The sequence below is a fragment of the Luteimonas salinisoli genome, from assembly GCF_013425525.1.
Taxonomy (GTDB): Bacteria; Pseudomonadota; Gammaproteobacteria; order Xanthomonadales; family Xanthomonadaceae; genus Luteimonas; species Luteimonas salinisoli.
This window is the reverse complement of sequence record NZ_JACCKA010000027.1, coordinates 1-110557: the sequence shown is the minus strand read 5'-3', so window position 1 is coordinate 110557 and position 110557 is coordinate 1. Positions and strand designations below refer to the sequence as shown.

General features: G+C 68.7%; 89 protein-coding genes. 56 read left to right on the top strand and 33 right to left on the bottom strand.

Going from position 1 to position 110557, the window contains the following annotated elements:
- Positions 1 to 137 precede the first annotated feature (137 nt).
- From H0E84_RS03880 to H0E84_RS03815, 14 genes are all read left to right on the top strand, one after another.
- Complete coding sequence (locus H0E84_RS03880) at positions 138 to 2138, top strand: YjhG/YagF family D-xylonate dehydratase (protein ID WP_180677310.1); 2001 nt, start codon at positions 138 to 140, stop codon at positions 2136 to 2138.
- Between the two features lie 124 nt (positions 2139 to 2262).
- The gene (locus tag H0E84_RS03875; RefSeq protein WP_180677309.1) at positions 2263 to 3360 is read left to right on the top strand and encodes an alpha/beta hydrolase family protein; all 1098 of its coding nucleotides are present in this window, start codon (positions 2263 to 2265) and stop codon (positions 3358 to 3360) included.
- Between the two features lie 103 nt (positions 3361 to 3463).
- Positions 3464 to 5041 carry an alpha-N-arabinofuranosidase gene (locus H0E84_RS03870; protein ID WP_180677308.1) on the top strand — a complete coding sequence of 526 codons (1578 nt, stop codon included), beginning with the start codon at positions 3464 to 3466 and terminating at the stop codon, positions 5039 to 5041.
- Positions 5042 to 5221: 180 nt separating this feature from the next.
- A complete protein-coding gene (locus H0E84_RS03865; RefSeq protein ID WP_180677307.1) occupies positions 5222 to 5494 on the top strand; it encodes a type II toxin-antitoxin system TacA family antitoxin in 273 nt (90 codons plus the stop codon).
- Positions 5495 to 5606: 112 nt separating this feature from the next.
- Positions 5607 to 5972, top strand: coding sequence for a GNAT family N-acetyltransferase (locus tag H0E84_RS03860; RefSeq protein WP_345776262.1), 366 nt, complete (start codon positions 5607 to 5609; stop codon positions 5970 to 5972).
- Between the two features lie 120 nt (positions 5973 to 6092).
- The gene (locus H0E84_RS03855; RefSeq protein ID WP_219339580.1) at positions 6093 to 7145 is read left to right on the top strand and encodes a bifunctional nicotinamide-nucleotide adenylyltransferase/Nudix hydroxylase; all 1053 of its coding nucleotides are present in this window, start codon (positions 6093 to 6095) and stop codon (positions 7143 to 7145) included.
- Positions 7146 to 7207: 62 nt separating this feature from the next.
- Positions 7208 to 8632 (top strand): nicotinate phosphoribosyltransferase, encoded by a 1425-nt coding sequence (locus H0E84_RS03850; protein WP_180677306.1) that lies wholly within the window; start codon positions 7208 to 7210, stop codon positions 8630 to 8632.
- Positions 8633 to 8725: 93 nt separating this feature from the next.
- Entirely contained in the window at positions 8726 to 9739 is a 1014-nt protein-coding gene (locus H0E84_RS03845; protein WP_180677305.1) for an SPFH domain-containing protein, read from the top strand.
- 4 nt (positions 9740 to 9743) lie between these two features.
- Positions 9744 to 10676, top strand: coding sequence for an NAD(+)/NADH kinase (locus H0E84_RS03840; RefSeq protein WP_180677304.1), 933 nt, complete (start codon positions 9744 to 9746; stop codon positions 10674 to 10676).
- Between the two features lie 78 nt (positions 10677 to 10754).
- A complete protein-coding gene (locus H0E84_RS03835; RefSeq protein ID WP_180677303.1) occupies positions 10755 to 11189 on the top strand; it encodes an alpha-L-arabinofuranosidase C-terminal domain-containing protein in 435 nt (144 codons plus the stop codon).
- A 226-nt stretch (positions 11190 to 11415) separates the two neighbouring features.
- Complete coding sequence (locus tag H0E84_RS03830; RefSeq protein ID WP_180677302.1) at positions 11416 to 12078, top strand: hypothetical protein; 663 nt, start codon at positions 11416 to 11418, stop codon at positions 12076 to 12078.
- An 80-nt stretch (positions 12079 to 12158) separates the two neighbouring features.
- Positions 12159 to 12554: a hypothetical protein gene (locus H0E84_RS03825; protein ID WP_180677301.1), complete on the top strand. Its 396-nt coding sequence runs from the start codon at positions 12159 to 12161 to the stop codon at positions 12552 to 12554.
- Entirely contained in the window at positions 12551 to 13318 is a 768-nt protein-coding gene (locus H0E84_RS03820) for an ion transporter (RefSeq protein WP_180677300.1), read from the top strand. The genes H0E84_RS03825 and H0E84_RS03820 overlap by 4 nt, the downstream gene beginning before the upstream one ends.
- Positions 13315 to 14529: a DUF4236 domain-containing protein gene (locus tag H0E84_RS03815; RefSeq protein ID WP_180677299.1), complete on the top strand. Its 1215-nt coding sequence runs from the start codon at positions 13315 to 13317 to the stop codon at positions 14527 to 14529. Before H0E84_RS03820 ends, H0E84_RS03815 begins: the two co-directional genes overlap by 4 nt.
- Positions 14530 to 15180: 651 nt before the next feature.
- Here H0E84_RS03815 and H0E84_RS03810 read toward each other — a convergent pair.
- The 4 genes from H0E84_RS03810 to H0E84_RS03795 form a co-directional block, all read right to left on the bottom strand.
- The gene (locus H0E84_RS03810) at positions 15181 to 17118 is read right to left on the bottom strand and encodes an AAA family ATPase (protein WP_180677298.1); all 1938 of its coding nucleotides are present in this window, start codon (positions 17116 to 17118) and stop codon (positions 15181 to 15183) included.
- Complete coding sequence (locus H0E84_RS03805) at positions 17106 to 17468, bottom strand: hypothetical protein (protein WP_180677297.1); 363 nt, start codon at positions 17466 to 17468, stop codon at positions 17106 to 17108. The genes H0E84_RS03810 and H0E84_RS03805 overlap by 13 nt, the downstream gene beginning before the upstream one ends.
- A 160-nt stretch (positions 17469 to 17628) precedes the next feature.
- Positions 17629 to 18870: a hypothetical protein gene (locus tag H0E84_RS03800; protein WP_219339579.1), complete on the bottom strand. Its 1242-nt coding sequence runs from the start codon at positions 18868 to 18870 to the stop codon at positions 17629 to 17631.
- A gap of 470 nt (positions 18871 to 19340) precedes the next feature.
- Complete coding sequence (locus tag H0E84_RS03795) at positions 19341 to 19538, bottom strand: hypothetical protein (RefSeq protein ID WP_219339578.1); 198 nt, start codon at positions 19536 to 19538, stop codon at positions 19341 to 19343.
- Between the two features lie 593 nt (positions 19539 to 20131).
- Here H0E84_RS03795 and H0E84_RS03790 point away from each other — a divergent pair.
- Positions 20132 to 20806, top strand: a complete 675-nt coding sequence (locus tag H0E84_RS03790; RefSeq protein WP_180677294.1) for an XAC0095 family protein — start codon at positions 20132 to 20134, stop codon at positions 20804 to 20806.
- A gap of 18 nt (positions 20807 to 20824) precedes the next feature.
- Here H0E84_RS03790 and H0E84_RS03785 read toward each other — a convergent pair whose 3' ends face one another.
- Positions 20825 to 22195: a DUF763 domain-containing protein gene (locus H0E84_RS03785; protein WP_180677293.1), complete on the bottom strand. Its 1371-nt coding sequence runs from the start codon at positions 22193 to 22195 to the stop codon at positions 20825 to 20827.
- Positions 22196 to 22342: 147 nt separating this feature from the next.
- On the opposite strand from H0E84_RS03785, the gene H0E84_RS03780 reads away from it, so the two are divergent.
- Entirely contained in the window at positions 22343 to 22564 is a 222-nt protein-coding gene (locus tag H0E84_RS03780; RefSeq protein ID WP_180677292.1) for an AbrB/MazE/SpoVT family DNA-binding domain-containing protein, read from the top strand.
- A 5-nt stretch (positions 22565 to 22569) separates the two neighbouring features.
- Complete coding sequence (locus tag H0E84_RS03775) at positions 22570 to 22995, top strand: type II toxin-antitoxin system death-on-curing family toxin (RefSeq protein ID WP_180677291.1); 426 nt, start codon at positions 22570 to 22572, stop codon at positions 22993 to 22995.
- 337 nt (positions 22996 to 23332) lie between these two features.
- Here H0E84_RS03775 and H0E84_RS03770 read toward each other — a convergent pair whose 3' ends face one another.
- The 5 genes from H0E84_RS03770 to lpxE all read right to left on the bottom strand — a co-directional run bounded on the left by H0E84_RS03770 (position 23333) and on the right by lpxE (position 29646).
- Positions 23333 to 24772: an ArnT family glycosyltransferase gene (locus tag H0E84_RS03770; RefSeq protein ID WP_180677290.1), complete on the bottom strand. Its 1440-nt coding sequence runs from the start codon at positions 24770 to 24772 to the stop codon at positions 23333 to 23335.
- Between the two features lie 29 nt (positions 24773 to 24801).
- Complete coding sequence (locus tag H0E84_RS03765) at positions 24802 to 25890, bottom strand: glycosyltransferase (RefSeq protein WP_180677289.1); 1089 nt, start codon at positions 25888 to 25890, stop codon at positions 24802 to 24804.
- 98 nt (positions 25891 to 25988) lie between these two features.
- Positions 25989 to 26825: a phosphatase PAP2 family protein gene (locus H0E84_RS20730; protein WP_219339577.1), complete on the bottom strand. Its 837-nt coding sequence runs from the start codon at positions 26823 to 26825 to the stop codon at positions 25989 to 25991.
- A gap of 325 nt (positions 26826 to 27150) precedes the next feature.
- The gene (gene eptA / locus H0E84_RS03755; RefSeq protein WP_180677287.1) at positions 27151 to 28749 is read right to left on the bottom strand and encodes a phosphoethanolamine--lipid A transferase EptA; all 1599 of its coding nucleotides are present in this window, start codon (positions 28747 to 28749) and stop codon (positions 27151 to 27153) included.
- 81 nt (positions 28750 to 28830) lie between these two features.
- Positions 28831 to 29646, bottom strand: a complete 816-nt coding sequence (lpxE, locus tag H0E84_RS03750) for a lipid A 1-phosphatase LpxE (protein WP_180677286.1) — start codon at positions 29644 to 29646, stop codon at positions 28831 to 28833.
- Between the two features lie 493 nt (positions 29647 to 30139).
- On the opposite strand from lpxE, the gene H0E84_RS03745 reads away from it, so the two are divergent.
- Together H0E84_RS03745 and H0E84_RS03740 are read left to right on the top strand one after the other, a co-directional pair.
- Complete coding sequence (locus tag H0E84_RS03745; RefSeq protein ID WP_180677285.1) at positions 30140 to 30832, top strand: response regulator transcription factor; 693 nt, start codon at positions 30140 to 30142, stop codon at positions 30830 to 30832.
- Entirely contained in the window at positions 30795 to 32180 is a 1386-nt protein-coding gene (locus H0E84_RS03740) for an ATP-binding protein (protein WP_180677284.1), read from the top strand. Before H0E84_RS03745 ends, H0E84_RS03740 begins: the two co-directional genes overlap by 38 nt.
- A gap of 285 nt (positions 32181 to 32465) precedes the next feature.
- On the opposite strand, the gene H0E84_RS03735 is transcribed toward H0E84_RS03740, so the two are convergent.
- On the bottom strand, positions 32466 to 33092 hold the full coding sequence (locus tag H0E84_RS03735; protein WP_180677283.1) for a thioredoxin family protein: 627 nt from the start codon (positions 33090 to 33092) through the stop codon (positions 32466 to 32468).
- 25 nt (positions 33093 to 33117) lie between these two features.
- Entirely contained in the window at positions 33118 to 35220 is a 2103-nt protein-coding gene (locus H0E84_RS03730; RefSeq protein WP_219339576.1) for a protein-disulfide reductase DsbD family protein, read from the bottom strand.
- A gap of 213 nt (positions 35221 to 35433) precedes the next feature.
- Between H0E84_RS03730 and H0E84_RS03725 the strand changes: the two genes are divergently transcribed.
- From H0E84_RS03725 to H0E84_RS03695, 7 genes are all read left to right on the top strand, one after another.
- Positions 35434 to 36498, top strand: a complete 1065-nt coding sequence (locus tag H0E84_RS03725) for a sensor histidine kinase (RefSeq protein WP_180677282.1) — start codon at positions 35434 to 35436, stop codon at positions 36496 to 36498.
- Complete coding sequence (locus tag H0E84_RS03720) at positions 36495 to 37232, top strand: LytR/AlgR family response regulator transcription factor (RefSeq protein WP_180677281.1); 738 nt, start codon at positions 36495 to 36497, stop codon at positions 37230 to 37232. Before H0E84_RS03725 ends, H0E84_RS03720 begins: the two co-directional genes overlap by 4 nt.
- Before the next feature lie 250 nt (positions 37233 to 37482).
- Complete coding sequence (locus H0E84_RS03715; protein WP_180677280.1) at positions 37483 to 37959, top strand: mobile mystery protein A; 477 nt, start codon at positions 37483 to 37485, stop codon at positions 37957 to 37959.
- Positions 37956 to 38567: a mobile mystery protein B gene (locus H0E84_RS03710; protein ID WP_219339575.1), complete on the top strand. Its 612-nt coding sequence runs from the start codon at positions 37956 to 37958 to the stop codon at positions 38565 to 38567. The genes H0E84_RS03715 and H0E84_RS03710 overlap by 4 nt, the downstream gene beginning before the upstream one ends.
- 164 nt (positions 38568 to 38731) lie before the next feature.
- Positions 38732 to 39889 carry a saccharopine dehydrogenase family protein gene (locus H0E84_RS03705; RefSeq protein ID WP_180677279.1) on the top strand — a complete coding sequence of 386 codons (1158 nt, stop codon included), beginning with the start codon at positions 38732 to 38734 and terminating at the stop codon, positions 39887 to 39889.
- Positions 39886 to 40251: a DoxX-like family protein gene (locus tag H0E84_RS03700; RefSeq protein WP_180677278.1), complete on the top strand. Its 366-nt coding sequence runs from the start codon at positions 39886 to 39888 to the stop codon at positions 40249 to 40251. The genes H0E84_RS03705 and H0E84_RS03700 overlap by 4 nt, the downstream gene beginning before the upstream one ends.
- Positions 40248 to 40724: a DUF2269 family protein gene (locus H0E84_RS03695; protein ID WP_180677277.1), complete on the top strand. Its 477-nt coding sequence runs from the start codon at positions 40248 to 40250 to the stop codon at positions 40722 to 40724. The genes H0E84_RS03700 and H0E84_RS03695 overlap by 4 nt, the downstream gene beginning before the upstream one ends.
- 106 nt (positions 40725 to 40830) lie before the next feature.
- On the opposite strand, the gene H0E84_RS03690 is transcribed toward H0E84_RS03695, so the two are convergent.
- On the bottom strand, positions 40831 to 42429 hold the full coding sequence (locus tag H0E84_RS03690; RefSeq protein ID WP_345776261.1) for an MFS transporter: 1599 nt from the start codon (positions 42427 to 42429) through the stop codon (positions 40831 to 40833).
- Between the two features lie 230 nt (positions 42430 to 42659).
- On the opposite strand from H0E84_RS03690, the gene H0E84_RS03685 reads away from it, so the two are divergent.
- From H0E84_RS03685 to H0E84_RS03650, 8 genes are all read left to right on the top strand, one after another.
- Positions 42660 to 44198, top strand: a complete 1539-nt coding sequence (locus tag H0E84_RS03685) for a serine hydrolase domain-containing protein (RefSeq protein WP_180677275.1) — start codon at positions 42660 to 42662, stop codon at positions 44196 to 44198.
- A gap of 93 nt (positions 44199 to 44291) precedes the next feature.
- Positions 44292 to 45776 (top strand): serine hydrolase domain-containing protein, encoded by a 1485-nt coding sequence (locus tag H0E84_RS03680; protein ID WP_180677274.1) that lies wholly within the window; start codon positions 44292 to 44294, stop codon positions 45774 to 45776.
- A 93-nt stretch (positions 45777 to 45869) separates the two neighbouring features.
- Positions 45870 to 47408 carry a serine hydrolase domain-containing protein gene (locus H0E84_RS03675; protein WP_180677273.1) on the top strand — a complete coding sequence of 513 codons (1539 nt, stop codon included), beginning with the start codon at positions 45870 to 45872 and terminating at the stop codon, positions 47406 to 47408.
- Positions 47409 to 47718: 310 nt separating this feature from the next.
- The gene (locus tag H0E84_RS03670; protein ID WP_180677272.1) at positions 47719 to 51615 is read left to right on the top strand and encodes a WGR and DUF4132 domain-containing protein; all 3897 of its coding nucleotides are present in this window, start codon (positions 47719 to 47721) and stop codon (positions 51613 to 51615) included.
- Between the two features lie 20 nt (positions 51616 to 51635).
- Positions 51636 to 52745 carry an ATP-binding protein gene (locus H0E84_RS03665; RefSeq protein ID WP_180677271.1) on the top strand — a complete coding sequence of 370 codons (1110 nt, stop codon included), beginning with the start codon at positions 51636 to 51638 and terminating at the stop codon, positions 52743 to 52745.
- The gene (locus H0E84_RS03660; protein WP_180677270.1) at positions 52742 to 55177 is read left to right on the top strand and encodes a DUF5682 family protein; all 2436 of its coding nucleotides are present in this window, start codon (positions 52742 to 52744) and stop codon (positions 55175 to 55177) included. Before H0E84_RS03665 ends, H0E84_RS03660 begins: the two co-directional genes overlap by 4 nt.
- Entirely contained in the window at positions 55174 to 56298 is a 1125-nt protein-coding gene (locus H0E84_RS03655; protein ID WP_180677269.1) for a VWA domain-containing protein, read from the top strand. Before H0E84_RS03660 ends, H0E84_RS03655 begins: the two co-directional genes overlap by 4 nt.
- 8 nt (positions 56299 to 56306) lie before the next feature.
- The gene (locus H0E84_RS03650; protein WP_180677268.1) at positions 56307 to 58388 is read left to right on the top strand and encodes an SWIM zinc finger family protein; all 2082 of its coding nucleotides are present in this window, start codon (positions 56307 to 56309) and stop codon (positions 58386 to 58388) included.
- Between the two features lie 58 nt (positions 58389 to 58446).
- Here H0E84_RS03650 and H0E84_RS03645 read toward each other — a convergent pair whose 3' ends face one another.
- The gene (locus H0E84_RS03645; protein ID WP_180677267.1) at positions 58447 to 59337 is read right to left on the bottom strand and encodes a LysR family transcriptional regulator; all 891 of its coding nucleotides are present in this window, start codon (positions 59335 to 59337) and stop codon (positions 58447 to 58449) included.
- Between the two features lie 98 nt (positions 59338 to 59435).
- Between H0E84_RS03645 and H0E84_RS03640 the strand changes: the two genes are divergently transcribed.
- From H0E84_RS03640 to H0E84_RS03620, 5 genes are all read left to right on the top strand, one after another.
- Positions 59436 to 60305, top strand: coding sequence for an NmrA/HSCARG family protein (locus H0E84_RS03640; RefSeq protein ID WP_180677266.1), 870 nt, complete (start codon positions 59436 to 59438; stop codon positions 60303 to 60305).
- Positions 60306 to 60342: 37 nt separating this feature from the next.
- Entirely contained in the window at positions 60343 to 60819 is a 477-nt protein-coding gene (locus H0E84_RS03635) for an SRPBCC family protein (RefSeq protein WP_180677265.1), read from the top strand.
- Between the two features lie 40 nt (positions 60820 to 60859).
- On the top strand, positions 60860 to 61927 hold the full coding sequence (locus H0E84_RS03630; RefSeq protein ID WP_180677264.1) for an alkene reductase: 1068 nt from the start codon (positions 60860 to 60862) through the stop codon (positions 61925 to 61927).
- A 157-nt stretch (positions 61928 to 62084) separates the two neighbouring features.
- Positions 62085 to 62837, top strand: a complete 753-nt coding sequence (locus H0E84_RS03625; RefSeq protein ID WP_180677263.1) for an SDR family oxidoreductase — start codon at positions 62085 to 62087, stop codon at positions 62835 to 62837.
- A gap of 144 nt (positions 62838 to 62981) precedes the next feature.
- Positions 62982 to 63506 (top strand): SRPBCC family protein, encoded by a 525-nt coding sequence (locus H0E84_RS03620; protein ID WP_180677262.1) that lies wholly within the window; start codon positions 62982 to 62984, stop codon positions 63504 to 63506.
- 103 nt (positions 63507 to 63609) lie between these two features.
- On the opposite strand, the gene H0E84_RS03615 is transcribed toward H0E84_RS03620, so the two are convergent.
- From H0E84_RS03615 to H0E84_RS03605, 3 genes are read right to left on the bottom strand one after another with little or no spacing between them, the layout of a single operon-like run.
- The gene (locus H0E84_RS03615; RefSeq protein WP_180677261.1) at positions 63610 to 63888 is read right to left on the bottom strand and encodes a hypothetical protein; all 279 of its coding nucleotides are present in this window, start codon (positions 63886 to 63888) and stop codon (positions 63610 to 63612) included.
- Positions 63885 to 64433, bottom strand: coding sequence for a hypothetical protein (locus H0E84_RS03610; protein ID WP_180677260.1), 549 nt, complete (start codon positions 64431 to 64433; stop codon positions 63885 to 63887). The genes H0E84_RS03615 and H0E84_RS03610 overlap by 4 nt, the downstream gene beginning before the upstream one ends.
- 2 nt (positions 64434 to 64435) lie before the next feature.
- Positions 64436 to 65884, bottom strand: a complete 1449-nt coding sequence (locus H0E84_RS03605) for an amidohydrolase family protein (RefSeq protein ID WP_180677259.1) — start codon at positions 65882 to 65884, stop codon at positions 64436 to 64438.
- 164 nt (positions 65885 to 66048) lie between these two features.
- On the opposite strand from H0E84_RS03605, the gene H0E84_RS03600 reads away from it, so the two are divergent.
- Positions 66049 to 66537: an RNA polymerase sigma factor gene (locus tag H0E84_RS03600; protein WP_180677258.1), complete on the top strand. Its 489-nt coding sequence runs from the start codon at positions 66049 to 66051 to the stop codon at positions 66535 to 66537.
- Positions 66534 to 67097, top strand: a complete 564-nt coding sequence (locus tag H0E84_RS03595) for a hypothetical protein (protein WP_180677257.1) — start codon at positions 66534 to 66536, stop codon at positions 67095 to 67097. Before H0E84_RS03600 ends, H0E84_RS03595 begins: the two co-directional genes overlap by 4 nt.
- A 160-nt stretch (positions 67098 to 67257) precedes the next feature.
- Here H0E84_RS03595 and H0E84_RS03590 read toward each other — a convergent pair whose 3' ends face one another.
- The 3 genes from H0E84_RS03590 to H0E84_RS20330 form a co-directional block, all read right to left on the bottom strand.
- Positions 67258 to 67734, bottom strand: a complete 477-nt coding sequence (locus H0E84_RS03590; RefSeq protein ID WP_180677256.1) for a hypothetical protein — start codon at positions 67732 to 67734, stop codon at positions 67258 to 67260.
- A 174-nt stretch (positions 67735 to 67908) separates the two neighbouring features.
- Positions 67909 to 69954: a TonB-dependent receptor domain-containing protein gene (locus tag H0E84_RS03585; RefSeq protein WP_257644049.1), complete on the bottom strand. Its 2046-nt coding sequence runs from the start codon at positions 69952 to 69954 to the stop codon at positions 67909 to 67911.
- A gap of 31 nt (positions 69955 to 69985) precedes the next feature.
- Positions 69986 to 72049 carry a TonB-dependent siderophore receptor gene (locus H0E84_RS20330; RefSeq protein WP_345776260.1) on the bottom strand — a complete coding sequence of 688 codons (2064 nt, stop codon included), beginning with the start codon at positions 72047 to 72049 and terminating at the stop codon, positions 69986 to 69988.
- Between the two features lie 61 nt (positions 72050 to 72110).
- On the opposite strand from H0E84_RS20330, the gene H0E84_RS03580 reads away from it, so the two are divergent.
- From H0E84_RS03580 to H0E84_RS03565, 4 genes are all read left to right on the top strand, one after another.
- Positions 72111 to 73328 carry an ABC transporter substrate-binding protein gene (locus H0E84_RS03580; RefSeq protein ID WP_180677254.1) on the top strand — a complete coding sequence of 406 codons (1218 nt, stop codon included), beginning with the start codon at positions 72111 to 72113 and terminating at the stop codon, positions 73326 to 73328.
- Positions 73325 to 74395, top strand: coding sequence for a FecCD family ABC transporter permease (locus H0E84_RS03575; protein ID WP_219339574.1), 1071 nt, complete (start codon positions 73325 to 73327; stop codon positions 74393 to 74395). Before H0E84_RS03580 ends, H0E84_RS03575 begins: the two co-directional genes overlap by 4 nt.
- Complete coding sequence (locus tag H0E84_RS03570) at positions 74392 to 75441, top strand: ABC transporter ATP-binding protein (RefSeq protein WP_180677253.1); 1050 nt, start codon at positions 74392 to 74394, stop codon at positions 75439 to 75441. The genes H0E84_RS03575 and H0E84_RS03570 overlap by 4 nt, the downstream gene beginning before the upstream one ends.
- A gap of 149 nt (positions 75442 to 75590) precedes the next feature.
- Positions 75591 to 76481 (top strand): DUF5829 family protein, encoded by an 891-nt coding sequence (locus tag H0E84_RS03565; RefSeq protein WP_180677252.1) that lies wholly within the window; start codon positions 75591 to 75593, stop codon positions 76479 to 76481.
- A gap of 55 nt (positions 76482 to 76536) precedes the next feature.
- On the opposite strand, the gene H0E84_RS03560 is transcribed toward H0E84_RS03565, so the two are convergent.
- On the bottom strand, positions 76537 to 77256 hold the full coding sequence (locus H0E84_RS03560; protein WP_180677251.1) for a hypothetical protein: 720 nt from the start codon (positions 77254 to 77256) through the stop codon (positions 76537 to 76539).
- Between the two features lie 92 nt (positions 77257 to 77348).
- Positions 77349 to 78212, bottom strand: a complete 864-nt coding sequence (locus tag H0E84_RS03555) for an alpha/beta fold hydrolase (RefSeq protein WP_180677250.1) — start codon at positions 78210 to 78212, stop codon at positions 77349 to 77351.
- 383 nt (positions 78213 to 78595) lie between these two features.
- Here H0E84_RS03555 and H0E84_RS03550 point away from each other — a divergent pair, with 383 nt between their 5' ends.
- The 4 genes from H0E84_RS03550 (at position 78596) to H0E84_RS03535 (ending at position 82112) form a co-directional block, all read left to right on the top strand.
- A complete protein-coding gene (locus tag H0E84_RS03550) occupies positions 78596 to 79816 on the top strand; it encodes a helix-turn-helix domain-containing protein (RefSeq protein ID WP_180677249.1) in 1221 nt (406 codons plus the stop codon).
- Positions 79817 to 79860: 44 nt separating this feature from the next.
- Positions 79861 to 80535, top strand: a complete 675-nt coding sequence (locus tag H0E84_RS03545) for an NHL repeat-containing protein (protein WP_180677248.1) — start codon at positions 79861 to 79863, stop codon at positions 80533 to 80535.
- A gap of 148 nt (positions 80536 to 80683) precedes the next feature.
- The gene (locus H0E84_RS03540) at positions 80684 to 81448 is read left to right on the top strand and encodes a DUF899 domain-containing protein (RefSeq protein ID WP_180677247.1); all 765 of its coding nucleotides are present in this window, start codon (positions 80684 to 80686) and stop codon (positions 81446 to 81448) included.
- 34 nt (positions 81449 to 81482) lie between these two features.
- Positions 81483 to 82112 carry a hypothetical protein gene (locus H0E84_RS03535; RefSeq protein WP_180677246.1) on the top strand — a complete coding sequence of 210 codons (630 nt, stop codon included), beginning with the start codon at positions 81483 to 81485 and terminating at the stop codon, positions 82110 to 82112.
- Between the two features lie 17 nt (positions 82113 to 82129).
- Here H0E84_RS03535 and H0E84_RS03530 read toward each other — a convergent pair whose 3' ends face one another.
- From H0E84_RS03530 to H0E84_RS03510, 5 genes are all read right to left on the bottom strand, one after another.
- Positions 82130 to 82360, bottom strand: a complete 231-nt coding sequence (locus H0E84_RS03530; protein ID WP_180677245.1) for a hypothetical protein — start codon at positions 82358 to 82360, stop codon at positions 82130 to 82132.
- A gap of 5 nt (positions 82361 to 82365) precedes the next feature.
- Positions 82366 to 82782, bottom strand: a complete 417-nt coding sequence (locus tag H0E84_RS03525) for a VOC family protein (protein ID WP_180677244.1) — start codon at positions 82780 to 82782, stop codon at positions 82366 to 82368.
- Positions 82779 to 83207 (bottom strand): helix-turn-helix transcriptional regulator, encoded by a 429-nt coding sequence (locus tag H0E84_RS03520; RefSeq protein ID WP_219339582.1) that lies wholly within the window; start codon positions 83205 to 83207, stop codon positions 82779 to 82781. Before H0E84_RS03520 ends, H0E84_RS03525 begins: the two co-directional genes overlap by 4 nt.
- Before the next feature lie 206 nt (positions 83208 to 83413).
- Entirely contained in the window at positions 83414 to 84715 is a 1302-nt protein-coding gene (locus H0E84_RS03515; protein WP_180677242.1) for a HipA domain-containing protein, read from the bottom strand.
- Entirely contained in the window at positions 84712 to 85275 is a 564-nt protein-coding gene (locus H0E84_RS03510; RefSeq protein WP_180677241.1) for a helix-turn-helix transcriptional regulator, read from the bottom strand. The genes H0E84_RS03515 and H0E84_RS03510 overlap by 4 nt, the downstream gene beginning before the upstream one ends.
- A gap of 498 nt (positions 85276 to 85773) precedes the next feature.
- Here H0E84_RS03510 and H0E84_RS03505 point away from each other — a divergent pair, with 498 nt between their 5' ends.
- The gene (locus H0E84_RS03505; protein ID WP_180677240.1) at positions 85774 to 86889 is read left to right on the top strand and encodes an alpha/beta hydrolase; all 1116 of its coding nucleotides are present in this window, start codon (positions 85774 to 85776) and stop codon (positions 86887 to 86889) included.
- A gap of 59 nt (positions 86890 to 86948) precedes the next feature.
- A complete protein-coding gene (locus H0E84_RS03500; RefSeq protein ID WP_180677239.1) occupies positions 86949 to 87308 on the top strand; it encodes a nuclear transport factor 2 family protein in 360 nt (119 codons plus the stop codon).
- Between the two features lie 100 nt (positions 87309 to 87408).
- Here the strand turns inward: H0E84_RS03500 and H0E84_RS03495 are convergent, their stop codons facing one another.
- Entirely contained in the window at positions 87409 to 88371 is a 963-nt protein-coding gene (locus H0E84_RS03495; protein WP_180677314.1) for an SMP-30/gluconolactonase/LRE family protein, read from the bottom strand.
- A gap of 236 nt (positions 88372 to 88607) precedes the next feature.
- Between H0E84_RS03495 and H0E84_RS03490 the strand changes: the two genes are divergently transcribed.
- Genes H0E84_RS03490 through H0E84_RS03475 form a run of 4 tightly spaced genes read left to right on the top strand, consistent with a single transcriptional unit; the run spans position 88608 to position 98696 of the window.
- Entirely contained in the window at positions 88608 to 90434 is a 1827-nt protein-coding gene (locus H0E84_RS03490; RefSeq protein WP_257644044.1) for an AAA family ATPase, read from the top strand.
- Positions 90431 to 91090 (top strand): 4Fe-4S cluster-binding domain-containing protein, encoded by a 660-nt coding sequence (locus H0E84_RS03485; RefSeq protein ID WP_180677238.1) that lies wholly within the window; start codon positions 90431 to 90433, stop codon positions 91088 to 91090. The genes H0E84_RS03490 and H0E84_RS03485 overlap by 4 nt, the downstream gene beginning before the upstream one ends.
- On the top strand, positions 91090 to 97347 hold the full coding sequence (locus H0E84_RS03480; RefSeq protein ID WP_219339573.1) for an AAA domain-containing protein: 6258 nt from the start codon (positions 91090 to 91092) through the stop codon (positions 97345 to 97347). The genes H0E84_RS03485 and H0E84_RS03480 overlap by 1 nt, the downstream gene beginning before the upstream one ends.
- Positions 97344 to 98696 (top strand): hypothetical protein, encoded by a 1353-nt coding sequence (locus H0E84_RS03475; RefSeq protein WP_180677237.1) that lies wholly within the window; start codon positions 97344 to 97346, stop codon positions 98694 to 98696. Before H0E84_RS03480 ends, H0E84_RS03475 begins: the two co-directional genes overlap by 4 nt.
- 8 nt (positions 98697 to 98704) lie before the next feature.
- Here the strand turns inward: H0E84_RS03475 and H0E84_RS03470 are convergent, their stop codons facing one another.
- The 5 genes from H0E84_RS03470 to H0E84_RS03450 all read right to left on the bottom strand — a co-directional run bounded on the left by H0E84_RS03470 (position 98705) and on the right by H0E84_RS03450 (position 107059).
- Complete coding sequence (locus H0E84_RS03470; RefSeq protein ID WP_180677236.1) at positions 98705 to 99913, bottom strand: endo-1,4-beta-xylanase; 1209 nt, start codon at positions 99911 to 99913, stop codon at positions 98705 to 98707.
- A gap of 253 nt (positions 99914 to 100166) precedes the next feature.
- The gene (gene uxaC, locus H0E84_RS03465; RefSeq protein WP_180677235.1) at positions 100167 to 101591 is read right to left on the bottom strand and encodes a glucuronate isomerase; all 1425 of its coding nucleotides are present in this window, start codon (positions 101589 to 101591) and stop codon (positions 100167 to 100169) included.
- Between the two features lie 100 nt (positions 101592 to 101691).
- Entirely contained in the window at positions 101692 to 104643 is a 2952-nt protein-coding gene (locus tag H0E84_RS03460) for a glycosyl hydrolase 115 family protein (protein ID WP_180677234.1), read from the bottom strand.
- Complete coding sequence (locus tag H0E84_RS03455) at positions 104640 to 105749, bottom strand: endo-1,4-beta-xylanase (protein ID WP_180677233.1); 1110 nt, start codon at positions 105747 to 105749, stop codon at positions 104640 to 104642. The genes H0E84_RS03460 and H0E84_RS03455 overlap by 4 nt, the downstream gene beginning before the upstream one ends.
- Positions 105746 to 107059, bottom strand: coding sequence for an MFS transporter (locus H0E84_RS03450; protein WP_180677232.1), 1314 nt, complete (start codon positions 107057 to 107059; stop codon positions 105746 to 105748). The genes H0E84_RS03455 and H0E84_RS03450 overlap by 4 nt, the downstream gene beginning before the upstream one ends.
- A 482-nt stretch (positions 107060 to 107541) precedes the next feature.
- On the opposite strand from H0E84_RS03450, the gene H0E84_RS03445 reads away from it, so the two are divergent.
- A complete protein-coding gene (locus tag H0E84_RS03445; protein ID WP_180677311.1) occupies positions 107542 to 110499 on the top strand; it encodes a TonB-dependent receptor in 2958 nt (985 codons plus the stop codon).
- The last annotated feature ends 58 nt before the right edge of the window (positions 110500 to 110557 follow it).

The window sequence follows — 110557 nt, the reverse complement described above, 5'->3', positions numbered from 1 at the left end:
GTGGGGGCGCGCAGCGCGCGACGCGCCGTCCCTCCGCCCCACGCCGCCCCGCTTTTCTCCCTCCCCCGCTTCGCGGGGGAGGGCCGGGGTGGGGGGGCGCGCAGCGCGCGCGTCGGACCCGGTGACATAAGCCCCCCATGACCACCCCCACCCCCAGCCTCACCGCGATCCTCGGCGACGCATCGCCGATCGCCGACACCCGCACCTCCGGCGAAGGCCCCGCCGGCCAGCTGCCGATCGACGCGCGCATGCTGCGCGAGGAACCCAGCGGCCACCTGTTCGGCCTGACCCAGAACGCCGGCATGGGCTGGCGCGCCAGCGACGTGATGCGCGACCCGTACCTGATCGTCAGCACCCAGGGCGGCCTGCGCGGCGCGGACGGCACCCCGCTGGCGCTCGGCCTGCACACCGGCCACTGGGAGATCGACCGCATGGTCCGCGCCGCCGCGGAAACCTTCGCCGCCAACGGCGCACTGCCGTTCTCGGTGATGTGCAGCGACCCCTGCGACGGCCGCACCCAGGGCACCACCGGCATGTTCGACAGCCTGCCCTACCGCAACGATGCCGCCATCGCCATGCGCCGGCTGATCCGCTCGCTGCCCACCCGCCGCGGCGTGCTCGGCATCGCCACCTGCGACAAGGGCCTGCCCGCGGCGATGCTGGCGCTGGCCGGCTGCGCCGACCTGCCCGGCGTGATCGTGCCCGGCGGCGTGACCCTGCCGGCGCGCGGTGCCGAGGACGCCGGCACCGTGCAGACCCTCGGCGCGCGCTTCGCCCACGGCCTGGTCGACCTGGAACACGCCGCGGCGATGGGCTGCCGCGCCTGCGGCTCGCCCGGCGGCGGCTGCCAGTTTCTCGGCACCGCGGCGACCTCGCAGGTGGTCGCCGAAGCGCTGGGCATGGCGCTGCCGCACAGCGCGCTGGCGCCGTCCGGCGAGCCGGTGTGGACCGACATGGCGCGGCGCTCCGCGCTGGCGCTGATGGCGCTGGCCGAGCGCGGCACCCCGCTGTCGGCGATCCTCACCCCCGAAGCGGTGCACAACGCGCTGGTCGTGCACGCCGCGTTCGGCGGCTCCACCAACCTGCTGCTGCACGTGCCCGCCATCGCCCACGCCGCCGGGCTGACGCCGCCGACGGTGGAGGACTGGATCCGCGCCGGGCGCGCCACCGTGCGCCTGGTCGACGCGCTGCCCAACGGCCCGCGCCAGCACCCCACCGTGCAGGTGTTCATGGCCGGCGGCGTGCCCGAGACCATGCTGCACCTGCGCGACGCCGGCCTGCTGCATCTCGATGCCCTCACCGTCACCGGCCAACCGCTCGGCGACAACCTCGACTGGTGGGAGCGCAGCGAGCGCCGCGCCGCCGCGCGCGAACGGCTGCGCGCACTCGACGGCGTCGAGCCGGACCACGTGATCCTCGCCCCGGCCGCCGCGCGCGCCGCCGGCTTCAGCAGCGCGCTGGTGTTCCCGCGCGGCAACCTCGCCCCGCAGGGCTCGGTGATCAAGGCCACCGCGATCGACCCGGCGGTGGTCGACGCCGACAACGTCTACCGCCACACCGGCCCCGCGCGCGTGTTCGCCACCGAGCGCGACGCGATCCGCGCCATCAAGGCGAAGGGCGAGCACGCGGTGCGCCCCGGCGACGTGGTGGTGCTGGCCGGCTGCGGCCCCGCCGGCACCGGCATGGAGGAGACCTACCAGCTCACCTCGGCGCTGCGCCACCTGCCCTGGGGCAAGCAGGTGGCGGTGCTGACCGACGCGCGCTTCTCCGGCGTGTCCACCGGCGCCTGCATCGGCCACGTCGGCCCGGAAGCGCTGGCCGGCGGCCCGCTGGGCAAACTGCGCGACGGCGACCTGGTGCGCATCGTGATCGACCGCGGGCGGCTGGAAGGGCGGGTGGATTTCATCGGCGGCGACGCCGACGCGCCGCTCGACCCCGAAGCCGCCGCGGCGCTGCTCGCCGATCGCGAGCTGCACCCCGCCATCGCCGCGCACCCGCGCCTGCCCGCCGACACCCGGCTGTGGGCCGCGCTGCAGGACGCCAGCGGCGGCACCTGGGCCGGCTGCGTGTACGACGCCGACGCCATCGTCGAGGCCCTGCGGCTGGGGCGCGAAGTGCTTGCGCGGCGGGGGACATGAGAGTCGCCGCCGCAACCACCCGGCCAGCCAATCGCGCGTGCGGGTCGCGGGCGCGCGCCCCGGCCTGCACCGCGGACGTCGCCATGCGCACGCACCGCCACCTTCCCGCACCCTCATCCCCGCCATGAACCCCAGAACAATGTCCCGGATCCGCCCCGTTACCCTCGCGCCCGCGCTGGCCGTCGCGGCCCTGCTGCTGTCCGCCGCCTGCGCGACCACGCCGGTGCCGGAGACGCGGAGCGCGGCGGCGCCTGCGACCGTCGCACCCGCGCCCGCCACCGCCACCGCCGCCATCGGCGTGGCGAAGCGCGAGTTCGCCGACCCTGAGCGCAGCAACTGGCCGCAGACCGGGCCGCGACCGCTGCGGACGATCCTGTGGTATCCCGCCAGCGCGGGCGGCACGCCCGAAACGCAGGAGGTCTACGGCCGCGACAAGGCGCTCCTCAGGGATGCGCCACTCGCCGGCGGCGCAAGCCGCCCGCTGATCCTGCTGTCGCACGGCGCCGGCAGCCGCGCGGACCACATGGCCTGGCTCGGCCACGTGCTGGCCGGCCGCGGCTTCATCGTCGCCGCGGTCGAGCACAACGGCAGCCCCGAAGAGGAGCTGCACAGCCGGCCCACGCCGTCCGACCATTTCGCCTGGGAGCGCGCCCGCGACCTCAGCACCGTGCTCGACGCGCTGCTGCGGGACCCGGCCATCGCCCCGGCCATCGACCGCGCGCGCATCGGCGCGGCCGGCTTCTCGCTCGGCGGCACCACCGTGCTGTGGCTGGCGGGCGCGCGCTTCGACCTCGCGCATCTGGTGCGCAACGCCCCGCCGATGCCGGCCGATCGCAAGGGCGCGATCGAAGCCCTGATCCGGCTGCCGCAGAGCAACGGCGCCGCGCGCGACGCGCAGCAGCGAGCCGAAATCTCGCATCGCGACCCGCGGGTGCGCAGCGTGTTCGCGCTGGCGCCGGCGATGGGGTTCGGCTTCCCCACCGAAGGCCTGCGCGACGTCGAGGTGCCGGTGCGCATCGTGGTGGGCGATGCCGACCCGGTCACGCCCGCGGCGCCGAACGCCCGCCATTTCGCCGAAGGCATCGCCGGCGCCCGCTACCTCGAGGTGCCGGGCGAGCGCGGCCACTACACCGGCGCCACCCCGGCCGAGGTGCGCGCCGCCGAGCTGGAGGAGATCGCCGACATGGCGGCCGACTTCTTCGACGAAACCCTGCAGCCGTGACGGGCGGGCGCCGGGCCGCAAGGCTGCAGCGGCATGCATCGCGCCCGGCCGCCGCCTTCGAATCGCCAAACGACATCACCCCCGATCCCTGCCGGAGCGCGCCATGACCCACGCACCCACCTCGCCCCGCCGCTGGCTGGCCACCGCGCTGCTCTCGCTGGCCGTGCTGGCCTTGCCGGCGCAGGCCGCCGAGATCGAGCTGGTGATCGAGGCCGACACCCCCGGCGCCACCATCCACAAGAACGTCTACGGCCAGTTCGTCGAGCACCTGGGGCGCGGCATCTACGAAGGCATCTGGGTGGGCGAGGATTCCGACATCCCCAACACCCGCGGCTACCGCAACGACGTGCTGGCCGCGCTGAAGGAGCTGCAGGTGCCGCTGCTGCGCTGGCCCGGCGGCTGCTTCGCCGACCAGTACCACTGGCGCGACGGCATCGGCCCGCGCGACGAGCGCCCGAAGCGCGTCAACACCAACTGGGGCGGGGTGATCGAGGACAACGCCTTCGGCACGCACGAGTTCCTCGACCTGGCCGAACTGCTGGGCGCCGATGCCTACGTCAACGGCAACCTCGGCACCGGCAGCCCGCGCGAGATGGCCGAGTGGGTGGAGTACATCACCGCCGATGGCGGCTCCACCCTGGCCGAACTGCGCCGCCGCAACGGCCGCGCCGAGCCCTGGCGGCTGCACTACTTCGCCATCGGCAACGAGGCCTGGGGCTGCGGCGGCAACATGCGCCCGGCGTACTACGTCGACCTGTACAACCGCTACGCCAGCTTCGTGAAGGCGCCGGAGGACAACCAGCCGCGGATGATCGCCAGCGGCGGCCACGGCGAGATGACCGAATGGACCGAGGCCATCACCAGCGGCGTGGAGCCCAACTGGAGCCTGCGCCTGGACGGCATCGGCCACCACTATTACACCCGCCCCACCGGCGAATGGGAGACCAAGGGCCCGGCGCTCGGCTTCGACGAGGCCGCATGGTTCGCCACCCTGCGCCAGACCCTGCAGATCGAGGACTACATCGCCGCCAACAAGGCGGTGCTGGCGCGCAACGACCCGGACGGCGACTACGGTTTTTACGTCGACGAATGGGGCACCTGGTACGACCCGGAGGAGGGCGACGACCCCGGCTTCCTGTTCCAGCAGAACAGCCTGCGCGACGCCATCGTCGCCGCGCTCAACTTCAACATCTTCCACGAGCACGCCGACCGCGTGCACATGGCGGTGATCGCGCAGATGGTCAACGTGCTGCAGGCGATGATCCTCACCGACAAGGAAAAGATGCTGCTCACCCCCACCTACCACGCCTTCCACCTGTACCGCCCGTTCCAGGGCGCCACCACGCTGCCGGTGCGCCTGAGCAACGCGCCCGAGTACCGCCACGACGGCCAGGCCATCCCCGGCCTCAGCGTGTCCGCCGCGCGCGACACCAGCGGCAACCTCCAGCTCGCCCTGGTCAACCCGGACCCGAACGCTGCCCGCCAGGTGCGCGTGAGCGTGCAAGGCGGCGAAGCCACCCGCGCCCGCGGGCGCGTGCTGACCGCGGAGGCGATGGATGCGCACAACACGTTTGGGCAGCCGGAGGCGGTACGGCCCAGCGACTACGCCGTGGACGTACGGGATGGCACGCTGGTGCTCGAACTCCCGCCGAAGTCGGTGATGGTGGTGGCGGTGGACTGATCTCACGCACCGCAGGATTCGCCGGCCTGGGTCACGATTCCTGGCTGCTGAATGCCGTAGAAGCCTACGATTGAGCCCCTCGCGAAATGTATGCACAGTGTGCACATGGAGTGCCTGCGTACGGACGGCCTGCCAGGGGAGTTGTAGGTGGGCAAGCGCAGCAGAACAGGAGCACGCGCCATGGGCGACACCGCCAGCAAGGTCATCAGTTTCCAGGTGCCCGCCACCAAGCAGGCGTTGATCGACCATGCCGCGGAAGTCAGCGGCATGAGCCGGGCGGAGTTCATCCTGGACGCCGTGTGCGAGAAGGCGCGCGAGGTACTGGCCGACCAGGCCCGGTTCGCCCTGAGCCGGCAGGGCCTGCGGCGCTTCAACGCGCTGCTTGATGCGCCCCTGGAGAACAACAAGGCGATTCACCGCCTGTTGAGCGCGCCTGCGCCCTGGGAGCGCTGAGTCTTGCGGCTCAGCCCCCTGCCCACTCGCCGACGGGCACCGGCTGGAGGGCTTCCAGTCCAGCGCGCTGGACCTGACGAAGTGATGGCTGGAGCGCGCCCGCCAGAATCAAGTGTCGGGCGCGTCGAGGTGCTTTGTCGTCTGCGACGGGCAACAGCGCGTGGTGGGCTACTACGCGCTGGCGGCCGGCGCCCTGTCCCATGAAGCTGCACCCGGGCGCATCCGCCGCAACATGCCCGATCCGATTCGGGTCATCGTACTGGGGCGTTTGGCCGTACACGTGGACTGGCTGGGCCAAGGGGTGGGGCAGGGCTTGCTCAAGGACGCCGTGCAAAGGGCGCTGCAGGCCTGCGAACAGGTCGGAGCCCGGGCACTGCTGTGCCACGCCATCGATGAAGCAGCCAAGGCGTTCTATCTGAAACACGGTTTCATGCAATCGCCCATCCACGTCATGACCGTGATGCTTCCGCTGCGGTAGGGCTCGGCCGACAGCGCGATCGTCCCCGACGCCGGTATCGCTTGACTGCGTACCGCAATGGCGTAGCATTCTCCTCGAGCCAAGGGATAGACCCAAGGCAATCAACCGTGAGGGATTCTCATGGACTTCGACTACCTCGTCTTCATAGGGCGGTTCGAGCCCTTCCATAACGGCCACGCCGCCGTTGCCCGCCACGCACTGGGCCGGGCCAAGAAGCTGATCTTTCTGGTCGGTTCCGCCGACACCCCCCGCACCATCCGCAATCCCTGGACCGTCGCCGAGCGCGCGGTGATGATCCAGGCCGCCCTGGGCGATGCGGACGAGGGGCGGCTGATCATTCGCCCCCTGCGCGATCATCTCTACAACGAGAGCCAGTGGATCGCCGGCGTGCAGCGCGCCGTCGCCGAGGCCATCCAGAGCGACCACGGCAAGCCGGAGGCCAGCGTCGGCCTGGTCGGCATGGACAAGGACGCGTCCAGCTACTACCTGAAAGAGTTCCCGCAGTGGCCGCTGGTGGACGTGCAGCACACCGAGACGCTCTCGGCCACGGAACTGCGCCGCTACTTCTTCGAGGCCGGCAAGATCGACTTCCACGGCGCCCTGCTGATGCTGCGCGGCAATGTGCCGGCGCCGGTGTACGACATGCTCGAAGCCTTCCGCAAGAACTCGCCGGCCTACGCGCAGCTGGTGGCCGAACACCAGTTCATCGATCAGTACAAGGCGGCATGGAAGGAGGCGCCCTATCCGCCCACCTTCGTCACCAGCGATGCGGTGGTGGTGCATTCGGGCCATGTGCTGCTGGTCCGCCGCCGTGCCGAGCCTGGGAAGGGACTATGGGCACTGCCCGGTGGATTCGTCGGCCAGGGCGAGAGCATCGCCGACGCCTGCCTGCGCGAGTTGCGCGAGGAAACCCGGCTCAAGATCCCGGTCCCGGTGCTCAAGGGTTCGCTCAAGAGCCTGCACGTGTTCGACCACCCGGAACGCAGCCTGCGCGGCCGCACCATCACCCACGCGTTCCACTTCGATTTTCCGGCGGGTGAACTGCCGGACGTTCGCGGCGGCGACGATGCCGAAAAGGCGCGCTGGGTGCCGGTCAGCGAGGCGCTCGACATGGGCCCCAAACTCTTCGAGGACCACCTGCACATCCTGGAATTCTTCCTGGGCCGGGGTTGATCCGGGTCCTTCCCGCCGGCGGATAGACCGCCGGTTCCCCTCGACGCGAAGGAGCTTCCGTCATGAAATGCCTCGACAACCTGCTACTCAATACCGACAGCTACAAGGCCAGCCACTGGCTGCAGTACCCGCCCAATACCGACGCCACGTTCTTCTACGTGGAATCGCGCGGGGGCATCTACGATCGCACCGTGTTCTTCGGCCTGCAGGCGATCCTCAAGGAATACCTGGCCAAGCCGATCACCCACGCCGACGTGGACGAGGCCCGCGACCTGTTCGCCGCGCACGGCGAGCCTTTCAACGAAGCCGGCTGGCGCTACATCGTCGAACAGCACGGCGGCCTGCTGCCGATCCGCATCCGTGCCGTGCCGGAAGGCAGCGTGGTGCCCACGCATCACGCGTTGATGACCATCGAGTCGACCGACCCGCAGGCCTACTGGGTGCCGTCGTACCTGGAGACCATGCTGCTGCGCATCTGGTACCCGGTCACCGTGGCCACCGTCAGCTGGCACGTCAAGCAGACCATTCGGGACTTCCTGGAGCGCACCAGCGACGACCCCGAAGGCCAGCTGCCGTTCAAGCTGCACGATTTCGGCTCACGCGGCGTGTCCAGCGTGGAGTCGGCCGCCATTGGCGGCGCGGCGCACCTGGTCAACTTCCTGGGCACCGATACCGTCTCCGGGCTGAGCCTGGCCAGGGCCTACTACCACGAACCCATGGCCGGCTTCTCGATCCCCGCCGCCGAGCACAGCACCATCACCAGCTGGGGCCGCGAGCACGAGGTCGAGGCCTACCGCAACATGCTCAGGCAGTTCGCCAAGCCCGGCTCGATCCTAGCCGTGGTGTCCGACAGCTACGACATCTATCACGCCATTCGCGAACACTGGGGCAAGACTCTCAAGCAGGAAGTCATCGATTCCGGCGCCACGGTCGTGGTGCGCCCGGACTCCGGCGATCCGGTGGCCGTGGTGCATCAGTGCCTGGAACTGCTGGACGAGGCCTTCGGCCATACCGTCAACGGCAAGGGCTTCAAGGTGCTGAACCATGTGCGCGTGATCCAGGGCGACGGGGTCAATCCAACCAGCATCCGCGCCATTCTCGAGCGCATCACCAGCGCCGGATACGCCACCGACAACGTGGCCTTCGGCATGGGCGGTGCCCTGCTGCAGCGTCTGGATCGGGACACCCAGAAGTTCGCGCTCAAGTGTTCGGCCGCGCGCGTCGACGGCAAGTGGATCGACGTCTACAAGGACCCGGTGACCGACAAGGGCAAGCAGAGCAAACGCGGCCGGATGACCCTGCTCAGGCACCGCGAGTACGGCAACTTCCGCACCGTGCCGGTGGCGGAAGACACCGACGCGCCGGCCGCAGCCGATCGGCCCGACGGCTTCGACGATGCCATGGTCACGATCTGGGAAGACGGCCGTATCGTCAACGACTGGACCTTCGCCCAGATCCGCGAACGCGCCCACGCCGCTCGATTCTGATTCGGAATTTCTCCATGTACCGCGGCCCGGACGATCCGGGCCGCGCGACCCCTTGCACCCGCGCCTCGAGGCGCGGCACCCAGGAGCACCACGATGTTCGGCTTTCGCTACGTGAAATCCTCACCCAGTCAGTACCTGATCCAGTACCGCAACGGCGCGATCGTGCGCGAAGGTTCCGGCCTGTCGTTCTGGTACTACGCCCCACGCTCCACCCTGGTCAGCGTGCCGCTCAATGCGGCCGACGTCCCCTTCATGTTCGAAGAGGTCACCCGCGACTTCCAGCAGGTCACGCTGCAGGGGCAGGTCAGCTTCCGCATCCAACACCCCAAGCAACTGGCGGAGATGCAGAACTTCAGCCTGCTGCCCAATGGCAGCTACGCTTCCGAGGACCCGGAGCGCCTGCCCAGCCGGGTGCTGAATGTCGTCAAGGCGCAGTTCCGTACGCTGTTGCAGGACCTGGACCTGCGCGACGTGCTGCAGGCCACCGAGCGCTTGTCCGTCGCCGCCCGCAACGCGGTCGGCAACGCGCCCAGCCTGGCGTCGCTGGGCATCGTGGTCGGCGATCTCGGCCTGCTGGCCGTCAAGCCCAACCCGGAAACCGCCCGGGCCCTGGAAGCGCCGATGCGCGAGGAGATCCTCAAGCAGGCCGACGATGCCACCTACGCGCGCCGCAACGCAGCGATCGAGCAGGAGCGCACCGTCAAGGAGAACGAGCTGCGCAGCGAGCTGGCAGTCGAGCAGAAGAAGCGCCAGGTCAAGGAAACCCAGGTCGAATCCGAACGCGTGATCCTGGAGAAGCGTCAGCAGATCCAGGCCCAGGAAATGACCAGCAAGGTGGCGCTCGAACAGCAGAACGCCGAGCTGGTGCAGCTGCAGTCCAGCAACCAGAAGCTGGAAGCCGACGTGCGCGCCTATGGCCTGCAGGCCATGGTAGAGGCGATGAAGGGGCTCGATGCCCGTTCGCTGCAGGCCTTGATGATGGGGCAAGCCAGCCCCGAGGCGTTGATGGCGGTCGGCTTCCAGAACATCGCCGACAACGCGGCCAAGATCGGCGAGTTCAACTTCTCGCCCGACTTGCTTCGGCAGATCGCCAGGCAGAAGGGGTGAGCACATGGACCCGACGGATCGGAAGATCGTCCTGGTGGTCCGCCGGACCCGCCTGCAGGAACTGATCGCGCGCTACAACACGGTCGAGCAGGCCCGGTTCCAGGCCGAGCACCTGGGAATGGACTTCAGCGACTTCCTGGAAGAGGACCGGATCTACCAGGCCGCGATCGCCCAGGTGGAGGAAACCTTGAAGCGGCATGGCCGCGTGCAGCGGCTGGACCGCGGCTTCCTGCCGAACTTCCTGTTTCCCCCGGGATGCCTGGTGGTGGTGCTGGGGCAGGACGGGCTGGTGGCGAACACCCTGAAGTATCTCGATGGGCATCGGGTGATGGCGATCAATCCGGATCCCGCGCGCTGGGAAGGCGTGCTGCTTCCATTCGTCGTCCCGGACGTGCCGAAGGTGATCCAAGAAGTCCTGCAGGAACGCCGTCCCGTTCGTGAAGTGACCATGGGCCGCGCACGGCTCAGCGATGGACAGGAACTGCTGGCCGTGAACGACTTCTTCGTGGGCGCGCGCAGCCACGTGTCGGCGCGCTATGAAATCGCGCTCGGCGATCTGGTGGAACGGCAATCCTCCAGCGGAGTCATCATCTCCACCGGGCTGGGCTCTACGGGGTGGCTGCGAAGCGTGCTGACGGGCGCTGCCGCCATTGCCGGCAGCAGTTCATCGACCGCGAGCGCCTTGCGCGAACAGGGATTGGACTGGGCATCGGAGCAACTGGTGTTTACCGTGCGCGAGCCCTACCCGAGCCGCTCGAGCCAGGCGACCCTGGTGTTCGGGCAATGCGGCAAGCGCTCGCCCCTCCGGATCCGTTCGCTCATGCCGGAAGGGGGCGTGCTTTTCAGCGATGGTATCGAGGCCGATGGACTGGATTTCCGGTCGGGCCTGGAGGCGGTCGTGGATCTTTCGGACAAGCGTGGCTTGCTTCTGGCCTAGGCAAGCGGGAAATAGACCGGATTCCTAGCGAAGCTCGGGCCAGCAGGGCGGCGTTCGGCGTAGTGGATCAAGGTCAACGTGCTGCAGGCGATGATCCTCACCGACAAGGAAAAGATGCTGCTCACTCCTACCTACCACGCCTTCCACCTGTACCGCCCGCTCCAGGGCGCTACCGCGCTGCCGGAGCACATGAGCAACGCGCCCGAGTACCGCCACGGCGGCCAGGCCATCTCCGGCCTCAGCGCCAGCGCCGCGCGCGACACCAACGGCAACCTCCAGCTCGCCTTGGTCAACCCGGACCCGAACAACGCCCGCCAGGTGCGCGTGCGCGTGCAGGGCGCCGAAGCCACCCGCGCCCGCGGCCGCGTGCTGACCGCCGGGGCGATGGATGCGCACAACGGCTTCGGGCAGCCGGAGGTGGTACGACCCAGCGACTACGCGGTGGAAGTGCAGGATGGCGGGCTGGTGCTCGAGCTCCCGCCCAAGTCGGTGATGGTGGTGGTGGTGGAGTGAGGGGCCGATGCAGGGCGGGGAGGTCCGCATTCGACCCGAAGCGGACACGTTTAGTCCAGAGGACGTGAACTTGCGCTTTAACCAGATTCTGATTGTCGACTCCATCCCCGCCGGTGAGCGAAACACAGCTCGCGAGCTACATCAGGACGTGGGACTGCGTGCTCAGGTTTTCGCCCCTGCGCCCGAAGTCCTGTATCGGCGTGTGGAGAGCCGTAGGGAGTTCTTGGTGTTGCTGCCCGAGCTGACCGCGGCGGCATCGACTACGGGCGATGTTCCCGTGCTCCATATCGAGTGCCACGGGAACGATGACGGCTTGGCATTTGCGGACGGATCATTCGCCACCTGGGCCGACCTGAAAGGACCGCTGACATCACTCAACATTGCGACGGGAATGAACCTGCTCGTGGTTGTTTCTGCGTGCGACGGCAGCGCACTTACTTACGCGCTCGGACTGCTCGATCGCGCGCCACTTCACGGCCTCATCGGGCCGACCCGCGCGGTCGCACCGGAGGATTTGATGCGTGCGTACCTTGCGCTCTACGAGACGCTCATGCGTACGCGATCCGCGCGGGTGGCAGTGGATGCGATGCGTCTTGCCACGCCTGATACGTTCGTCTATCGCGCAGCGCAGTGGCTATTCCAGCATGTATGGGACCACTATCAGGCAACACAGGAAACGCCGAAGGCGCGTCTGGAGCGTGGCAGAAGAATGGCGGCCAATCCTCCAGCCGACTACGTTGGACCACCCGTCCAACCGGAGGTGTTCGCTCAGTTATTAGCGGAAAAGAATCGGGAATTTTTCGACGACTATCGTCGCAAGTTCTTTCTATGCGATTTATTTCCGGAGCACGAGACACGTTTCACCGTCCGATACGAGGCCCCTGAGTGACCGCTTCTGGCCGGCAGTGACGGCTGTCTCACGAATGGTGCGCCCGGTAGGAGGCAGGGAAAGGCGACAACCCCGGCTTCTTGTTCCAGCAGAACAGCGCGCGCGACGCCATCATCGCCGCGCTCAACTTCAACATTAATCCGTGCGCCAGCGTCGTTGCCGTGATCAACGCATCGCTGACCGGCCGAGTCGGACAAGTTGGAGTGGATGTTGATCGCCGGCCCATCTCGGTGCTTGTACGGCGCTGTCCGACTTTGGTACTCCCCCAGCCAGTCCTGGAGCGCTTGCGACCAGCTCGGCATGCGAGCAGAGTAGGGCGACCGGCAGGGGGGCTGGCCATGAAACACGAAAAAATTCGCTTGGGCAGGGCGATCTCCGATGCCGATGCCGCTTTTCGAACGGCGCATCGCTATATCTGCGACTTCCTCGCTGCCTTCGATGTCGACCCCCGCCGGGCGGGTAAGTACACGGAATGATCAAGGCGCGCGTCTACGCATGCATGAATCATCCTCGACCGGAGGGCCTCAACACCTTCCAGCGCGTTTTAGTGCTGTTGATTATCGCCAGCGTCACCTTGGCCGTGCTGTCCTCCGAGCCTGTCGTGCGCGAGGCCGTTGGGAGGCACCTCGCCTGGCTCGAGCTGGGATTCGGTGCGATCTTCCTGGTGGAGTACATGGCGCGAGTGTGGAGCGTCGGTTCGCAGCCGGGATTCAGCGGCGTTGCCGGGCGCCTGCGCTACATGCGCCAGCCGATGGCCGTGATCGATCTGCTGGCCGTGCTTCCCTTCCTCGCCGGCATCTCGGGTGCAGAAACGATGGTGCTGCGCCTGTTGCGCCTATTGCGCCTGGTGGCACTGACCAAGCTGGCGCGCTATTCCAGTGCGATACGCCTGGTGACCGAGTCCTGCATTAGCCGACGCTTCGAACTCGCGTTCACGGTGATGTTGGCCGGGCTGATCATTCTGGTGTCATCCGCGGCGCTATACGTGGTGGAGGGCGACCACCAGCCCGAGGCCTTCGGTAGCATCCCGCGTGCGGCCTGGTGGAGCGTGGCGACGCTGACGACGGTCGGCTACGGCGACCTGGTGCCGGTGACACCGCTGGGGCGCTTTTTTGCGGCGCTCACTGCGTTTGCGGGAATCGGCCTGATTGCGATGCCCACAGGCATTCTGGCGGCCGCGTTCTCGGAGGCCTTCGCGAGAGCGCGTGCGCGCGGTGAGGACAGGGAGGGCAAGGCATGAGGTTTCGCCGCCGCGTCACCATCGCCCCCGGGCTTCGCCTAAACGTGTCGGGCAGCGGCCTGAGCCTATCGGCTGGGCCGCGCGGTGCGTCGGTAACTTTCGGCAAGGGAGGCGTCTGGGGCAATGCCGGCCTGCCGGGCACGGGTCTGCACGAGCGTTTCAAGCTCAGCGGCTCGGGTCCCTCGGCGCGAGGAGACCGCCGCGTGCCCAGCCAGCGGGCAATCGAGGCTGCACTTCTGGAGGAATTCCTCAGCTGCCGCCCTTGCCTTAAGGTTCCGCTCCAAGGCGGCCCGATTGCGATGGAGGACGGCGCTGGCAACCGCATTTCTCCCGAAATGGAGGCCGTTGCCTGGAAGCATCTGCGAGCCTCGCTGATCGATCAGGTCGAGGCTCGCTGCGCCAGCGTGCGTGAGGGGATTGCCGCATTGGCAACCCTGCATCACGCCACACCGGCTCCGAAGCCACCGCTAGCCCACCGCCCGGCGCCTTTCGCAGAGCCGGAGCCGCCATTGCCGACTCCCCTCCCGTATCACTGGCTATGGAAATGGATTCCGTGGTACCGCGCCCGTATAGATCGGGAGAACGAAGCCGCTCGACAGATGCATTCCGAGCAGATGGATGCATGGATAGCCCAGCGAGACGCACACGCGCGGGCCAACGCCGAAGCGGCACTTCGCTTCGCCGCCCGGGATGAAGGGGGCGACGAGGGCCTGGAAGCCTTCCTCGAATGGCATCTCGCGACACTCGCATGGCCGCAAGACACCTCGGTCGACCTGTGTGTGGAGGAGGACGGGCGCCGTATCCTGCTTGACGTCGATCTGCCCGAGATCGAGGACTTGCCGGCAGGCACGCCCGAGCTGCGCTCACGCACCCGCGAGGTCCGCATCAAGCCCTTCAGCGACGCCGCCAAGCGGCGCCTGTACGCCGCCCATGTGCATGCCGTGATCTTCCGCCTGATCGGCGAGGCCTTCCATGTCTGTCCTGCGGCCAAGACCGTGGTGGCCTCTGGCTACTCACAGCGCCAGGATCGAGCAACCGGCGTCGTCCGGGACGAGTATCTGTTGAGCGTGACAGCGACAAGGGAGGCCTGGGGCGAGATAGATTTCAAGAACATCGACGCACTAGATCCGGCAGTCGCGCTGGAGCGGTTCGAGCTGAGGCGGAAGGTGAGCAAGAGCGGAGTATTTTCTGCAGTGGAGGCAGGGCAGTGACCGATTTCGACCCAAAGCGGCCACTAGAACGCCGAGTCAAGCCGGGCGCGTAGCGGCCACGGCAAGTGCCGAAATCATAGCGGCCGATTGCCGATGCGTGAGCAGTGCTGCTCCAGATGAGCAGTGCGGTACGCCACGCAAAAGTACGCCAGAAACAACGAGAAGCCATAGGAATCCGTCGATCTGTGCGTTTCGCAGTGATTGAATCTCTGTGCGAAGCGCTTGGCAGCTCTCTACCACGCGTCGAAGCTGATCAGTGTTGGCCACTCGCGCTATCAGTTGCTAGAGCGAAGCATGCATTCTCGACCCGGTTGGCAAGCCCTTCAAATCTTGAGACCGGTGGTTGAAACGATGTCGAGAAAGCCTGAGACCGCGCCTCGACGATCAATCATCGACACTTCGGGCGAGGCCAGAAAGTCTTAGCCATCACTGATCGCGAACTCGGGTGCCGCCTTGAGGCCACCAACCTCAGGCAGAATCTGAGGTGCAACCAAAGTGTGGCGGGTTTTCGGGCGTTTTACCTGCCAACAGTGCCTTCTAAGGATACTGCGATCGCGGCAATTGCTGCCACCCACGTCCCGCAAGATCCTGCATCCATCGGAACTGCCTCCTCTCACGGCAAGACAAGCTCGAGCCGCGCACAAGTTATGCTTACCCCTCGCTAGCTTCGCGTACCTGCAAAAGCTTGGACTCCTTGGACAGTCGAATCCTCACCCTATCCGCGAATTCGGGCGGAAACTTTCCGACGCCGGTCGAGAGGAGAATTTGGAAATCGGCGTCATCTGGAATCTTCGAGATCTGGCGAAGGTTCTTGATCAAATTTTCCTGGTCGATTCCCGCTGTTTCAGGAGTGTCTACAAGCAAGAGCCGGGGAAACGGAATGGCTTCTCGCACTGAAAGCATCAAGAGGGTGAGGTAGTAAAGGAAGCGCTTCGGCACGTCTGCACTTGCTTCGCGGTACTCCTTGTTGTTCACGACCGGCAGGTATGAGTTGGTGTCCAAGAAAGCAGTCCGGCAGTTCTCCAGGACTGTCTGCATCATTTCGGAATAGACCTCGTCGAACTCCGAAATCCGCCCCGACAGCTCCTGCCTGGCTGCGGCATCGAGCAGTGAAACCTCCCGCCTAGCATCATCCACAGCCGCGGTTGTGGTGGTCAGCCTGCGCTGGTAGCCGGCCAGCTTTTCCTCGAGCCGAAGTGCTTGCTCAAGACTGCCAATTTGGTCCCGAACCGAGAAGAGGGTTTCCTCTATCTGCGACATTCGCTCATCCGGAGACCACTGGTCACTAGCTTCGTCCGCAATGGCACTCAAGGCGTCGCGCAATCGCCGTGATTCTTCTGTCGCCTGTCCAAGCGACTCAGCAACCGAAGCCGTCTCATTCCGAATATCCAAGCCGGCTGCGTCGAGAGTCTGGAGCGACTTCGCCTTCGAGGAGAGAATCTCGACGTACTCACTAGCCGAATAGAAAAATCGCTGGTACTGCGACTCGTCCACGTGAGAACCACAGACGCAGCGATCCGCGGCTCGCTCTACAGTGCTGAGGCAGTAAGGACAGGTGTCGGCCGAAAAAAGCTTCAACTGCTCGTGCGTGTAGAGGATCTTCTCAATCCTATCTATCTCCTCGCGTAGCACGAATCTAACCTCGTCTAGACGGGCTTTCTCATTGAACAGTTCCTGAAGGCGATTTTGCAGCTCGGCTTGTCGTTGAAGGGCTAGCTCGTAGTCCTTTTTGGCAATCTCCACGCCGACAACGATGTCAGTGCTACGAACGCCCGAACCGAGCACAGCAGCACGCTCAGCCAGCAGCTTCTGAGCCTGCTCAGCGAGCTCAGCAATCCGCGCTCTGAGGTGAGTTCCGTTGATGACCTCCGTAATGCCATTGGCTCGGGAAACTTGAGTGACGATCTCGGTGTACTCAGCCAACACTAGCCTTGCGGCTTCTCGGTCTCTCTCCGCTCTCTTGAGTTTGGAGTAGGCCACGTAGAGCGAAAGGAGAGTCTTTCCAACCAAAATCTGGAAAATAGCCCGCCGAACCTCGAGTGAGTCGGATACAAAGTTTGACGTCACCTCGGCCGGTTTGAAGACACCGTGGGGGTCCGGACTCTGGTTGTGGAAGATCAGCCTGGCGAGGTCAGTGAAGTTCAGCTTGAACGTGCGAGTGCCTTGGGTGATCTCGACGACCGGAATCTCCAAGCCTTCGAGAAGCCAATCGGAAAATGTCTTCTGGTCGGCTTCCCGCCGAAAGATTGGCAGAGTCTCCGTGACTGCATGCTCGGCATCACTAAGCGGGCTGACGGATATCCAATTCTCGCCGATGCGCCTGGTGAGTCCGTAGCGCCTGCCATTAACGGCAATAGCGAGATGCACGAAATTGTTAGTATCTCCAACGATCTCTTTGTGCACTTCGTTCGAAGACGTTTCGAACTCTGGCACACGACCGCCGAGGCCAAAGTAAATCAGATTGAAGAAAGTCGACTTCCCGCTGCCGTTCGGGCCTTCGACTATCGACAGGCCGGGGCCAAACTCAGGCGACGAAAATGAGTACTTAGCGCCGGAATATTGAACACGCCTGATGGCTAGAGAGCCCATGCCCTAACCCCTCTTGCAACGTATACGCGGTTTAGGAATGTTTCGAGCGTGAGCACGCTAAGGCGAGGGACGAGCGCGCGGAGCTGTGCGGCATTCTGGCGCTCAGTCTCGAACACTGGAGTCGAGGCTAGCTCTGAAGCGAGAAACTCTGGAGTAAGTGTCACGTCGATCGCACCCACGGCCGTTGAAGACGGCTCGGCATAAACCAGCCCGCGGCGGTCTAAGGAAATGAGCAGCTTATAAACTTCCCTCTTGAGCAGCTCAGCTTTGGTGTACGTGCCGAACAGAAGCTCCCTGTCGACGGGGCTCGCGACGGGTGCGTCACGACTTCTGTCGAGAATGCTCAGCAACCGAGAATCAGAAACAAAGTGCACGATGTGCCCCAACTTCCTATGATCGCGAAACGCCGCGCCCTTTGCGCAGCAAACCTGCAGGGACACAAGCATGCAATAGCTGATGAAGTAGAAATCCTCACCCACAAGGTGATTGAGGCGGCGAAGCGGAGTTGGTTCAGGCGACGGATTCATCGAAGGCCAGGTAGCATTCGTCAAAGAGTGACAAGACCGCCCCACGAATTGCCTCTTCATTCGCGACGCGGTAGGTCCAGGTTGCCGAGAGTTTGCTCATGCGGCCAACTGAGGCGGTAACCAGCGACTCGAGGCAAGCGTCGACCTCACTCTCGCTCATTGAATGAGAGAGCTTTCCCTCGAGGTTGATCAGTTCATCCTGGCAGGCGTGCAGAACACGAAGCATGAGCGAAATGTATTCCCTACCAAACGCGTCACGCTCGTGGCGAGCGAGTGCAATTTTGCGGGCTAAGCGGCTAAGGCGGTCACCCGAATAGGCCGGGGATACTGCCTGCACTTTCTCCGAGAGGTTGCGTCGATCCTTCGGATCCTCGTGGTTCCATTCCTTATGTGCCGGGTCGAGCAGGTCCTCGCGGCGGCCGGCAAGTATCTGCAGGAAAATGTTCTTTACGTCGGCTGTGCCTACGATGCGTTGAATCGGACTCTGCTCGTGGGAACGCTTTTCGAGCAGGTCGAGCAAAGCGCAGAGCAAAAACTCCTCGAGGCCTTCGTGTCGGTGATCGAAGAACGGCGACTTACGGATTAGATCCAGTGCTTCAGCCTCCACGGCCGCTGCTTGATGGTCGCCAACTTCCCAATCTATCTTCTCGAGGAAATGCCTAAACGTCCCTATCGTCCACGCTGCGAAGGGCGGCTCATGGCCGGGCGAGCGGTCGTCTGATGCATATTGCGAGCGGTATTCGGCCTCGATAAGTGTCTTCGCGACGGCAACTTCAGTGTCTGTAAGACGGACACCGGCAACCAAGTTCTTCAAGATGCTGAACGTACCGCTGCGTGGAGAGCCCCCAGGAGAAGGCAGTCTCGCTGGCGGGATCCGCTCGCCTGCAACAGTGGCAGAGGCATAGACGCCGAACCTTAGTTCCTTGCTATATGCGAAAGCAGCGTCTGCATCTAGGAACGCGACGACAGTGTTCTTGATGGCAGCGGAATTGAAGCTCAGTGCAGATGTATAGCTCTTGTTTTCTTCCAGCGCGATCGTTCCATCAGCATCGAAGAGCGCGCTGTCCTCAATGAACTCGAGCGCGCAAAAGATCTGGCTAGAAGAACTGCTCGGCATACGGCCCAGAAGTCTTACCGCGGCGCGCAGCTTCTGGAAACGAAACCCCTGGGTTTTGTCGCCGGCCTCGCGCGATATTGTCTGAAGGGGTGGGGTGCTGGCAGGCACAACTACGTCCTGCGGTCGCAACAGGGTCGTCTCGGCGTAGCGTTGGCACCAAGCGGATTGCGACAGTCCATTAGCTGCGTCCCGAGGCAAAACGAAGCCCGCCTGAAAGGGTGGGCGGATCCGTCGCCCTAATTTCAGAGCGGGGTTGCGGCGGCCAGCGCCGCCACTGCTCGCCAGTTTGGCAGTCTCACGGACCAAAAAACAAGCCATATGCATCAACCGCCCCCGCGCATCCGGATTCGCAACATGTGAAATATTTCCGGACCAGTCGGCAGCCACGGATGGCGCGGACCGTCTACGGTGTGAGACTAGGGCTGCGACAATGCAGACGGCAAGAATCATGGCCTGCGACGCCGCTGCGGGCGGCGATGGCCACCCCGTCAATTCACGCTCCGCAGGCCAAGGTTCCGAACGACTTCGTCAAATTGGCCGAGCATCCGTGCGGCAGCCTCTCGGCTCTTAGCATCGTCTCAGCTGCTTAGCACTGTGAGCGCGCGCTCCTGAGTACCGAGCCATTCGATTCGGAGCGTTGTTGGCTGCTGCTGGGTTCTGGCCAGCACCCAAAGAATCACCTTAATCGACTCGAGCTTGCCAGCCAGGGCATTGAGTTCGGCTTCGTGGTCGAGCCGGTTTTGAGCAAGTTGGCGCAAGGGCTCTTGCAGGTTCATCGCTTGGTTCTCGCTCAAGCTCTCTCAGTCTCCCCTCGTACAAATGGAACGCCGCGTACTCATTAGGCGAGACCTTGACCTGTTGGCCATTGCCTGAGAGCCGTTTGACCTCGATCCGAAGTTTGGTCTTGCCGTAGAGTCGAACTTCCGCTTCTGGCCGAAAGCCGACATGCCGAGTTCGAGATGACCGGTATCCTCAGTCGTTCGCCGCGGTGCACACCCAGCCAGGTTTGGCGTTTGGAACTACATCTCCAGCCACGCCGAAGATGAAGGAGGGCGGGAAAGACGTTGATGATCGGCCGGTCGGTGAGCGCGTCTTTTCTGACTGCTTGACACCCCGCCAACACAAGTAGCAGACTCGATCCCAAGGAGCGTAGAAACTCCTCTAAGAGCGGTCCCCACCTCCGTCAAACCGGTGGGTTTTTTGCGCCCGCGCAGCTGCGGGCACGACCGACGCGATGCCTGCGTCGGGAGGGCGGCTAATACAACACCCTTCGGGGGAATACGCCCGCCGACTCTTAGCGGTTTCTAACCTCCCGGCTTCCCGTCCGCCGCTCCGGTGGACGGGCACTTCATGGAATGAGGAGGCGACGATGTCTGAGCATCCGTTGGACAAGATGGAGACCGCGGGCTATTTCCTGCCGGAGGACGGCCAGTTCCGGCTCAAGAAGCTGCGGGAGCACATGATGTTCCTGTCGCGGCTGGCACAGCCGCGGACGCATGACGAGGAGCCCGGGTTGGGACCGGACATCGGCACGGGCGAGCTGGCGGTCTGCCTGGAGTTGCTGGCGGAACAGGCCGGGCTGGTGCTGGACGAGATGGCGTGGCCGTCGGAACGGATGGAACGGCGCAAGGGTGCCGGTGCGGGCGTGGATGCCGACCTCGACGAAGCATCCACGTCACCCACGACCGGAGGCGCCCGCTTCGCGATCCGTCTGGAACAGATCGATGCGCTCGGCCGGTTGATCGACATGCTGTCCGCGCATGGCGACATGGTCATGGCCGCCGAGGACGCCGAACTGGCCAACGGCACGTTGCTGCAACTGGGCCAGGCGATCCGGGACGGCGCCAGCGCCGTGCGTGGGATCGTCTCGCAGATCGACGCCCAACGGGTCGGCCAGGCGCCGCAACCGGGAGCCGGCGTCCGCGAGGAACGGGCCCTCTACTGCGTCCGCGGCGCCGGGCGGGCCAAGCCTCGCCCTGTCGGTCTGATGATCCCGGGGTCGGCGTCTATGGGATCCCAGCAGACGCCCCACGCCCTGCACTGAGCGGCGGCGGGAGGGATTTCAGCTCCGACCAACCGCCGTCGCTGCTGAAACCTCTCCCGCAGCCCGGTCATCGCCCTCTACTGCCGCGCCCCGCGGCGCCGGCTCCCAGCCAAACACGCTGCGGCCGCCGTAGGCATGCGATTGCCGGCGTTCCTCGGCGATTAACTGCTCGACCGAAGGCCCGTCGGCATGGCGTTCGAGCCGCCGCGCCTGCGCATCCAGGCGCCTGATCGCCTGCAGCCGTTCCTCGCGGCCGAGCTTCGCGCTCTGCACTGCGCGCTTCAGCACGTCGATGGTGCGGTCGTACACGCGCGTGGGCACCGGAAACGGATGCCGGTCCTTGCCGCCGTGCGCCAGCGAGAAGCGCGCCGGGTCGGTGAAGCGGCACGGCGTGCCGTGCAGCACCTCGGCCACCAGCGCCAGCGCACGCACGGTGCGCGCGCCCACGCCCGGCACCTGCAGCAGCTCGGTGAAATCGCGCGGCCCGCACTCGGCCGCCGCCGCCAGGTTGCCGCGCAGGCGCCGCGCCACCACGTCGCTGCCGCGCACGTCGTGCCGGTCGGGCAGGCTGAGATGCGGCAGCAGCCCCAGCTGCATGGATGCCTGCTCCGGTTTGCCGGGGGAGGTGCCCGAAGCGCCTGCCCCCGGCCCGGTCCGGGGGCGGATGCGGGCGGGCTTCGCCTCCTCCAACCGGCCCCACTCCCGCGCCACCCCATCCGGGCCCAGCGTCCCGAGCATGTCCACCTGCGCCCGCCGTGCCGCCTCGGCGCGCCGATCCGCCAGGTTGACGATGTGCCCGCGCCCCGACCCCTCGATCGCCGCGTGCGGCGCATCGACGAAGCTGGTCAGCCCCTCCGACAGCCAGTGATAGCGGCGCGCCTGCTTCGCCTCGCCGTTCATGCCCTGCTGCACCACCACCCAGCGGCCCTCGTCGCTGACGATGAAGCCGTGCAGGTACAGGTCGAACCCGTCCTGCAGCGCCGCACTGTCGACCTTCGCCACCAGCCGGCTGGCCGCCGCCAACGCGGTGCCGTCGAAGCCGATGCGCTCGCCGATCGCGACCAGCTCGCCCGGCGTGGCCCGCGAATGCCGGCCGCGGCCGCCGCACACGTGGATGCCCAGCTCACCCGACAGCGGCGTCAGCCCGCGCTTGAGCGCGCCGATCACGCTGGTGGTGATGCCGGACGAATGCCAGTCCATGCCCATCACCGCGCCGAACGACTGGAACCAGAACGGATGCGCCAGCCGCCGCAACAGCTCGTCGCGGCCGTACTCGTGCACGATCGCCTGGCACATCACCGCGCCCAGCCGCGTCATCCGCTCGCCCAGCCAATGCGGCACGCGGCCGCCGTGCAGCGGCAGGTCGGCGCTTCCGGATCGTCGGCTCATGGGGGCGGTGGGCTCATCGGCGGCAGGATCACGGCCGGTGGTCTCATGTGGTGAGACGCACCGCCGTGCGTGCGGCCAGGGCCGACTTGCACGTCCACGCGAGCTGGCGTATATACAACAGTTATAACAAACCACGGAGCCGCACCCATGAAACTCAAGATCACCACCATCGGCAATTCGGCCGGCGTCATCCTGCCCAAGGAGCTGCTCGCCCGCCTGCGCCTGGCCAAGGGCGACGAGCTGTTCGCGCTCGAAACCCCCGACGGCATCAAGCTCACCACGTACGATCCCGCGCTCGCCGCGCAGATGGACGTGGCCGAGGACGTCATGCGCAAGCGCCGCACCCTGCTGCACAAGCTGGCGCAGTAGCGGCCATGATCATCTGGATCGAAAAGCCGCTCGCGCTGGCCATCCACGACCGCCAGCTGGCCGAGCACGGCGGCAACCCCGGCGTGCGCGACGAAAGCCTGCTGGACTCCGCCCTTGCCCGCCCGCAGCAGCTGCATGCCTACGGCGACCCGCCGCCGGACCTGGCCGAGCTTGCCGCCAGCCTCGCCTTCGGCTTGGCCCGCAACCATCCGTTCATCGACGGCAACAAGCGCACCGCCGCCGTGGCCTGCGAAGTCTTCATCGTGCTCAACGGCGCCACGCTCCAGGCCGACGACCTCGAGCTGTATCCCGTCTATATCGCGCTCGCCGAAGGCAGCCTGCCCGAAGCCGACTTCGCCGCCTGGCTGCGCCAACACATCGCGCCGGCCGGCACCAAGGTGCACGAACCGCGGGCGCGCTACGCGCGCTGAAGCGACGCTCTCCGGAGCCGAGAGCAGCGGAGCAAGCTCCGCTCTACGTCGGTTGGTCGGAGGCCTCCAGCCCCGTAGAGCCGAGCTTGCTCGGCTGCGCGGGCTGCGGAGCCGAGAGCAGCGGAGCAAGCTCCGCTCTACGTCGGTTCGTTCGGAGGCCTCCAGCCCCGTAGAGCCGAGCTTGCTCGGCTGTGGTGCGGGCTGCGGAGCCGAGAGCAGCGGAGCAAGCTCCGCTCTACGTCGGTTCGTTCGGAGGCCTCCAGCCCCGTAGAGCCGAGCTTCGCATCGGAACGGCACCTTGCGGCGGCGAGGGTCCGAATCCTGCGGTGTATGCGCGTCAGTTCGGGCACAGATCGGGCGATTTGACCCCGGATACCGGCGTCAGGTGATATCGCATCAGTGTGACTCCGGCCTGCGCTCGAATGGCTGCACGGGTGACTCCGACCGTTTCGAAGAGGCTCGGGGCCGTCTCGGAGGTCGTTTCCGTCCGCCTTGCCCGCTCGATCAGGAGACCGGGGGCGGTGCACAACTCGGTCGGGAAGGCGCCACGGAAGCCGTAGCGCTGTAGCTGCGCCACGGACCAGACGGGCACTTGCGGAAAACGCAGCGCCAGCGATCCGGTGCGCGCGTAGTCGGTCGTGGCGATCCATGTGGCGCCCGTCTCCACGAGCAGTCCGGCGATGGCTTCCTCGGTGGCCGGCCATCCGCGCGTCTGGTTGGGTGGGTTGTCGGCCGTGCCGATCGGGGCGACCGGGTTGAGGGCGGTCGCGACCAAGCCGACGCTCATCAACGCTGCGATGGCGAGGGTGGCCCTGGTCCAGAGCCGCGGCGACTGTGCTCGAGCGAGGCCGAAGGCCGCAAGCATGGCGAAGACCGCCTGCAGCGGCACGATCCAGTTGGCTTGAACCGGCGCATGGGTCGCGTGATAGGCGAAGTAGAGCAGGAGCGGAACGGAGCTCCAGACAAGCAGCGCGCTGCCTTCTGGCGCGGCCTTGAGCGCACGGAAGGCGAACCAGGCGGCCAGTGGTGTCGGCGCCAGGAGCAGGAGCGCGGCGTACTCGCCGAGAGTTCGGATCGAGAAGCCGGAGGCGACGAGGCGCGCGCCCTGGCGTTCCAGGCCGAGCCAATCGTGCTGCAGGTTCCAGACAAGATAGGGCAGAAGTGGAAGAACCGCCGCCGCCACGGCCATCCAGGGCAGACGCGTGGGCAGGTACGCGCGGCCCTTCGGCGTGGCGATCAGGTAGGCCAGCAATCCGAACGCCAGGAAGGCATTGGTGAACTTCGACAGGCCGCCGAACCCGATCAGCAGGCCCGTGCAGGCCCACCACGGCATCGCGGAACGTGTGTCCGGGGGGGTGTTGACCGCGCGCATCGCGGCCCAGAGTGCGGCGACCCAGAACAGGGTCGAGGGCGCGTCGGGGGTTGCGAAACTGCCCAGGGCGAAGACGAGCAGGCCGAGGTTGTAGAGCGTCGTCGCCAGCACTGCCAGACCCACGGCGCCACCGGACATGCGCCGCGCCATATCGCCCACGAGGTACCCCGAGGCGACGAAACCGATCACCGGGAACAGGCGGATGCCGAGCGCGGTTTCACCGAAGAGGCTGGCGCCCATGCGGATCATGTAGGCGATCATCGGCGGGTGATCGTAATAGCCGAGCGCCAGATCGCGGGCCCACAGCGCGTAGTAGGCCTCATCGTCGAAGAGGGGTACCCATGCGGCGATGGCGAGGTGTACGGCCAGAAACGCAAGCGATACGGTGAAAACGGAAAGCCGCATCAGCGGGCGACCTTTGTCCCTTGCGTTCGTCAACGAGTGCGCCAGGTAAACAATGAAGAAGCAACGAAGTTCCAAACTGCGCCGGCGATCGCGCCGACGATGCTTGCCGGGGCCCAGAACGGCATCGCCGCGAAGAACACGTTGGCCACACCAACGTTCATGACCGCGCCGAGCGCACAGACCGCGTAGAAGCTCAGCAGCCCGCGCCAGATCGCGCGCCCGCGCAAAGCGCGGTCCCGATAGGTGATCAAATTGTTCAACAGGAAATTCGAGTTGATGGCTGCGAACACCCCGAAGGCCTGCGCCAGCGCGAATTGATCCGTCAGAGAGGCCAGCGCGATCTTGACGGCAAGCAGCTGCACGAAGATGCCCGTAAAACCGACGGCACAGAAGAGTACGAACCGCGTCGACACCAGCCCGCCCGTCTTCCGGACCACCAGCAGCGACACGAACTCGAGGGCGACCGCGGAATCCATCTTGGATTCTCCGGCTTGACGCGACCGGAACGTGTAGGGGATCTCATGCGTCTTCCATCGCCCTGCAGACGCGGCCAGCATGTCAGCGAGAATCTTGAACCCTTCGCCTTGAAGGGACGTGACCACCTCGTTGAAGGACAGGCGGCGCACCATGAAGAACCCGCTGACCGGATCGGAGGCCGTGATGTTCAGCAGACGCTGCGTCAGGGCTGTCGCACGATCGCTGCCCCAGCGTCGGATACGGGACAGGCCCTGCCCACTCGACCCGCCGTCGATGTTGCGACTGCCGATCACGATGTCCAATGCGTCATCGCCTTGCAACGCATCGAGCATGGGTGCGAGCCGGGTTTCGTCGTGCTGCAAATCCGCATCGATGACGGCGCAAAACGTGGCCGTGGAGGACAGAACGCCCTCGATACAGGCCCCGGAGAGGCCGCGCCGCCCGACCCGTTGGATGACGCGGACATTGTCGAACTCCAGAGCCAGGGAACGCACTGCCTCAGCCGTGCCATCGGGGCTGTCGTCATCCACATAGACCGCCTCCCAGGACCGCCCCTGGAGCGCGGCGCGCAACAGATCGAACAGCGGCCGGACATTGTCCTTTTCGTTGAATGTGGGGATGACGACGCTCAGGTCGTACATGCGCCGGGCCTGGATTCGGCCGTCGGCCCCGGATCGGCTTCGCGCCTCGAAGGGCCCGTGCACGACGGCGCCTTGGCTTCGGGAGGGTGCCGTGTCCATCAAAGAAGCGGACTGCTTGGCCGAGCCGCCATACGGCTCCTGAGGGTTCCAAGCCGCCGTGAGAGCTTGTAGATGAGGAAGCCGATCAGCGCCCCGATCGCCATCCCGGTCAGGGTGTCCGCCGGATAGTGCACCCCCACGTAGATGCGGCTATAGCCCACGATCGACGCCCAGACCAGCAACAGAAGCAGCAGGTGCCTGTGGATTCTTCTGAACAGCAGGCCCAGGAAAACCGCGAATGCCATCGAATTCGCAGCATGCGCCGAGAAATAGCCATAACGTCCGCAACGCGGCGCGAGATAGCGGATGAGCTCTTGCAGATGTTCTTCCCGGCAAGGCCTGGGGCGCTCGAAACCGTCCTTGAAGAGATTGGCCAACTGGTCGGTTGCGGTGATCATCACTGCGATCAGCCCCAGCACCACCAGCATGCTCTTCAGTCCAAAATGGCGATGCACCAGATACATCAGCGCCACGAAAACAGGAATCGATGAAAGCCTGCTGGTGACGAACAGCCAGAAGCCGTCCCAACGTCCCGAACCCAGCGAGTTCAGAAGCACGAAGAGCTGCTCATCCAGCCGTAGCACCCCGCCGATGAAGCTGCCGACCGCACCCGGCGACGAATTCCCCTGCACCGCTTCGCCCACAAGCAGCGCGTTGGTCGCAATCCACAGGCCAAGCAGTGCGCCGCCGGCAGCCAACGCGACGCCGATCGCGGCGGCCCAGCGCAAGGGCTTGATCGAGGGGGAAGCGAAGCGTTCGATCGCCAGTCGCAACGGACCGGAGGTGCTCCATTTCCAGTGGCCGCCCGCACGCAGGTCGCGGCCGTACTCGATCACCTGGGCCTCCATGCCGGCCCGGCCACGATGAGCGAAACTTCGCTCATTCGCGGCGCGGGCATGTGCCCGGCGGGTGCCAGATCGGAACGGTTCCGGCGTGCGGACGCATGCGATGCCTCGCGCTATGACGAAGCGCAACTGTCAGACGATGTGTCTTTCCGGAGACTTACTGAACAGGAAATTCCCGCCGACGAGGAATCGGTGCGGACGGGTAAGTGTCCAGTAAGGCTTTCAGTGCGAGCGCGCTACCTCCAGCGTTCGCCAGGGCACAGAACGACCTGACGAGCCACATTCGCGCAGTCCATCTTTGCCAGCGCCTCTGATGTCACTGGGGCCTCTCTGGCGAGAAGAGGTTCAATGCGGGGTCGAAGACGTCGCTACGCATCCCGAACGCACCCATGACGCTGTGGAACACGTTCGCGTGGGAAAACGTGCCTTCGACCGTCATTGTCGCGTTCGCGTTTGAATGAGCTGCGCTGGAATCCCATACGATCAACGGGATTTCCTTTTGAACGGCAGGTGCAATCGACCAGGGCGTCCCGTGCAGATACAGGTTGTACTCCCCCAGCGATTCGCCATGGTCGGAAACGTAGATCAGCGAGGTCGAGTAACCCTGTAGACCCTTCAGCATGTCGATGGCCTGCCCCACGACGAAATCCGTGTAGACGATGGTGTTGTCGTAGGCATTGACCAGTTCGTCGCTCGAGCACTGGTGCAGCTGGACCGATGCGCACACCGGTGTAAACACGTTGAAGCGCGACGGGTAGCGCGTGTTGTATGCCGGCCCGTGGCTCCCCTCGAGATGGAACACCACCAGGATGCGTTGCTGGTTCGATGCGGCAATACGCGCTTCGATGCCGCGCAACAATCCTTCGTCGTAGTCGCACGCCTCTCCCGCGCAACCGGCCTTCAGATCGCCAAGACGTTCGAAGTGCCGTACGTTCATGGCGGGCTCGCCGGCGTTGTTCGTTCGCCAGGTGACTTCGACGCCATGCCGCTGGAGATAGCTGGTCAATGGCTCCCACCGCGCACGCGCCCCGGGGTCCCGATGGGCCAGGATGCATTCAAGGGAGGCGGTCGTGTACGTGGCGCACGACCGGGCCTTCTTGAAGACCGTGGTACCCGCTTTGGCCATTTCCTGATTGGTCTGCCTGCCATACCCATACAGGGAGAAATTCTGCGCGCGGGCAGACTCACCGATGATCAGGAAGACGACCTTCCTTTCGTTCGACACGAAATGGGCGGGAGGTAGCAGCCTGCGTTCGTGCGGGGCCACGTTGCCTGCCCAGTAGCGCACACCATTGACCGCGTACGACCAGGGCAGGACCATGCCGCCAATCCGCTTGGCGTACTGATCGATCCACAACCAGCTTTGGGATGCGCCATACGCCCAGCAAAGCGTGAACAGGCCGACCGCGACGGGCATTGCCAGGCGTTTGCGGAAAGGCGTGTGCGTCACCTCGACTTGCAGGAGAACCCAGCAAGGCACGATGCCCAGGAAAAAAACGTACACGAGCATCCAGGGATGGAACAGGCCGGCCGCTTCCGACGTGTCGGTGTTGAAGACGTTGCCCATCATGGTGTCGTCCAGCACGACGCCATACGTGACCTGGAAATAGAGTGCGATGGCGTTGACGACCGCCATCGCCATGCAGAACGGCTTGACCAGCCGCTGCGAGATCAAGGCGATCAGGCCAATGAACACCGCGGTCATTGCCACGACCAGGACGGGCAACGTGAGCAACGTCATGCCCGCACGCAAGGATGCGACATCCAGATGTTCGATGCCGAACAGATAGAGTGGCGCGTGATACGCCGCTCCATTGAACAGCGCCCAGACCAGAATGAATCTCGATGTGCGAAAGCGCCAGCGCACCCTGGGAACGAAAGCGCCGGACAACAATCTGCGCGCTAGGGCGTGCATGCTGGTCGTCTCACGCGGCTCTCCTGGTGATGGATCGTGGGGATGGCTGGCAGCCGCCAGGTTGGCGCGAACCCCGCCAACCTACGACCTGTGCTTTCCTGTAAACAAGGCAGCGCAGAAGATGCCGATCAATGCGCCTGCAATCACCGCGGATCCGGTATGCGCATCGAGCGCTACGCGCGCAAGCATTGTCAGCAACAGCACCGGCAACAAGTAGAACAGGTGCCACCATCCGTAACGACGCCCCACGAAGTACACCGCCGAAGACGCCAGTGAGGCGTGTCCGGAAGGCATGTTGTGCCGTCCGCCATAGGGACGTTCACCCAAGCGCACTCCCAGGATGACGACTGGATCCAGTGCGCGCTTCAAGCCATGGGTCATGATGGCGCCGGTAACGCCGAGATAGACGATTTGCAGCACCCCTATCGGGTCGCGTTTGACGATGGGCAATGCCACCACTGCGATCGTATTGATATGCCGTCCGTACCGCTCTGTACCAGTGACGAGTACGTGCTCGCTGCGCGGCGTATCGCGGTAGCTCGATAAGTCGGACGGATAAACAACAGACGAAGCAATACCGGCGAGACATACCGCCAACAGTAGTCGCGGCCGTCGTACTTGCACGTAGGCATTCTTCGCCAGCGCCTTCAGCGTTGTCGGTTCTCTGGCGGGGGAACGATTCAAGGCGCGTTCGAAGACGTGGTGACGCATGCCGAATGCGCCCGTCGCGCTGTGAAGCCTTCCGCGCGGAAAACCTGCCTTCGCCAGTCGATGCCGTATTTGCCGGCCGCGCGACACGATCCACGCAGATAATCGTGTTGGCGCAACCAGCAACGGGCTCGAGGTGCTCCGCTTCGGGCGGCCGCCCGCGCGAGGGGCGCTGTCGTACTCGATCACCCAGGTCTCCCTGCCGACCCAGGCACCAGCCCCGGCAATGGCCGCACCGCGTCCACTGCCTTCCGGCCCGACGTGCGGCAGTCGCCGCCACCGGCGGGAATGCGGAGATCGCCGGTCCGATTCGGCGCCCGGTGGAGCTCCAGGCAGTGCGGGAGCACGGATGCCTCGTCGCAGAACGCAACGCTGGTCGAAATGCTATTCATGCACGACGCGGGCGAGTGCCCGGGGCGTGCCGGATCGGAACGGTTCCGGCGTGCGGATGCATGCGATGCCTCGTGCTATAACGAAGCGCGACTGTGAGGCGACGCGTCCTTCCGGAGACTTACCGGACAGTGAACCCCCGCCGAACAGGCATGGGTTCGGCCAGGTAAGTGTCCAGTAAGGAAAACGCTCGATAATGCCGCTCGTTCGCGGCGCGTTGAACGCATGCAGGAGTAAGGCTTTCAGTGCGAGCGCGTTGCCCTCATCTGTCACCCCAGAACGAAACGCCGCGATGAGCCGCATTCTCCTGATCGAGGATCACGAGCGGCTTGCGCGACTGGTCTGCAAGGGACTCGCGACAGCCGGAATCGCCGTCGATGTCGTCGATCGCGTCGATGCGGCATGGGCCATCATCCGGCGCATGCCTTACCAGGCGCTGGTGATCGATCGCGGGTTGCCGGATGGCGATGGGCTCGTCCTGCTGCGGCGCCTGCGCGGCGCAGGAATGGGCGTGCCCTGCCTGGTGCTGACGGCGCGGGATGCGTTGCGCGACCGTGTGGAGGGCCTGGATGCCGGCGCCGACGACTACCTGCCAAAACCATTCGCCATGGACGAGATGGTGGCGCGCGTGCGGGCATTGCTGCGCCGCCCGGTGGAGGTTCGCCAGCTCGACCCCAGCCAGGGCGATCTGACGCTGCGGCCTGGCGACGGCATCATGTGTTGCGGCGAGGAGATCGCGAGGCTGCCCCCGGCGGAAATGCAGATCATGTTGTTGCTGCTGCGCAAGCACGAGGAAGTCGTACGCCGCGGCGCGCTGGAGTCGGCCGGTTGGGGACTGGGCGAGGCCGTCACCCCGGGCGCGCTGGACGTCGCCCTGCATCGCATCCGCCGCAAGCTGCGCGCCATCGGTTCGGGCCAACGGATCATCAATGTCAGAGGTCTCGGCTATGCCCTTCGTGAAGCCGACAGTGCCGAACAGCCTTAGCCTGCGGGTCCTGCTCGCGTACGTGGTCGGGGTGATCCTGAGCGTTTTGCTCATGATCCTGGTGACCCTCGTGCTGACGACTTACCGCAGCGACCTGTTGCTGAAGGCAGACATGGCCGAGTACACGCAGCAGCTGGTCGGGGCGGTCCGGTTCGACGGCAAGGGTGTCCCAGTCGGCTTCGCGGCCAGCGAGGATGACGACGAGTGGATCTATGAGAGTCTCAAGGAGGAAGTTGCCTACCGCATGCTGGACGACTCCGGGCGGACGGTGCTCGTTTCCGCTGCCGGAGAAGACTTCTGGTCTCCCGCCGAATCGCGGCCACTTGTGCCTGGAAGCTTCAACTTCGAACGCGGGGGCGTCCGAATGCACAGCGCCATCGAGCGCTTCGAGCATGGCGGAAGGACCTGGTACCTGCAGTTCGCCGTCAGCACGCGGATGCTGGGCTTCATCTACGAGGAATTCACCCTGCCGTTCATGGGTGCGGGCGTGGTCATCTTCAGCGTGCTGCTGCTCGTCGTCTTCGGCATCTGCGCCTATGTCACGCTCGGATACACGCTCCGGCCCTTGCGCAAGCTGTCGGAGTCCGCAGCCTCGATCTCGCCGCGCGCACTCCACGCGCGATTGCGCACCGAGGCGGTGCCGTCCGAGATCGCGCCCCTGGTGCACAGCTTCAACCGCGCGCTCGACCGGCTGGAACACGGATTCCGCGTGCAGCAGGAGTTCCTTGCGACGGCTGCGCACGAGTTGAAGACGCCGCTGGCATTGATCCGCGCGCAGGTCGAGTTGAGAGAGGAGGGCGAGGACCGCGACGCGCTGCTCGGCGACGTCGAGCACATGACGCGCCAGGTGCAGCAACTCCTGCTGCTGGCGGAAGCCAGCGAGGTGCAGAACTACGGTTTCGCCATCACCGATGTGCAGGAGGTCGCGCAGGACGTCGTCGCCTACCTGCAGCGCATGGCCGAAGCGGCTGACGTGCATGTGACCCTGTCCGGCGCCTCCGTTGCGCGATGGCAAGCCGATCGCGGTGCGCTGTTCACGCTGCTGAAAAACCTGCTGGAAAACGCCATCCAGCATGCGCCGCACGGCACCGAGGTGCGGGTGGAGGTGGACGCTGAAACGGTGACGGTGCGCGATGCTGGCCCCGGCGTGGATCCGCAGGATCTGTCGCAGATGTTCTCCCGCTTCTGGCGTGGCGCCCATCGGCGCGACCAGGGCGCCGGGCTCGGCCTGGCCATCTGCCGGGAAATCGCGCTGGCGCATGGATGGGAGCTGTCCGCGCACAGGGCGGACCCGGGATTGCTGCTCCGGTTGTCCTTGAGAACGGGGTCTTCAGGTCCATCGGAGTAGCAACCGAAGAACCGTCGCACCACGGGAACATCCACTAGCCCGGAACATTTCCGACTCCAAGACACGACGAGGACCATGCGGAGGGGCCCGGCATCCGGACGGGCAGCGGGCGGTCTGCCTGGAGTTGCTGGCGGAGCAGGCCGGGCTGGTGCTGGACGAGATGGCGCGGCCGGCGGAGCGGGTGGAACGGCGAGCGGAATTGCAGCACGCGTCGCACGCCCTGCACTGAGCAGGGGCGACTCCGCCCCGGGACGCTTCAGCGCCCCGGAGCCTCGAGCACGCAGATCAGTTCGCGTACTTCACCGAACATCCGTACGGGCGCGTCACCGGGGCGCTGACCGGCTGCCCCGCCGCCAGCTCCGCCAGCGCCTGCGGCACGTACTGCGTGGCCTTGGCGATGTCGGCCGGGTCGGGGCTCGGAATGCTGTCGATGCCGCCGGCGTAGCGCAGCACGCCGGCGGGATCGATGACGTACATGTGCGGGGTGGTCTTGGCGCCATAGGCGCGGCCGGTGGTGCCGTCCGGGTCGAGCAGGTAGGCGGTCTGCGCGGCGCGGGCCTGGCCGCGGATCCGTTCGGCGGCGGCGCCGTCCACATGCCCTTGCTGGCCCGGGGCGGACGAGTTGACGCTCAGCCAGACGACATCGTCGGCGGTCGCGTCGCGCTGCTGCGCCTGCATGTTCTCGGAACCATAGTGCTTCCTGACGAACGGACACTCGTGATTGGTCCACTCGAGCACCACGGTCTTGCCGGCGAAGTCGGCCAGGCTGCGCGTCTGCCCGGCCGAGTCGACCAGGGTGAAGGCCGGGGCGGGCTGGCCCACCGCGGCGGCGGCGGTCGCGTCTGAGGCAGCGCAGGCCGTCAGTGCAGCGGCGGCGAACAGTAGCGCAGTGGTGAGCAGTGAGGCTTTCATCGGTCGGTCTCCTGGGTCGGGAAGGTCACATCGAGCGGATCGCGTCGGCGACGCCATCCGCGGTCAGCAGCTGCGGCAGCACGCGGGGTGCGCCGCCGCCGGCGGGGTAGAGCACGTACAGGGGCACGCCGTTGCGGCCGTAGCGCTGGAGGTAGCGCGTGATCGCCTCGTCGTTGCGGGTCCAGTCGCCCTTGAGGTAGGCGACGTCGTGCGCGGCGAGGGCGTCGCGCACGGTGTCGGTGGACAATGCGACGCGCTCGTTGGCCAGGCAGGTCACGCACCATGCGGCGGTCATGTTGACCAGCACCGGGCGGTTGGCCGCGCGCAGTTCGGCCAGGCGCTGTTCGCTCCAGGGCTCGCTGCCGGCATCGGTCGTCGGTTGCACGTCGGCGGCCGCCGGCGCCGATGCCGACAGCGGCAGGCCGAGCGCGACCACCAGCGCCGCCGCGGACGCGATGGCGGCAGCCGCGCGGAACCGCGGCGAGCGCATCGCGGGCCGGCGCCCGAGCAGCCACAGCGCGAACGCCAGCGCGGTCAGGGCGGCGAGCAGCCAGGCCATGCCGAGCGGCGAGGTCTGTTCGCCGTACACCCACAGCAGCCAGACCACGGTCAGGTACAGCGGGAACGCGAGCAGCTGGCGAAAGCCTTCCAGCCACGGGCCGGGCCGCGGCAAGGCGCGGGCCAGTGCCGGGACGAACCCGAGCAGCAGCATCGGCGCGGCCAGGCCGAGGCCGAGCGCCACGAACACCGCCAGCGCAGCGTAGGCCGGCTGCGCCAGCGCCCAACCGAGTGCGGTGCCCATGAACGGCGCGGTGCACGGGCTGGCGACGACGACCGCCAGCGCGCCGGTGAAGAAGGCCGCGCGCGCACCGTTGCCTTCCGTCAGCCGCTGGCCGGTGCCGGCGATCCGGCCGCCGAACTCCCACACGCCCGAGAACGACAGCGCCATCGCGAACAGCAGCAATGCGACGCCGGCGACGAAGCGCGGCTCCTGCAGCTGGAACCCCCAGCCGAGCTGTTCGCCGCCGGCACGCAGCGCGAGCAGCACGCCGGCGAGCAGCAGGAACGTGGCGACCACGCCGAGCGTGTACCAGCCGCCGTGCCGGCGCAGTTCGGCGCGGTCGTCGGCCGAGCGGAGCGCGCTCATCGCCTTGATCGACAGCACCGGGAACACGCACGGCATCAGGTTGAGGACCAGGCCACCGAGGAAGGCGAGCACGAGGGCCGCCAGCAGACCGAGGGGGGTGGCCACGCCGCCCGGCAGCGGCGCCGCAGGGGCGGACGACGCAACGCTGCCCGCGGTGCCCGCTACGCCGGCGGCGAAACGCCACGCAGTGCCGTCGCCATCGACCGCGACCAGGGCGACCTCCGCCGGCAGCGCGGTGAAGTACTCGCTCTTCGGCCAACGCGCCTGCCAGCCATCGGCTGCGCGTTGCCACTGCGGCTGCGCGCCGTTGGCGAAGACCTCCGGGGTTTCCGGAAACCACTGCCACTGCGCCGGCGCCACGGCGGCGTCGAGACCGCTCACGGCCAGGGCGATGGCGTCGGCGTCCTCGGCGACCGCGAGCGTCGCCGCCGAGACGACCGGCAGGCCGGCGCGCGCGGCGGCGAAATCGTCGGCCCAGCGCGGATCCGCGTCGGCCGTTGGGGCGACCGGCAGTTCGAACGCGTACTCGGCCTTGCCGGGGATGCATTCGACCTCGCAGATCAGCCAGTTCGCCGCGGCGCGCACCGGCAGCGCATCGGCGGCGTAGTCGGCCGGAATGACGATCGAGACCGGCAGCAGCCGGCGCTCGCCGTAGCCGAAGTTGACGATGTCCGCGAGTTCGAAGCGCTGCGGATGCGGCCACTCGATCGGCTCGGCGGTCACGCCGTTCGGCAGCGTGAGTTCGAGTTCGGTCGGCAGCCCCGAATCGCCCGGGTTGCGCCAGTACGTGTGCCAGTGCGGGTCGTGCTCGAGCAGCAGGCCGAGGGTCAGCCGCGCACCGGGCACCGCCGCGGTCGCTTCGGCGACCAGGCGCGACTGCAGGTGGTCGGTCCGCACCGCCGGCGAGGCCGCGCTGGCGGGCGCCGGTGCCAGCAGCGCGATGAGCAGGATCGCCATTGCGAGCAGCGGGGACTTGTACATGGCTCCTCGGGGTCCGGGGGTTCGCTGCTGGATGGACGCAACGTGGTGCTTCGCGGCGCCAGGTCCGGGTCGGCATCGCGGCCGTCGGGTCCGCGTGCAACCTAGCGCCAGGGACCGCGAATCGATCGGCGCTGGGACGAATCGGGGGAACCCGGGGACGAAGCCGGCGCCGGCGGTTGCGGGGACCGGAGCCGCGGACTAGCCTGCCTCGCTATGCGCAAGGTCCCCTGGCTCATCGTGCTCGGCGTGGTCGCATGGTGGGGGCTGAACGCCGTCATCGTGACCAGCCATCTGCTCGCCTTCCGCGCCGCGCGCGGACAGCCGGTGAGCCTGCAGGAGATCCTGCCCGTCCAACTGGTGAGCGCCGCGATCTGGGTGATCGCCACGCTGTGGCTGCTGTGGTGGACCGCGCGCAGCCCACTGGAACGCGAGCGTTGGCTGGCGCCGTTGGGGATCCTGCTGTTTGCGGTGCTGGCCGCGGCGGCGTTCCGTACCGGCGCCGTGCTGGTGCTGGAACCCTGGGTCGGCGGCTCCGACACGCCACCGCGCGGGGCCACGCTGATGGTCAGCAGCGTGCTCAGGAACTTCCTGGTCTGCTGCGTCATCGTCGGCATTGGTCACGCCCTGGTCTACGCCCAGCGCTCGCGCACCCGCGAACGCCAGGCCCAGGTGTTGCAGGAACGATTGACGCAGGCGCGGCTGGACACGCTCTCGGCACAGCTCAACCCGCACTTTCTCTTCAACTCGCTCAATTCCATCGCCGAGATGGTCCATCACGACGCGGACGCGGCCGACACCATGCTGGTGCAGCTGGGCGGGCTGCTGCGCTACAGCCTTCAATCCAGCCGCCAGCAGCAGACATCCCTGGACGACGAGCTCGATGCGCTCGACTGCTACATCGGCATCGAGCAGGTACGCCTGGGCGACCGGCTCCGCTTCACGCGCGACATCGGCGAGGACGTGCTGTTCGCACAGGTACCGCGGCTGATGCTGCAGCCGCTGGTGGAGAACGCGGTGGCGCACGCGGTGGCGCAACGGGTGTCGCCGACGCGCGTGGAGGTGCGGGCCTGGCGCGAGGGCGACCGACTGCTGCTGGAAGTGCTCGACGACGGCGCCGGCACGCCGGCCAAGCCCGGCTTCGGGCTGGGCCTGGCCAACACCCGCGACCGCCTGGAATGCCTGTACGGCGCGGCCCAGTCGCTGGAGATGACGACCCTGCCGCAAGGGGGCACGCGGGTGCGCGTGTCGCTGCCGCTGACACTGGGCACGGCGGCATGAACGACCTGCCGTTGCGGGTGCTGATCGTGGACGACGAGCCGATGGCCCGTACCCGGCTGCGGCGCATGCTGGGTGCCGAGCACGGCGTGCATATCGTGGGCGAATGCAGCGACGGCGACGAAGCGTCGGCCGCATTGGCCGGCATGAAGCCGGACGTGGTGTTCCTCGATATCCAGATGCCCGGCCTGGACGGCTTCGGAACGCTGCATCGCGCCGCCGCGGCCTGGCGTCCGCACGTGGTGTTCGTCACCGCGTTCGGCGAGCACGCCGTGGACGCGTTCGAACACGGTGCGGTCGACTACCTGCTCAAGCCCTACTCGCGCGAGCGGCTACGGGTCGCGCTGGATCGCGCCCGCGTCGCACGGCAGCGCGTCGCCTCCGGCGCGGCCGACCACTTCCCCGAGCGCCTGCCCGTCCCTGTGGCCCATCGCTTGCGCATGGTGCCGGTGCAATCGATCGACTGCATCGTCGCGCAGTTGAACTACGTCGAGCTGCACGTCGGCGCGGAACGTCTGATCCTGAGAGAAACCATGGCCGCGATGGAGTCGCAGCTCGACCCACGTCACTTCGTGCGCATCCACCGCTCGCGGATCGTGCGCATCGCGGCGGTGACGGAGATCGAGACGCTGGGGTCGGGGCAATACGTGTTTCGGCTGGCGTCGGGCGCGCGCCTGGGCAGCGGCCCGGCCTATCGCGAGGGGGTGCGGCAGGCATTCCGGCTGCGGGCTTCGTGAACTGTCGCTGCGTGTTGTTATCGCCGTCATTCGGACCGCAGCGGGATCGTCCGGCAGGTCGCTTGGGTGTCCCGGCCCGGGTGGACCTCCTGCCTCGGGGCCGCACACCCCTGCGCGGGGACGCGCTATAATTTTATGCCATAAATGCGGCGATATGTGCTATATTATTATTCTTTAAGCCCATCCAGTCAGGAATATCTTTGTTCCCCTGGAAGCTTATGAACGTATACATCCGTGTAGCGGAGGCACCATGGCCACGACCCGTTCCATGCGACAACTGGCGCGAAAGCGGCTGGACGAGCGCTTTGCTGCCCTGAGAGCCCTGCCTCCGCCCACCCGCGCCGCGCCGCGCGGAGGCTGGATCCGCACGATCCGCGAGGCGCTGGGCATTCCGCGCCATGAACTCGGGCGCCGGATGGGCGTGGGCGAGAAGCGGGTAGTCCAGCTCGAGCGCGGCGAGGCAGAGGGCAAGCTCACGATCGAGTCGCTGGCGCGCGCCGCCGAGGCGCTCGATTGCGAACTCGTCGTCGCGCTCCTGCCGCGCCGCCCGCTGGAGCAAACCGTCACCGACCGGCGGATGCAGCTGGCGGCCGCGTGGCTCAAGAGCCGGGCGCTGGACACGATGGCGATGGAGAACCAGGCGGTGTCGCTCGACGATCTGCCGAGCCAGCTCGTGCGCGAGATCGAGCAGCAGTTCCCCGACGAGCGTCTCTGGGATCCGACTTGAGCACGCCGCCCGATGCGATGCGCTCCTGGATGGATCCGGAGGAGGACGGGCAGACACCGCTCGACCCCGACGAAACCCAGGGCCTGAAGCTGGCTTTCGTCGCGACGCGGGCCGACCTCAACAGCGCGGAGGCCACCAACATCATCGCCGGCATGCAGTGGGCCGAGGCGCAGATCCGGTCGGGCGCCGAGGTTGCGTCGGAGGCGTTCCTGCGCGCGCTGCATGCCCGGCTGTTCGGCCAGGTGTGGGCCTGGGCCGGCAAGTACCGGACGACCGAGCGGAACATCGGGATCGACCCTGCGCGCATCGCGGTGGCGGTGCGGCAGCTCTTCGACGAGGTCGCGGGCTGGCAGGAATACGGCAGCTATCCGCTCGACGAGCAGGCCGCGCGGCTGCATCACCGCCTGACCCTCATCCATCCCTTCCCCAACGGCAACGGCCGCACGTCGCGCGCGATGGCTGATCTCTTTTTGCGCGCCCGGGGCGCGCCCGCGCCGACCTGGGGCGGGTCATTGCCAGCGGCCGACGCCCGCGCGCGCTATCTCGCGGCGGTGCGCGCGGCCGATGGGCACGACCTGGCCCCACTGCTCGACTTCATCCGCCTCTAGCGCGGCCCGCTCAACCTCTACGCAAGGGCGCCGGTAATCTCTGGCGTTGCGTTCACCCATGACTTCGGCCAGCAAAGACCGTCAGCCCCGCGGCGATTCGACGGTGCGCCAAACGAGCCTGTTCGGCGATACTGCTTGCCGCGGCCAAGGGGTACCGGGAACGGATGAAGACGCTTGTACTGGGCGGCTACGGAAACTTCGGCGCCCGCATCTGCCGGGCGCTCGCGGGCGATGCGAACATCGAGCTGCTGGTAGCCGGACGCAATGCCGTTCAGGCCCGCCGATTCGCAGACACCCTGGACGGGCGGGTCAGCGCCGTCCCGATCGACTGCAATGCCCCCGGCTTCAGCCAGGCCCTGGCCGCACTGCACGTCGACCTGGTGATCCACACTGCCGGCCCGTTTCAGGAGCAGTCGTATGCGGTGGCACTTGCGGCTGCAAGCGCCGGGGCGCACTACATCGACCTGGCCGACGGCCGCCGCTTCGTCTGCGATTTTCCACCGGCGCTGCAGCACGCATTCCAGCAGGCTGGAAAAACCGCCATCAGCGGCGCGAGCACGGTGCCGGCGCTGTCCTCGGCCGTTGTCGACCAACTGGCCACCGGCTGGCGGGCGCTGCATGCGATCGACATCTGCATCGCGCCGGCGCAGACCGCACCGCGCGGCAAGGCGACGCTGGCGGCGGTGCTGAGTTACTGCGGCAAGCCGGTGCGGGTCTGGCGAGACGGACAGTGGACGCAGGCGCCGGGCTGGGCCGCGCCCGAGCGCGTCGAGTTCAAGCGTCTGCGCCCCCGCATCGGCGCGCTCTGCGATATCCCCGACCTCGAACTGTTCCCGGCGCGCTATGGCGTGCGCGACCGGGTGATGTTCCGCGCCGCGCTCGAGGTGGCCGCCACGCAGCGCGCCTTCGCCGTGCTGGCGGCGCTGCGCGGCAGGGGCCTGCTGAAGCAGCCGGAACGCCTGGCCGGGCTCCTGGACCGTATCAGCGGCGTGTTCGACGCGCTGGGCACGCCGCTGGGCGGCATGGTCGTGCGCATCGAAGGGCTGGACCCTGCCGGACGCCCCGCACGCCGCGCTTGGCACATCACGGCCGACAACGACGATGGCCCCGAAATCCCCTGCATGGCCGCGATCCTGCTGGCGCGCAAGCTCGCCGCCGGCGACGCGATGGCCGCAGGCGCCGTCACGGCCGCGGGCCTGCTGTCGCTGGCCGAGTTCGAGCCCGAGTTCTCCAGGTGGGGGATGGTGACCGACATCGTCGACGAAGCCCCCGGCGCCTCACGGGAGCAATCCACCGCAGCCATGAGCGGGGCCCTGCGATGAGCCCGCACGACGAAAGGCTGCTGCGCATGGGCGTGGTGTTCGTGTGGCTCGCGACCGCGGTTGCCAGCCTTTGGGAGTTCGACGGTCAGAGCATGGAGCTCCTGGCGAAGGCAGGGATTACCGACCATCGCCTCGCCGCGGTCCTGATCGCCGCGGGTGCGGGCGCCGACTTCCTGGTCGGGTTCGCGCTGGCGCTGTGGCCGTCGCGACGTGTCTATCTGACCGCGCTGGCACTCATGCTGGCGATGACTGCGGTGGCCAGCGTGCTCGATCCCTCGCTGTGGCTGCATCCCCTGGGGCCGCTGACGAAGAATGTCCCCATTGCCGCGGCGCTCTGGATCCTGATCAGGGGCGCGAAATGACGACCTACCTGGTGGTGAAGTGGATCCACGTGCTGTCGAGCGTCGTCCTGGTCGGCACCGGCTTCGGTACGGCGTTCTACATGTTCTTCGCCAACCGGAGCGGCAGCCTGGAGGCGCAGGCGGTGGTGTCGCGGCTCGTGGTCCGCGCCGACTGGTGGTTCACCGCCCCGGCCGTCCTGCTGCAGCCCGCCAGCGGCCTGTACATGATGCACCTGGCGGGCTGGCCGCTCACCACGCCGTGGCTGGCGCTCTCGATCGGACTGTTCGTGGTCACCGGGGCGCTGTGGCTGCCCGTGGTGTGGCTGCAGCTGCGCATGGCCGCCATGGCCTCCGCGGCGCGGGAAAGTTCCGGCGAGCTACCCGCCAGCTACTGGCGCTACGCGCGCTGCTGGGAAGCACTGGGCTACCCGGCCTTCGTTGCCATGCTGGGGGTGTTCTACCTGATGGTGGCGAAACCGACTCTGTGGGGGTAGGTGCCGCCATGCTGAGCGCCGGTGGCCGCCTCCGGCCGAAGGCTGAGATCACCTGCGACTGAACCGATTCGTGCAACGTTTCGTGGGCACCGTTTCGCGTGCAGGCTCAGGAAAAGCGCACCTGAATCTCCTCGAGCCCTTGCCCCCGTGTCTCCACGCCGCTGCGCCCCAGCATGACCGCAGATGCCGCCATGGGGATGGCGAGCAGCGCCGCGGAGAGCGCGAAGTGGTCGAAGAACCCGATGACGCCCAGGCCCGCGCCGAGGATGCCCCCGAACTTCGAGCTCGCGGCGATCACCCCCGACCCCGTGCCGCGCAGGCGCAATGGATAGATCTCTGCCGCATAGGGAATGAGCATGGCGATCACGCCGCTCACGCTGATCAGCAAGCTGGCGATGGCTGTGGTGGTCAGGGACGCCGAGCGGATGCCCAGGACATCGAGCGCGGCGAATACCAGCAGCGCGGCCGCTGTCAGCCACAGGAACAGCACCAGCGATTTGAAGCTGCTCCAGCGGTAGTAAAGCCAGATGACGAGCGCGATGCCGGGCAGCGCGTAGATCGCCGACCGCGCGAGCAGGGCGCTGGCCGCGGCCGCATCGACGCCCAGCTCGGTGAGGTTGGTCGGCAGCCACAGGACGAAGCCGAAGTTCACCAGTCCCCACGCGGTGCCCGCCACCAGCAGGCTCCGCGAGATCGGTGCGTGCCGGCCGCGCAGGAGATCGCGGGTCCCCGCGACCGGGTGGCCTTCATCGATCACCGGCGGCGCGGGATGCAGGGCGTCGTCGCGCTCGATGCGCCCGCCCGGCCCGGAGAAGCGCGCCAGCAGCGCCCGGGCCTGCGCATGCAGGCCCATGCTCGACAGGAAGCGCGGCGACTCGGGAATGAAACGGTTGAGTACGATGATCATCGCGCCGGTCGGCAGGCCCAGCAGCCACAGCACCCGCCAGCTGAACATCGGCTCCAGCACCGCCGCCGCGCCCGCGGCGAGCAGGTAGCCACCGGACGTCCCCAGGCCGCCCAGTGCGACCAGCAGCCAACCGCGATGCAGCGCCGGCACGGTTTCGGCCATCAGGGTGAAGGCGATCGGCAGCAGCCCGCCTGCCGATGCGCCCATCAGGAAGCACATGGCGAGGTTCCAGCCGAACGACGGCATCGCGCCGCAGATGGCGGTGCCGATGAACATCAGCGCCGACAGCAGGATGGCCGAGCGGCGACCGAAGCGGTCGGCCACGCGCCCCCACACCACCGAACCGACCGTCGTGCCCGTCAGCGCGAACAGCGTCAACACGCTGGCGCCCGAGGTCTCCAGGCGGTACTCGGCGCGCATGCCGGGCATCACGAAGCCGAGCGTGGCCGGCTTCATGACGTCGATGGCGAGCGTCACCACCAGCACCGTCGCCAGCGTGAAGTGCGCGCGGTTGAGCGGCACGCCATCGGCCACGTGGAAGTTCAGCGGCGCGCCCATGCCGGGCTGCAGGCCGGCGGGCGTGCGCGGCAGCATGCCGTAGGCCGACAGCGCCAGGCCGAGCGGAATGATCGCCATGCCGATCCACATCTCGGTCGTCATCGGCATGCCGACCATCTGCCAGTGGGTGTGCTGGCCCATCATGAACATCGGCCCGTGCGAGAGCACGCCTGCGGTGATCAGGGCGCAGCCCACCCAGAACGCGATGGGATGGTGGAATGAAAAGCCTGCTCGACTCACGATGCCTCCCGAAGGTGCGCGCATGGTAGCGCCGTCGTCCGGCTTTGGGGCAGCGCTGCGACAGAATCCTCGGCAAGTAGGATCGAGCCTGGGAGAACCGGAACGCCAGCCCCGAGGCGCACATGGTCACCGGACGAACGAGAGCGGAAGGATGGCCGCGCCGAGCCCGGCGTTTGCCGCTACGCTACTGGCACGGTGCCTGGCCGGCACCCCACGGAAAGGATCTCCGCATGCCACGTATCGGCGCCGTGCTCGCTCTCACCGGACTGCTGGCAGTGCAGGCGGCCACCGCCGCAACGCCGCCCACACCTGCAGAATTCGCGCGCCATGCGGAAACGCTGCTGGCGAACACGTACCGCGCGGACGCGCCGGGCGTGACGGTGCTGGTCATGCGCGGGGACGAGGTGATGTATCGGGGCGCGCGCGGTAGGGCCGATATTGCAGCCGGCAAGCCGCTCGATCCTGGCGACCGGTTCCGCATCGCATCGATCACCAAACAGTTCGCCGCGGCCGGACTGCTGACGCTGGTCGATGACGGCAAGGTCTCACTGGACGACCCGCTGTCGAAGTACCTGCCGACCTATCCCGGCGGTGCACGCATCACGATCGAGCAATTGCTCAACCACACGTCCGGCGCAAAGGAGTATCTGCGCATTCACAGGACGATCCAGGCAAAGTACCTGCGCCACGGGACGACTGCGCAACTGGTCGGATCCTTCAAGAACGATCCGCCGGACTTCGCGCCCGGCGAAGGGTGGAGCTACAGCAACTCCGGCTACGTGCTCGTCGGCGCCGTGATCGAAGCGGCGAGCGGCATGCCCTGGCATCACTATCTGTATTCGGCATTGTTCATGCCGCTCGGCATGAACGACACCGGCTACGGTGCCGACCCCATCGTCACTTTGCGTCTGGTGAAGGGCTACACCACGAGGTACGGACCGCCGGCGCCTTCCCGGCATATCAGCATGTCCCGACTCCATGCCGCAGGTGCGCTGGTGTCGACGGTCGACGATCTAGCACGATGGAGCCGAGCCCTGCATGGGGGACTGGTGCTGGAACCTGGGACCTATACGCGCATGATCACGCCGGTCGGCCAGGCGAAGGCCCACGACGCCGGGTACGGTATCTTCACGTCCGCGGTGCGGGGCGTCCCGGCATTGGAGCATGGTGGCGCCATCATGGGGTTTCGCTCGCACCTGCTGTACGTGCCCGGCGCGGATCTCACAGTGGCTGTGCTCTACAACAACGAAACGCCCCTTCCAGCGCATGAGCCCGATGTCGTCGCGCGCCGCCTTGCCGCCGCCGCCCTGGGGGATCCGTACCCGCCGGTGAAGCCGGTCGTCGTGGACCTGGCCGTGCTCGAGCAATACGAGGGCGTGTATCGCGGCGACCGGGATGGGTCGCACACGCTGCGCGTTGTCGACGGAACCCTGACTGTCCAGCGCGCTGGGAAGAGGCGCTTCGCGCTCACCGCCATCGCCGCCGACACATTCGTCTATCCCGACGGCCTCAGCCGCTTGCAGGTGCTGCGCGACGCCAGCGGGAAAGTGACCGGCATGCGGTTCTGGTCCGCGGGAGGAGGGGAAGGCGTCGTCGCTCCGCTCACCGGTCTGGCGGTGCCGATCGACATCAGGCTTCCGGGCGACGCGCTCGGGCGCCTGGTCGGCAGATACTGGGCGCCGGCACTTCTGGTCGGCGCCGCGATCGCCATGCTCTACGCGGCGAAACTATGGCGCAGACGCAGGCGCCTTGCAGCAAGCACCCTTTGAAGCAGGCCGTGCGTGGCCAAAGCTGGTCGGTACACATTTCCCGCTACCCTACGGACACGGTGCCAGGGCGCACCGCGGAAAGGATCTCTGCCCATGCGACGTATTGGCTCCGCGCTCGCTCTCACCGGAATGCTGGCATTGCAGCCGGCGACTGCCGCGTCGTCACCCTCACCCGACGAATTCGCGCTGTATGCGGAGCCGCTGCTGGCGGACGCGTACCCCGCGGATGCACCGGGCGCGGCGGTGCTCGTGATGCGGGGCGACGAGGTGTTGTATCGGGATGCACGTGGTATGGCCGATCTTGCGGCCGGCGTGCCGCTCGAACCGGACGACCGGTTCCGCATCGCGTCGGTCACCAAGCAGTTCTCCGCCGCCGGACTTTTGACCTTGGTCGACGCCGGCAAGGTCTCGCTGGATGATCCGCTGTCGAAGTACCTGCCGACGTATCCGGGCGGTGCGCGCATCATGATCGAGCAACTGCTCAACCACACGTCTGGCATCAAGGACTTCTACGACACCAGAAAGGACCCGTCGGACTTCGCGCCGGGCGAAGGGTGGAGATACAGCAACTCTGGGTATCACCTCGTCGGCGGCGTGATCGAAGCGGCGAGTGGCCAGCGCTGGTATCGCTATCTGGACCAGACGTTGTTCAAGCCCCTGGGCATGAACGACACCGGATACGGCGGCGACGGCGCTGTCGCCGCGCGCCGGGTCAGGGGCTACACCACGGACCACGGTGCCCCCGCGCCGCCACGGGTATCAAGCGTGACCCAGGCCAATCAGGATCCCGCCGCAGGTGCGCTGGTGTCGACGGTCGATGATCTGGCGCGCTGGAACCGTGCCCTGCACGAGGGCAAGGTGCTCGAGCCTGCGACCTACACGCGCATGATCACGCCAGTCGGCCAGGCGAAGGCCCATGACTACGGCTACGGCATCGGCACGTCCACACTGCGGGGCGCGCCGGCGTTGCAGCACAGTGGCCGCATCGCAGGCTTCACCTCTTACTTGCTCTATGTGCCGGGAGCGGATATCACGGTCGCCGTGCTCCTCAACAACGAAACGCCCCCTCCAGCGCATGCGCCCCATATGGTCGCGCGCCGCCTTGCAGCCGCCGCCCTGGGGGATCCGTACCCGCCGGTGGAGCCGGTCGAAGTGGACCTTTCAGTGCTCAAGCAGTACGAGGGCGTCTATCGTGCCGATGGGGATGCAGCGCGCACGCTGCGCGTTGTCGACGGAGTCCTGACCGCAAAGCACGCAAGGGGGAGGCGATTTGACCTTAGCGCGATCACCGACGACATATTTGTGTATACCGAGGGTCTCAGCCGACTGCAGGTGCTGCGCGATGAGTCGGGCAGAGTGACAGCGATGCGTTTCTGGTCGGACGGCGAAGGGGAAGGCGTCGTCGCTCCGCTCACCGATCTGGCGGTGCCGATCGACATCAGGCTTCCACGCGACGCGCTCGGGCGCCTGATCGGCAGGTACTGGGCGACGGCCCTGCTGATCGGCGCCGCGCTCGCCATGTTCTACGCGACGAAGCGATGGCGCAGACGCAAACGCCTTGCAGCAAGTACCCTCTGAAGCAAGGCCTGCCCTGGCCAAGCCTGCTCCACGTTTGTCACTACCCTACGGACACGGCGTCTGACCGGCACCCTCGGAACAGGATCCCTCCAGATGCGACATATCGGCGTAGCGCTCGCTCTCACTGGATTGCTGACGTTGCAGGCGGCCACCGCCGCAGCGCCGCCGACGCCTGAGGAATTCTCGCGCTACGCGGAACCGCTGCTGGCGGAGGCGTACCGCGCCGACCTACCGGGCGGGGCGGTGCTCGTGATGCGCGGCGATGAGGTGCTGTATCGGGCCGCGCGTGGCCAGGCCGATGTCGCGGCCGGCGTGCCGCTCGAGCCGGATGACCGGTTTCGCATCGCGTCGGTCACCAAGCAGTTCTCCGCGGCCGGGCTCCTGACGCTGGTCGACGCCGGCAAGGTCTCGCTGGACGATCCGCTGTCGAAGCACCTGCCGACCTACCCGGGCGGTACGCGCATCACGATCGAGCAACTGCTCAACCACACCTCCGGCGTGAAGGAGTACACGGAGATTCCGGGCACGTTCGAAGGGGCGATCAGGCGCCACGTCACGACCGAACAGCTGGTCGACTACTTCAAGAATGAAGCGCCGGACTTCGCGCCGGGCGAAGGGTGGAAGTACAGCAACTCCGGCTATGTGCTCGTCGGCGCGGTGATCGAAGCGGCCAGCGGCCAGCCCTGGCACCGCTATCTGGAGCAGGCGCTGTTCGAGCCGCTGGGTATGAACGACACCGGATACGGCGCCGACCCCGCCGTCGTCGCGCGCCAGGTCAAGGGCTACACCACGAACCGCGGATTCCTGACGGCTCCCCTGCCGCTCAGCATGACCCAGCCCCATGCCGCGGGTGCGCTGGTGTCGACGGTCGACGACCTGGCGCGCTGGAACCGCGGCCTGCACGGGGGGAAGGTGCTCGCGCCTGCGACCTACGCGCGCATGATCACGCCGGTCGGCGAGGCGAAGGCCAACGCCTACGGGTACGGCATTTGGACGACCTCGGTGCGGGGTGCCCCGGCATTGCAGCACGATGGCGGCATCGCAGGCTTCTCCGCCTATCTGCTCTATGTGCCGGGGGCGGAGCTCTCGGTCGCCGTGCTTCTCAACAACGAAATGGCCTCTCCAGCGCATGACGCCCGAGCGGTCGCGCGCCGCCTTGCGGCCGCCGCCCTGGGCGATCCGTATCCGCCGGTGACGCCGGTTCACGTCGACGTTGCAGTACTCAAGCAGTACGAGGGCGTGTATCGCGTCGACCAGAATTCGACGCGCGAGCTGCGCGTTGTTGGCGAAAACCTGACCGCGCAGCGCACCGGGGGGATGCGCTCTGAACTCATCGCGATCACCGCCGACACATTCGTGTATCCGGGAGACTTCACCCGTTTGCAGGTGCTGCGCAACGCGACTGGAGACGTGACCGGCATGCGCTTCTGGTCCGACGGCGAAGGCGAAGGTGTGGTCGCTCCGCTCACCGATCTGGCGGTACCGATCGACATCAGGCTTCCGGGGGACGCGTTCGGGCGCCTGGTCGGCAGGTACTGGGCCCTGGCCCTTCTGATCGGCGCGGTGATCGCCATGCCCTACGCGGCGAAGCGATGGCAAAGACGTAGACGCCGCCCAGCAAGCACCCTGTGACGCACGGCGTGCGCGGCCAAGGGTCTCCGCTGCTGGCCGGCGGCTCCGCCCCAGGTAGGCGAGTCCAATCCCATCCCCGCCCCCTTTGCACCCAGTGACGGCACACCGGCATTGCGGGTTGATCGACGCATGAAGGGGGGCGCCTCTGGCCCCCCAGGCCGCACACCTAGAATTGAATCCGAATATCGCCACTCGCGGCCCAATACGGACACTGGCAAGTCGCTCGGAAGCGCCGCGAAAATGCGATCATCCTGCCCGGGGCCGGCCTGCAAAGAGCCGGGCGACGGGACGGGGACACCAGGGGAATGGAATGCGGCGCTTTGAATTTTCCGAAGGGACTTCGAACAAATTCTGGGAAATCGAGCTGGATGGCTCGGATGTGAATATTCGGTGGGGCCGGATCGGCACGCAGGGACAGAGCCAGACCAAGACCTTCGGCGACGACGCCAAGGCGGCGGCGGCGATGACCAAGCTGATCGACGCGAAGGCGGGCAAGGGCTACGCCGAGGTTGCGGCGGCGGCAGACGCTGGGATCGGCAAGACGGAAACCAAGGTGGGCCCCTCGGTCGGCAATGACGCGGCGACAACGGGCACGGTCGCGGTGGCGAAGCCTATCGAAGCACCATCGGATACGGTGCCTCCCGCCACGGCCGCCGTCGCCATCCGCGCGAACGCTCCAACTGTCGCCCCCTGGCTATTGCAGGGCGAACCGCTCGACGTTCCCGCCGGGCTGCTGGCCAGGGCCCTGCCGTCACGGCGCTTTCCGGCTGTCGTCGCACCTGGAGGCGATCCTGCAGCTGTCCTGCAGGCGCTATACGAGGCCATCGACGGGTATGCCTCGCCGGACGACAAGAATTCGGACGCTTCGATGGCTCAGGCATTGCAGCAAGGCTGGGAACGGCTGCAGAAACCCGCCGCCAAAGCTTCGCCGCATGCCGATGCCGCAATGCTGGCCCTCGTGTTCGCCGCGGCACCCAACGCGTACCGGGCGACGATTGACGTCCGGTCACTGGTGAACATGCTGGTTGGTCGCGATGGCCTGCCTGCGGCACTCGACCTGCTGCTGCAGGCAGAGCGCGAGTTCGAAGTGCGCTTCGAATGGCGCGGAACGAACGGCAAGCCAGGCATCAGTTTCCACGATTCCATCGACGGGCCGCTGGCATCGCGCTGGTCGTCCCCGGTCGGGGAAGGCGAGTGGGCATTCAGGCGCCACCTTTCGGCAGCGAGCGATTCGGTCTACAGCGAGTGCGTCGACCGGATCCGCGCCGCGCTACCGACGCTGCATCCATCACGCCAGGTGGCGATGGCGATGCTGCTCCCGGACGAACCGCAGGTATCCAATGCGTTGGCGTTTGCGCTGGCCGGCCCGAATGCGCCCTCGGCCCTGCACTGGCTGCAGTTGACCGCGACCGATCCGGCTGCGCTGGCCGCGATACGTCGGACGAAGCTGGACGCGTATGGCCAAGATATCCTCGATGACCCAGAGATGGTCGCCACTCTGCTGCAGGAACGCGGGATGGGCGCGCTGGAGACATTGCTGGCACGCGCGGAAGGTGAGGTCGCCGGCACTGCGTTGGCTGCCTTCGGTCTGCCTGAGGCGATCGATGCCCTTGCGCGTTCGGCAAGCAGCAGCAAAGGCGCTCTGGCGCGGTTGACGGCCGCGGTGAATCGCTGGCCGCTAGCCGCGATCGTTGCGCTCTCGAAACTGGTTGCCGGTGGCAGCAAGGAAGGTGCGCTTGTCGCACCGAGCCTGACCGGTTTGTTGCGCGCCAACGAGGCCGCGTTGCCGGCGCTGCGCCCATGGCTCGGCACCGCAGCCGAAGCGGTCGTCGACAGGATGCTGAAGCAGCTATCCGGTCCTTCCGTCGTCGGCAGCACGGACGAACTGCCAGCGGTGCTGGCGCGACCACCGTGGCTGGCAACGCGCAAGAAGCGAGCCATCGCGGCGCTCGACCTGGAAACGCTGCCGATCGCGCCAGTCGAGCGCTGGGCGCCTGGTGAGCGCGAGGCGGGCCGCTTCGCCGCTGGGCAACTGCCACCGTACTACGCCGATGCCGCGAAAGACCCGGACAAGATGGTCGAGTGCCTCGACTTCAAGCGGCACGTCGATACCCGCGATCTGGTCGAGCCGGCCATCCGGGCGATCCGAACACAGGATGCCACAGCACTGTGCGAACTGTGGCTGAAGATGAAACAGGCGCGCAAAGCCGAACGCTGGAGCTACATCACACTGAGCGACACGTTGCTCGCGCTGCTGCCGGGCGAAATGGGCGCTTCGGTGTGGAATGTATTGGCTGGCGAAAGTGACTATTCCTATCGCCCGGATTTCATCGTAGGCAAGTTTGGCCTGAAAGTGTTGCCGGGACTGTTGGCCGTAGTGCGCCGTCATCCCGCCGAGAATCTCGTGCTCGCACTGAACTTCGGCGCCGTCGACCTCGCGCCCCAGATGGCGCGCGCTGCCGCCAAGCTCAAGAGCCTGCGTGAAACAGGGCGCCAGTGGCTGCTCAAGTTCCCCGAGCACGCCGCCTGCGGTCTGATTGCGGCTGCAGTCGGCAAACGGGGCGAGGCACGCGATTGCGCTGGCGTTGCCTTGCGCATTCTCGCGTCCGAGGGGCACGGCGCGCTGGTCCTCGAGGTGGCGGCGCGCTACGGCCAGCCCGAGGTCGTCGCGGCGGTCGAGGCAGTGCTGGCCGAAGACCCGCTCGACCGGTTTCCCAGAAAACGCCCGACGCTTCCTGCCTTTTGGCAGCCTGGTGCCTGGCGTCGTCCGGTACTTGCAGAGGGCCCGGGCGCGGGCAAGGCCTTGCCGGATGAGGCGCTGGCCCCGCTAGGCACGATGCTCGCGTTCCCGACCAACGAAGGTATCTACCCCGGCATCGAACAGGTGCGCGACGCCTGCACGCGCGATTCGCTCGCGGACTTCGCCTGGGACTGTTTCGCTGCGTGGCTCTACGCCGGCGCGCCGTCGAAGGACGGTTGGGCGCTCACCGCGCTTGGGCTGTTCGGCAACGACGAAACCGCGCGCAAGCTGACGCCCTACCTACGTGCCTGGCCGGGCGAGGCCGCGCATGCGCGCGCAGTGGCGGGTTTGGACGTGCTGGCGATGATCGGCTCCGACGTGGCGCTGATGCTGTTGAATGGCATCGCGCAGAAGGTGAAGTTCAAGGGCCTGCAGGACCGGGCCCGCGAGAAGATCGCGCAGATCGCGGAAGCGCGTGGCTTCACGACCGAGGAACTCGAAGACCGGCTGGCGCCTGACCTGGGTCTCGACGAGCATGGCACCATGCTGCTCGATTTCGGGCCGCGCGCCTTCCGGGTCGGCTTCGACGAGGCGCTCAAACCCTACGTGCGCGACGGCGATGGCGCGCGCCTGGCCGACCTGCCAAAGCCGAAAAAGACCGACGACGCGGGCCTGTCGAAGGAGGCTGCCGAGCGCTTCAAGCTGCTCAAGAAGGACGTGCGCACAATCGCCAGCCAGCAAGTTCTGCGGTTGGAAGTGGCGATGTGCACACGGCGGCGCTGGCGCGCCGATGTCTTCCGCGCCTTCCTGGCCGAACACCCGCTGGTGCGCCACTTGGTGCAGCGCCTGGTCTGGGGCGTGTACGAAGTCGATGCCGGCCAAGGCGACGGCAGCTATGGCGGCAGGTTGCGCACTTGCTTCCGGGTGGCCGAGGATGGCGGCTTCACCACCGGCACCGATGATCCCTTCGAGTTGCCTCAAGACGAGGCTCTTCGCGTCGGTATTCCGCACGCCTTGGAGCTGGGCGCTGATGTCGCGGCGGAGTTCGGACAGTTGTTCACCGACTATGAACTGCTGCAGCCCTTCGCACAGCTGGGCCGCGACACGCATGTGCTGACACCGGACGAACAGGCGCAGCAGAAACTCGTCCGCTGGAAGGGCTCGACCGTGCCGACTGGACGTGTCCTGGGGCTGGTCAACAAGGGTTGGCGCCGGGGTCAGGCGCAGGATGGTGGTGGCATCTGGTACTTCAACAAGCCACTTGGCCGCGACAGAGCGATCGAGCTGAGCTTCGAGCCGGGCATCATTGTCGGGCTCGTCGACGAGTATCCGGAGCAGACCTTGCTGGAAGTGCAGGTCGGTCAGCCTTCAGGGTGGGGCGAGATACAGAACGGCGAGCCACTGAGCTCGCTCGACCCGATTGCGGCCAGCGAACTGATCCGCGACCTCGAAAGCCTCCGCGCCTGATCGCAAGGAATCCTCGACTCATGTCCAACGCCCCAAAACCGGCCCAAGCTGCGCTACAACGACCGCCAGCGGAGATCCTTCACGCGGATGAGCTCGTGCGTCTTGCAAAGCACGACCACGATCCGCGTCCGCCAGGCTGGGCTCTGAGCCTGAAGGCGGCGCGCGCGTTCGTACTCGGCGAACCATCGCTCAAGATCGAGCGGAAGATCGTGGCTCCGGTGGCATCGATCGAACGCATGCTGGTGACGCTGGCGACCGGCCGCGGCCTGATGCTGGTAGGCGAACCCGGCACGGCGAAGTCGCTGTTGTCGGAGCTGCTGGCCACCGCCATCTCGGGACTGTCGACGCTGACGATCCAGGGTGGCGCGTCCATCACCGAGGATCAGATCAAGTATTCGTGGAACTACGCGTTGCTGATCAATGAAGGACCGAGCCCACGCGCGATGGTGCCGGCGCCGCTCTACCAGGGCATGCGCGACGGTCATGTCGTGCGCTTCGAGGAGATCACTCGCGCGCCGCTGGAAGTCCAGGATTGCCTGCTGGGCATGCTGTCCGACCGCGTGATGGCCGTGCCGGAGCTTTCCGGCGAGCACGGAATGCTGTATGCACGCGACGGCTTCAACATCATCGCCACCGCGAACACCCGTGACCGCGGCGTCAACGAGATGAGCGCGGCGTTGAAGCGGCGCTTCGACTTCGAGACGGTATTTCCGATCCTGGACTATGACCACGAGTTGACACTGGTGCAGGAAGCGTCGTCGCGCCTGCTCGTGCGCAGCAACATCCCGCGCACCGTACCGGCGCCGGTGCTGGAACTGCTGGTATCGACTTTTCGCGACTTGCGCGGCAAGCATGAAGGGGCGAAGGGGGAAGCCGCGATGGACCGCCTCAACGCCGTGATGTCGACTGCGGAGGCGGTGAACGTGGCGCATGCGGTCGGAGTACGGGCCTGGTTCCTCGATCAACGTGACGGCACCCCGGCCGACCTGGTGGACTGCATCGCCGGCACCGTCGTGAAGGACGACGCAGATGATCGCGCCAAGCTGCGTCGCTACTTCGAACAGAAGGTGGCAAAGAAGAGCGGCGAGCATTGGCGCGCATACTTCGAGGCGCGGAATCGCCTGCCATGAACGCTGCGGCCGTGCCGTGGGTCGGGTCGACCCTCCCATCCATCCTCGGGGTGCGCCACCACAGCCCAGCCTGCGCGCGACTGGTGGCGGCGAGCATCCGCGCGTTGCGGCCCGCGTACGTGCTGATCGAGGGGCCCGCCGATTTCAATGCGCGCCTGGACGAGCTGTACCTGCCCCATCGCTTGCCGCTTGCGATCTACAGCTATCTGTCCGATGGCACCGGGCATCGCGGCTCGTGGTCGCCATTTGCCGAGCATTCGCCGGAGTGGCAGGCGTTGCTGGTGGCGCGCGAAGTCGGCGCGCAGGTGCGCTTCATCGATCTTCCGGCCTGGCACGACGCCCTGTCCGATCTCCCTAACCGCTACGCCGATGCGGCCGATGATGCCAACGAAGCGTTGGCCGAAGCCTACGAGCGGGCGTTGGCGAACGAACTGGGAATCGAAGGGCGCGATGCGCTGTGGGACCACCTGTTCGAAGCCGGCGACGTGGCCGACGGTGCTCCCGACGAAGCGTTGGCCGAACGGCTGCGGACCTATTTCGAGCACCTGCGCAACGACGACCCCGGCAGCGCCTGCAATCGCGAGCGCGAGCAGATGATGGCGCGCTGGATCGCTTGGGCCATGGCGCGTGACGAGGGCCCGGTATTCGTGGTCTGTGGCGGCTACCACGCGCCGGCGCTGGCGCGCCTGTGGCGCGAAGCGCTGGCGAACACCTCCGTCGATGGAGTGCACGGACTGGACCCGCCGGAAACACCGGCGCCATCCGCACAGGTCGATGCAGACCGTGCACCGCTGAGGTTTGGTTCCTATCTCGTTCCCTACAGCTACAAGCGGCTGGATGCCTTCACCGGCTACGCCTCGGGCATGTCCTCACCGGCCTATTACCAGTGGGTCTGGGAACGCGGCAGCGCTGACGCCGGCGCGCTGGCCCTGCGGCAGGTACTTGTCCGGTTGCGTGAAAAGGGCCTGCCGGCGTCCACGGCCGACTTCATCGCCGTACATACGCGCGCGCAGGCGCTGGCGCGGCTGCGCGGGCATGCGGCGCCGTTGCGTTCGGACTGGCTCGACGCGATCGCCGGATCGCTGCTGAAGGATGCGCTCGACGCGCCGCTGCCATGGAGCTACCGCGGTCCGATCCGTGCGGGCACCGATCCGATCCTGGTGGAGGTGATGGACGTGCTGGCCGGCGCCGCGGCGGGCGCGCTGGCGGCGGGCACGCCGCAGCCGCCGCTGGTGCGGGCAGTGGAGGCCGAACTGCAGGCGCTGGGCATCGATCCGGACGGCGAACCGGATCTCGATCTGCTCGAGGCGGAAGATCGTGCGCGCAGCCGTGCATTGCATCGCCTCGCCATCCTCGCGATTCCGGGCGTCGAGCGCGTGCATGGCCCGTCGCTGGCCCTCTCGGGCGAGCGTCGCGAAAGCTGGCGCTTACGCTCGTCGCTGGAACAACACGCCGCACTGATCGAAGCCGGCGCCTACGGGCCGACCTTGCACGACGCCGCGCGGGCGCGCCTCGAAGAACAGCTGCGAGGCGCGCGCGGACGCGTTGCCGCATTGGCGCAGACGCTGAACCGCGCCGCGTTCGCTGCACTGTCCAGCGTCAGCTCGGGCCTGCTCGCCGACCTGCGCGCGGCGATCGCCGACGAACCCAGCTTCGAGGCCATTGGCGAGGCACTGTCCGTGCTATACCCGCTGCTGCGCCACGGCCAGATGCTGGAGATCGCGGAAGCGCCGGTGCTGCGTGCGGTGATCGAAGCGGCGTTCGATCGCGCACTGTGGCTCCTCGAGCCACCGGCAGCGATCGGCACAGCCGATGTCGCCGGGCACATCCGCGCCGTCGCTGCGATCCGCGATATCGCCCGGGACGCACTGGCCGCGGGCACCCAAGCGATGGAGATCGAACCGGTGCGCGCGATCGCCGTGCTGCGGCGAAAAGTATCGAGCGTCGAGTCCGATCCGCTGAGTCGCGGAGCGGCGCTCGGTACCGTGTTGAGCCTCGAAGCCGGGCACTCCCCGACCGATGGAGATCTGGCGAACGCCCTCGATTTGCTGTCGACTCTGGTACCCGCACGCATGGGCGATGCACTCTCGGGCCTGGTTGCGCTGGCGCGTGACGTGCTCGCGCAGGAGGAAGCATTCGTGGCCGGCCTGGATCGTCTGGTACAGAGGCTGGACGAAGGCGACTTCGTGCTCGCACTGCCCGCCATGCGCGCGGCCTTCGCCTGGCTGCCGACGCGCGAGCGCGGCCAGCTCGCGCAACACGTCCTGCAACTGCACGACGCAGAACACCTGCCGCGCCGTGTGCTGACCCAGCGCCTGCAGGGAGCCTCGGCAGAAGCGATGGCTGCTGCCACCGCCGTCGAACAGCGCGTGCAGCAGCAACTGGCCGCATGGGGTGTCCTCAGCCCGACAGTCGACGGGACTTGTGCATGAGCCTGGCCGTTCCCGCACCGTTGATGCGCTGGCGCCTCCTGCTGGGCGAGGCTGCTGATCCCGCCCTGGGGGGATTGCAGGGCGATGCCCTGGCCGCCGATGCCGCACTGGAATGGCTGTATGGCCGCGACCCGGATCGCGTGCGGCGCGGCGAGCGCAGTGCGGGCCTGGGCGACTCGCAGCTGAGCACGCCGGATTGGATCAACGACGTACACACTTTGTTCCCGCAAGAGGTCATTGAGCGCCTGGAGCGCGATGCAGTCGAGCGCTTCGGGATCGATGAAGTCGTGACGAGTCTCGAAGTGCTCGAACGCATCGAGCCGTCCGAGTCCCTGTTGCGCGCCGTGTTGCACACCAAGCACCTGATGAAGCCGCAGGTGCTGGCCGCGGCGCGACGCCTGGTCGCCGAAGTGGTGCGACGGATCATGGAGAAACTCGCCACGGAGGTGCGGCAGGCCTTCGCGGGAAGCCGCGACCGCCGTCGCCGCTCGCTACTGAAGATCGCGCGCAACTTCGATTTCCGCCGCACGCTGGGTGGCAACCTGCACCGTTGGGATCCGCAACGCCGCAAGTTGTTCGTCGAGCGGCCGGTGTTCCTCAGTCGCACCAAGCGCCACACCGAACGATGGGACATCATCCTGCTGATCGACCAGAGCGGCTCGATGGTGGATTCGGTGATCCATTCGGCCGTGATGGCGGCCTGCTTGTGGAACCTGCCCGGCATGCGCACGCGCCTGGTCGCGTTCGATACGCAGGTGGTGGACTTGACGGCCGATGTTTCCGACCCGGTCGAGCTGCTGATGAAAGTACAGCTCGGTGGCGGCACCGATATCGCGAGCGCGGTCGCCTATGCACAAGGCCTGGTCGCGAATCCGACGCGCAGCATCATCGTGCTGGTCAGCGACTTTTACGAGGGCGGCAGCGATTACGAGCTCGTGCGGCGGGTGAAGTCCCTGGTGCAGGCTGGCGTGAAGGTCTTGGGGCTCGCAGCGCTGGATTCGAACGCGTCTCCGAACTACGACCGCGCCATGGCGGCGCGTCTGGTCCGGGAAGGGATGCACGTTGCTGCGATGACGCCGGGCGAGCTGGCCGCATGGCTGGCGGAAAAGGTGCGGGGCTGAGCGTGTCGATGAAGCCCCTCCGTCTCGACCTGCTCGAGCTCACGCCCGAGGCGTTGATGGCATTGGCCAATCCCGGCTTCGTCAAGCGCGCGTTGAGGGACATCGCGGCAGGGGCGTTGCCGCAGATCGAAGAGGAACCCGACGGCACGGTTCGTGCGCGCTACAGCGATGGACAGTGCGCGACATTGCCGCCTGGTCGCTCGTTGCGCGAGGCTGCGTGCAGCTGCCCGGCCAGTGGCCTGTGCCGCCATCGCGTAACGCTGGTGCTGGCCTACCAGAGATGGGCGGCCGATACCGCCGCGGCTCATGCCGTCGACAAGCAGCCCGAAGCGCCTCCCCCGGATTCCACCGAATGGAGTCCGGCTCGTTTCGACGATGCCGAACTCGCGGCACTGCCCGCGGCCACGCTGGAAATGGCCTTGCGGCTCGCTTCGGCGCAGCCCGCCGTTCGCGTGACCGCGTGGCACGCCGACGCACCGGTCCCCGCCGCGAGCCTGCCGATGTGCAGCGTGCGATTCTTTTCTCGCAGCAACCTCATGCACGCCCGTTGCGACTGCAAGAAGGGCAGCGGCTGCGAGCACGTGGTGCTGGCCGTCTGGGCGTTCCGGCAGGCCCGTGCGCTGCAGCCCGGCCAGAGCCAGGTCGTAGAGCTGGTTGCGCCCACCCGCGCGGACAAGGAACGGCGAAGCTGGTTCGACCCGCAGGCAGAATCGCCGGCTCCGGATCTCGATGCTGTGCTGCTCCAGTTGTGGCTGGATGGATCCAGCCAGCCGCCGATGGCGCTGGAAGCCCGTTTTGAAGCGTTCCGGAACCGCTGTGTAGCGGCTGGATGGTGCTGGGTGGTGGAAGCGCTCGACGAAGTCCGCCAATTGCTCACGACACAGCATGCGCGTTCCAGTGGTTTCGATCCGATGCGCCTGCTCGCCGCCTTGGCCGAATTGCCCGCACGCCTGTTCGCTGCCCGGCGCGCTGAGCTGCTCGCCATCTCCGGCGCGACCACCACGCTGCCGACCACGCAGATTCTCGGCGTTGGAATCAAGGGCGAAGTGGCGCTGGACCATCTGAGGCTGGTGTCGCTGGGCGCCGAATGCTGGCAGGGCGAGCAGATCGAAGGCGTGCGCATCGCCTTTGCCGATCCGGACACGCAGGCGGTGACCGTGCTCGAACGCAGCTGGGCCATCTCCCCGGGGAAATCTGCCGGTGCGCAGATGGCACGTCGCGTGGCCGGTCAGTCAGTGCGCCAGCTTGCATGCGGGCAGATCGTGACAAAGGGCGCGCGACGCCGCGCCAACGGGGTGATCGAGATCGTTGCGAGGGCCAGCGAGACCTCCGTACTGCCCCTGTCCGCCCGGTCGTGGGACACGCTGGGCGCGCCGTTGCGCCAACCCAGCGGCCGTGCACTGGTGTCCTGTCTGATGGACGCACATCCGGATTTCGTGCGCCCGAAGCAAGCAATCGAGCATCTGCACGTCCTGCCGATCGCGCGCGTGCTGGAGTGGGGCTGGGACGCTGCGACGCAGACCCTGCATGCGCAGGTGCTGAGCGCAACACAGGGTCCGGCCTCGGACGAGGACGTCGTTCGACTTTCACTCCAACACCGGGCGGCTGCTTCATGTGCAGTCGACGCCTTCGCGCGCGTCCTGGGGAAAGAGTGGGGCGTGCCGATGGCGGTAGCTGGAATAGCGACGGTGGAAGCCGGTCGGTTGCGCATGCAGCCGCTTTCCATATTGACGGAACAGCGCGCGGTGGTGCTGGATGCGGAACAGGTCGCGAAGCAGTCCCTGCCATCGCGCGAGGCTGATGCCTCGCCATCGCCATTGGGTGCCGTGGTCCAAGCAACCCTCGACTTGCTGGTGTCTTGGCTTCGACAAGGATTGAGGCATCAGGGGGCTGGCGCGATGACGCGTGGCTTGGCGCAAGTCGACGCCCTGCGACAGGCTGGCTTGTGCCGCGCCAGTGCGGAGCTGCAAGGGGTCATCGACGACATTCGTGGAAGCGATCGCAACCGGCTGCCTACGCGCCTGGCGGGCCTCGTTCTGCTATTGAGAGGCGTTGCTCGAGAGAGCGAGCTGGACCCGAGAAGTTGCTGAGCGACCGCTACCGGCCGGAAGCAAACGCCGAGTTGCCTACCTTGAACGTGCCCGCCAACTAGCCTTCGATGTAGGCGGAGAGCTCTTCGGGCACGCCGAGCGGGAAGGCTTCCTTCAGGAACTCCAGGAAAGCCGACACCCGGATACTCAGCAGGCGCCGGGACGGGTAGAGCGCCCAGATCTCGATCGGGCGCCCTTTCACATCGCCCCATTGCGTGAGCACGCCTGAGCGCAGGTCGCCGGCCACGAGCGATAGCGGAAGTACGGCAGCCCCGATTCCGGTACGCACCGCATCGCGAATCATGATCATCGATGCCAGGCGCAGGATCGGATCGATCTGGACCCGCACGTCGCCTTCCTGGGTCGCCAATGCCCAGGCCAACTGAGTGCTCGACGCGCGCACGACCGCGGGGACCGGTGCATCTTCCACCGGCCGTTGCAACGCAGGGCTGGCCACCGCCACCAGGCGGTCGTGGAGCAGGATGCGCCCGATCAAGTGTTCGTTGGGATCGGGATTGACCCGGATCACCAGGTCGTAGCCCTCTTCCACCATGTCGACCGCCCGGTCCTCGGTGGTGATCTCCAGGCGCACCTCCGGGTAACGCAGCGCGAACTGGGCCGACAGTTTGCCCAGCGCGATCTGGGAGAACAGCAGCGGCGCGCTGATGCGCAGCTTGCCGCGTGGGGTCTGGCCGCCCGAGGCGATCGCGCTGGTCGCCTCGCCCAGTTCGGTGAGCAGGGATTCGGTCCGCTCGAACAGGGCGCGCCCCTCCTGGGTCAGCTTGAGGGCGTGGGAGCCCCGCTCGAACAGGCGCACCCCCAGGCCCGCCTCCAGGTCCGCCACCCGCCGCGACAGGGTGGCCTTGGGGCGTTCCGCCGCCCGCGCGGCCCGGCCGAACCCCCCATGCCGCGCCACCAGGTTGAAGTCGGCCAGAGCCAGCAGGTCCATGTGTTCCACCAGTGAGACATGTGGTCCAAGTATATGGGCTATCGGCCCGTCTGTGGATCAACAACCATGTGGCCTCCCAACCCACCCGGAGCAGTCCCATGACCATCCTCGTAACCGGCGCCACCGGCACCATCGGCCGCCACGTCGTAGAGCAGTTGACCCAGCGCGGCGCCGATGTGCGCGCCCTCGTCCGCGACCCGGCCAAGGCCGACTTCCCCGCAGGCGTGTCCGTGGTCCAGGGCGACTTCCTCGACGTCGACGCCATGCGCAAGGCCTTCGACGGCGTGTCCACGCTGTTCCTCCTCAACGCCGTGGTGCCGGACGAATTCACCCAGGCGCTGATCGCCCTGAACCTGGCGCGCGAGGCGGGCGTCGAGCGCATCGTCTACCTGTCGGTGATCCACAGCGACGTCTACCTGAACGTGCCGCACTTCGCGGGCAAGTTCGGCGTCGAGCGGATGATCGAGCAGATGGGCTTCAACGCGACCATCCTGCGCCCGGCCTACTTCATCGACAACGACCTGACGGTCAAGGACGTGGTGTTCCAGCACGGGGTGTATCCCATGCCCATTGGCAGCAAGGGCCTGGCGATGGTGGCCGCGAGCGACATCGGCGAGATCGCCGCGCTCGAGCTGCTCCGCCGCGAGGCCTCACCGACGCCGCTGCCGACCGAAGTCATCAATGTCGTGGGCCCCGACACCCTGACCAGTGCCGACGTCACGGCGATCTGGTCCGACGTGCTCGGCCGGCCCATCGCCTACGGCGGCGACGATCCGGCGGCCTTCGAGCAGAACCTCCGCCAGTTCATGCCGGCCTGGATGGCCTACGACATGCGCCTGATGAGCGAGCGGTTCCTCACCGATGGCATGCGCCCCGAGGCGGGCGACGTCGAGCGGCTCACCACGCTGCTGGGCCGTCCGCTGCGCAGCTACCGCGCCTTCGCTTCCGAGCTCGCCGCGGCGGCCTGAGCGTCGCGCGGCGTCTTCTGCAGACAAGGAGTTCGACATGATCTATTCGACCGCCACCGTTCCGGTGAACCCGGACGGCGCAACCCCGCTCACCCGCGAGCAGGTCTGGAAGGGCCTCGAGCTGAAGGCGCGCGATGCGCGCCTGTTCCTCCCGCCCGGCCTCTGCACCCGCTGCGACGTGGTGGAGGAGAGCGCCACCCACTTCGTGCGCGAAGCCACGATCGCCGGCGCCGATCTGCGCGAGATCATCACCCTCGAGCCGCAGAGCAAGGTCACCTTCTTCCAGGCCACCGGGCCGCGCGAGGGCGCCATCGTCAACGAACTCTTCGAGGACCGGCACGGCGAGCTCCACCTGCGCTTCTACTGCTACCTCGGACTGCGCGGCAAGGTGCCGGGCGGCCCCGAGGAACGGGCCGAACAGCAGCAGTTCGACAGCGAGGACAGGGGCTACAAGTCCGCGCTGCTGTCGACGCTGGCACGCACCCGCGAGCTGCTTGCCGCGGGCAGGCTGTGATCCTCCCCCCTCTCATCGTCCAACTACAAGGAGAAACGACATGACCGACGTTTGGTCCCCGATCGAGGTCGGCAACCTGCGACTGCCGCACCGCCTCGCCATGGCGCCGATGACCCGCAGCCGGGCCAAGCCCGACGGCACGCCCGGCGAGCTGGCGGCCGAGTACTACGCACAGCGCGCGACCATGGGCCTGCTGGTCACCGAAGGCACCCAGCCGTCCGAAGACGGGCAGGGCTATCTCAACACGCCAGGCATCTACACCGACGAACACGTGGCCGGATGGAGCAAGGTGGCCGACGCGGTCCACGAGGCCGGCGGCCGACTCTTCATCCAGCTCATGCACGTCGGCCGCAGGTCCCATCCGGACAACACGGCGCATCATCGCCAGCCGGTCGCGCCGTCGGCGATCGCCCCCGGCGAGAACATGTTCACGCCCCAGGGCATGCTGCCGGTGCCCGAACCCCGCGCGCTGACGACCGCCGAAGTCCGGCAGACCATTGCCGACTTCGCCCACGGCGCCGCGCGTGCGATCGAAGCGGGTGCGGACGGCGTGGAGATCCACGGCGCCAACGGCTATCTGGTGCACCAGTTCCTCGCGCCGAACGCCAACGCGCGCAGCGACGAGTACGGCGGTTCGCTCGAGAACCGGGCGCGGTTCGCACTCGAGGTCGTACAGGCGGTCGCCGCTGCGATCGGTGCCGGGAAGACCGCGATCCGCCTGTCTCCCGGGCTCGCGACGGGCGGCATCGTCGAAGGCAACGAGAACGACGATCTCTACCGCCACCTCGCTGCGGAGTTCGACAAGATCGGCATCGCCTATCTGCACGTCCTGCATATCGGTAACGAAGCGCTCCTGGCGGACATCCGCCGCGCCTTCGGCGGCGTGCTGATCGTCAACCGCCCGGGCCGCACGCGCGAGCAGGTCGGGGCTGATGTCGAAACAGGCGCCGCCGACATAGAAGCCCTGGGCACCATGGCGCTCGCCAACCCGGACCTGGTGGCACGCCTCAAGGCGAGCGCGCCGTTGAACCCGCCGCGGGTTCCCCTGTTCTACGCCGGTGGCGGCGCCGAAGGCTACACCGACTATCCCGTTCTCGCTGGCGGCTGATCCGTCGACCGCATACGGCGGCGTCCCAGCCGCAGCGCCATCCGCGACGAGCCACTCCCCAAAGTTCCGGCAAAGCACGGTCTTCGCCGGACATCTCATCGATAGCGGCTGACGCGAGCCTGGCTCGCTCAGTCGCCCACCTGAAGGAACCTCCCACATGAAGACCACAGGCAACACCATCCTCATCACCGGCGGCGGCACCGGGATCGGCAGGGCGCTCGCGCATCGCTTCCACGATCTGGGCAACACCGTGATCATCGCCGGCCGGCGAATGCAGCCCCTGGTCGAGGCGATCGGCGACCGGCCGAACATCCATGCACTGACGTTCGACATGGACGACGCCGCCAGCGTCGCAGCGTTCGCCGAGAAGCTCGTCGCCGAGCATCCATCGGTCAACGTGCTGTTCAACAGCGCCGGCATCATGCGCATTGAAGGGCCGCCCGACAGGTTCCGTGACCTGAGCGACGCGGAGGCCTCCATCACCACCAACCTGCTCGGCCCCATCCGAGTGACCAACGCGCTGATCGGGCATCTGGCCCGCACGCCCGATGCGGTCATCGTCAATGTCAGCTCGGGTCTGGCCTTCGTGCCGCTGGTGATCGCCCCGACCTATTCGGCGACCAAGGCCGCCATCCACAGCTACACCGAGTCGCTCCGTGCGGCCCTGAAGGGCAGGGTCGAGGTGATCGAGCTGGTGCCGCCAGCCGTGCAGACGGACCTGACCCCCGGCCAGAAGACCAACGAGCGCTTCATGCCGCTCGAGACGTTCGCCGACCAGGTCATCGCGCGCTTCCAGCAGACGCCCACGCCGCGCGAGATCCTGGTGGAGGGCGTCGACTTCATGCGCAATGCCGAGGCCGAGGGCCGCTTCGACGAGACGCTGGCGGCGCTCAACCCGTTCCTCGCGTAGCGCGCGGCCGGTCTGATGGCGCAGGGCGCCGCAAACCCGCTCAGGGTTTCGTCCTGCGCCTCGGGCGAGGCGGTCCATCAATTCCGACAGTGCGCTTCCGCGAGGAGGGGCTGCCGGCGAGCACATCCTTCTGGAGAATTGCCCATGAACGCTCTCGATCTGCACCGGGCGGACCGGCTGAACGTCGCGGTGACGCGAGAAGTCTTCATCCCACGCGACATCCACGATGTCTTCGACTTCGTCGCAGCCGAAGACGTGCTGCCCAGGATCCTGACCGGCTACGGCATGGTCCCTGGCGTCGCGTCCACCTCCGCGGTCTCGGGACCGTGGGATCGCCCCGGTTCCCACCGTGTCGTTCACCTGGCCGATGGCAGCACCGTGAACGAGGGACTGACGCACTACGATCGGCCTGCCTACTTCGCTTATCGGGTAAGCGAGCCGAGCTTCGCGCTGAAGCATCTGATGAGCGAAGCGCGCGGGCAGTTCTGGTTCGAACCGGCCGACGGTGGGACGAAGGTCAAGTGGACCTATACCTTCCAGGCGAAGAACCGCTTCGCCAGGCTACCGCTGACCCTGTTCGTGAAGAGCCAATGGAAGGGCTACATGAACGTCTGCCTGGCCAACCTCGTCGAGCATTTCGCCGAACCGCCAATCGTATCCATGAGGTAGACGGAAGGCCGACTCCACAAGGTTTCGAGAGACCGCTGAAAACCGCATCCCCGGCCGGTGAGGCCGGGGACATCGGCAACGCGGCGGAGGTGCTCGATTCGCCTCAACGCAGGCGGGAGCGCAGCGTCTCCCACAGCCGCCGGCGCGCCTGGTACACGCTAACCCCGAGCAGCAAGGCCGCCAGCCAGACCGTGCCTTCGGTGGTCACGGCGGCCAAGGTGGCCAGGACGAACATCGCCGCGGTGCCAACGCCGAGCGCGATGCCCACCGCCAGCGCCACCCACGAGAGCAGGCACGCGGCGCCGGCAAGGGCGATCCACCTCCATTTGCGGCGGTGGCTCGACTGCGACTGGGTCGTCTCGACGGTCGCCGGGGCGCTCATTTCGCACCTCCCTGGGTCACCGGCAGCAGGGCGGCGGGCAGCGGCGAGGCGGGCGTCTCCACCGTGCCCACGTTGGAGACGATCCACCAGCGCTCGCCGTCGTTGAGCAGCTGGAAGTGGTTCAGGCCGCGCATCAGCGGCTCGGTGTCGCCGCGGCGCAGGCGGATCTCGAAGCTGCTCATCACCGAAGCGAGCAGGCCGTGCTGTTCGACCCTGGTCACCAGCGGAAGCTCGTGGAAGCCGGTGGCGGCATAGGCGCTCTCGGTGTGGGCGATCAGCTCCTCGCTGTCCATGCCCATGATGCCGCTGCCGATCCTGGAATCCATCGCCACCGACATGCGCGCGCCATCGAGGAACAGGGCGCGGTAGCGATCCCAGTCGCGTTTGGCGCCGGCGTCGCCGGAGATGGTGTCGTACAGGGCATGCACGATCGCCTCGGGGGTCTCCCAGTCCTCGGGGCCGGCGTGGGCGGTGCCGGCCAGGCCCAGGGCCAGGCCTGCGGCGAGCAGCGCGCGGGTAGCGAGGTGGTGGATCTTGCGCTTCATGGTCATTCTCCCTTGAGCTGGTTGAGTGCAGTGGTGGTGAGGATTTCGCCGTCGAGCACGACGGCGTGGATGTCGCGGGTGTGGCGGATGTCCTGCAGCGGGTCGGCGTCGAGCACCAGCAGGTCGGCCTCGAAACCGGGCGCGACTCGCCCCAGACGCTGGCCGGCGCCCAGCGCCTCGGCAGCATTGCGGGTGGCGGCCAGCAGCAGGGCCGCGTTGGGCACGCCGGCCTCGGCCAGCAGCTGCAGTTCGCGATGCAGGCTGATGCCGGGGGCGATCCAGGGGTTGCTCATGTCGGTGCCCAGGGTCATACGGGCATCGGTGGCGTAGAGCCGCGCGGCCATGCGCTGCACCTTCGGCCACACCGCGCGGGCGCGCTCGAAGTCCTCCGGTTCCCAGCCGATGGCGAAGGTGAACCATTCGTTCCAGTGGTCCAGCAGCCGCGGGTGGGCATGGCGGCGGGCGTCGTCCTTGTACGGGTTGTCCTGGTCCTGCACGAACGCGGCATGGAAGGCGACCAGGGTGGCGTCGAACACCGGGCGGTGCTCGCGGTAGGCCGCCACCAGCCGTTCGGCCTGCGGGCCTTCGGGATCGAAGTGCTCCCACCACTCGAAGAACGAGTACGTGCCGCCGCGCGCGGTGGCCTGCCAGGCCGCGCGCTGTTCCGGCGTCAGCAGGTCCGGGCTGAGCGGCATCAGGTGGACGATGCCGTCCAGCCCCATCGCCAGCGCGTCGGGCCAGGCGATGCTCTCCAGGTGCGCGACGGCGGGGCGGCCGTGGCGGTGCGCGGCGTCGATGCCGGCCTGCAGCAGCTCGGGGGAGAGGCCGGTGTAGAGCTTGATCCAGTCGGCGCCGGCCTCGACCTGTGCGCGGACCACCTGGTCCATGTCCTCGGCGCTGTGCGCCGCGATGGACAGGCCCGGCAGGTCGGCGTTGTTGATGACCGGACCGGCGTTGAAGGCCTCGGGGCCGACCAGCTCGCTGGCGGCCAGGCGTGCCTTGTAGCGGGCGGCCGCCGGCAGGTCGCCGCCCGGGTTGCGCACGGTGGTGACGCCGAACGCCACCAGGCGCCTGGCGTTGTGTTCGGCGATGTCGTCGTCGGGCAGGGCCTGCATCACCGCGCGGCCGCGCTCGCGCTTGATCTCCAGCGGGCCCAGGGTGAGGTGGGCGTGCATGTCGATCAGGCCCGGCACCAGGTAGCGGCCCTGCAGGTCGACGGCTCGGGCCCCCTCCAGGCAGGCGGGCGCACCCGCCGCGGCGATGGTGGCGATACGGGCGTCCTGCACGCGTACGCAGCTGCGGGCGCTGACGCGGTTGTGTTCGGCCTCGACGATGTGCACATTGTCGAGGGCCAGTGCGCCGTCGGCGGGCTGGGCGGTCGCCAGCGCGGGGGTCAGCGCGCAGGCCAGGGCAGTCGGGAGCAGCAGCCTTGCCAGAGGGGAACGTCGCATCGTCGGTGTGTCCTTGGAGTGGTTTGCCTCCTAAGTCACCCGGGGCGGCGGATTTCTTACGCAGAAAATAAAAATCCCGAAGGTGTAAGAAACGCGTCCCCGGCAACGACTGAAGGTTGTCGACCGTCTATTCGGCGACCGCCGACCCACTGCCCACGAACCGCATGCATCCACTCTGGCCCCAGGTCCAAGCCTTCCACCCGCAGCTGTGGCGCGCGGTGTGCGGCTACGAGCTGAACCCCGCCGTGCGCGAGGAGCTGCTGCAGGAGGTGCTGCTCGCGGTCTGGGAGAGCCTGCCGCGGCTGCGCGAGGCGGACATGCTGTTGCCGTTCGTGCTGCGCATCGCCCACAACCTGGGCGCCAGCCACGTGCGCACGGAAACGCGGCAGCCCTCGCCGGTGCCGTTCGACGAGGCGCTGCACGACGTGGCCGATCCGGCCACGGCCAACGCCTGCGCCCGCACCCAGTGGCTGTTCGAGGCGCTGGCCACGCTGCCGCTCAACCTGCGTCAGGTGCTGATGCTGCAGCTGGAAGGTTTCGACTACCAGGAGATCGCACAGATGCTGGGAATCAGCCCGGAAAACGTCGGGGTACGCCTGCATCGCGCCCGCGCGCGCCTGAAGGCGCTGTCGAAGGAGGAGAGCACGCCATGAATTTCGACGACCTGTTGAAGGATGCCTGGCAGGGCCAGACCCACTCGGCCGCGCAGCAGGACCTGACGCGTCGGGTACGCCGGCGCCAGCTGCGGCTGCGCCTGCTGCGCGCGGTGGAAGTGGCGCTGACCGTGGTGGCCCTGGTGGTATTCGGCCGGGCACTGCTGAGCGGCCGCATCGAACCTGCGCACTGGCTGCTGATGCCGTTCTTCCTGGCGTTCCTGCCGGTGGCGTGGGCCATCGTGCTGCGCGCGCCGCGGCGGCATGCGCCGGACGCGACCGCGAGCGCCAGCAGCTACGCCCGGCTCAGGCTCGCCCAGCTGCGCACCGGCCTGCGCGACCTGTGGCTCGCACGGACCGCGGCGTGGTTGCTGCTGGGCTACGCGGTCGTGGCCAACGTGGGCGCGTGGCTGCTGGCGGGTCAGCCGTGGCGCGACGCCGGGCTGGCCCTGCTGGTCGCCGCCGTCGCCTCCCTGGCGGCGACCGCGTGGCTGAACCGCAGGCTGCGCCAGCGCTGGCTGCGGGAATACCGCGCGGTGCGTCGGCTCGTCGGGGGCTGACCCGGGTGGCGCTTGCGGGTTCCGGCGTGGGTGGCATCTTCGTTGGACCGCGAACGAGCGTGCCTGATCCAGGAGCGGCAACCCGTGTGGCCGCTGCTCGTCGAAAATCGTCTCCGGCACCATCTCAGCAACCGCGGGAACGCGTGCTCGGGCGGATCCATCATGGCCGACGGCGCATCCGGCTCGCCACCAGCGCGATCGGCAACCCGAACAGGAACAGGTGGATGAACATGCTGGCCGCGAACTCCTTGGGCGTCGGCGTTCCGCCGCCGAACTCCGCCCGCGACAGCGGCACCACGATCCGGCTCATGATCAGGTGGGCCAGCAGGCCGTAGGCGATGCCGTACAGCACCGGGCGCACGACCAGTGCGCGAACGCGCAGCCCGGCGAACGCGTAGGCGCCGGCAAAGGCGAAGCTGACCGCGAAATGCAGCACCACCCCCAGCAGTACCGCGGGGCTCCCGCCGCCGAAGGCGGCGGCGCCCATCAGCGCGCTGGCGATGGACTGGAAGATGGCGCCCGGCGGCACCCCGGCTTCGAACCACCAGTAGGCGCAGACCGCGCCGATGTCGAGGATGCCGGCGATCAGGCCGCCCCAGGCGGCAGCCGAAACCGGGCTCAGGGCGGGTGCTTTCATCGCATCGGTCTCCGTCGCGGCGGTGACCGTTCGGAGCATAAGGCAGCGGGCGGTGCGTGCGTGGCCGTCCACGCATTGGCACCGGCGCAACGACGCGGATTGGTACCGCACCCCTGCCTTGCTCGCGCCGGTCGACCAGGGGCAGGTGACGCCGACGCCAGGCTCGCGTTGCGATCAGAACTTTCCGCTGAGGGTGAGGACGACGAACATCGGGCTCTTTTGCTGGCGTCGTTCGGTCCGTGCCAGCCCGCCGGATCGGTCCGGCTGCATGAACCGGCGATCGCGGTGAGTGCGTTGGCTACCGATATTGCGGACCGCCAGCCTGGTCTTGAAACTGCCCAAGGCCCCGGTCTCGATGAATGCACCAAAGGCGTTCCCCGTGTGGAGACGGTCGATCTCGGCAACCCGGTAGATGGTGCCGTCGTTGGCGGCCTTCCAGGTCGCGCCCCAGCCGAAGCGCCGCGCGAGCACGTCGTGGCGGAACTCGGCGTTGATCAGCGGCGAGTAGACGCGCGACAGCGGCCGGCTGGCTTCGATCACCGGGTCATCGAAGCTGCTGCGCAGCACCGTCGCATCGATGGTGAGCCGCGCGGCAGCCAGCATCGCATCCAGGGGCAGGGCCAGCGATGTCTTGATGCCGCGATAGGTGGCATCGCCCGCATTGGCCAGGCCAACCGCCCCCGAGGGCAGCAGCACCTGCTCGAGCACGTCCTGGCGGTCTTCGTGGAAGATCTCGACGTTGAGCGCAAGGTCGCCGCTGCCGCGATAATCGTACGAGGCGTAGTAGCGCGTGGTCTGGTCCGGACCCAGATCGGGGTTGCCTGCCACCGCGGTCCCGTCGTTGAGCGATGCCGACGCGGCGAAATCGCCGAAATCGAGCTGGCCGACCAGCCTTCGTGCGCCCAGCCGCCATTGCGACCGCTCGCCGGGTCGCCACGACATCGCCGCTGCCGGTTTGAGGAACACGAAGGACTGCGTCCGCTCGGCGTCGCCGGTCACCGAGATCTCGGAGGCTTCCACCGCCAGTTCCATTTCCACGCTCAGACGCGGGGTCCAGCTTCCGTTGAGCTTGGCGAAGGCTTCGCCGCGCAGTTCCTCCACCAGCACGTCGGCGCCGGGCAGCGCGACGGGAACCGGACCGGTGCCGTCGTCGAACGACAGCGCGAACGTGCTGTCGAGCCTGTTATAGGCCACTTCCGCTCCGAACTCGGGTTTCCAGCCGGCAGCGTCGACGCGCACCAGGGTGGTCCGGGCCACCAGTTCGAGCGGTCGTGCGGTGGCATCCACGGTGGTATCCGAAAGCAGCAGGCCATTCCGATCGCGACGCGGATCGGACTGGGCCTCCACGCCATCCTTCGCCGTCAGCAGGCCGAGCGTCTTCCAGCGCCACGTGCCGAGGTCGCGGGTGTAGTCGGCACCCAGCTCCAGGTCCCAGCGTTCCCTGTCGTAGCTGGTGACCTGGGTGATGTCGGGGTCGCCATCGGGCAGCCGGCCGAGGTAGGTGTCGCCCGGCTGATCGTAGTAGTAGTGGTAGCGTCCGAAGCGACCCGTCAGGTTGAGCATGCCGCCGGCCAGCGGCCGCCGCGCATCGCCGGACAGGTAGGCCAGGGCCAGCGTCGAGGGCAGATCGGTCTGGACGGATGACGCCAGGTGTCCGGACGCGTCGCGCAGCAGCCGCAGGGTACGGGACGGGAACTCTTCCCACAGTCCGTTGAACCGCACCGAGGTCTCCCAGCCGCCCGCCGCTCTTGCATAGCTGGCCTGCAGTCGGGGATAGACCGTGCCGTTGCCGTTTCGCTCGATTTCGGACGACCAGGTGCCCGATGCAGTGCGTTCGGTGCGGACGACGTCGATGATCAGCGTCTGGCCCTGCGCCTCGGCGGTGGAGGCGTTGCGGATCACGTCGATGCGCTCGACCTGACTGGCGGAGATCCGACTCAGCGCGTCGACCACGCCCGCCTTCGAAGCGGGCCGGACTCCATCGATCAACACATTGCCGCCGGCGGCGCCGTAGCCGCGGATCTCCTCGTCGCCCTCGTTCAGCACGAAGCCTGGTGTTCGCCTGACCATGTCCAGCGCCGTTTGCGGCGCATAGGGCGTGAAATCGGCGGCCGGGTAGCTCACGACGTTGGTCGGGGCCGCGGTCGAGGCGTTCTGGGCGCCCGCTGCGGAGACGGCCAGTGCGCAGCACAGCAGACAGGCGATGCGCTTGGCGATCATCGGACCCCGTACGGAAGGGTGAAGCACCGACCTACCAGCGCCTGGACAGCGACACCCGCACGCTGCGCGGCGCCTGCGGGTAGATCTGCGAGAAGCCGCCGGTGATGTAGTGGCGGGTATCGGTGACGTTGTCGAGGTTGAGCAGCACGGCATAGCCATCGGCGAAGGCGTAGCGCGCGTTGAGGTCGATGCGGGTGTAGGCCGGCAGGTCGAAGCTGTTGGCGGTGGTGGCGGCCTGGCGTCCGGAATGGAACACGCCGCCGCCCACGGTGAGTCCGTGCAGCGCGCCCTCGAACGCCCACGAGGTCCACAGCGAGGCCTGGGTGCGGGGGATGCCGGCCAGGCGGTTGCCGACCAGGAATTCGTTCGTGTCCTCGCGGATGGTGGCGTCGATGTGGGCGTAGGCGGCCACCAGCGTCCAGGCGTCGACCGGGCGCATCGAGAGTTCGGCCTCGATGCCCTTCGACTGCAGCTCGCCCGCCTGCACCACCAGGTTCCAGTCGACCGGGTCGGCCACCACCGCGTCGGTCTTGCGCAGGTCGAACAGCGCCAGGGTGGCTTCGGCGCGGCCGTCGAGCAGGATCGACTTCACCCCGACCTCGATCTGGTCGCCGCGGGTCGGCCTGGTGATGACGCCCTGTTGCAGCTGGCCGGCGTCGGCCTCGTTGCGGAACGAGCGCGCCCAGCTGGCGTAGAACGACAGGTCGGGCGTGGCCAGGAAGCTCAGCCCCGCGCGCGGCGAGAACGGCGAGTCGCGGCGGGTGACCGCCGGGTCGATACCGCCGGTGTAGAACGACAGCGTGTCGGTGCGCTCGGCGCGCCCGCCCAGCAGCAGGCGCCAGCGGCCGAGCGCCATCTCGTCCTGCAGGTACAGCGCGGTGGTCTCGTACTCGTAGCGGCTGTCGCCGGTGTCTTCCCAGGCCTCGGGCGGGCCGGACGGCACCGGCGCATCGAAGTCGATCGGCTGGCCGTACGCGATGCGGCCGTCGAGGTAGGCCAGGCGGTCGCTGCCGTGCTCCACGCCGACCAGCAGCTGGTGGCGTACCGCGCCGGTGGCGAAGCGGCCGTACAGCTCGCCCTGCAGGGTCAGGTCCTTCTGCCGCTCGCGGTAGCTGACGAAGTTGCGGTTGACCGTGTCGCCGTCCAGCGCCGGGAAGCCGTAGTTGAAGAACTGCTCCTCCGGCACCTCGACGTCGGACCAGTACCCGGCCACGCGCAGCCGCCAGTCGCGCGAGAGCATGCGGTTGAACTCGATGCCGGCGGTGTGCTGGCGCTTGACGACGCGCTGGAACGGCTCGCCGTAGTTGCGCGACAGCGGTACCTCCAGGAAGCGCGGATGGTTGCCCAGGCCGCGGTCGAACGCCGCGTCGCGGCGCAGGTACTCGAGGCGCAGCAGCAGGCTGGTGTCGGCGTCGGGGCGCCATTCCAGCGCCGGTGCCACGTAGCTCTGGCGGTTGTCGACCAGGTCGCGGAAGCTGCCGGCGTCCTCGTGCGCCAGGTTCAGCCGGCCCAGCCAGGCGTCGCCACCGCCGAGCGGACCGGTGACGTCGAAGCCGGCGCGTGCGTAGTCGTCGCTGCCGGCGGTGAGCGTGGCTTCGCTGGCGAAGCTTTCCTGCGGCCGCTTGGAAACGAAGTTGATCACGCCGCCGGGCTCGAAGCGGCCGTACAGCGCCGAGGCCGGGCCCTTCAGCACCTCGATGCTGTCGATGCCCTGCAGGTCGATCTCCGGCTGCGAGACGCTCTGGCGCATGCCGTCGCGCAGCGTGCTGATCGCCGGGAAGCCGCGGATGCGGAAGCGCTGGTTGCCGGAGAAGCCGATCGTGCGCTGCACCCCGCCGACGGTCTCCACCGCCGCGCCGATGTTGGCGACGTTGCGCAGGTCCAGCAGCTCGCGCGGCACGATGTTGACCGCGAACGGGGTCTCGAGCACCGGCGCACCGGTCTTGGTCGCGGTCTCGCCGGGAATGCGCCCCAGCACCCGGCCGTAGACGGTGATCGCGTCGAGCTCGGTCGCCTCCATCGGCGCATCGGCCGCCTGTACGCCGCCCATCGCGAACACCCCCAACGCACACGCCAGCCCCTGGAAACGACCCACGACCACCTCGCCAGATGAAAATGTGATGATATAACATCAGCAGACGGCAAGAGGGGGCGGAATGCGCGGGCACGGGCGACGGGTGCGGGGAATCTGCGGGGTCGCGCTGGCCACGCTGGCCGTGTGCGCGCTGGCCGGCTGCGGCCGCGCGCCGGAAGCCCGGCTGGAATCGCACGCGCTGCCGGACGGGGGCACGACACTGTCGCTGCGGCATGCGCGCAACGTCGCGATCCACACCTTTCCGGGCTACACCGTGGTGCGCATGTCGGGGCCGGTGTCCGATGGCGGCGAGGGCACCGTGCCGCGGCACGACACCATCGTGTTGGCGCCCCGCGATGCACCGCTGCCGCAACTGCCCGACGCGCTGGCCGGCGCCGCGGTGGTCCGCACGCCGGTCCGCACCATCGCCACCAACTCCGGCGCCGACGAGGCCTTCCTGAGCCAGTTGGGCATCGCCGACCGGCTGGTGGCGGTGGGCGGGCTGCAGTCCTACGACCGCGACATCCGCGCGCGCACCCTGGCGGGCGAGATCGGCCAGGTCGGTTACAACTGGCACGCGCCGCCGAACCTGGACGTGCTGGTGCGGCAGGCCCCGGACGTGTTCCTGATGCGGCTGGGCTCGCTGGAGCACGCCGGCGCGCTGGAGCGCGCCCGCCGTCTCGGCATCCCGGTGCTGCCGACCTTCGCCGAGGACGAGGCGCACTACCTCGGCCGCGCCGAGTGGCTGCGCGTGTACGGCCTGCTGGCCGGCCGCCAGGCGCAGGCCGACGCCCTGTTCGAAGAGATCGAAACACGGGTCGCCGCGCTGCGCCAGGCGGCGGCCGCGCGACCGCCGACCCCGGCGCTGTGGGCCTATCCCAACGGCGCCGATCGTTGGGTCGCCACGGTGCGTGGTGCCGAGGGCGAGCTGCTCGCCGATGCCGGCGGGCGCAACCTGCTGGCGCGCCCCGGGCAGGACGGCGCGTACCCCTCGGACATGGTCTCCACCGAGGCGGTGCTGCCGGCCGCGGACGCCGCCGCGGTGTGGATTCTCGGCGACATCCACGCCGTGCCGCCGCGCAGTCTCGGGCTGCTCGAGGGACTGCAGGCCTGGCGCCCGGGGCATTTGTACGGCAACACCGCGCGCATCGACCCCGAGGCCAACGCCTACGACTGGTACCAGACCGGCGTGGTGCGCCCCGACTGGGTGCTGCAGGACTTCGTCAAGGCGCTGCATCCCGAGCTGGTCGATGCGCCGTTCGTGTTCCTGCGGCCGCTGCAGCCGGGCGAATTCCGGTGAGCGCGGTGGCGTTCCAGTCCGGGGGCCCTACGGTCCCGGAGCGACAATGGCGCTGGGCGCTGGGCCTGCCGCTGCTGCTCGCTCTGGCGTTCGCCGCCAACCTGGCGGCGGGCCAGGAAATGCTGACGCCCCAGCAGTTGTTGCACGGGCTGCTTGGCCTGGGCGGCGACGCGCCCGACGCCCGCATCCTGCGCGAGCTGCGGCTGCCGCGGGCGATCGCGGCGCTGGCCGGCGGCGCCGCGCTGGGCCTGGCCGGATTGCTGCTGCAGACCCTGTTCCGCAATCCGCTGGCCGACGCGTGGTCGCTCGGGCTGATGGCGGGCGGGCAGTTCGGCGCGGCGCTGGTGATCGTGGCCGGCGCGGTGGTGGGGCCGGCGGCGCTGGCGATGATCACCGGCCTGGCCGGCCTGGGCATCGTCGCCGGGGCGATGCTGGGCACGCTGGCGGTGGCGCTGGCGATGGCCGCGATCGCGCGGCGGGTGCAGACCGTGACCCTGCTGGTGCTGGGCCTGATGCTCGGCTTCCTGGCCCAGGGCCTGATCAGCATCCTGCTGCACTTCACCAGTCGCACCCAGTCGCGCATCTTCGCGTCCTGGAACGACGCGACCTTCGCCGCGGTGGTCTGGCAGGACTTCGCCACGCTGCTGCCGCCGCTGCTGGTCGCGCTCGCGGCCACCATCTGGCTGGCCAAGCCGCTGACCGCGCTACTGCTGGGCGAGACCTACGCGCGCAGCCTCGGCGTCGACGTGGCGCGGCTGCGCCGGCTGGTGCTCGGCGCGGCGATCCTGCTGGCGGCGCCGGTCACCGCGTTCTGCGGGCCGGTGGCCTTCGTCGGCCTGATCGTGCCGCACCTGGCGCGTGGCCTGGCCGGCACCGCGCGCATCGGCGCGCTGATCCTGCCCACGCTGGCGCTGGGCGGCCTGCTCACCCTGGCGGCCGACCTGGTGGTGCATCTGCCCTGGCGCCAGCACTTCCTGCACCTCAACGCGATCCTCGCGCTGATCGGCGCGCCGGCCGTGATCGTATTGCTGCTGCGCGCGCGCAGCCTCGGCGGAGGCGCGCGATGAGCCTGCTGCGGATCGAGAACCTGGCGATCGGCTACCGCAGCCGCGAACTGGTGCGCATCCCCGCGCTGGAGCTGTCGCGCGGCACCTTCGCCTGCCTGCTCGGGCGCAACGGCCAAGGCAAGTCGACGCTGCTACGGACCCTGGCCGGCCTGCATCCGCCGCTGGAGGGGGAGGTACGCCTGCTGGAACGGCCGCTGCGCGAGCATCGCCCCCGCGAACTGGCGCGGCGGATCGCGGTGGTGCTGACGGAGCGGCCGGAGATTCCGGGGCTCCGCGTGCACGACCTCGTCGCCATGGGCCGGCACCCGCATACCGGCTGGCGCGACGTGCTCGACGCCGAGGACCGGGAGGTCGTCGCCGACAGCCTGCGCCTGGTCGAAGGCGGCCACCTGACCGTGCGCACGCTCGACAGCCTCAGCGACGGCGAACGCCAGCGCGCGCTGATCGCCCGCGCGCTGGCGCAGCAGCCGGAGCTGATGCTGCTCGACGAGATCACCGCCTTCCTCGACCTGCCCAGCCGGATCACCATGGTGGCGATGCTGCGCCGGGTGGCCCGCGAATGCGGCATCGGCGTGGTGCTGTCGAGCCACGACCTGGAGCTATCGCTGCAGACCGCCGACCGCCTGTGGCTGCTGCCCGGCGACGGCCAGTGCGTGCACGGCGCTCCCGAGGACGTGGTGCTCTCCGGCGCACTCGGACGTGCGTTCGATCAGGACAACGTGGCGTTTTCGCCGGCCTCGGGGCGCTTCGAGAGCCCGGCAGCGGAGGGGCCGCTCGTGCGCGTGGCGGTCGACGGGATCGCGGGGGCCTGGTGCGAACGCATGCTGCGCCGTTGCGGCTTCACGGTGAGTTCGACGTCGGGCGCGATCGCGGTCACCCGGAGCGGCGACGGCCGTTGGCATGCCGCCGGTCTCGGCGCTGCGGGCGATCTCGGCGGCCTGGAACGACTGCTGGCGGCGCCGCACATGCCGGGTCCTGCCTCTGCGCCGCAGACGGCCGCCGGTCCCAGACGGTCCTGGGCGGATCGATACCGGAAGTCCCGATGAGCCGACGCATCGCATCCGAAGCGCGCGGTGGCATGGGCGATGCCGATGCGCTTCCGCAACCTCGAGGCAGGCGCCGATCGCGCCGGGCCGTGGCATGCATCCTCCTGGCGGCGTTGGCGTTGGCGTTGGCGTCGGCGCTGGGAGGATGCATGCGCACGCCGGCGGTGGGCCCGGCCGCTGCCGGCCCCCCGCCCGCGCCGCCTGCGCTCAACCATGTGTACGTGGTGCTGGACGGGCCGACCTTCGCCGCCCTGCGCGACAGCGCCGATGTCCGGCGCGCGCTTGGCCCGCTGGACGCGGGATTGCCCGATCACGCGCCGCCGGGGCGCGACGCCGACCGGGTGTTCCTGCGCGGCCGCCACACCTACCTGGAGTTCTTCGGCCCGGACAACCGTTTCGACGAGCCGGTGGGCAAGGTCGGCATTGCGATGGGCTTCGATGATGCAGCGCCGCTGCTCCGGCTGGAACGCACCTGGCGGCAAGTCTACGGCGACGACATCCGCCGCAGCGCGGTGACCTGGCGGCGCAGCGATCCGCCGGTGCCGTGGTACGACGCCGTGCAGCGCGACGCCACCGCCGGCGGTCCCGACCTGGTGCTCTGGGCGATGGTGTTCCGGCCGGAGTTCGTGCGCTGGCGCGCGGGGGACACGACCCGGCCGTCGGGCACCGCACGGGCCGAGGTGCTCGCGCCCCGCTGGCGCGATGGCCAGGGTTTCGTCGACATCGTCGAGGTGGCGGTGGACGTGCCCGCCGCGCTGCACGACGCCATCGTCGAACAGCTGGTGCTGGCCGGGATGATGGCCACGCCCATGGCTGCGGGAACGCGGCTCGATGGCGACGATTGGTCGTTGGCGCTGGGCCGCTCCGATGGCGAGGCGCGCGGCCTCGAACACCTGCGGCTGCGGACTGCCGCAACGACGAAGACCGCTCCGGCGCTCGCGCTGGGCCATTCCCATCTGGCGCCCCTTCCGGACCGCACCGTGCTGTGGCGATTCCGCCTGCAGGCACGGCCGGCCGCCCCGGGAACCTCTTCGAAGTAGGGTTCGCCCACCGCGGGCCGGGATCCGCCTTTCCGGGCCGATCGGGTCCGCGGGTTCAGCCCTTCAGCGTCTCGGGCGTCACCGTTCCGGTGACCTCGCCGTCCTCGTCGAGGAACTCGATCGAGGCGGCGCCGTCCGGCTCCACTCTCAGCCGCAGACGGGTCTTGCCCGCTTCGTCCATGAGGTCGATCACCGACTCGCGATCGCCGTTGCGGCCGGCGAACATGCGATTGGCGCCGTAGTAGTTCTCCGCGGCGCGGCGTTCCATCAGCGCCGCGCGCTCCGCCTCCGGCATCGCTTCCAGGGTGGCGCGTTCCTGGATGTCCTCCAGGATGGGCCGCTCCGGGCGGTCGCCGACCGTCAACCCGCTGCGGCGGCGCCCACCGGCCTCGATGTTGTTGAGCGTCACCACCTGGTCCTGCTGGTACTGGTCCATGCTCAGATGGACGAAATGGCTCACCTCGCCATCGGCGCCCCTGCTGCCGGCATAGACCAGGCCGCCGTTCTCGGTGCCCTCGTCGTTGAAGAACAGCATGCCGGCCACCTTCCGGTCGTGCGGGTACTGCTCGCCCTCGAGGATCAGCCCGGGGAACTGCGCCATGTTCGATACCGTCATCCGCAGCGTGCCGTCGGGCTCGCGCACGTTGATGCGCTGCACGTCGATGACGTCGAACTTCTCGCTGCGCGCAGAACTGGCGCCGGTCAGGACCACCGCCCCGACGACGACGGTGAGTACGCCGACCCAAGCGGCCAGCAGTCGATTCTGGAGCTTCATGGGACCATTCCTGTCTGCACGATGGGAGCCGCCACACTAGATGCGGCCCGTGGGCGAGACAAGGCCAGCGGCATGGGCGCCGAATCGCCCGGTCAGGGCCGGTCGGCTCTGTGCGGAGCCGTCGCTTGTCGCAGAAACGCGACCAGCGCGGCGCGAACTTCGGCGTCGTGCCCGAGCCAGGCATGCCCGCCGTCGGGGAACAGGATCAGTCGGGCGCCGGGAATCTCCGCCGCGGCATGGGCCATGCCCGCATCGGTGCCGTAGAGGTCGTTGCGGGTGCTGATCGCCAGCGTCGGCGCGGCGATCAGCGACAGTGCCGGCGACGGCGATGGCGTGGTCACGAGCACGTCGTTCTTCAGGCCGTCGACCTTCGGGCTGACCGGAAAGATGTCGCGGACGACGGCGAGCGCGCGCTGCCGTTCCGGGTCGCTTGCGTTACGGAAGTCCTCGAGGGGCGTGGCCAGTACGGTTTCGATCAATACCTCGGGCCACAGCCGGGCCAGGCCCCAGATCACGAAGTCGGACCGCAGCGCGTGGTCGAAGACGAACTGCCAGAACGGCGAGGGCGGCGTGGTCTCTGCGACTTCGCGCCCGGGCACTGCGATCGCCGGGACCAGCAGCACGAGCGCGGTACAGCGGTCCGCATGGCGGACGCAGTACTGGAGCGCGGAAGGCGCGCCGGCCGACAGGCCGAGCGCCGCGGCCCGCGGCACTTGCAGGGCGTCGAGCAGGCAGGCATGCGCGTCGGCCTGCGCGGCGGGCGTGGCATCGGCGGGCAGCGGCGTACGCAGGTAGCCGAAGCGCGAGACCGCGATGGCAGTGAACCCGGACGCCGCGAGCAGCCTCTGCAGATCGGCGACCTGCGAATAGCCGCCGCCGGCCCCGTGCACGAGCAGCACGGCGGGGCCGTCGCCGGACATCGCGTATTCGATCGGACCGCAGGCGGTGTCGGCCACGCGACTGCCCGATTGCAGCGTACGCAGCGCCGCGGTCCGGTCGGATCGATATTCCAGCAGCACCCAGGCGGCGACGAGGCTGAGCATCGTCACGGCGATCAGCAGGATTCGCTTCATCGTGCATTTCCGCGTGCGCGAGCGCCGCCGCCGCAGTCCGGCATCCGGTCACCCGGGCAGGAAGCGCGATCGACGATCGGGGCGGGCGATGGCATCGGACCGGCCAGGCAGGGGGAGGGACGTGTCCATCCTGGGTCAGGAGAGCGCCTGTGCCATTGATCCGGATCAACGGGACCTTGGTTTTTGCGCGGGCGCGCGCTGCTTCCGGCGCCATGATCGCGATCGCCGGCAACCGCAATCCTGCCGCCACCGGTTAGCCTTCCGCGATGGACTCCCTGATCGCCGCTGCCGCACGCGCGCTCGCCACCGGCGACGTGCTCGGCGCGCTCGGGCGCGTGGCGCTGCGCGAGGACCCGCCGGCGCTGGCGCTGCGCGGCATCGCCATGGCGCGGCTGGGCGAGTACCCGCGCGCACGCGAACTGCTGCGGCGGGCCGCCCGCGGCTTCGGCAGCAACGAACGGCTGGCGCGGGCGCGCTGCGTGGTGGCCGAGGCGGAAGTGGCGCTGGCGATGCGCGATCTGGGTGGCGCCACGCGCCCGCTGGCGACCGCCGCGGCGGTGCTGGAGGCGTGCGGCGATCGCGCCAACGCGCTGCAGGCGCGGCTGATCGCGGCGCGCCGGCTCCTGCTGCTCGGTCGCCTCGACGAGGCCGCGGACGGCCTGACGACTGTTGATGTGGGCGGCATGCCGCCTTCGCTGGTGGCGGTGGCGGAACTGGCCACGGCCGAGCTGGCGCTGCGCTCGCTGCGCACCGGCCCGGCAAGCGAAGCGCTGGAGCGCGCGCAGCAGGCGGCCGCCGCGGCCGGGGTGCCGGAGCTGTTGGCCGAGGTGGCCGAGGCCCGGGCGACGCTGGAGCGGCCCGCGGCGCGGCGCCTTTCGGCGGCCGGCGAACAGCCGATGCGCCTGGCGCAGGTGGAGGCGCTGCGGCAATCCGACGCGCTGCTGGTCGACGCCTGTCGCCGCGGTCTGGGCGCCGGTGCGGAATGGCGGCCGCTGACGCGGCGACCAGTGCTGTTTTCCTTGGCGCGCACCCTGGCCGAGGCCTGGCCCGGCGACGCCAGCCGCGACCTGCTGATCGCGCGCGCGTTCCGCCTGCGCGACCCCGACGAGAGCCACCGCGCGCGGCTGCGGGTGGAGATCGGCCGCCTGCGCGCGCTCGTCCAGCCGTTCGCACGCATCGAGGCCACCGCCGGCGGCTTCGCGCTGCGGCCGCGCGACGGGCGCGAGGTGGTGCTGCTGGCGCCGCCGATCGACGGCGAGCAGGCGGCGCTGCTGGCGTTGCTCTCCGATGGTGCGCCCTGGTCCACCTCGGCGCTGGCGCTCGCGCTCGGCGCCAGCCAGCGCACCGTGCAGCGCGCGCTGGCCGAACTGGAGGCGGCCGGGCGGGCGCGCTCCATCGGCCGCGCGCGCGCGCAGCGCTGGCTGGCCCCGTCGCTGGCGGGATTCACGACGATCTTGTTACTCCCGGCCGCGCTCGGGCCCGGCTAGATTGACCTCGACGCGCCGCCAGGGCGCAACGCGAGGAACCGACGATGGCAAACCAGAAAACAACCGCACGCCAGGTCCCGACGCGCGCGGCCGAGATCGTCCGCGAATACGGCCCGTTCGCCGGCGCCGAACAGGTCGGCGGCGTCACCCATGATGGGCAGCGCGTGTGGGCCGCCACCGGCGCGGCGCTGGTCGCCTTCGATCCGGGCAGCGGAGAGACGGTGCGCAGTTTCGAACGGGCGGCCGACGCCGGCACCGCCTTCGACGGCACCCACCTGTACCAGATCGCCGAGGCGCGCATCGACAAGATCGATCCGGCCACCGGCGCGGTGCTGAAGTCGATCCCGTCCCCGGGCCAGGGCCACGACTCGGGCCTGGCCTGGGCCGAGGGCAGCCTGTGGGTGGGGCAGTACCGAGACCGCAAGATCCACCAGGTCGACCCCGACACCGGCGCGGTGCTGCGCACCATCGAGTCCGACCGCTTCGTCACCGGCGTGACCTGGGTCGACGGCGAGCTGTGGCACGGCACCTGGGAAGGCGACGACAGCGACATCCGCCGCATCGACCCGGCCAGCGGTGCCACCCTCGAGCGCCTGGAGCTGCCGCGCGGCAGCGGCGTCAGCGGCCTGGAATCCGACGGCGCCGACCTCTTCTATTGCGGCGGCGGCAACAGCGCAACCGTGCGCGCGGTGCGCCGCCCGAAGCGCGCCGCGGCCTGACCGCGCCGCAGCTTCGCCGGGCCGGCCCACTGGGCCGGCCGACCACACCCCGATCCGACCCGCACGAACACGCGCGCGACCAGCGCCGCGGCGGCTATGCGCGCCCTTCAGATTTCCCATGCGGCCCAACGGCCGAGGAGTGCAACCGATGAACACTTCCACCATCGAACACAACGCAACGCGCCACCCCGTCGTGGCCAGGGAGCAATGGCTCGCCGAGCGGCTGGCGCTGCTGGCGCACGAGAAGGAGCTGACCCGGTTGCACGACCAGGTCGCGCGCGCGCGCCGCGCGCTGCCGTGGGTGCGCGTGGAGAAGGACTACGTCTTCGACACGCCGCAGGGGCCGCGCGGCCTGGCCGACCTGTTCGCAGGCCGCCGCCAGCTGCTGGTGCAGCACTTCATGTTCGCCCCGGGCTGGGAGGAGGGCTGCAAGAGCTGCTCCTACATGGCCGACCACCACGACGGCGCCAACCTCCACCTCGCGCAGCGCGACATCACCCTGATCGCGGTCTCGCGCGCGCCGCTGGCCGAGTTGGAGCGCTTCCGCCGGCGCATGGGCTGGCGCTTCCCGTGGGTGTCCTCGAACGGCACCAGCTTCAACCGCGACTTCGGCGTGACCTTCTCCGCCGAGGAGGTGGCCGTCGGGAAGGCCCCTTACAACTACACCGTGCAGGCCTTCCCGCACGAGGAAGCGCCGGGCATCAGCGTGTTCTACCGGGACGACGACGGCACGGTGTTCCACACCTACTCGCGCTACGGCCGCGGCGTGGAGGCGATGATGGGCGCCTACCCGCTCATCGACCTCACCCCGCTGGGCCGCAACGAGGACGACCTCAGCTACCCGATGGAGTGGGTGCGGCACCACGACCGCTACGCGCCCGCGCCGGAGGCCGCCGCGTGCTGCGCCGGGTGAGCCCGAGCCCGCGGCCCGCGGCGGCGACCGACCCGTGAACGAACTCTGGCCCTGGGCGGCGGTCGCCGGGCTCGGCCTGCTGCACGGGCTGATGCCGGCGAACGGTTGGATGTTCGCGGCGGCCTGGGGCGTGCGCGCGGGCGGCGGCGGCCATGCCTGGCGTGCGCTCGCACCGATCGCCGCCGGGCACGCCGCCTCGATCGCGGTGGTGGCCGGCGCGTTCGCCCAGGGCCTGGTGCTGGACCATGGCACGGCCCAGGCCCTTGCCGGCGCGGCGCTGCTGGGGCTGGCCGCTCACCGCTGCCTGCGCAGTACCGACGCGGCCGGACTCGCCGGGCCGCGCGCCGGCCAGGCCGGGCTGGCGGCGTGGTCGTTTCTGATGGCCACCGCGCACGGCACCGGGCTGATGCTGGTGCCGGCGCTGCTGCCGCTGTGCATCGGCAGTGGCGGCGCCGCACCGGCCGCCAGCGGCGGGCTGGCCATGGCGGCGCTGGCGGTGGGCCTGCACATGCTGGCGGCGCTGGCCGCCACCGGCGCGATGGCGGCGGGCGCCTGCCGCGGGCTGGCGCGGTGGCCGCGGCTGCTGGACGCCGCCACCGCCCGCCACGCCTGGACCGCGGTGTTGGCGGTCACCGGCGTGGTGCTGCTGGGGGGCCGCGCCTAACACCGGCCGCGCCCACGTCAGGCTTCCCTTGCGCTGCGCCAGCGCGCCACGTAGGGCTGGAAGAACATGTACAGCCCGCTGGCCAGCATCAGGAACAGCGGCGGCAGCGGCGAATACACCAGCCATGGGGGCGGCTCGCCCAGCGCCATGGCGGCGAAGTTGGCGATCACCGTGAGAGTGAACACGATCGAGAGCCAGCGGTGCGCCTGGCGGATCCATGCGCGGGGGCCGGTTGCGCGCGCGACCACGCCGGTCAGCCCTGCCCGCGCCGCGACTGGATCATCTTCCAGCCGTTGCCGGACGGGTCGCGGAAGCCGGCGTCGATGTTGCCGAAGCGCTCCACCGGCTCCTGGGTGAATTCCACGCCGAGCGCGCGCATCCGCTCCCAGGCGCCGCGGCAGTCGTCCACGTCCAGTACCAGCGGCGGCATCGCCCCCTTGGCGACGAGCGCCTGCAGGGCCTGCGCGGTGGCCTCGTCGTGCACCGGCGGCCCCGGCAGGAACAGGCCGAGCTGGAACGACGGCTGCCGCGGATGCTGCACCGTCAGCCAGCGGTATTCGCCGCCGCCCACGTCGGTGTGAACCTGGAACCCCAGCTTGTCGACATAGAACCGCAGTGCTTCGTCCTGGTCGCGGACGTACAACCCGACCACCCCGATACCCTCGCTCATGGAACCTCCGTTGCTGTGGACGCGAGGATGCTATCGGCCGCCTCCCGACGCCGCTTCTCCGAAACTGCGGTGGTGAGAGCGGGGCGGTGGGCGGCGGCGAGATGGCAGGCCGGTACCTGCCCCAGCGGCTGGGCGGCGGTCCGCTCGCGCGCCCGGCGCGCGCCCGGGGCCTCGCCGGTGACGTCGTGGAAGGTGCGCCCGAAGGTGCCCAGGCTGTTCCAGCCGGTCCGGAACGCGATGTCGGTGATCGGCAGCTCGGTGTCGCGCAGCAGCGCCACGGCCCGCTCGATCCGGCGGGTGAGCAGGTAGCGGTGCGGCGGCACCCCGAAGGCCTCCTTGAACGAGCGCGCGAAATGCGCCTCGGACACGCCGCTGACCCGCGCCAGCCGCTGCACCGGCCAGTCCTCGTGGGAGGCCGCATCCATGCGGTCCTTGGCGCGCAGCAGCCGGCGCAGCAGCCTGGGATCCTGGCCGGCGCGCGCCGGCGCGGGCGCGCCGGGCGACGGGCTGCCCTGGGACGGGCGGTCGGGTTCGTTGTCCATGCGTGCAGTCTCGCATCGGTGTGCCGGCGGCGGGAGGAGACGCCCGGCATCGGTCGGCCCGCAGCATGCTGCCTGGCTTCCCCGCCGGGCTATTCGGAGCGGGCGCCGGAGGACGCGCTCAGCATCTTCATGCAGCGGCGCGCGGATTCGGAGATCGAATCGACCAGCGTGTCGACGATCGGGTGGCCGATTCCCTCCTGTCTCATCCCGGCGGCAACCATCGCCGCAAAGTCGGCGATCGAAGCGCCAACCAGCGCCAGGACTTCCCTGACGTCGTCGTTGGAGAAGCCCAGTTCGCTGCCCAGCGCCAGCCAGTCCCGCACATTGATGTCGTGCCAGCGGTAGTGGCTTCCGATCTTCATTGCCATCTTCAACTTTCTTCGGTCGATCTCCGGGTACGGCAGGGCGCTGGAGATGTCGTAGAACGGCGCCAATCGCGCGGCGCCGCCGGCGCCGAGCAACAGCGAGTAGTTCTTGGCATGCGCGTCGGATCCCCCGATCAGCCAGTTGAAAACGAGCACGAGCAGGAAGTTCTCCCTGTCGACCCGTGGCTGCGCCGAATACTGATGCAGCACCTCGCCGATCTGCGCCGGCGACGGCCCCCCCTGTTTCTGGTATTTCCGCTGCGGCATCACGCCCAGCGCCTGGCAGAAGTCCTCCTGGTGGACGCGCCACCAGCGTTCCGCCTGGTATTCGCGGTCGTAGCGCCTCACGCAGATCGTGATCTCGTCTTCGAAGTGCAGGATCGCGGATTCGCATGCGGACAGTTGCAGGCTGCGGGCGAGCGTCAGGCAGAAGTGCTCGTTCTCGACGTAGCCCGCGTATGCGCCGGTCGGCGGCTTCAGAATGTGGGTCGTCGGCGTGCGACCCTGCGGGATGCCCCATCGCCCATCGTTCCGGTGCAGCGCGATCTTGGGCTGGACGCCCGGAAGACTGAACTGTCCGATGTCGTCCTGGCGCCGCGTCGCGCCGGCATCGCGCCGCACCTGTCGCAACCTCTCCGCCACCGAGGCTTCGTCGAGCCACTCCACCTCGCCAGGCCCGCCATCGAGAACGTCGTCGACCCGCTCGGTCCGCACGAACTGCGCCGCACCGGCGCAGTCCTCGCCGACGCGGCCCAGCAGCGCCAGGGGGTTGCGCGGCGAGACATGGAACTGGCTGGCCCAGCGCTGGAGGATGTGCTCGTTGTCCGGGAGGAACCCCCACAAGACTGCCGCGACCGCATCGGAGTCGGGTTGCTTGTTCGCCAGCGGCAGGCTGAGCGACAGCGGGATGGCATCGCGACTGTTGCGCCAGGCCTCGTCGTAGACGAACCCGGGGTGTCCGCGCCTGTCCGCGAAGGCGCGGCCAGCCAGTCTCCCGTTGATCAGAACGGTCAGCTCCGTCGTCACTTCTTCGATCCGGAACGCTTCGAGACCCGCTTCGAGGGACGCTTGCCCTTGGTCGAACCGCCCGGCTTGCGTTTTCCTTCGGGTCCACCGCCTCCGGCCACTGATCCCGGGTCGTCATCAGCAGGTCGCACCGTGCCCGCCAGATGATCGAACCGTCTTGCCAACTCGATCGCTCTCGGTTCGTCGGCGCTGGTTCGCGGCAACTCGGCGAGGGCACTCGGCAACCCGGCGGTGCGACCCACCGCGGCGCCCCGGTTCCTCTCGACAATGGCATCGATGTCCAGATTCGGAGCGGCCCCACTCGCAGGATGCTCGATCCTTTCATCCCCCGGCGCCGCGCTTGCCTGCTGCTTCGCATCCACATGCAGGGACAAGCCAAGCACGCGCAGGGCACGCAGCGCGAGGCCAACTTCCGCGCGCGGCTTGCCTTTTTCGATCTCGATGACCCACTGCCGTGTCACGCCGACCTGCTTCGCAAGCGTGGCCTGATCCCAGCCCAGCTCCTTGCGGCGCGAGCGGATGGTGAGCCCAAGTTCCTTTGGCGTTTGGATGATCGGCATCGCTTTCTCACGATCGAGTCACCGTTCGATGACATTCTAGCGATGTTCGCGATCGCTGACAATAGTCCCTTGATGTCATCCATCGATGACATTCACTCCATGTCATCGATCGCAGACATACGACAGGTGAAGCGGCATCATCCAACACGGGGGACGAGGGGAACAAGTAGGCTGAACTCCGGGTGCCGAACTGCATACCGCGCCGGCCCAAGCGGGTCAGGGCTGAGCTGACACTCCACGCGCGATTGGCCCACCGCTAGCCGGCTGCAGCGGTCGGCCAGCCGCGAGCCAGGGTGAACCAGCGGCGGCTGTCCATCGGTCCGAAGTCACATGCACGGGCGCGGTGGCCCGTGGCATGGTCGGGTCCATGGAGCCGTTCGCACGCGAAGCCATGATCCGCCCGACGTTGGAGGGCGCCAGTCCGCTGACGACCCGGGACGTTCGCGCCGCATGCGTCGCGAGCCGGTCCGATCGGACATCGACACCAGGAGAATCGCCATGAAGACGCGCGCACTCGCGCTTGTGCTGCTCGCCGCGCTGACCCAGCATGCTGCCGCCCAGGAATGCCCGGCGGAGAAGTCCTACGGCCAGGCCCGCGAGGTGGTGCGCGATCTGCAGCGCATCGTCACCCCGGACGGCATCCAGGAGTCCTACACGGCCACCATCGGCGGCATCGAGCAGTGGTTCAACGTGCGCGGCAAGCACAAGGACAACCCGATGATCCTGTTCGTCCACGGCGGACCGGCGTCGCCGGCGATGCCGAGCCTGTGGCAGTTCCAGCGCCCCATCGAGGAATACTTCACCGTGGTCCACTACGACCAGCGCGGTGCCGGCAAGACCTACCGGGAAGCCGACCCGGAGGCGATCGCCGAGACCATCCACATCGACCGCTATGTCGACGACGCGATCGAGGCTGCCGAATACGTGCGCGCGCGCTACGGCAAGGACAAGCTGATCCTGGTCGGCCACAGCTGGGGCACGGTGCCCGGCATGAAGGCCGCGCTCGCGCGCCCGGACCTGTTCCACGCCTACGTAGGCATCGGCCAGGTCATCAACACCCGCCTCAACGAAGAGCTGAGTTTCGCGTATGGCCTGGCGCAGGCGCGCGAGCACGGCAACCAGGACGCCATCGCCGAGATGGACTCCATCGCGCCCTACCCCGGCGACCGGCCCATCACCCGCGAGCGGGTCGTGCTGGCCCGCAAGTGGCCGCAGCACTATGGCGGGCTCAATGCCTATCGCGACGAGGAGCAGCCGTATTACTACGGCGCTTCGCTGCTGTCGCCGTCGTACGACTGCGCCGATCGCGCAGCGTTCTTCGAAGGCAGCGTGTTCACCCTCGGTCGCCTGCTCGACGAGTACCTCCAGGTCGACCTGAGCGGCGTGCGCGAGTTCCCCATCCCGGTGGTGATGTTCATGGGGCGCCACGACTACACCACGCCGTCCCGGCCGACCGCGGACTGGCTGGAGCAGGTCGACGCGCCCTACAAGCGCGGGGTGTGGTTCGAACACTCCGCGCACATGATGCCGTGGGAAGAGCCGGGCAAGACGCTGCTCAGCCTGCTCGAGCACGTGCGTCCGCTGGCGGTGGAGGCCGAAGACGCCGGCGGGTAGCTGATGGATACTGCGCAGGCACGATGCGTTGCTCACCCAACCCGACGGAGGACTCCCGAATGTCGGAACACCACAAGCGGGTACTGGAACAGGCCAACGCGGCCATCGTCCGCGGCGACCATGAAGGTTTCCTGGCGTTCTGCACCGAGGACACCGAATGGACGTTCGTGGGCGACCGGACGCTCAGGGGCAAGGATGCGGTTCGCCGGTGGATGGCCGAAGCCTACGAGGTGCCGCCCAGGTTCAGGGTCGATCGCATGCTCGCCGAGGGCGACTGCCTCGCGGCCATCGGCGAGATCACGTTGACCGACGATGCAGGCAAGACGGCCAGCCACGCCTACTGCGATGTCTGGCGCTTCCAGGACGGCAAGCTGGCAGCGCTGCAGGCCTTCGTGGTCGAGACCGGATCGGCCGGCTGACACACGCTCGGCGCCCGAGCCGTTGCAGCGAACGGCCCCGCGGCGATCTGGCGGGCTGGCGGATCCGCCAGCCGACGCTGGCGTGCCGCGCGAGCGGGCCTCAGCGCAGCCGCACCCGCGCCAGGAAGCCGTGCGAGGTCATGTACAGCACCCGGCCGTCCTCGGCCAGCGTGCAGTTGGCCACGGCGGTGCCGGTTTCGATCCGGCCCAGCCGGGTGCCGTCGGGCTTGAAGACCAGCACGCCGCCGGGGCCGGTGGCGAACAGGGTGCCGTCGGCGGCCACGGCCATGCCGTCGGGCAGGCCGGGGGCGTCTTCGCCGAGAAGATCCGAGGCGTCGGCGAACACGCGGCTGTCGACCGCGTTGCCGGTCTCGTCCAGCGTGTAGGCCATCCAGATCGGCCGCTCGGGATCGGAGTTCGCCACGTACAGCGTGTTGCCGTCCGGCGAGAGCGCCACGCCGTTCGGGAAGCTCAGTGCGTCGTCGACCAGGTGCACGCCGCCATCGGCGTCGATGCGGTACACGCCGTTGAACGCCAGTTCCTTGGCCGGGGACTCGTCCATGTCCTTCAGCCCGTAAGGCGGATCGGTGAAGAACACTGCGCCGTCCGCGCGTCGCACCACGTCGTTGGGGCTGTTGAAGCGCTTGCCCTCGTACGATGACGCGAGCGCGGTCTTCTCCTTCGTCTCCGGGTCCAGCCGCGCCACCAGCCGGCTGCCGGAGTCGGCCAGCAGCACGGTGCCGCCGGGCTCGGCGAACAGACCGTTGGCGCCGGCTTCGCGCAGGGTGCCGTCGTCCGGGCCGGCGTAGCCGGAGGGCTCGAGGAATACCGAGAGTCCATCCGCCTCGGACCAGCGGTACATCCGGTTCTCCGGAACGTCGTTGAACAGCAGGTAGTCGCCGTCCCCGACCCACGCCGGCCCCTCGGACCAGGTGAATTCGTCGCCGGTCAGCTGTTCGATGCGCGCGTCCGGCGGCACCACCTCGGCGAAGGCGTCGTCGAACGCGGTGAGGCGGCCGACGGCGTCGAAAGCCGGTGTTGCGGACGCTTGGGTGGCGGACATGTCGCTCTCGGCGTCGCCGGTGGCGGCGTCGTCGCCCGCCGGAGCGCAGGAGGCGGCCAACGAGGCCGCGAGCGCAGCGGCCAGCAGCGGTAGGGGGCGAGCAGGCATCGGCATCTCCTTGGGACGGCGGACCGGACGAGCCGATGATAGCGATAACAGCCGAGCCGGTCAGCGCGCGACGGCATCCGCCGCAATCGGGCAAAGTTGCCTAGAATCACCTGGACCGGGGAGCGAACATGGATATGCCGTTCGAGACACCGCGCTGGTTGCGCGACCTGCTGCGATTCCTGCCGCTAAAGAGTCAGTTCGTACTATCAGGCAACGTGCGCGACCTGCAGGCGGCGGAGGTAGCGCCGGGGATCGTGACCGCGCAGCCGTTCGAGCACTGCCTGCGCGATGCCTTGCGCGCCGCCGGATTCCGCCATGTGCTGATGTGGGGGCCGCTCGAAGGCTTCGAAGTGCTGGACCAGCCGGGAGAGGACCCCGCGGAGGGCCGGGCGCTCCTGGAGGCGCTTGGGCTCCAAGGGGGCGGGTCGGGTGCACCCGCGGGCATCGACCTGCTTGGCGCGACGCTGCAGCGGCTGGCCAGCCATGAAGGAGGGGCTATCGCGCTGGTGGTCGATTTCGCATCGCGGCTGGTAGTGCGCAGCGAGAGCTTGAGCGATGTGGAGCATCGCTTCTTTACCCAGGCGCTGGTGCTCTCGCATCGCGCCCGGACCCGTCCGATCGGGGCGGAGCGCAAGCCGTTCTTCAACAACGTGTTCTGGGTGGTGGAGAAGGAAGGGGACCTGCCGGACTGGCTGACCGTGGACAACCCGCGGCTGCGGCACATCCCGGTGGCCAGGCCCGATCAGCGGGTTCGTGGCGCCCTGGTGCCGGCGCTGCTGCGAGGCTTGCCAGGTGCAGCGGAGGCGGGAGCCGATCCGCTGCAGCAGGCCGCGCAGGACTTCGTCGAGGGCACCGAGGGGCTGCTGCTGGCCGATCTGCAGGCCATCGCCCAACTGGCGCGGGTGGAAGCGCTGCCGGTGTCGCGCATCGGCGATGCGGTGCGCCGGTACAAGGTGGGCGTCACCGAGGACCCGTGGCTGCGCATCGACCGCGCGCGCATCCGCGATGCCGACGGCTTCATCCGCAGGCGGGTGAAGGGCCAGGACCATGCGGTCACCCACATGCTCGATCTCGTCAAGCGTGCGGTGACCGGCGTGGGGAGCAGCCGCAAGGGCAGCCGGCCGCGCGGGATCGCCTTCCTGGCGGGCCCGACCGGCGTGGGCAAGACCGAGCTGGCCAAGACCGTCACCCATCTGCTGTTCGGCGACGAGAACGCCTACATCCGCTTCGACATGTCGGAATTCAGCGCCGAGCATGCCGACCAGCGCCTGATCGGCGCGCCGCCGGGGTACGTGGGCTACGACGTGGGCGGGGAACTCACCAACGCCATCCGCGAAAAGCCCTTCAGCGTCGTCCTGTTCGACGAGATCGAGAAGGCGCATCCGCGCATCCTCGACAAGTTCCTGCAGATTCTCGATGACGGCGTGCTCACTTCCGGGCGCGGCGACCGGGTGTACTTCTCGGAGAGCCTGATCGTCTTCACCTCCAACCTCGGCATCTACCGCCAGGACGAGCACGGGGCGAGGGTGGCGAACGTGTCTCCCCACGAGCCGCTCGCGCAGGTGCAGGCCAAGGTGCGCGAAGAGATCGAGCGCCACTTCAAGCTGGTGCTCAATCGCCCCGAGATCCTCAACCGCATCGGCGAGAACATCATCGTCTTCGACTTCATCCGCCCGGACGTCGCCGGACAGATCTTCGACCAGATGGTGGACGCCACGCTCGCCGACCTCTCCGCGCAGGCGATGCAGGTCTCCCTGGCGGCGGCGGCCCGCGAGAGCCTGCGCGGCCTCTGCCTGGCGGATCTCTCCAACGGCGGCCGCGGGATCCGCAACCAGCTCGAGGTCCACCTGATCAATCCCCTGGCCCGCCGGCTGTTCGACATGGACGCCGTCGCGGGCGAGCGCTTCGACATCACCCGTCTGGATGCCGACGGACTGGAGCTGCTGCGCTCGTGAGCCCCACGCTCTCGCTTTCGCGCGTGCATTTCCCGGTGACCGCGCTCGGGCCGGGCCGCCGCGTCGGCATCTGGTTCCAGGGCTGCAGCATCCGCTGCCCCGGCTGCGTATCGGCCGATACCTGGGGGCCGGGGCGGCGGCGGATCGCGGTCGACGCCCTGGTGGAGGACATCGGGCCGTGGCTGGCCGAAGCGGACGGCGTCACGATCTCCGGCGGCGAACCGTTCGAACAGGCCGACGCGCTGGAGCGGCTGTTGCGGCGACTGCGCGCGCGGACCGACGTCGACATCCTGGTCTACAGCGGCTACGGACATGCGCACCTGCAGCCGCTCCTGGCGCGGATGCCCGGCCTGATCGATGCGCTGATCAGCGGCCCTTACCTGCGCGACGAGGCGCAGAGCCTGCCGCTGCGCGGTAGCGACAACCAGCGCCTGCATCGCCTGACGCCACTCGGCGAGCGTCGATTCGCCGCGTTCGATACGCCGCAGTCCGGCGGTACTCCCGCACTCGACCTGATGTTCGATGCGTCCGGAACCGTGTGGATGGCCGGCATCCCGCGCCGCGACGATCTGCAGCGCCTGCGCGAGGCGCTGCGGTCCGCCGGCCACCGCGCAGGTACCAGCCAGCATGCCGCCGGGGACGCCGAATGGAGCTGATGCGCTGGTGTCCGGGCTGCGAGAGCGAGCGCCCGCTCGAAGAGCAATTCTGCTGCGGCCCGGTGAGCGGAGGCGGGGCGTGCGGATGGGTGCTCTCGGGCGAGCCGATCCATCCGCGCGGCTGGCGGCCGGCCACGGTGGTGACCGGGGACGGGAAGGCGCCGGCGCTGGAGCCCGCGGCGGCGCCATCCGGGGTCCGCTGCCGCAACGGCCACGCGATCGAGCCGGACGACCTCATCTGCATGCTGTGCGGCGCCGAACCTGCGTCCGGCGACCCTGCCGACTCCGGCGTCGCGGCGACCGGTTCCGCGCCGCCGGCGGCGGCCGGTGCGGAAACCGTGATCGAGGGCTGGCGGCTGCTGGCCCGCATCGCCGAGACCGCGGGCGTGCGGGAGCGATACCGCGCCGTGCACGACGACAGCGGCAGGGAGGCGGTGCTGACGCTCTACTGCGCAGGTGCGGAGCCCGATCCCGACGTGTACGAGGCGGTGGGCCGGCTGTCGCGGGACTATGTGCCGGAACTGCTCGCCACCGGCCGCTGGGACGACCGCGCCTTCGAGGCGATGGAGGCGCTCCCGGGTGGGACCCTGGCCGATCTCGGCATCCATTCGCGCGATATCGCCTCGATCCGGCACGTACTTCGCGAACTCGGGTCGGCGCTGCATGCCTTCGCCGAGGTAGGCCTGCGCCATCGCGATCTGCGCCCCGAGGCCATCCTGGTGCGGGAACGCGAGCCTCTGGACCTGGTGATCGGCGGCTTCGGCTCGGCGCAGCTTTCCGCGTTCGACCTCGACCTGGTGGCGCCGCTGGAGACCAGCCGCTACATGGCGCCCGAGGCGGTGGCGGGCGGCGTGGCGGCGGCGTCGGACTGGTGGAGCCTGGGCATGCTGCTGCTCGAGCAGGCGACGGGTGGGGCGTGTTTCGGCGATGTCCATCCGAACGCCTGGCTGATCCACGTGCTGGCGCATGGCGTGCCGCTGCCGGAGGAGCTGCCGCCGGAGTTGGCGCTGCTGTTTCGCGGCCTGTTGGCGTACGACCATCACCAGCGATGGCAGTGGCGCGAAGTCGAGGCGTGGCTGGCGGGCGCCTCGCCGCCGGCGCCACCGGCCCGGCGGCAGGCCAGCGACGACGACAGGGGGGAGGGCATCGCGCTCGGTGGCCGGACCTATCGCAGCACCCGGCCGTACGCACTCGCTGCAGGCGAAGCGCAGCACTGGGACGAGGCGGCGGAGCAGCTGCGCCGCGGGCGACTGGCGACCTGGGCGGAGCGGGTCGGCCTGGATGCGCAGGCCCTGGCCGCGCTGCGGCACCTGGCACGGCACGAGGCGCTGGACGACGACTTCCGGCTGATGCTGGCCCTGGTCTGGCTCAACCCCGAGATGCCGCTGATCCATCGCGGCCGGATCCTCAGTCCCGGCTGGCTGCTGGAACGGCCCGAGGAAGGATGGCGGCTGGTCGCCAGCGACGCGCCCGACCTGCTGGCCCATCGCCAGCCGGAGCATTGGCTGCCGCGGATGAAGGCGCGCCTGGCCGGCCTGCGCGAGCGGGCGAAGCACCGCGGCATCGCCCTGGACGAGGCGCAGTTCCGGATCCTCGCCCTGTCCACCTCCCGCGCCCGCCTGGCGGCGCATTGGCAGGCAAGGCAGTCGCTGCTCCCGGACAGCCCGCATGCCGGCATTCAGTCGCTGGCCGAGCGGGCGATGCTCGGCGAGGAGGACCTGATCGTGCTGCTGGCGGCCGACATCGGCCAGTTCCAGTCCGCGGACAGCCTGCTGGACGACGCGGCCAGGACCGCCCGGCGCATCGGCATCGACGGGTTCGGGCGGGACGCGGCCGCGGCCTGGCTGCAGCAGGGCCGCCGGGCGATCTGGCAGGAGGTCGAGGGGCGCCTGCAGGGCTTCGCCAGCTGCGGCATCGCCGAGGTCGACGGCTGGGCGGGCCGGTACCGGGTGCAGCGACGGCTGCCCATCGCCGATGCGCTGGTCCTGCTGGCGGTGCCGGTGGACCGCTGGGTGGAGCCGAGGAAGCAGCAGTACGTCTCGGAGCTGCTGGACTTCTTCGGCAAGAAGGTCGCGAACGCGGCGCTGCGCGGCCCGCTGGTGCGGATGGGCATCGCCCGCAACAGTTCCCGCATCGATCTGGTCGAGCTCGACAGCCCTCGGCGGCCGGCGGCCGCGCTGCTGGATGCGCTGCTCCAGCGCGGCGGGCAGTCGCTGGTCGTCGACCCGGCCGCCTTGGATGCCACTCCGCTGCTGCGGCACCGGTTGCACGTGCTCGAGCGCAACCGCAGCCTGTACGAGCGCGACACCGGCATCGACGGACTGTACCTGGGATTTCCGTTCCTGCTGGTGCGCGATCCGCGCGGGCACGTGCGGACCCGCATCGCACCGGTGCTGCTCTGGCCGGTCGGGCTCGAGCTGCCGGTCGGCCGACGGTCCCAGGCGCGGGTCGGGTTCGACAGCGGGCGCGAGGAGGTGCGTCTCAATCCGGCGTTCGAGGGCCTGCTCGGCAGCGAGGAGCGCGCGCGCTGGCTCAAGGTGGCCGAAGACCTGCTGCGGCGCTCGGCGCTGACCGCGGCGGACGTGATGGACGCCTTCGGCATGCTCGCGCAAGCGCGCACCCGGACCCTGGCGGCGCTGCCGCCGCCGAGCGTCGAGCTGGAGCCGGGACAGCAGGCGCTGGCCTGCGCGGCCGTCCTGTTCCATGCCGCGTTCATGGGCCAGGCCGTGGGTGAGGAGCTGCGGCAGCTGCAGCAGCGCCCGCCCGGTGGAACCGGGCTGGAGACGCTGCTGCGCCTGCGCGAGGGCGGAACCGCGGCAGCGGACGGCAGGGCGCCCGAGGCGCAGCGTTTCCTGACCGCCCAGAGCGATCCGTCACAGGAGGCGGCGGTGGCGGAAGCCGCCCGTTCCCCGGGCCTGGCGATCGAAGGCCCCCCCGGTACGGGCAAGAGCCAGACCATCGTCAACATCGTGGCCGACGCGATCGGCAACGGCCGCACCCTGCTGCTGATCTGCCAGAAGCACGCGGCGCTGGAAGTGGTGCACAAGCGCCTGATCGCCGAAGGGCTGGGCGAACGGGTAGTCATGCTGAACGACGTCAACCGCGACCGCGAGCCGACGATCCGCGCGATTCGCGAGCAGGTGGAAGCGCTGCTCCGCGAACCGCCGCCGACGGACGTCGCTGGCCGGCGCGAGCGGCTGGCGGCGAGGATCGAAGCGCTCGAGGGCGAACTCGATCACCACCACCGGTCGCAATACCGCGTGGACGAGGATTGCGGACTGGCGTGGCGGCAGCTGTTGGCCGAGTTGATGGAGCTGGAGGCGGATTCCCCTCCGCCGGACTTCCCGGCGCTGCGTCCGCACCTGGCCGGCCTGGACATCGCTGCACTCGCGCGGCTCGAGGAAAGCTGCGCGCCGCTGGTGCGCTGGTGGTTGCCCGCGCGCTACGAAGGCAGCCCGTTGGCGCAGCTGCGCGCCTTCGAAACGGACGAGGCCAGCCGTGCGGCGTTCGCGCAGGCGTTCGGCGGCTTCGCGGCGGCCGAGGCGGAGCGCGAGCGGGTGCTCGCGGCAAACCCGTCCTCGTTCGAGATCGAGGATCCCGCTCCCCACCGCGCTTGGCTGGCCGAGCATGCGGCGACGCTGCGCGCGCTGCAGGAAGGCCAGCGACAGCGTCTGGCGCGCTGGCTGCCGCTGTTCCGCGGAAACGCCGTCGGCGACCAGCTGATCGCCCGCCTCGAGGCGCTCGGCGAGGCGCTGGACGCGGCCGACGGCAGCGCCTGGCATGTCCGCCTGTCGCCGGCGCTCAGCGCCCTGCCCGCGGCCCGCCTCGCCGATCTGCATCGGCAGGCGCAACGGATCCTCGCCCCGGCCACGCGTCTGGCCCGTCTGAATCCGCTGCGCTGGTTCGGCCGCGCGCGCGTGGGGCGTTTCCTGCGCGAACAAGGCGAAACGGGCGATCGCGATGCCGTCGTCGGCCTGGCCGCGGCGGCCGGGCTGGAAACCGCATGGCGTCCATCGCGCGCCGCGTTGACCGTCGTCCACCAGCAGTTGATGGTGCCGCCGCCCGCGCCCGACAGCGGTCCCGGCCTGGCCATGCAGGGCGCCGAAACCCTGCGCCATCTGCGCGAGGCCCGCGAGACGGCCGTGCGCCTGTCGCGCGCACCCGACCCGTCCCGCGCCGACACCGCCGCGGGCGGCGGCCGCGAGGCGCTGGACCGCTGGCTGGAGGAGGTGCAGGCCGCCTTGCAGCGCCATGCCGCCCGCCAGGCCAGCCTGGAACGGCTCGGCGAACTCGCGCCCTGGCTGCAGGACGCGCCGGCATCGCAGTTCCGGGACAGCATCCTCGGCAACGCAGGGACCGCGTCGCTGCGTGGCCCGATTCACGACGCGCTGCCCGATCTCGTTGCCTACCAGCAGTTCCGGACGCGGGCGGCGCAGTTGCGCGAGGACGAACTGGCGCTCCTGGCGCACCTGCGGCCGATGCAGGAGACCCTGGACAGGATCGATCCGGAGCGCCTGGAGAGGACGTTCCGGCGCCTGTTGAACCGTGAAGCCCGGCTGGCGTGGAAACAGGCCATCGAGCGCAAGCACCCGCAGCTGCTGCTCGAGGCGGGCGAACACGACGCGCGGATCTCCCGGCTGGCCGAGGCCGAAGCCGAGATGCGCGATCTGAACCGCCGGCACCTGGCCTCGCGCGTCGATCCCGCCGAGATCGGCACTCGCAGGCAGTGGGAGGACATCACCCGGCTGCGCGGTGCGCGGACGCGCCGCCTGCGCGAGTTCCTGGTCGAAGGCATCGCGATCGGGCTGATGCGGCTCAAGCCGGTGTGGCTGATGAACCCGGACGTGGCCAGCCGGGTCCTGCCGCTGGAGCCGGGTCTTTTCGACACGGTGATCTACGACGAGGCGTCGCAGATGCCGGTCGAGTACGCGCTGCCGACGCTCTACCGGGGCCGGGTCGCGGTGGTCAGCGGCGACGAGAAGCAGATGCCGCCCACGGCGTTCTTCTCCAGCAGGCTCGACGACGGCGAGGGCGACGCGGACGAGGACGAGGTCGCCGACGATCTCGACGAGCAGGCGCAGCGCGAGGCGCGCGAAGAGGAATGGAACCGGCGCGAGATCAAGGATTGTCCCGACCTGCTGCAGCTCGCGCGGGGTAGCCTGCCGGGGAAGACCCTGCAGATCCACTACCGCTCCGGCTATCGCGAGCTGATCGGCTATTCGAACGCCGCCTTCTACCGCAATCGCCTGAACGTGCCCGTGCGCCATCCGGACGCAACGGTGCTGGCCACGCAGCCGCTGGAGTGGCGCCAGATCGACGGCGTCTACCGGCAGCAGACCAACGCCGAGGAGGCGCAGGCCGTGGTCGAGTGGCTGGCCGCCCTGTGGCGGCGGCCGGCCGCTGACCGGCCCTCGGTGGGCGTGGTGACCTTCAATCGCAAACAGGCGGACCTGATCGAAGACCTGATGGAAGAACGCGCGGAAGTCGACGAGGACTTTCGGCGGGTATGGGACGAGGAGCGCAACCGTCAGCAGGACGGCGAGGACATGGCCGTGTTCGTCAAGAACGTCGAGAACGTCCAGGGAGACGAGCGCGACGTGATCGTCTTCTCCACCACCTTCGGGCGCGATCCGCGCGGCGTGTTCCGCCGCAACTTCGGCGTGCTCGGGCAGCACGGCGGCGAACGGCGCCTGAACGTCGCGGTGACGCGCGCACGCAAGAAGATGTTGGTGATGAGCTCGATGCCGGTGGCCGACGTCGCCGACTTCCTCGTCACGCGCCGCCCGCCCGGCACGCCCCGCGATTACCTCCAGGGCTGGCTGGCCTACGCGCGGATGCTGAGCTCGGGGGATTTCCCGGGTGCCCGCGCGCTGCTCTCGCGCCTGCACCCCGCCGAGGTCGGGGCCGTCGAGGGCGGGACGGGTCCTGGCGATGGATTCAGCCGTTCCGTGGGGGCGTTCATCCGGTCCCTCGGGCACGCGCCGGTGGCTGTCGGCGGCGACGACGCCTTCGCGCTCGACTTCGCCATCGAGGATCCGGCCAGCGGCCTGTACGCCATCGGCATCGAGTGCGGTGGACCGCGGCATCCGCTGCTCGCGCACGCGCGGGCCCGGGAGATCTGGCGTCCGAAGGTGCTCGGCAAGGCCATCCCGCACCTGCATCGCGTGCCGGTGCTGCACTGGTACCGTGATCCGGACGGCGCCCGGGCCGACCTGGCCGCCGCCATCGCCAACGCGCTGAGAGGAGTTTCATCATGAGCGGCCCGAAAGTCGTGCGCGTCGTCACCCGGGAGGAAATGGTCGCCGCCGGCGAGCGGCGGCTGCGGGAGGTCGAGCGCGTCGCCGCGGCCTGGCAGGCCAGGGCCGCGACCCTGGGCGGACTAGACGAGGCATCGCGAGCGGCGGCGGCGGACCGCATCGCCGCGTTGCGCGCGCTGCTGGCGGAGGACCGGTTCGACGAATTGCAGGCTGCGGCGACGCGGGAGCGCGACTTCCTGCGCTCCGACCTTGCCGAGCGCGAAGGGCAGGCCGTGAGTCGCGCCGCGGCGGTGCGGGCGACGCGGCGGCGCAGACACGAGAACCGGCGCGCGCTGCTGGCGGCGCTGGCGGCGAATGGCTCCGCGGCGGCGATGGCACTGGCGGAGCGGTTGCGTGGCGCCGACGAGGCCGTGCAGGAGGCGGCTTTGAACGAGGCCTTCGCCTGGCTGGCCGAAGCGTCCGCGGAAGCCGCGGCAAGCGGACTGAATGAAGCCCAACGGGCGCTGGCGGCCGCGCTCGGGCCCGGCGGACGGCCGCACGCGTCCGAGGAGTGGCGGGCCGGACCGGACGCGTCGCGCGATGCGCGCCTGACGCACATCGACCGCCACATCTCGGAGCTGCAGGTGCTGGCTGAAGAAGCGGTTGCGGCGCCGTTCATTGCCCGGCTCGAGGCCATGGAGCGCGCCCCCGACGACGACCGGCGCAATCTGATGCTGGACAGCCTGTTGCTGGAGCTGGCGGAGGCCTCGCGCGCGCAGGCGCGGCTGCGCGACCGCACCGCCGAGATGGCCCTGCTGGCCGCGGAGGCGGCCCCGTTTCTCGATTCGGACGCCGCCGCGGCGCTGCTGGCGGAAGCCGAAGCCTGCGAATCGGCGGGCGATGCCGCGCGCGTCGAAGCGCTCGCGGCCCGCTGCAGGGAGATCGTGGACGCGGCCGCCGGCGAGTTGGCCGCGCGGCTGCGCCGGGAGACGGTTCTCGAGGCGCTGGCGGGATTGGGCTACGAAGTGCGCGAAGGCATGGAAACGGCCTGGGCCGAGAGCGGCCGCCTGGCCTTGCGCAAGGCTGCGATACCGGGCTACGGCGTCGAGGTGGGCGGGCAGGCGGCAACGGGGCGCCTGCAGATGCGCGCGGTGGCCTTCGACGCGGCCCGCGACCGCGGGCGCGACCGCGACATCGAGACGCTGTGGTGCGACGACTACCGCCAGCTCGAGGCCCGGCTGCACGAGGCCGGCGGCACGATCCGGGTCGAGCGCGCGCTGGCGGTGGGAGAGGTGCCGTTGAAGGAAATCGCCGCCGATGCCTCGTCGACACGCCGTGAGACCGAAGCGCCGCGCCAGCGCAACCGCTAGGGCGGACATCAGTCGCGTGAGCGTTGGCGCGCGCGCTGAAGCTGGTCGGCGGCATCGCGGACACGCAACACCGCCTCGAGCGCGGCTTTCGGCCGATGCTCCCGATCGAACAGCAGCGGGTAGTTGGTGCGGCCGGGAATCGGATAGTCGTTCTTCCAGCTCATTCCGTCGTCCACGCCCCACACCGCGACGCGGTGCAGCTTGTCGCGACGGCCGTGGAAGATGCGGAACAGTTCGGCATAGCGGTCCGCGAGCCGCTGCTCCACGTCCGGCGGCAGGCCGTCGCGATAGGGGTCGAGGAAGCGCTCGAACTCGGGCAGCTGGAACTGTGGATGCATCATGCCTTGGCCGATGATCTGGCCTTCCTTCGTCAGCGGAAGCACGTCGACGTCGAGTTCGGTCACCATCACCTTCAGCCCGAGCGCGGCATAGGCGTCGATCGCCGCTTCGATGTGATCGGTGGAGGGGAAATTCAGGCCCCAGTGGCCCTGGATGCCGATGCCGTCGATGCGGATCCCGGCGGCCTGCAGCATCCCGACCATGCGCACGATGCCGTCGCGCTTCTCCGGGCGCCAGGCGTTGAAATCGTTGTAATAGAGCGCGGCATCGGGCGCGGTCTCGCTGGCGAAGCGGAAGGCGTCGCGGACCAGCGCATCGCCGTCGCCGCCGTAGGCGCGCACCCACAGGGTGTCGCGGTAGGCGCCATCCTCGCCGATGACTTCGTTGACCACGTCCCAGGCGTCGACGCGCCCGGCGTAGCGCCCGGTGACGGTGCGGATGTACTCGCGCATGCGCTCGCGCATCGTATCCGTATCGGCCGGCCTGCCGTCGTCGCCCTGAAAGAACCAGGCCGGGGTCTGGTTGTGCCAGACCAGGGTGTGGCCGACCAGGAACATGCCGTGCCGTTCGCCGAATTCCACGAAGGCGTCGGCGGCGGAGAAGTCCCAGCGTCCGGGTTCGGGGTGGAGCACTTCCGCCTTCATCACGTTCTCGGCGGTGATCGCGTTGAAGTGCAAAGGGACCAATGCCTGGCCGCGGGCGTCGCGGCCGGAGACGATGTCCTCGTTGACCGCGGTTCCGATCAGGAAGGCGTCGGCGTATGCCTGCCTGAGGGTCTGCGGGGGCTCGGCGGCGCGGGCGATGGCGCCGGCGCTGGCACCGCCCAGGGTCAGTGCGAGGGCGAGCACGGTGGGCAGCGCATTGTGGCGGTGGATCATGGGGCGCCTCCATGGCGATCGATGGCGTGCGACGCAGTGGCGATCGGTGGTCTCAAGCAGGTGTGGGTGGCACTGCCCGGGATCGCCTTCGACCCCGGCGGGAGCACCCGCGGCCTTCGCGGCCATGGGCCGCTCCTACGGGGTCGGCGCCTCCCGTCCGGGATGCCGGCACTGCGTAGGAGCGTACCGTGCACGCGAAAGCCCGCGCGGGTCGCAACACCCGGAATCGCCGCCGAGCCGGCGGGGCCGCGCCTCACAGGTTGTACGCCCGCTTGGGCAGGCGGTAGGCGAGATCGACGGCGACCTCGGCGGCCTCGTCCTCGTCCAGGCGGTGCTCCGCCACCAGCTTCGCCAGCACCGCGCAGTCGATGCGCCGGGCGACGTCGTGGCGCGCCGGGATCGACAGGAACGCGCGGGTGTCGTCGTTGAAGCCCACGGTGTTGTAGAAGCCGGCGCTCGCCAGGGTCTGCTCGCGAAAGCGCCACATCCCCTCGGGGGCATCGTGGAACCACCAGGCCGGGCCGAGGAACAGGCAGGGCCAGTGCCCGGCCAGCGGCGCCAGCTCGCGCGCGTAGGTGCTCTCGTCGAGGGTGAACACGATCAGTCGGAACGCCGGCTCGTTGCCGAAGCGGTCGAGCAGCGGCTTGAGCGCGTGCACGTAGTCGGTGCGCAGCGGGATGTCGGCGCCCTTGTCGCGGCCATGGCGTTCGAACAGCCCGCGGTTGTGGTTGCGGAAGCAGCCGGGGTGGATCTGCATCACCAGGCCGTCGTCCAGGCTCATCGCCGCCATCTCGGTGAGCATCTGGGCGCGGAACAGTTCGGCGTCCGCGGTACTAGCCTTGCCGGCGACGACGCGGGCGAACAGCGCCCGCGCCTGCGCCGGCGCCAGGTCCGCGGTGGCGCAGCTGGGGTGGCCGTGGTCGGTCGAGGTGGCGCCCATCGCCGCGAAGAACGCGCGGCGCTGGCGATGCGCGCGCAGGTAGCCGTCCCAGTCGTGGACGTCCTCGCCGGTGATCTCCCCGAAGCGCTCCAGCGCTGCCGGAAACTGCTCGTGTTCCGGGTCGATCACCGGGTCGGGCCGGTAGGCGGTGACGACCCGGCCGCCCCAGCCGCTGTCGCGGATCGCCTGGTGATGGGCGAGCGGATCGAGCGGCGACTCGGTGGTGGCGATGACCTCGATGTCGAAGCGCTCGAACAGCGCGCGCGGGCGGAAGGCATCGGTCTGCAGCGCCTCGGTGATCGCGTCGTAGTAGAGGTCTGCGGTGTCGGCGCCGAGCCGCACGCGCAGCCCGAACACCTCGTGGAAAACGTGGTTCAGCCACATCGACGAGGGCGTGCCGCGGAACAGGTGGAAGCGTTCCGAGAACAGGCGCCAGGCCGCGCGCGGATCGACTGCCGCACGCGAGCCGTCGGCGCGCGGGATGCCGAGCGCGTCGAGCGGGACCCCCTGGCTGTAGAGCATCCGGAACACGTAGTGGTCGGGCACCAGCAGCAGTTCCGTGGCGTCGGCGAATGGTGCGTCGGTGGCCCACCAGGACGGGTCGGTATGTCCATGCGGGCTGATGATCGGCAGCGACGTCACCTCGGCGTACAGGCGCCGCGCGATCGCGCGTTGCGTCGGGTCCGACGGGAACAGGCGGTCCGGGTTCAGCGTCAGTGGCTTCGGGCTGGGGGTCATGGCGTTCGGTCGGGATCGAGATGGGGGGTGCCTGCCGTCCCGCTGCGCACCGGTTGGAACGGGGGGACGCGGGACGAACCGGGGTCGGGGCCCGGCCGCATCAGCGGCGCCGGCTCTCCACCGGGCCGAGCGTACCGCGCGGGCGCGGGTCGGCGACGACCTCGATGCGCTGGAACACCAGCCCCGGGTCGACCGCCCAGAGTTTCAGGGTATTGGCGCCGGGAGCGACGTGGTGGCGCGAGCTCGCCACGTGCACGCTGTCGATCACGGCGTGCTCCCATGCCCGGAAATCGCGGTCGCCTGGGGTCGGGTCCAGGCGCACGTTCACCAGCTGCGGCGGCTCGTCGTCGACCGAGACCGCGTAGCGCAGCCCGCCGCGGTTGCGGAAGTCCAGCGTCGGCGACAGCACGACGCGTACCTCGACCTCGCCTGCGGCGTCCATGACCAGCGGATAGGCCAGGTGCGCGCCGTCGCCGCCGGGCGTCAGGGCGCTACCGGTGGCCGGCCACAGGGTCATCCCGGACAGGGTGCGGCCGAGGTTGGGAATCGCCTGCCATTCGGCGCCGGCGGGGGCGACTGCGCGGGCATGGTGCGCGGCCTCGATGGCGACCACGCCGTCGCCCTCCACGAACCCGCGCGCGCCGCGGTGCGCCGGCGGCTTGCGCACCGGCACTTGCACGTAGACCTCGGTGCGGTCGCTGCCGCGGATGGCGAGGACGGCCTCGTGCTCGCCTTCGGGCAGTCGAGCCCAGTCGACGGCCAGTTCCAGCGCCTGCGCATCGTCGACCTCGGCCTCTGCGGGCGATACCTGCAGCCATGTTTCCGATGTCCGTGCCGTGAAGCCGACCGGCTCCGCGCCGCCGTTGAACACCACGACCTCGCGCGCGGGCGCACCCACCGGATCGAGCGGCGCCAGCCGCGGCGACGCGGCGCGCTGCGGCCAGGGCCGCGCGTCGCCTTCCACCGCCACTCCGGTCACGCCGCGGGTCGGCACGTCCACCTGCACCAGCGGCGGCATTACGTTGCGTTCGGGCTGCTGCCAGTGGGTATAGCCGATCCGCGGCTGCGACATCATGTGGATCCACTTGCCGCCGGCGATCTCGCGCTCGTAGATGCGCTGCAGCTCTGCATCGCGTTCGAACAGCCGCTGGGCCTCGTCGGCCCAATGGTTGGCCGAAGCGCGCCCCTGCGCCGCGTACAGCCGGTTGCGGGCAGCGGCGACGTACATGCGGTTGAGATTGGCGCTGGCCAGCACCGGGTACTCGACCAGCTGGAAGTACGCGTCGCGATGGCTGGCGGGCAGGCGCTTCGCCAGCGCGAGGGTGCGCGCCTCGAGTGTGTCCCATTCGGCGATGACCCGGCCCGCCTCGCCGTCGTGCAGCAGGCTCCAGGTCTCCGGCGCCAGCAGCTCCGGTTTGCGCCGGGCGTTGTACTGCGTATAGCGGGTCAGGATCTCGCCGATGTCCCGGGCATGCGCGTCGCCGAACTGTTCTGCGGCCCAGGCGGCCGGATAGCCGGTGATCCACGCCAGGTCGGCCGCGTCCGGATCCCAGGCCTGGTCGAGGAAGGCGCTGATCGGCAGCTCCATCGGCTTGATGTCGCCGACGTTGACGATCCACATCCGTTCCACGCCGTGCGCCCACGCCAGCCGCATCTGCTCCCAGGCGCGCTCGACCTGGACGGTGTTGAGCCACTTGTAGTTGCGCGGCCCGCCGACGTAGTCGAAGTGGTAGTACACGCCGTAGCCGCCCGGGCGCGCCGCACCCGGTTCGGGCAGCCGGCGGATGTTGCCCCAGTTGTCGTCGGCGAACAGCAGGGTGACGTCCTCGGGCACGCGCATGCCCTGGTCGAAATAGTCTTGCACTTCCTTGTAGAGGGCCCACACCTGCGGCGTCTCCGCGGCCGGCCGGCCGGTGACCTCGGCGATGATCGCGCGCTGGTCGGCGACGATGCGCTCGAGCAACTCGATCGCCGTGCCCTCGGTCATCGCCTCGTCGCCATCGCCGCGCATGCCCAGCGTGACCACCGCCTCGCGGCCGGCCAGGCGCTCGATGCCGCCGCGCCAGAACCCCTGCAGGCGCTCGCGGTTGCGGGCGTAGTCCCACGGCCCCTCGCCGTACTTCTCCCATTCCGCATGGGCGCGCATCATCGGCTCGTGGTGGGTGGTGGCGATCACCACGCCCATCTCGTCGGCCAGTTCGGCGTTGCGCGGATCGTCGTCGTAGAACGCGCGCGGCAGCCACATCGCCGGCCACAGGTAGTTGGCCTTGTGGCGCAGGATCAGCTGGAACACGCGCTCGTAGAACCGGTGGTTCGCGCTGCCGTAGGTCTCGCGGATCCAGCCGCCGAGCGCCGGATCCTCGTCGTTGATGAAGATGCCGCGGTACTTCACCCCGGGCGCGTCGATGAAGCGGCCGGGCGCGATGTGCAGGTTCGCGGCGCGGGGCGGGGGCACGTCGGCCCACCACGTCCACGGCGAGACGCCGATGCGCCGCGAGAGCTCGTAGATGCCGAAGATGGCGCCGCGGCGGTCGGCGCCGGCGATCAGCAGCGCGCGTTCGATGCCCGGCTCGGGCGCGTCGACCACCTGGATCAGGTAGGCCTCCCAGCGGCCGGTCAGCGCGGCGGTATCGATGCCCCGCTCGCGGACGATGCGGTCCACGCGCGGGCTGTGGCCGAGGGTGCCGACGATGATCGCGGTGCGGCCGGTCGCATCCGCCGCGGTCGAAAATCCCGCTTCTCTGCCCGCCACGGCGGACAGATCGGCCCGCAGGTCGCGCGCGGCGCGCAGTACGGCCGGGAAATCGCTCTCGTCCGCATACACCGTCGCCGGCACGCCGCCGTCGACCAGCGGCAGCGCGGCGGCGACGGCGCGTTCGCAGACGGCGGCTGGCCGGTCGCAGTCCGCCGCCGCTGCCCGCGCCGGGCCCGACGCCGCCAGCGCCAGGGCGAGCGCCAGGACGATGGCCGCCGTCGGGCGCCACCAGGACGTCGCGGAGCGGGGAACGTCCGGACGGAGTCCTGCCGCGGTGCGGGGCGCCGCCGCGCTCATTCCGGAGCGCCGCCCGCGTCGCCGCCGGCCGGGGATGCTTCCTCGGCGTCCTGCCGCGGTGCGGAGACCTCCCCGCGCACGTAGCGCCGCAGCCACGCCAGCGCCGGCCGCTCGCTGCCGTCCTCGCGCACGAGATACGCACCCTGCTCCTGGCGCCACAGCCCCGGCCGGAAGCCCCACAGCGTCACTCCCCGCACCGCCGGGTGCTCCCAGAACACCGGGAAGATCCGCTGGTAGTCGCGCAGCTGGGTGTCGTCGTCGGGGCCGTCGACGTCGAGTTCGGTCACGTAGACCGGCAGCCCGGTCGCGCCCAGCGCGTCGAGGTTGGCGCGGTGCACCGACATCGGCGTCTCGGTGGTCGTCGAGAAGGCATGGCCCTGCACGCCGATCGCGTCGATCAGCCCCTCGGCCTGCAACAGGCGCACGATCTCCAGGTACCGGGCGGTGGCGTCCGGATCGTTGGTGATGCTGTACTCGTTGATCATCAGCCGCGAGGTCGGGAAGTGCTCGCGCGCCAGGCGGAACGCTTCCAGGATCCAGTCCCAGCCGCTCGCGCCGTCGCCGCCCAGGGCCTGGACGTAGTTGCCGCCGCCCTCGTCGTCCTTCGACGGCGGATCGTTCAGCGGCTCGTTGACGACCTCGACGTAGTCGATGCCCGGATAGCGCGCGGCCACCGCGGCGAACCACTCCTCGATCTCGGCGCGCTGTTCTTCGACGGGCAACGCCTCGATCCATTCGGGCTGCTGGTTGCCCCAGACCATCACGTGCATCTGGAACGGCAGGCCGTGCGCCTGCGCCGTGCCCCAGGCGGCGTCGAGCGCGGTCCAGTCCATGACGTCGCGTTCGGCCTCCACTTCGCCCCACTTGCCGCCGTTCTCCGGCGTCACCTTGTTCCAGTAGACGGCGAAGTCGTCCGCCTGCGGCGGGCTGTGCGCGCTGCCGAGAAACTTCTCCTGGCCGGCGGCGAGCGCGGTGGCTGTGGGCGCTCCGGCGTCGGCTTCGGGCGGTGGACCGTCAGGGTCGGGCGCGTCGCGCGGGCCGCAGGCGGCCAGCGCCAGCGGGAGCACCAGGGTCGCCGCGAGCAGGCGGGCCAGGGGCGTGTTCATCGTCGGGAGCCTCCGGGAGTCGAGGGGGGTGGCGCACCGCCTTCGAGGCGCGCCGGCGCCAGGCGCGGGACCAGCAGGTGGATGACGAGCAGGGCGGTCAGGTAGGCGCAGCCGGCCATGGCGAACATCGCCGCGTAGCTGCCGGTGTGCTGCTTCAGCCAGCCCGCGCCGAGGTTGATGCAGAAGCCGCCCATGGCCCCGGCGAAGCCGCCGATGCCCACCACCGAGCCGACCACCGAGCGCGGGAACATGTCGGAAGTGAGGGTGAAGAGGTTGGCCGAGAAGCCCTGGTGCGCGGCGGCGGCCAGACCGATCAGCCACACCGCGACCCACTGGCCCTCCACGTGCGGGGCGAACACGACCGGCAGGATGCACAGTGCGCAGGCCAGCATCGTGGTCTTGCGCGCGGCATTGGCGCTCCAGCCGCGCTTCATCAGCGCCGAACTCAGCCAGCCGCCGCCCACAGAGCCGACGTCGGCCAGCAGGAACACGGTGACCATCGGCAGCCCGATGGTCCTGAGGTCCACGCCGAAGCGGTCGGCCATGAACAGCGGGAACCAGAACAGGTAGAACCACCAGATCGAGTCGGTCAGGAACTTCCCGGCCGCGAACGCCCAGGTCTGGCGGAACCGCAGCAGCCGCGCCCAGCGGGTCCGGCCCGGCGGGTCGGGCGGGTCGCTCTCGATGTGCGCGAGCTCGGCGCTGGACACCTTCGGGTGCTGCGCCGGGCGCCGGTAGACCGGCCACCAGAACAGCAGCCACACCAGCCCGGCCAGGCCGGTCGCGACGAACGCGGTGCGCCAACCCCAGGTCAGCGCGAGCCAGGGCACCACCAGCGGGGCGACGATGGCGCCGACGTTGGAGCCGGCGTTGAAGATGCCGGTGGCGAGCGCACGCTCCTTCTTCGGGAACCACTCGGCGACGGTTTTGATGGCGGCGGGGAAGTTGCCCGATTCGCCCAGGCCCAGCGCGAAGCGCGCGAGGCTGAAGCCCACCACGGACTTCGCCAGCGCATGCGCCGCCGCGGCCAACGACCACACGGTGAGATAGACGCTGTAGCCGATGCGCGTTCCCACCCGGTCGATGAACCAGCCGGCGACGAGAAAACCGATGGCGTAGGCCAGGGTGAACGAGGCGCTGATCACGCCGTAGTCCTGGTCGGTCCAGCCGAACTCGGTGCGCAGCGTCGGCGCAAGCACGCCGAGCACGGCCCGGTCGACGTAGTTGATGGTGGTGGCGAAGAACAGCAGGGCGCAGATGACCCAGCGGTATCTGCTGATCGGCGGAACGACGGCGGGAACGCCGCTCATGCGCGGCCTCCCGCATCCGGCGCGCGGGGCGCGGGGCTGCGCGGATCGTGCGCAGGGCCGCCGCCGCGCGCGCGCGCGCAATGTTCGTCTGGCCTCATCGCACGCCCCCTCCCGGGCCTGGCGCCTGCGGCGGATCGTTTGGTGGTATCGCTATCATTAGCACAGCATTGCGCGGCAGGACAATGCGGCAATGCAGCATGAATCTGCCGAGCGATCAAAAACGCCAAAACAGGGTTTTTCAGCTGAAAAACGCGGGTTTCAGGTATGCGTCGCGTCTCTCGCGAATGCACTTGCGGGACCATCATGGGAGCGCTAACATCCGCTGCGACCCGTCCCGCGCGGACGGGTCGGAACGCATCGCGAAACGCTCCATCAGCAGAACCAACAGGGATACGCAGCAGAAGGCAGGACAACCCAAATCCGCGGGAACGGCGAACCATATCGCCGGCCCGCACCGACACCAGAAACGGGAGGGGAGTATGGTGCAGAGCAACTATCCAAGAACCGCGCTGTCGCGCGCGCTGGGGCTGGCGATCCTGGGCCTGGCATGCGCCCCGGTCCTCGCCCAGACCCAGGCCGAGACCGCTACGCAGGCCGACACCCAGGTGCAGCAGGCGCCCGAGCCGCAGCAGGCGCAGGCGCAGGCGCCAACCGAGGTCACCGAGCTCGATTCGATCGTGGTGACCGGCTTTCGCCGCAGCCTGCAGTTCTCGACCGACGCCAAGCGCGATTCGACCGGCTTCACCGATTCGATCTTCGCCGAGGACATCGGCAAGTTCCCCGACCTCAACATCGCCGAGTCGCTCAACCGCATCCCCGGCATCCAGCTCGACCGCGACGTCAACGGCGAAGGCCTCAACATCGGCATCCGCGGCCTGCCGCAGAGTTTCACCAAGACCATCATCAACGGCGGCGAGGCCGCCACCGCGTCGATCGGCCTGAACCGCGGCAACCAGAACCGCGAGGTCGACCTCAACCTGTTCCCGACCGAGTTCTTCAACCAGCTCACGGTCTACAAGTCGCCGCAGGCGAGCCTGCCCGAGGGCGGCGTCTCCGGCGTGGTCGACATGCGCAGCGCGCGCCCGTTCGACAACCCGGGACAGCACTTGAACTACTCGCTGCAGCTCGACCACAACAGCATCGGCGACAAGATCAGCCCGCGCGGCTCGGCGATCTACAGCTGGACCAACGACGAGGGGACCTTCGGCGCCCTGTTCGGCGTGGCGTCGGTACGCAGCCGGCTCTCCGTGCGCGGCTGGGAATCGATCGGCTGGATGAACCCGTCGCTGAACTACCAGCAGTGCGGGCTGGATGCGCCCGACGACGTGGATCCGCTCACCACCCGTCCCGCCGAGTGCAACCCGGGCGGCGGCGGCAGCCTGCAGATGCCGAACACCGTGCCGGACAACGCCTCCACGCGCGGGGCGGGGCTGACGCCCGGCGACACGGTCGACGCGGCCTGGCTGATGGCGCAGAACCCCGGCCTGGACATCGGCCAGATCACCGAGGCGCTGTTCCCGCGCCTGGGCCGGCCGGTGGACATGTCCGGCGACCGCGACCGCGACGCCGTCATCAGCTCGCTGGAATGGCGGCCCAGCGACCGCATGCACTTCTACCTGGACTCGCTGTACTCCAGGGCGAAGTACCAGAACGACCGCATCGACATGAACCTGGTCGGGCGCACCTTCGGCCCGGTCGGCTTCCTGCCGACCGACATGCAGCTCGACGAGAACGGCGTGGTCACCAGCGCGACCCTGGTCAACGCGCAGTTCTTCCTCGAGGCGCGTCCGTACCGGGACGAGGTGCAGTACTGGAACGTCAATCCGGGCGCCACCCTCTGGTTCGGCGAGAACGAGGACATCAAGCTCGACGTGGCCGGCAACTGGAGCCGCAGCTGGTTCTTCCGCGAGTCGCCGACCATCCTGCCGATGTCGCCCTTCACCACCGTCGACTACACCAACGACGGCTCCGAGCCGACCTGGACCACCGGCGGGCTCGACCTCAACGATCCCAACGCCGGCTGGACCTGGGCCGGCGGGCGGGTGAACGTCAACAACGAAAAGCGCGTGACCGAGGCCGGCCGCCTGCGCGCGGACCTGCAGCTGGGCGAGGACCGGCGCAACATCAAGGTCGGCGTGGCCTACGACCGCTTCAGCCGCACCATCAACGCCTTCGACAACAGCGCGGCATGGCAGGCGCATGTGCTGGAGACCGTCTCCGACGCCGATCTGGCGAGCTTCCTGCGGCCGGGCCCGCACGGCTTCATCACCATGGACTTCGACGCGTTCTTCGCTGCCACCAACTACCGCCAGTTCAGCGACGAGGCGCCGGAGGTCAACACCTCGCAGTCGGTGGGCGCGGCCGCCGGCGCCGTGGACGAGACCAACTTCGCCGCCTACGTCGAGGTCAACGGCGAGGCCGACATCTGGAACCGCAACCTGCGCTTCAACGCCGGCGTGCGCTGGGTCGACACCGACCAGGAGATCAGCGGCCCGGTGGTACTGGGCGGCGTGCGCCAGTGGCAGAGCCTGGAAGGCGGCTACGACGAATGGCTGCCATCGTTCAGCGCAGCCTGGGACGTGGCCGAGGACGTGGTGCTGCGCCTGTCCAGCTCCCGGACGATGACCCGCCCCAACCCGCGTTCGATGCTGCCGGCGACCACCTTCTCGGATCCCTCGGCGGAGATCGCCGACCAGGGAAACCCGAACCTCTCGCCCTACCTGTCGACCAACGTCGACCTGGGCGCGGAGTGGTACACCGGGGGCGAGGGCATGGTCGCCCTGAGCCTGTTCAACAAGCGCATCTCCGGCTACACCTACCAGGGGATCAACGTGATCCCGTTCCGCGATCTCGGCATCTCGATCGACGATCTGACCGACAACCAGCGGGCCGCGCTCGACGCCAACGGCGGCCTGGATGCGCCGATCAACGTGCGCCAGCAGGTCAACGCCGACGCCACCCTCGACATCCAGGGCTGGGAGGCGATCTGGGTGCAGCCGCTCGACTTCGTGTTCGACGGCCTGGGCTTCATGGCCAACTACACCGACATCGATCTCGAGCCCACCGGCCAGGAGGCCGACGAGCTGGAAGGCAACCTGTTCGGCATCGCCCCGAGGATGTGGAACGCCACCACCTACTGGGAGAACGACGTCGCCTCGGTGCGCCTGTCCTACAACTGGAGCGACGGCTTCGCGGTACGCGCCCGCGGCAACAACGAGGGCGGCATCAACTACGCCCAGCACCGGGTGCTCAAGCGCGGCCAGCTCGACCTGTCGGCGGGCTACACGTTTTCCGCGCTGCCGAGCAGCCCGCAGGTCACGCTGAACGTCATCAACCTGACCAACAAGCAGCAGCGCAGCGTGCTCGAGTACGACAACGTGACCTACGACTACTACGAGCCGGGACGCACGATCCTGCTCGGGATCCGGGGAACGTTCTGACGTCCCCGGTCGCTGTCCGCCCGCCGTCGCCCGTTCCGCGCTGCGCTGCAGCCGGGCG

What these genes read in the sequence shown, in the direction of transcription:
- H0E84_RS03880 (WP_180677310.1), top strand. Translation starts at nt 138, where the DNA reads ATGACCACCCCCACCCCCAGCCTCACCGCGATCCTCGGCGACGCATCG.
- H0E84_RS03875 (WP_180677309.1), top strand. Translation starts at nt 2,263, where the DNA reads ATGAACCCCAGAACAATGTCCCGGATCCGCCCCGTTACCCTCGCGCCC.
- H0E84_RS03870 (WP_180677308.1), top strand. Translation starts at nt 3,464, where the DNA reads ATGACCCACGCACCCACCTCGCCCCGCCGCTGGCTGGCCACCGCGCTG.
- H0E84_RS03865 (WP_180677307.1), top strand. Translation starts at nt 5,222, where the DNA reads ATGGGCGACACCGCCAGCAAGGTCATCAGTTTCCAGGTGCCCGCCACC.
- H0E84_RS03855 (WP_219339580.1), top strand. Translation starts at nt 6,093, where the DNA reads ATGGACTTCGACTACCTCGTCTTCATAGGGCGGTTCGAGCCCTTCCAT.
- H0E84_RS03850 (WP_180677306.1), top strand. Translation starts at nt 7,208, where the DNA reads ATGAAATGCCTCGACAACCTGCTACTCAATACCGACAGCTACAAGGCC.
- H0E84_RS03845 (WP_180677305.1), top strand. Translation starts at nt 8,726, where the DNA reads ATGTTCGGCTTTCGCTACGTGAAATCCTCACCCAGTCAGTACCTGATC.
- H0E84_RS03840 (WP_180677304.1), top strand. Translation starts at nt 9,744, where the DNA reads ATGGACCCGACGGATCGGAAGATCGTCCTGGTGGTCCGCCGGACCCGC.
- H0E84_RS03820 (WP_180677300.1), top strand. Translation starts at nt 12,551, where the DNA reads ATGATCAAGGCGCGCGTCTACGCATGCATGAATCATCCTCGACCGGAG.
- H0E84_RS03815 (WP_180677299.1), top strand. Translation starts at nt 13,315, where the DNA reads ATGAGGTTTCGCCGCCGCGTCACCATCGCCCCCGGGCTTCGCCTAAAC.
- H0E84_RS03810 (WP_180677298.1), bottom strand. Translation starts at nt 17,118, where the DNA reads ATGGGCTCTCTAGCCATCAGGCGTGTTCAATATTCCGGCGCTAAGTAC.
- H0E84_RS03795 (WP_219339578.1), bottom strand. Translation starts at nt 19,538, where the DNA reads ATGAACCTGCAAGAGCCCTTGCGCCAACTTGCTCAAAACCGGCTCGAC.
- H0E84_RS03790 (WP_180677294.1), top strand. Translation starts at nt 20,132, where the DNA reads ATGTCTGAGCATCCGTTGGACAAGATGGAGACCGCGGGCTATTTCCTG.
- H0E84_RS03785 (WP_180677293.1), bottom strand. Translation starts at nt 22,195, where the DNA reads ATGAGCCGACGATCCGGAAGCGCCGACCTGCCGCTGCACGGCGGCCGC.
- H0E84_RS03780 (WP_180677292.1), top strand. Translation starts at nt 22,343, where the DNA reads ATGAAACTCAAGATCACCACCATCGGCAATTCGGCCGGCGTCATCCTG.
- H0E84_RS03775 (WP_180677291.1), top strand. Translation starts at nt 22,570, where the DNA reads ATGATCATCTGGATCGAAAAGCCGCTCGCGCTGGCCATCCACGACCGC.
- H0E84_RS03770 (WP_180677290.1), bottom strand. Translation starts at nt 24,772, where the DNA reads ATGCGGCTTTCCGTTTTCACCGTATCGCTTGCGTTTCTGGCCGTACAC.
- H0E84_RS03765 (WP_180677289.1), bottom strand. Translation starts at nt 25,890, where the DNA reads ATGTACGACCTGAGCGTCGTCATCCCCACATTCAACGAAAAGGACAAT.
- eptA (WP_180677287.1), bottom strand. Translation starts at nt 28,749, where the DNA reads ATGCACGCCCTAGCGCGCAGATTGTTGTCCGGCGCTTTCGTTCCCAGG.
- H0E84_RS03745 (WP_180677285.1), top strand. Translation starts at nt 30,140, where the DNA reads ATGAGCCGCATTCTCCTGATCGAGGATCACGAGCGGCTTGCGCGACTG.
- H0E84_RS03740 (WP_180677284.1), top strand. Translation starts at nt 30,795, where the DNA reads ATGCCCTTCGTGAAGCCGACAGTGCCGAACAGCCTTAGCCTGCGGGTC.
- H0E84_RS03735 (WP_180677283.1), bottom strand. Translation starts at nt 33,092, where the DNA reads ATGAAAGCCTCACTGCTCACCACTGCGCTACTGTTCGCCGCCGCTGCA.
- H0E84_RS03730 (WP_219339576.1), bottom strand. Translation starts at nt 35,220, where the DNA reads ATGTACAAGTCCCCGCTGCTCGCAATGGCGATCCTGCTCATCGCGCTG.
- H0E84_RS03725 (WP_180677282.1), top strand. Translation starts at nt 35,434, where the DNA reads ATGCGCAAGGTCCCCTGGCTCATCGTGCTCGGCGTGGTCGCATGGTGG.
- H0E84_RS03720 (WP_180677281.1), top strand. Translation starts at nt 36,495, where the DNA reads ATGAACGACCTGCCGTTGCGGGTGCTGATCGTGGACGACGAGCCGATG.
- H0E84_RS03715 (WP_180677280.1), top strand. Translation starts at nt 37,483, where the DNA reads ATGGCCACGACCCGTTCCATGCGACAACTGGCGCGAAAGCGGCTGGAC.
- H0E84_RS03705 (WP_180677279.1), top strand. Translation starts at nt 38,732, where the DNA reads ATGAAGACGCTTGTACTGGGCGGCTACGGAAACTTCGGCGCCCGCATC.
- H0E84_RS03700 (WP_180677278.1), top strand. Translation starts at nt 39,886, where the DNA reads ATGAGCCCGCACGACGAAAGGCTGCTGCGCATGGGCGTGGTGTTCGTG.
- H0E84_RS03695 (WP_180677277.1), top strand. Translation starts at nt 40,248, where the DNA reads ATGACGACCTACCTGGTGGTGAAGTGGATCCACGTGCTGTCGAGCGTC.
- H0E84_RS03685 (WP_180677275.1), top strand. Translation starts at nt 42,660, where the DNA reads ATGCCACGTATCGGCGCCGTGCTCGCTCTCACCGGACTGCTGGCAGTG.
- H0E84_RS03680 (WP_180677274.1), top strand. Translation starts at nt 44,292, where the DNA reads ATGCGACGTATTGGCTCCGCGCTCGCTCTCACCGGAATGCTGGCATTG.
- H0E84_RS03675 (WP_180677273.1), top strand. Translation starts at nt 45,870, where the DNA reads ATGCGACATATCGGCGTAGCGCTCGCTCTCACTGGATTGCTGACGTTG.
- H0E84_RS03670 (WP_180677272.1), top strand. Translation starts at nt 47,719, where the DNA reads ATGCGGCGCTTTGAATTTTCCGAAGGGACTTCGAACAAATTCTGGGAA.
- H0E84_RS03665 (WP_180677271.1), top strand. Translation starts at nt 51,636, where the DNA reads ATGTCCAACGCCCCAAAACCGGCCCAAGCTGCGCTACAACGACCGCCA.
- H0E84_RS03660 (WP_180677270.1), top strand. Translation starts at nt 52,742, where the DNA reads ATGAACGCTGCGGCCGTGCCGTGGGTCGGGTCGACCCTCCCATCCATC.
- H0E84_RS03655 (WP_180677269.1), top strand. Translation starts at nt 55,174, where the DNA reads ATGAGCCTGGCCGTTCCCGCACCGTTGATGCGCTGGCGCCTCCTGCTG.
- H0E84_RS03650 (WP_180677268.1), top strand. Translation starts at nt 56,307, where the DNA reads ATGAAGCCCCTCCGTCTCGACCTGCTCGAGCTCACGCCCGAGGCGTTG.
- H0E84_RS03645 (WP_180677267.1), bottom strand. Translation starts at nt 59,337, where the DNA reads ATGGACCTGCTGGCTCTGGCCGACTTCAACCTGGTGGCGCGGCATGGG.
- H0E84_RS03640 (WP_180677266.1), top strand. Translation starts at nt 59,436, where the DNA reads ATGACCATCCTCGTAACCGGCGCCACCGGCACCATCGGCCGCCACGTC.
- H0E84_RS03635 (WP_180677265.1), top strand. Translation starts at nt 60,343, where the DNA reads ATGATCTATTCGACCGCCACCGTTCCGGTGAACCCGGACGGCGCAACC.
- H0E84_RS03630 (WP_180677264.1), top strand. Translation starts at nt 60,860, where the DNA reads ATGACCGACGTTTGGTCCCCGATCGAGGTCGGCAACCTGCGACTGCCG.
- H0E84_RS03625 (WP_180677263.1), top strand. Translation starts at nt 62,085, where the DNA reads ATGAAGACCACAGGCAACACCATCCTCATCACCGGCGGCGGCACCGGG.
- H0E84_RS03620 (WP_180677262.1), top strand. Translation starts at nt 62,982, where the DNA reads ATGAACGCTCTCGATCTGCACCGGGCGGACCGGCTGAACGTCGCGGTG.
- H0E84_RS03615 (WP_180677261.1), bottom strand. Translation starts at nt 63,888, where the DNA reads ATGAGCGCCCCGGCGACCGTCGAGACGACCCAGTCGCAGTCGAGCCAC.
- H0E84_RS03610 (WP_180677260.1), bottom strand. Translation starts at nt 64,433, where the DNA reads ATGAAGCGCAAGATCCACCACCTCGCTACCCGCGCGCTGCTCGCCGCA.
- H0E84_RS03605 (WP_180677259.1), bottom strand. Translation starts at nt 65,884, where the DNA reads ATGCGACGTTCCCCTCTGGCAAGGCTGCTGCTCCCGACTGCCCTGGCC.
- H0E84_RS03600 (WP_180677258.1), top strand. Translation starts at nt 66,049, where the DNA reads ATGCATCCACTCTGGCCCCAGGTCCAAGCCTTCCACCCGCAGCTGTGG.
- H0E84_RS03595 (WP_180677257.1), top strand. Translation starts at nt 66,534, where the DNA reads ATGAATTTCGACGACCTGTTGAAGGATGCCTGGCAGGGCCAGACCCAC.
- H0E84_RS03590 (WP_180677256.1), bottom strand. Translation starts at nt 67,734, where the DNA reads ATGAAAGCACCCGCCCTGAGCCCGGTTTCGGCTGCCGCCTGGGGCGGC.
- H0E84_RS03585 (WP_257644049.1), bottom strand. Translation starts at nt 69,954, where the DNA reads ATGATCGCCAAGCGCATCGCCTGTCTGCTGTGCTGCGCACTGGCCGTC.
- H0E84_RS03580 (WP_180677254.1), top strand. Translation starts at nt 72,111, where the DNA reads ATGCGCGGGCACGGGCGACGGGTGCGGGGAATCTGCGGGGTCGCGCTG.
- H0E84_RS03570 (WP_180677253.1), top strand. Translation starts at nt 74,392, where the DNA reads ATGAGCCTGCTGCGGATCGAGAACCTGGCGATCGGCTACCGCAGCCGC.
- H0E84_RS03565 (WP_180677252.1), top strand. Translation starts at nt 75,591, where the DNA reads ATGCGCACGCCGGCGGTGGGCCCGGCCGCTGCCGGCCCCCCGCCCGCG.
- H0E84_RS03560 (WP_180677251.1), bottom strand. Translation starts at nt 77,256, where the DNA reads ATGAAGCTCCAGAATCGACTGCTGGCCGCTTGGGTCGGCGTACTCACC.
- H0E84_RS03550 (WP_180677249.1), top strand. Translation starts at nt 78,596, where the DNA reads ATGGACTCCCTGATCGCCGCTGCCGCACGCGCGCTCGCCACCGGCGAC.
- H0E84_RS03545 (WP_180677248.1), top strand. Translation starts at nt 79,861, where the DNA reads ATGGCAAACCAGAAAACAACCGCACGCCAGGTCCCGACGCGCGCGGCC.
- H0E84_RS03540 (WP_180677247.1), top strand. Translation starts at nt 80,684, where the DNA reads ATGAACACTTCCACCATCGAACACAACGCAACGCGCCACCCCGTCGTG.
- H0E84_RS03525 (WP_180677244.1), bottom strand. Translation starts at nt 82,782, where the DNA reads ATGAGCGAGGGTATCGGGGTGGTCGGGTTGTACGTCCGCGACCAGGAC.
- H0E84_RS03520 (WP_219339582.1), bottom strand. Translation starts at nt 83,207, where the DNA reads ATGGATGCGGCCTCCCACGAGGACTGGCCGGTGCAGCGGCTGGCGCGG.
- H0E84_RS03510 (WP_180677241.1), bottom strand. Translation starts at nt 85,275, where the DNA reads ATGCCGATCATCCAAACGCCAAAGGAACTTGGGCTCACCATCCGCTCG.
- H0E84_RS03505 (WP_180677240.1), top strand. Translation starts at nt 85,774, where the DNA reads ATGAAGACGCGCGCACTCGCGCTTGTGCTGCTCGCCGCGCTGACCCAG.
- H0E84_RS03500 (WP_180677239.1), top strand. Translation starts at nt 86,949, where the DNA reads ATGTCGGAACACCACAAGCGGGTACTGGAACAGGCCAACGCGGCCATC.
- H0E84_RS03495 (WP_180677314.1), bottom strand. Translation starts at nt 88,371, where the DNA reads ATGTCCGCCACCCAAGCGTCCGCAACACCGGCTTTCGACGCCGTCGGC.
- H0E84_RS03490 (WP_257644044.1), top strand. Translation starts at nt 88,608, where the DNA reads ATGGATATGCCGTTCGAGACACCGCGCTGGTTGCGCGACCTGCTGCGA.
- H0E84_RS03480 (WP_219339573.1), top strand. Translation starts at nt 91,090, where the DNA reads ATGCGCTGGTGTCCGGGCTGCGAGAGCGAGCGCCCGCTCGAAGAGCAA.
- H0E84_RS03475 (WP_180677237.1), top strand. Translation starts at nt 97,344, where the DNA reads ATGAGCGGCCCGAAAGTCGTGCGCGTCGTCACCCGGGAGGAAATGGTC.
- H0E84_RS03470 (WP_180677236.1), bottom strand. Translation starts at nt 99,913, where the DNA reads ATGATCCACCGCCACAATGCGCTGCCCACCGTGCTCGCCCTCGCACTG.
- uxaC (WP_180677235.1), bottom strand. Translation starts at nt 101,591, where the DNA reads ATGACCCCCAGCCCGAAGCCACTGACGCTGAACCCGGACCGCCTGTTC.
- H0E84_RS03460 (WP_180677234.1), bottom strand. Translation starts at nt 104,643, where the DNA reads ATGAGCGCGGCGGCGCCCCGCACCGCGGCAGGACTCCGTCCGGACGTT.
- H0E84_RS03455 (WP_180677233.1), bottom strand. Translation starts at nt 105,749, where the DNA reads ATGAACACGCCCCTGGCCCGCCTGCTCGCGGCGACCCTGGTGCTCCCG.
- H0E84_RS03450 (WP_180677232.1), bottom strand. Translation starts at nt 107,059, where the DNA reads ATGAGCGGCGTTCCCGCCGTCGTTCCGCCGATCAGCAGATACCGCTGG.